At 75.8% G+C, this 112,397-nt stretch carries 101 protein-coding genes, 1 tRNA gene and 5 pseudogenes (2 of these 107 cut by a window edge); 48 read left to right on the top strand and 59 right to left on the bottom strand.

Annotation, left to right across the window (positions count from 1 at the left end; all coding sequences use genetic code 11):
- A protein-coding gene (locus tag V1J52_RS02330; protein ID WP_330137814.1) for a polysaccharide pyruvyl transferase family protein crosses the window boundary here: on the bottom strand, positions 1–515 show its 5' portion. It extends 394 nt beyond the left edge of the window; only the first 515 of its 909 coding nucleotides appear in the window; the start codon lies at positions 513–515; its stop codon lies off the left edge, out of view.
- 14 nt (positions 516–529) lie between these two features.
- Complete coding sequence (locus V1J52_RS02325; RefSeq protein WP_330137813.1) at positions 530–787, bottom strand: DUF6480 family protein; 258 nt, start codon at positions 785–787, stop codon at positions 530–532.
- A gap of 100 nt (positions 788–887) precedes the next feature.
- Between V1J52_RS02325 and V1J52_RS02320 the strand changes: the two genes are divergently transcribed.
- The 12 genes from V1J52_RS02320 (at position 888) to V1J52_RS02265 (ending at position 13,478) form a co-directional block, all read left to right on the top strand.
- Positions 888–1,880: a UDP-glucuronic acid decarboxylase family protein gene (locus V1J52_RS02320; RefSeq protein ID WP_330137812.1), complete on the top strand. Its 993-nt coding sequence runs from the start codon at positions 888–890 to the stop codon at positions 1,878–1,880.
- Positions 1,881–1,964: 84 nt separating this feature from the next.
- A complete protein-coding gene (locus tag V1J52_RS02315; RefSeq protein ID WP_330137811.1) occupies positions 1,965–3,602 on the top strand; it encodes a carbamoyltransferase family protein in 1,638 nt (545 codons plus the stop codon).
- The gene (locus V1J52_RS02310; RefSeq protein ID WP_330137810.1) at positions 3,599–4,621 is read left to right on the top strand and encodes a glycosyltransferase family 2 protein; all 1,023 of its coding nucleotides are present in this window, start codon (positions 3,599–3,601) and stop codon (positions 4,619–4,621) included. Before V1J52_RS02315 ends, V1J52_RS02310 begins: the two co-directional genes overlap by 4 nt.
- Entirely contained in the window at positions 4,618–5,166 is a 549-nt protein-coding gene (locus tag V1J52_RS02305) for a D-glycero-alpha-D-manno-heptose-1,7-bisphosphate 7-phosphatase (protein ID WP_330137809.1), read from the top strand. Before V1J52_RS02310 ends, V1J52_RS02305 begins: the two co-directional genes overlap by 4 nt.
- A complete protein-coding gene (locus tag V1J52_RS02300) occupies positions 5,163–6,194 on the top strand; it encodes a glycosyltransferase family 9 protein (protein WP_330137808.1) in 1,032 nt (343 codons plus the stop codon). The genes V1J52_RS02305 and V1J52_RS02300 overlap by 4 nt, the downstream gene beginning before the upstream one ends.
- Positions 6,191–7,153, top strand: coding sequence for a glycosyltransferase (locus V1J52_RS02295; RefSeq protein WP_330137807.1), 963 nt, complete (start codon positions 6,191–6,193; stop codon positions 7,151–7,153). The genes V1J52_RS02300 and V1J52_RS02295 overlap by 4 nt, the downstream gene beginning before the upstream one ends.
- Positions 7,150–8,370 (top strand): glycosyltransferase, encoded by a 1,221-nt coding sequence (locus tag V1J52_RS02290; protein ID WP_330137806.1) that lies wholly within the window; start codon positions 7,150–7,152, stop codon positions 8,368–8,370. Before V1J52_RS02295 ends, V1J52_RS02290 begins: the two co-directional genes overlap by 4 nt.
- Positions 8,367–8,969, top strand: coding sequence for a D-sedoheptulose-7-phosphate isomerase (locus V1J52_RS02285; RefSeq protein ID WP_330137805.1), 603 nt, complete (start codon positions 8,367–8,369; stop codon positions 8,967–8,969). Before V1J52_RS02290 ends, V1J52_RS02285 begins: the two co-directional genes overlap by 4 nt.
- The gene (gene rfaE2, locus V1J52_RS02280; protein WP_330137804.1) at positions 8,962–10,425 is read left to right on the top strand and encodes a D-glycero-beta-D-manno-heptose 1-phosphate adenylyltransferase; all 1,464 of its coding nucleotides are present in this window, start codon (positions 8,962–8,964) and stop codon (positions 10,423–10,425) included. Before V1J52_RS02285 ends, rfaE2 begins: the two co-directional genes overlap by 8 nt.
- Positions 10,422–11,723 carry a glycosyltransferase family 9 protein gene (locus V1J52_RS02275; protein WP_443075689.1) on the top strand — a complete coding sequence of 434 codons (1,302 nt, stop codon included), beginning with the start codon at positions 10,422–10,424 and terminating at the stop codon, positions 11,721–11,723. The genes rfaE2 and V1J52_RS02275 overlap by 4 nt, the downstream gene beginning before the upstream one ends.
- Positions 11,654–12,517: a glycosyltransferase family 2 protein gene (locus tag V1J52_RS02270; protein WP_443075709.1), complete on the top strand. Its 864-nt coding sequence runs from the start codon at positions 11,654–11,656 to the stop codon at positions 12,515–12,517. Before V1J52_RS02275 ends, V1J52_RS02270 begins: the two co-directional genes overlap by 70 nt.
- Positions 12,507–13,478 carry a glycosyltransferase family 2 protein gene (locus V1J52_RS02265; protein ID WP_330137802.1) on the top strand — a complete coding sequence of 324 codons (972 nt, stop codon included), beginning with the start codon at positions 12,507–12,509 and terminating at the stop codon, positions 13,476–13,478. Before V1J52_RS02270 ends, V1J52_RS02265 begins: the two co-directional genes overlap by 11 nt.
- A gap of 82 nt (positions 13,479–13,560) precedes the next feature.
- Here the strand turns inward: V1J52_RS02265 and V1J52_RS02260 are convergent, their stop codons facing one another.
- On the bottom strand, positions 13,561–13,962 hold the full coding sequence (locus V1J52_RS02260; RefSeq protein WP_330137801.1) for a ChaB family protein: 402 nt from the start codon (positions 13,960–13,962) through the stop codon (positions 13,561–13,563).
- A gap of 234 nt (positions 13,963–14,196) precedes the next feature.
- Between V1J52_RS02260 and V1J52_RS02255 the strand changes: the two genes are divergently transcribed.
- Positions 14,197–15,009 (top strand): SAM-dependent methyltransferase, encoded by an 813-nt coding sequence (locus V1J52_RS02255; protein ID WP_330137800.1) that lies wholly within the window; start codon positions 14,197–14,199, stop codon positions 15,007–15,009.
- Between the two features lie 56 nt (positions 15,010–15,065).
- A complete protein-coding gene (locus V1J52_RS02250) occupies positions 15,066–17,195 on the top strand; it encodes a putative bifunctional diguanylate cyclase/phosphodiesterase (protein ID WP_330138102.1) in 2,130 nt (709 codons plus the stop codon).
- Between the two features lie 29 nt (positions 17,196–17,224).
- On the opposite strand, the gene V1J52_RS02245 is transcribed toward V1J52_RS02250, so the two are convergent.
- Entirely contained in the window at positions 17,225–17,875 is a 651-nt protein-coding gene (locus V1J52_RS02245; RefSeq protein ID WP_330137799.1) for an alpha-ketoglutarate-dependent dioxygenase AlkB family protein, read from the bottom strand.
- Between the two features lie 111 nt (positions 17,876–17,986).
- Here V1J52_RS02245 and V1J52_RS02240 point away from each other — a divergent pair, with 111 nt between their 5' ends.
- Positions 17,987–18,799, top strand: coding sequence for a tyrosine-protein phosphatase (locus tag V1J52_RS02240; RefSeq protein WP_443075688.1), 813 nt, complete (start codon positions 17,987–17,989; stop codon positions 18,797–18,799).
- Here V1J52_RS02240 and V1J52_RS02235 read toward each other — a convergent pair.
- From V1J52_RS02235 to V1J52_RS02175, 13 genes are all read right to left on the bottom strand, one after another.
- Positions 18,796–20,310, bottom strand: coding sequence for a glycosyltransferase (locus tag V1J52_RS02235; protein WP_330137797.1), 1,515 nt, complete (start codon positions 20,308–20,310; stop codon positions 18,796–18,798). The genes V1J52_RS02240 and V1J52_RS02235 overlap by 4 nt on opposite strands.
- On the bottom strand, positions 20,300–20,461 hold the full coding sequence (locus V1J52_RS02230) for a hypothetical protein (RefSeq protein WP_330137796.1): 162 nt from the start codon (positions 20,459–20,461) through the stop codon (positions 20,300–20,302). The genes V1J52_RS02235 and V1J52_RS02230 overlap by 11 nt, the downstream gene beginning before the upstream one ends.
- A 208-nt stretch (positions 20,462–20,669) precedes the next feature.
- Positions 20,670–21,752 carry a polyprenyl synthetase family protein gene (locus V1J52_RS02225; protein WP_443075687.1) on the bottom strand — a complete coding sequence of 361 codons (1,083 nt, stop codon included), beginning with the start codon at positions 21,750–21,752 and terminating at the stop codon, positions 20,670–20,672.
- 9 nt (positions 21,753–21,761) lie between these two features.
- Positions 21,762–23,171: a hydroxysqualene dehydroxylase HpnE gene (hpnE, locus tag V1J52_RS02220; RefSeq protein WP_330137795.1), complete on the bottom strand. Its 1,410-nt coding sequence runs from the start codon at positions 23,169–23,171 to the stop codon at positions 21,762–21,764.
- A complete protein-coding gene (gene hpnD / locus V1J52_RS02215) occupies positions 23,168–24,175 on the bottom strand; it encodes a presqualene diphosphate synthase HpnD (RefSeq protein WP_330137794.1) in 1,008 nt (335 codons plus the stop codon). Before hpnD ends, hpnE begins: the two co-directional genes overlap by 4 nt.
- On the bottom strand, positions 24,172–25,218 hold the full coding sequence (gene hpnC / locus V1J52_RS02210; protein WP_330137793.1) for a squalene synthase HpnC: 1,047 nt from the start codon (positions 25,216–25,218) through the stop codon (positions 24,172–24,174). Before hpnC ends, hpnD begins: the two co-directional genes overlap by 4 nt.
- A gap of 149 nt (positions 25,219–25,367) precedes the next feature.
- Positions 25,368–26,174 carry an ABC transporter ATP-binding protein gene (locus tag V1J52_RS02205; protein ID WP_330137792.1) on the bottom strand — a complete coding sequence of 269 codons (807 nt, stop codon included), beginning with the start codon at positions 26,172–26,174 and terminating at the stop codon, positions 25,368–25,370.
- The gene (locus V1J52_RS02200; RefSeq protein ID WP_443075686.1) at positions 26,161–27,072 is read right to left on the bottom strand and encodes an ABC transporter permease; all 912 of its coding nucleotides are present in this window, start codon (positions 27,070–27,072) and stop codon (positions 26,161–26,163) included. The genes V1J52_RS02205 and V1J52_RS02200 overlap by 14 nt, the downstream gene beginning before the upstream one ends.
- Before the next feature lie 96 nt (positions 27,073–27,168).
- Positions 27,169–28,023: a glycosyltransferase family 2 protein gene (locus V1J52_RS02195; protein WP_443075708.1), complete on the bottom strand. Its 855-nt coding sequence runs from the start codon at positions 28,021–28,023 to the stop codon at positions 27,169–27,171.
- 38 nt (positions 28,024–28,061) lie between these two features.
- Positions 28,062–28,844, bottom strand: coding sequence for a CDP-alcohol phosphatidyltransferase family protein (locus V1J52_RS02190; protein ID WP_330137789.1), 783 nt, complete (start codon positions 28,842–28,844; stop codon positions 28,062–28,064).
- Complete coding sequence (locus V1J52_RS02185; protein WP_330137788.1) at positions 28,822–29,883, bottom strand: iron-containing alcohol dehydrogenase family protein; 1,062 nt, start codon at positions 29,881–29,883, stop codon at positions 28,822–28,824. The genes V1J52_RS02190 and V1J52_RS02185 overlap by 23 nt, the downstream gene beginning before the upstream one ends.
- Positions 29,871–30,608 (bottom strand): phosphocholine cytidylyltransferase family protein, encoded by a 738-nt coding sequence (locus tag V1J52_RS02180; RefSeq protein ID WP_330137787.1) that lies wholly within the window; start codon positions 30,606–30,608, stop codon positions 29,871–29,873. Before V1J52_RS02180 ends, V1J52_RS02185 begins: the two co-directional genes overlap by 13 nt.
- Positions 30,605–32,485, bottom strand: a complete 1,881-nt coding sequence (locus tag V1J52_RS02175; RefSeq protein WP_330138100.1) for a DUF5941 domain-containing protein — start codon at positions 32,483–32,485, stop codon at positions 30,605–30,607. Before V1J52_RS02175 ends, V1J52_RS02180 begins: the two co-directional genes overlap by 4 nt.
- Positions 32,486–32,860: 375 nt before the next feature.
- Here V1J52_RS02175 and V1J52_RS02170 point away from each other — a divergent pair, with 375 nt between their 5' ends.
- The gene (locus V1J52_RS02170) at positions 32,861–33,784 is read left to right on the top strand and encodes a cation diffusion facilitator family transporter (protein ID WP_330137786.1); all 924 of its coding nucleotides are present in this window, start codon (positions 32,861–32,863) and stop codon (positions 33,782–33,784) included.
- A gap of 102 nt (positions 33,785–33,886) precedes the next feature.
- On the top strand, positions 33,887–34,447 hold the full coding sequence (idi, locus tag V1J52_RS02165) for an isopentenyl-diphosphate Delta-isomerase (RefSeq protein ID WP_330137785.1): 561 nt from the start codon (positions 33,887–33,889) through the stop codon (positions 34,445–34,447).
- 20 nt (positions 34,448–34,467) lie between these two features.
- Here idi and V1J52_RS02160 read toward each other — a convergent pair whose 3' ends face one another.
- Complete coding sequence (locus V1J52_RS02160; protein WP_443075685.1) at positions 34,468–34,962, bottom strand: ATP-binding protein; 495 nt, start codon at positions 34,960–34,962, stop codon at positions 34,468–34,470.
- A 205-nt stretch (positions 34,963–35,167) separates the two neighbouring features.
- The gene (locus V1J52_RS02155) at positions 35,168–35,821 is read right to left on the bottom strand and encodes an HdeD family acid-resistance protein (RefSeq protein WP_330137784.1); all 654 of its coding nucleotides are present in this window, start codon (positions 35,819–35,821) and stop codon (positions 35,168–35,170) included.
- A gap of 152 nt (positions 35,822–35,973) precedes the next feature.
- Here V1J52_RS02155 and V1J52_RS02150 point away from each other — a divergent pair, with 152 nt between their 5' ends.
- The 4 genes from V1J52_RS02150 to V1J52_RS02135 all read left to right on the top strand — a co-directional run bounded on the left by V1J52_RS02150 (position 35,974) and on the right by V1J52_RS02135 (position 42,156).
- Positions 35,974–36,756 carry an enoyl-CoA hydratase/isomerase family protein gene (locus V1J52_RS02150; protein WP_330137783.1) on the top strand — a complete coding sequence of 261 codons (783 nt, stop codon included), beginning with the start codon at positions 35,974–35,976 and terminating at the stop codon, positions 36,754–36,756.
- 28 nt (positions 36,757–36,784) lie between these two features.
- Positions 36,785–37,648: an SCO6745 family protein gene (locus tag V1J52_RS02145; protein WP_330137782.1), complete on the top strand. Its 864-nt coding sequence runs from the start codon at positions 36,785–36,787 to the stop codon at positions 37,646–37,648.
- A 70-nt stretch (positions 37,649–37,718) separates the two neighbouring features.
- Positions 37,719–40,133, top strand: a complete 2,415-nt coding sequence (locus tag V1J52_RS02140) for a Tex family protein (protein WP_330137781.1) — start codon at positions 37,719–37,721, stop codon at positions 40,131–40,133.
- 364 nt (positions 40,134–40,497) lie between these two features.
- Entirely contained in the window at positions 40,498–42,156 is a 1,659-nt protein-coding gene (locus tag V1J52_RS02135) for an ABC-F family ATP-binding cassette domain-containing protein (RefSeq protein ID WP_330137780.1), read from the top strand.
- A 57-nt stretch (positions 42,157–42,213) separates the two neighbouring features.
- Here V1J52_RS02135 and V1J52_RS02130 read toward each other — a convergent pair whose 3' ends face one another.
- Both V1J52_RS02130 and V1J52_RS02125 read right to left on the bottom strand, forming a co-directional pair.
- Entirely contained in the window at positions 42,214–42,429 is a 216-nt protein-coding gene (locus tag V1J52_RS02130) for a ferredoxin (protein WP_330137779.1), read from the bottom strand.
- Positions 42,430–42,432: 3 nt separating this feature from the next.
- Positions 42,433–43,623: a cytochrome P450 gene (locus tag V1J52_RS02125; RefSeq protein WP_330137778.1), complete on the bottom strand. Its 1,191-nt coding sequence runs from the start codon at positions 43,621–43,623 to the stop codon at positions 42,433–42,435.
- Between the two features lie 141 nt (positions 43,624–43,764).
- On the opposite strand from V1J52_RS02125, the gene V1J52_RS02120 reads away from it, so the two are divergent.
- Positions 43,765–44,529, top strand: coding sequence for a MerR family transcriptional regulator (locus V1J52_RS02120; RefSeq protein ID WP_330137777.1), 765 nt, complete (start codon positions 43,765–43,767; stop codon positions 44,527–44,529).
- Between the two features lie 51 nt (positions 44,530–44,580).
- On the opposite strand, the gene V1J52_RS02115 is transcribed toward V1J52_RS02120, so the two are convergent.
- The 4 genes from V1J52_RS02115 to V1J52_RS02100 form a co-directional block, all read right to left on the bottom strand.
- On the bottom strand, positions 44,581–46,758 hold the full coding sequence (locus V1J52_RS02115; protein ID WP_330137776.1) for a 3-hydroxyacyl-CoA dehydrogenase NAD-binding domain-containing protein: 2,178 nt from the start codon (positions 46,756–46,758) through the stop codon (positions 44,581–44,583).
- An 88-nt stretch (positions 46,759–46,846) separates the two neighbouring features.
- On the bottom strand, positions 46,847–48,061 hold the full coding sequence (locus V1J52_RS02110) for an acetyl-CoA C-acetyltransferase (protein ID WP_330137775.1): 1,215 nt from the start codon (positions 48,059–48,061) through the stop codon (positions 46,847–46,849).
- A gap of 51 nt (positions 48,062–48,112) precedes the next feature.
- A complete protein-coding gene (locus V1J52_RS02105; RefSeq protein WP_330137774.1) occupies positions 48,113–49,255 on the bottom strand; it encodes an acyl-CoA dehydrogenase family protein in 1,143 nt (380 codons plus the stop codon).
- Positions 49,256–49,281: 26 nt separating this feature from the next.
- A complete protein-coding gene (locus tag V1J52_RS02100) occupies positions 49,282–50,487 on the bottom strand; it encodes a CaiB/BaiF CoA transferase family protein (protein ID WP_330137773.1) in 1,206 nt (401 codons plus the stop codon).
- A 313-nt stretch (positions 50,488–50,800) separates the two neighbouring features.
- Here V1J52_RS02100 and V1J52_RS02095 point away from each other — a divergent pair, with 313 nt between their 5' ends.
- Positions 50,801–51,988, top strand: coding sequence for a saccharopine dehydrogenase family protein (locus tag V1J52_RS02095; protein WP_330137772.1), 1,188 nt, complete (start codon positions 50,801–50,803; stop codon positions 51,986–51,988).
- 60 nt (positions 51,989–52,048) lie between these two features.
- Here V1J52_RS02095 and V1J52_RS02090 read toward each other — a convergent pair whose 3' ends face one another.
- Together V1J52_RS02090 and V1J52_RS02085 are read right to left on the bottom strand one after the other, a co-directional pair.
- Positions 52,049–53,128 (bottom strand): DUF2332 domain-containing protein, encoded by a 1,080-nt coding sequence (locus tag V1J52_RS02090; protein WP_330137771.1) that lies wholly within the window; start codon positions 53,126–53,128, stop codon positions 52,049–52,051.
- Positions 53,129–53,236: 108 nt separating this feature from the next.
- Entirely contained in the window at positions 53,237–53,896 is a 660-nt protein-coding gene (locus V1J52_RS02085) for a DUF1707 SHOCT-like domain-containing protein (protein ID WP_330137770.1), read from the bottom strand.
- Between the two features lie 163 nt (positions 53,897–54,059).
- Between V1J52_RS02085 and V1J52_RS02080 the strand changes: the two genes are divergently transcribed.
- The 4 genes from V1J52_RS02080 to V1J52_RS02065 all read left to right on the top strand — a co-directional run bounded on the left by V1J52_RS02080 (position 54,060) and on the right by V1J52_RS02065 (position 57,576).
- Entirely contained in the window at positions 54,060–54,374 is a 315-nt protein-coding gene (locus V1J52_RS02080) for a DUF6412 domain-containing protein (RefSeq protein ID WP_330137769.1), read from the top strand.
- Between the two features lie 190 nt (positions 54,375–54,564).
- Positions 54,565–55,230 (top strand): membrane protein insertase YidC, encoded by a 666-nt coding sequence (yidC, locus tag V1J52_RS02075; protein ID WP_330137768.1) that lies wholly within the window; start codon positions 54,565–54,567, stop codon positions 55,228–55,230.
- 73 nt (positions 55,231–55,303) lie between these two features.
- Positions 55,304–56,527, top strand: a complete 1,224-nt coding sequence (locus V1J52_RS02070; protein ID WP_330137767.1) for a cation:proton antiporter domain-containing protein — start codon at positions 55,304–55,306, stop codon at positions 56,525–56,527.
- Positions 56,524–57,576, top strand: a complete 1,053-nt coding sequence (locus tag V1J52_RS02065; protein WP_330137766.1) for a potassium channel family protein — start codon at positions 56,524–56,526, stop codon at positions 57,574–57,576. Before V1J52_RS02070 ends, V1J52_RS02065 begins: the two co-directional genes overlap by 4 nt.
- On the opposite strand, the gene V1J52_RS02060 is transcribed toward V1J52_RS02065, so the two are convergent.
- Complete coding sequence (locus tag V1J52_RS02060; RefSeq protein ID WP_330137765.1) at positions 57,560–57,877, bottom strand: hypothetical protein; 318 nt, start codon at positions 57,875–57,877, stop codon at positions 57,560–57,562. The two genes, V1J52_RS02065 and V1J52_RS02060, sit on opposite strands and share 17 nt — an antisense overlap.
- A gap of 80 nt (positions 57,878–57,957) precedes the next feature.
- Here V1J52_RS02060 and V1J52_RS02055 point away from each other — a divergent pair, with 80 nt between their 5' ends.
- The 4 genes from V1J52_RS02055 to V1J52_RS02040 all read left to right on the top strand — a co-directional run bounded on the left by V1J52_RS02055 (position 57,958) and on the right by V1J52_RS02040 (position 61,639).
- Positions 57,958–58,716, top strand: coding sequence for a hypothetical protein (locus V1J52_RS02055; RefSeq protein WP_330137764.1), 759 nt, complete (start codon positions 57,958–57,960; stop codon positions 58,714–58,716).
- A 123-nt stretch (positions 58,717–58,839) separates the two neighbouring features.
- Positions 58,840–59,868 (top strand): ATP-binding cassette domain-containing protein, encoded by a 1,029-nt coding sequence (locus V1J52_RS02050; RefSeq protein WP_330137763.1) that lies wholly within the window; start codon positions 58,840–58,842, stop codon positions 59,866–59,868.
- Positions 59,865–60,725 (top strand): ABC transporter permease, encoded by an 861-nt coding sequence (locus tag V1J52_RS02045; RefSeq protein ID WP_330137762.1) that lies wholly within the window; start codon positions 59,865–59,867, stop codon positions 60,723–60,725. Before V1J52_RS02050 ends, V1J52_RS02045 begins: the two co-directional genes overlap by 4 nt.
- Before the next feature lie 53 nt (positions 60,726–60,778).
- A complete protein-coding gene (locus V1J52_RS02040; RefSeq protein ID WP_330137761.1) occupies positions 60,779–61,639 on the top strand; it encodes an Fpg/Nei family DNA glycosylase in 861 nt (286 codons plus the stop codon).
- A 61-nt stretch (positions 61,640–61,700) separates the two neighbouring features.
- Here V1J52_RS02040 and V1J52_RS02035 read toward each other — a convergent pair whose 3' ends face one another.
- The 3 genes from V1J52_RS02035 to V1J52_RS02025 form a co-directional block, all read right to left on the bottom strand.
- A complete protein-coding gene (locus tag V1J52_RS02035) occupies positions 61,701–62,561 on the bottom strand; it encodes a hypothetical protein (protein ID WP_330137760.1) in 861 nt (286 codons plus the stop codon).
- A gap of 178 nt (positions 62,562–62,739) precedes the next feature.
- On the bottom strand, positions 62,740–63,642 hold the full coding sequence (locus tag V1J52_RS02030; protein WP_330137759.1) for a universal stress protein: 903 nt from the start codon (positions 63,640–63,642) through the stop codon (positions 62,740–62,742).
- 61 nt (positions 63,643–63,703) lie between these two features.
- A complete protein-coding gene (locus tag V1J52_RS02025; protein ID WP_330137758.1) occupies positions 63,704–65,311 on the bottom strand; it encodes an MFS transporter in 1,608 nt (535 codons plus the stop codon).
- A gap of 6 nt (positions 65,312–65,317) precedes the next feature.
- Between V1J52_RS02025 and V1J52_RS26095 the strand changes: the two are divergent.
- From V1J52_RS26095 to V1J52_RS02010, 4 genes and pseudogenes are all read left to right on the top strand, one after another.
- Positions 65,318–65,926: pseudogene (locus V1J52_RS26095) on the top strand (hypothetical protein); the annotation flags it as partial.
- A 47-nt stretch (positions 65,927–65,973) separates the two neighbouring features.
- Entirely contained in the window at positions 65,974–66,273 is a 300-nt protein-coding gene (locus tag V1J52_RS02020) for a 3-oxoacyl-[acyl-carrier-protein] synthase III C-terminal domain-containing protein (protein ID WP_330137757.1), read from the top strand.
- Positions 66,255–67,727, top strand: a complete 1,473-nt coding sequence (locus V1J52_RS02015) for a membrane-associated oxidoreductase (protein WP_330137756.1) — start codon at positions 66,255–66,257, stop codon at positions 67,725–67,727. Before V1J52_RS02020 ends, V1J52_RS02015 begins: the two co-directional genes overlap by 19 nt.
- A gap of 642 nt (positions 67,728–68,369) precedes the next feature.
- A complete protein-coding gene (locus V1J52_RS02010) occupies positions 68,370–69,815 on the top strand; it encodes a family 43 glycosylhydrolase (protein ID WP_330138098.1) in 1,446 nt (481 codons plus the stop codon).
- 97 nt (positions 69,816–69,912) lie between these two features.
- Here V1J52_RS02010 and V1J52_RS02005 read toward each other — a convergent pair.
- The 17 genes and pseudogenes from V1J52_RS02005 to V1J52_RS01925 form a co-directional block, all read right to left on the bottom strand.
- Positions 69,913–70,000, bottom strand: a tRNA-Leu gene (locus V1J52_RS02005).
- Between the two features lie 130 nt (positions 70,001–70,130).
- Positions 70,131–71,174 carry a sugar phosphate isomerase/epimerase family protein gene (locus V1J52_RS02000; RefSeq protein ID WP_330137755.1) on the bottom strand — a complete coding sequence of 348 codons (1,044 nt, stop codon included), beginning with the start codon at positions 71,172–71,174 and terminating at the stop codon, positions 70,131–70,133.
- Positions 71,164–72,603 (bottom strand): alkaline phosphatase family protein, encoded by a 1,440-nt coding sequence (locus V1J52_RS01995; RefSeq protein WP_330137754.1) that lies wholly within the window; start codon positions 72,601–72,603, stop codon positions 71,164–71,166. The genes V1J52_RS02000 and V1J52_RS01995 overlap by 11 nt, the downstream gene beginning before the upstream one ends.
- The gene (eboE, locus tag V1J52_RS01990) at positions 72,600–73,778 is read right to left on the bottom strand and encodes a metabolite traffic protein EboE (RefSeq protein WP_330137753.1); all 1,179 of its coding nucleotides are present in this window, start codon (positions 73,776–73,778) and stop codon (positions 72,600–72,602) included. The genes V1J52_RS01995 and eboE overlap by 4 nt, the downstream gene beginning before the upstream one ends.
- A gap of 2 nt (positions 73,779–73,780) precedes the next feature.
- Positions 73,781–74,635 carry a TatD family hydrolase gene (locus tag V1J52_RS01985; protein ID WP_330137752.1) on the bottom strand — a complete coding sequence of 285 codons (855 nt, stop codon included), beginning with the start codon at positions 74,633–74,635 and terminating at the stop codon, positions 73,781–73,783.
- Positions 74,635–75,222, bottom strand: coding sequence for an EboA domain-containing protein (locus tag V1J52_RS01980; RefSeq protein ID WP_330137751.1), 588 nt, complete (start codon positions 75,220–75,222; stop codon positions 74,635–74,637). Before V1J52_RS01980 ends, V1J52_RS01985 begins: the two co-directional genes overlap by 1 nt.
- The gene (locus V1J52_RS01975) at positions 75,216–76,148 is read right to left on the bottom strand and encodes a sugar phosphate isomerase/epimerase family protein (RefSeq protein WP_330137750.1); all 933 of its coding nucleotides are present in this window, start codon (positions 76,146–76,148) and stop codon (positions 75,216–75,218) included. Before V1J52_RS01975 ends, V1J52_RS01980 begins: the two co-directional genes overlap by 7 nt.
- Entirely contained in the window at positions 76,145–77,188 is a 1,044-nt protein-coding gene (locus V1J52_RS01970; protein ID WP_443075682.1) for an SCO3242 family prenyltransferase, read from the bottom strand. The genes V1J52_RS01975 and V1J52_RS01970 overlap by 4 nt, the downstream gene beginning before the upstream one ends.
- Entirely contained in the window at positions 77,185–78,348 is a 1,164-nt protein-coding gene (locus V1J52_RS01965) for an inositol-3-phosphate synthase (protein WP_330137749.1), read from the bottom strand. Before V1J52_RS01965 ends, V1J52_RS01970 begins: the two co-directional genes overlap by 4 nt.
- A 391-nt stretch (positions 78,349–78,739) precedes the next feature.
- Positions 78,740–79,426 (bottom strand): annotated as a pseudogene (locus V1J52_RS01960) (ThuA domain-containing protein); the annotation flags it as partial.
- 272 nt (positions 79,427–79,698) lie between these two features.
- A complete protein-coding gene (locus V1J52_RS01955; protein ID WP_330137748.1) occupies positions 79,699–80,700 on the bottom strand; it encodes a sugar phosphate isomerase/epimerase family protein in 1,002 nt (333 codons plus the stop codon).
- 28 nt (positions 80,701–80,728) lie between these two features.
- Complete coding sequence (locus tag V1J52_RS01950; RefSeq protein ID WP_330137747.1) at positions 80,729–81,892, bottom strand: Gfo/Idh/MocA family protein; 1,164 nt, start codon at positions 81,890–81,892, stop codon at positions 80,729–80,731.
- 29 nt (positions 81,893–81,921) lie between these two features.
- Complete coding sequence (locus V1J52_RS01945) at positions 81,922–82,980, bottom strand: substrate-binding domain-containing protein (protein ID WP_330137746.1); 1,059 nt, start codon at positions 82,978–82,980, stop codon at positions 81,922–81,924.
- 208 nt (positions 82,981–83,188) lie between these two features.
- Positions 83,189–84,220, bottom strand: coding sequence for an ABC transporter permease (locus V1J52_RS01940; RefSeq protein WP_443075681.1), 1,032 nt, complete (start codon positions 84,218–84,220; stop codon positions 83,189–83,191).
- Complete coding sequence (locus tag V1J52_RS01935; RefSeq protein ID WP_330137745.1) at positions 84,214–85,764, bottom strand: sugar ABC transporter ATP-binding protein; 1,551 nt, start codon at positions 85,762–85,764, stop codon at positions 84,214–84,216. Before V1J52_RS01935 ends, V1J52_RS01940 begins: the two co-directional genes overlap by 7 nt.
- A gap of 229 nt (positions 85,765–85,993) precedes the next feature.
- Positions 85,994–87,175: an ROK family transcriptional regulator gene (locus V1J52_RS01930; protein ID WP_443075707.1), complete on the bottom strand. Its 1,182-nt coding sequence runs from the start codon at positions 87,173–87,175 to the stop codon at positions 85,994–85,996.
- A 245-nt stretch (positions 87,176–87,420) separates the two neighbouring features.
- Positions 87,421–87,921, bottom strand: coding sequence for a phosphatase domain-containing protein (locus V1J52_RS01925; protein WP_330137743.1), 501 nt, complete (start codon positions 87,919–87,921; stop codon positions 87,421–87,423).
- A gap of 125 nt (positions 87,922–88,046) precedes the next feature.
- Here V1J52_RS01925 and fdhD point away from each other — a divergent pair.
- The 8 genes and pseudogenes from fdhD to V1J52_RS01880 all read left to right on the top strand — a co-directional run.
- Positions 88,047–88,871: pseudogene (gene fdhD, locus V1J52_RS01920) on the top strand (formate dehydrogenase accessory sulfurtransferase FdhD); the annotation flags it as partial.
- 332 nt (positions 88,872–89,203) lie between these two features.
- A complete protein-coding gene (locus V1J52_RS01915) occupies positions 89,204–91,030 on the top strand; it encodes an AMP-dependent synthetase/ligase (RefSeq protein WP_330137742.1) in 1,827 nt (608 codons plus the stop codon).
- 110 nt (positions 91,031–91,140) lie between these two features.
- Positions 91,141–91,977: an aldo/keto reductase gene (locus tag V1J52_RS01910; protein WP_330137741.1), complete on the top strand. Its 837-nt coding sequence runs from the start codon at positions 91,141–91,143 to the stop codon at positions 91,975–91,977.
- A gap of 173 nt (positions 91,978–92,150) precedes the next feature.
- The gene (locus V1J52_RS26090) at positions 92,151–92,657 is read left to right on the top strand and encodes an FAD-binding domain-containing protein (RefSeq protein ID WP_443075680.1); all 507 of its coding nucleotides are present in this window, start codon (positions 92,151–92,153) and stop codon (positions 92,655–92,657) included.
- 182 nt (positions 92,658–92,839) lie between these two features.
- Positions 92,840–93,201: pseudogene (locus V1J52_RS01895) on the top strand (molybdopterin-dependent oxidoreductase); the annotation flags it as partial.
- A gap of 115 nt (positions 93,202–93,316) precedes the next feature.
- Positions 93,317–93,982 carry a fasciclin domain-containing protein gene (locus tag V1J52_RS01890; RefSeq protein ID WP_330137740.1) on the top strand — a complete coding sequence of 222 codons (666 nt, stop codon included), beginning with the start codon at positions 93,317–93,319 and terminating at the stop codon, positions 93,980–93,982.
- A gap of 317 nt (positions 93,983–94,299) precedes the next feature.
- Complete coding sequence (locus V1J52_RS01885; RefSeq protein ID WP_330137739.1) at positions 94,300–95,259, top strand: LysR family transcriptional regulator; 960 nt, start codon at positions 94,300–94,302, stop codon at positions 95,257–95,259.
- Between the two features lie 131 nt (positions 95,260–95,390).
- The gene (locus V1J52_RS01880; protein ID WP_330137738.1) at positions 95,391–96,539 is read left to right on the top strand and encodes an alpha-lytic protease prodomain-containing protein; all 1,149 of its coding nucleotides are present in this window, start codon (positions 95,391–95,393) and stop codon (positions 96,537–96,539) included.
- 14 nt (positions 96,540–96,553) lie between these two features.
- Here V1J52_RS01880 and V1J52_RS01875 read toward each other — a convergent pair whose 3' ends face one another.
- The 3 genes from V1J52_RS01875 to V1J52_RS01865 form a co-directional block, all read right to left on the bottom strand.
- Positions 96,554–96,856, bottom strand: coding sequence for a 4a-hydroxytetrahydrobiopterin dehydratase (locus V1J52_RS01875; protein WP_330137737.1), 303 nt, complete (start codon positions 96,854–96,856; stop codon positions 96,554–96,556).
- A gap of 100 nt (positions 96,857–96,956) precedes the next feature.
- On the bottom strand, positions 96,957–97,997 hold the full coding sequence (locus V1J52_RS01870) for an MBL fold metallo-hydrolase (protein ID WP_330137736.1): 1,041 nt from the start codon (positions 97,995–97,997) through the stop codon (positions 96,957–96,959).
- Entirely contained in the window at positions 97,994–99,145 is a 1,152-nt protein-coding gene (locus V1J52_RS01865) for an aminotransferase class I/II-fold pyridoxal phosphate-dependent enzyme (protein ID WP_330137735.1), read from the bottom strand. Before V1J52_RS01865 ends, V1J52_RS01870 begins: the two co-directional genes overlap by 4 nt.
- 208 nt (positions 99,146–99,353) lie before the next feature.
- On the opposite strand from V1J52_RS01865, the gene V1J52_RS01860 reads away from it, so the two are divergent.
- Positions 99,354–100,208 carry an SCO6745 family protein gene (locus V1J52_RS01860; protein ID WP_330137734.1) on the top strand — a complete coding sequence of 285 codons (855 nt, stop codon included), beginning with the start codon at positions 99,354–99,356 and terminating at the stop codon, positions 100,206–100,208.
- A gap of 13 nt (positions 100,209–100,221) precedes the next feature.
- Here V1J52_RS01860 and V1J52_RS01855 read toward each other — a convergent pair whose 3' ends face one another.
- Positions 100,222–100,656 (bottom strand): SRPBCC family protein, encoded by a 435-nt coding sequence (locus tag V1J52_RS01855; RefSeq protein ID WP_330137733.1) that lies wholly within the window; start codon positions 100,654–100,656, stop codon positions 100,222–100,224.
- Positions 100,657–100,933: 277 nt separating this feature from the next.
- Positions 100,934–101,725 (bottom strand): annotated as a pseudogene (locus tag V1J52_RS01850) (SigB/SigF/SigG family RNA polymerase sigma factor); the annotation flags it as partial.
- A gap of 247 nt (positions 101,726–101,972) precedes the next feature.
- On the opposite strand from V1J52_RS01850, the gene V1J52_RS01845 reads away from it, so the two are divergent.
- From V1J52_RS01845 to V1J52_RS01835, 3 genes are all read left to right on the top strand, one after another.
- Positions 101,973–102,998 carry a TIGR03557 family F420-dependent LLM class oxidoreductase gene (locus V1J52_RS01845; RefSeq protein WP_330137732.1) on the top strand — a complete coding sequence of 342 codons (1,026 nt, stop codon included), beginning with the start codon at positions 101,973–101,975 and terminating at the stop codon, positions 102,996–102,998.
- A 114-nt stretch (positions 102,999–103,112) separates the two neighbouring features.
- Positions 103,113–104,303, top strand: coding sequence for a baeRF2 domain-containing protein (locus V1J52_RS01840; protein WP_330137731.1), 1,191 nt, complete (start codon positions 103,113–103,115; stop codon positions 104,301–104,303).
- 88 nt (positions 104,304–104,391) lie between these two features.
- On the top strand, positions 104,392–105,201 hold the full coding sequence (locus V1J52_RS01835) for a methyltransferase domain-containing protein (protein WP_330137730.1): 810 nt from the start codon (positions 104,392–104,394) through the stop codon (positions 105,199–105,201).
- 15 nt (positions 105,202–105,216) lie between these two features.
- Here V1J52_RS01835 and V1J52_RS01830 read toward each other — a convergent pair whose 3' ends face one another.
- Complete coding sequence (locus V1J52_RS01830; RefSeq protein WP_330137729.1) at positions 105,217–106,140, bottom strand: NADP-dependent oxidoreductase; 924 nt, start codon at positions 106,138–106,140, stop codon at positions 105,217–105,219.
- 205 nt (positions 106,141–106,345) lie between these two features.
- Between V1J52_RS01830 and V1J52_RS01825 the strand changes: the two genes are divergently transcribed.
- A complete protein-coding gene (locus V1J52_RS01825) occupies positions 106,346–106,765 on the top strand; it encodes a CBS domain-containing protein (RefSeq protein ID WP_330137728.1) in 420 nt (139 codons plus the stop codon).
- A 20-nt stretch (positions 106,766–106,785) separates the two neighbouring features.
- On the opposite strand, the gene V1J52_RS01820 is transcribed toward V1J52_RS01825, so the two are convergent.
- The 5 genes from V1J52_RS01820 to V1J52_RS01800 all read right to left on the bottom strand — a co-directional run.
- The gene (locus V1J52_RS01820) at positions 106,786–108,765 is read right to left on the bottom strand and encodes a prolyl oligopeptidase family serine peptidase (RefSeq protein WP_330137727.1); all 1,980 of its coding nucleotides are present in this window, start codon (positions 108,763–108,765) and stop codon (positions 106,786–106,788) included.
- Positions 108,766–108,805: 40 nt separating this feature from the next.
- Complete coding sequence (locus V1J52_RS01815) at positions 108,806–110,158, bottom strand: M20/M25/M40 family metallo-hydrolase (RefSeq protein WP_330137726.1); 1,353 nt, start codon at positions 110,156–110,158, stop codon at positions 108,806–108,808.
- A gap of 20 nt (positions 110,159–110,178) precedes the next feature.
- Entirely contained in the window at positions 110,179–111,009 is an 831-nt protein-coding gene (locus V1J52_RS01810; RefSeq protein ID WP_330137725.1) for a M55 family metallopeptidase, read from the bottom strand.
- 76 nt (positions 111,010–111,085) lie between these two features.
- Positions 111,086–111,871 carry a class I SAM-dependent methyltransferase gene (locus tag V1J52_RS01805; protein ID WP_330137724.1) on the bottom strand — a complete coding sequence of 262 codons (786 nt, stop codon included), beginning with the start codon at positions 111,869–111,871 and terminating at the stop codon, positions 111,086–111,088.
- A gap of 22 nt (positions 111,872–111,893) precedes the next feature.
- A protein-coding gene (locus V1J52_RS01800) for a SpoIIE family protein phosphatase (RefSeq protein WP_330137723.1) crosses the window boundary here: on the bottom strand, positions 111,894–112,397 show its final stretch. Its footprint extends 1,917 nt past the window's final position; the window shows 504 of its 2,421 coding nt (coding positions 1,918–2,421); its start codon lies beyond the right edge, outside the window; it ends in the stop codon at positions 111,894–111,896.

The following is a 112,397-nucleotide window of genomic DNA, read 5'->3' as shown; positions in this document are numbered from 1 at the left end:
CAGTCCCGCTCCGCGAGCCAGCCGGTGAGGGCCCCGGCGACCTCCGCGTGGCGGCGGCGCGGGCCGTACTCGCCCTGGCCGTGCGTGAGCACCACCCCGGCGACCGGTGTCACCGGGGTGCGCGGGGCCGCCGCCGCCAGGTCGAGCCGGGGGCGGCTGCCGGACGCGTCGCGGGCGAGCACGTGGTGGAACCCGCGGACGGCCGGGTCCGACGGATCGAGCACCGACACGCCCACCGCGACGCGGGTGCAGTGCGGGAACCGGTCGTGGAGGCCGGCGACCTGCGGGCCGTGCAGGGGCCCGCAGACGAACAGCAGCCGCTCGTACGCCGCCGGGTCGACGCCGTCGAACCCGGGCGCGCCGGGCTGGTACCCGGGGCTCCACACCGTGTCGTGGGGCGTGCCGGACCGGTCCAGCACGCGCTGCACCCGGCGCAGCGCCAGTACGTCGCCGGCCGTCACCTCCCCGTGCCGGAAACTGAACCAGCCCGTGAGCAGTGTTTTCCGCAGGGTCATCGGGGCACTCCGGCTCAGGTCGAGAAGATGCGGGCGACGAAGTAGCCGATGAACACCAGCACGACGAGCGCCAGCACGACGAGCGGACCCTTGGACCATCCCTTCGTCGGATTGTGATCCTTCTCGTCCGGCAGCGCGCCAGACATGGAGTCCTCCGCCGGCGGCGTCTCCCCCGGCGGCACACCCCCGCCGGGTTCCAGGCCGGAGGCCCGGCCCGGGTCCGGGTCGGGCGCCGGTGCTTCTCGATCGGGCTGCTCGCGCTTGTCGGTCATGACGTAGCGAGTGCGCAGCGAGCCGCGACCTACACCTACACATCGCCGAGGAGTCCGCCGCCCGCCGGGAGCGGAGCGGACGGAACGGAAGGAGTGCTTCATGGCAACAGTGCGCGCGACGCGGCGGGCCGTGGTCACGGGGGGTGCCGGGTTCATCGGCTCGCACCTGTGCGAACGCCTGCTGGAGGACGGCGCCGAGGTCGTGGCCGTGGACAATCTCGTCTCCGGGGACCGCGCCAACCTCGCCGAGCTGGTGGGCCGCCCCGGCTTCACGTTCGTGGAGCGCGACGTGTGCCCGCCCGGCCTGCCCGAGGCCCTGCCCGGCGGGCCGTTCGACCTGGTGATGCACCTGGCCTGCCCGGCCTCCCCCGCCGACTACCTGCGGCTGCCGCTGGAGACGCTGGAGACCGGCAGCCACGGCACCCGCAGCGCGCTGGAGCTGGCCCGCCGCGACGGGGCCCGCCTGGTGCTGGCCTCGACGTCCGAGGTGTACGGGGATCCCGAGGAGCACCCGCAGCGCGAGACGTACTGGGGGCACGTCAACCCCGTCGGACCGCGCAGCGTGTACGACGAGGCCAAGCGGTTCGCCGAGGCGCTGGTCACCGCCCACCGCGGCGTCCACGGGACGGACACGGCCATCGCGCGCATCTTCAACACCTACGGGCCGCGCATGCGCCCCGGCGACGGGCGGGCGGTGCCCACCTTCGTGCGGCAGGCACTCGCCGGGGAGCCGCTGACCGTCGCCGGGGACGGCAGCCAGACGCGTTCGCTGTGCTACGTCGACGACACCGTGGAGGGGCTGCTGGCGCTGGCCGCCTCCGGGCTGCCGGGGCCGGTGAACATCGGCGGGGACGAGGAGATCACCATCCTCGAACTGGCCCGGCGCGTCATCGCGCTCACCGGCTCCCGCTCCGGGATCACCCGGGTGGAGCTGCCGGGCGACGACCCGGTGCGCCGCCGTCCCGACACGACGCTCGCCCGCGAGCGGCTCGGCTGGAGCCCGCGCACCGGCTGGGAGACGGGGCTCAAGAAGACCGTGAGCTGGTTCTCCGAACTCCCGCCGGCCCCGCGGATGACTGCGGACCACGTTTGACGTCGCTGCTGAGGGTAACCGCTTAATCCGGTCCCCCAGTCCGATTTCTCCGCATTTGCCCTTCCCGTCCTCCAGGAGGTACGCATGCGCGTTCTCGGCGTCAACGCCGTCTTCCACGATCCGGCCGCCGCTCTCGTCATCGACGGCCGCACCGTCGCGGCGGCCGAGGAGGAGCGGTTCAGCCGCCGCAAGCACGGCAAGCGCCCGGTGCCGTTCTCCGCCTGGGAGATGCCGGAGCTGTCCGCCGCCTGGTGCCTGGAGCACGCAGGCCTGACCCCCGCCGACCTGGACGCCGTGGCCTTCTCCTACGACCCGCAGCTCGCCCGGCCCGCCCGGGACATGGGGCTGCACGACCCGTGGGACCACCTGCGGCAGACCTACGCACGCGAGGCGCCGGGCTTCCTCGCGGAGGTGCTGCCGGGCCTGGACCCGGGCATCGTGCGCTTCGTCCCGCACCACGTGGCCCACGCCGCCTCCTGCGGCCTGGGCGGCCCGCACCGGGACAGCGGGGTACTGGTGCTGGACGGACGCGGCGAGTGCGCCTCGCACCTGTCGGGGCGCTACCGGGACGGACGGCTGGAGGTGCTGGCCGGGCAGCGGCTGCCGCACTCCCTCGGCCTGGTGTACGAGGAGCTGACGGCGCACCTGGGCTTCCTGCGGTCCAGCGACGAGTACAAGGTGATGGCGCTGGCCTCCTACGGCAAACCGCGCTTCCTGCCGCAGCTGCGCGAGTGGGTGCACGGCACGGACGACGGGGGCTTCAGGGCGCACGGCGTGGACTGGGCCTCCCTCGCCCCGGCCCGGGAGCCGGGCACCGAGTGGACCGAGGAGCACGCGGACCTCGCGGCCAGCGCCCAGGCGTGCCTGGAGGAGACGCTGCTGGAACTGGCCCGCTGGCTGCACCGCAACAGCGGCGGACGCCACCTGACGCTGGCCGGCGGCGTGGCGCTCAACTGCGTGGCCAACGCCCGCATCGCCGCCGAGGGCCCCTACGAGGACGTGTGGGTGCAGCCCGCCGCCGGGGACGCGGGCACGGCCCTGGGCGCCGCCCTGCACCTGGCCGCCGAGCAGGGCGAGACCTGCCTGCCGATGCCGGGCGCGGACCTGGGCCGGAGCTGGAGCGAAGCGGAGCTGGCCGCGCAGCTCGCCGAGGCGGGCGTGCCCTACGAGCGCCCCGACGACATCGCCGAGACCGCCGCCGAGGTGCTCGCGGCAGACGGCATCGTGGCCTGGTTCCAGGGCCGCAGCGAGTACGGGCCCAGGGCGCTGGGCCACCGCTCGCTGCTGGCGCACCCGGGCCGGGCGGAGAACCTGGACCGGCTCAACCGGGTGAAGGGCCGCGAGGAGTTCCGGCCGGTCGCGCCGATGGTGGCCGAACACCGCGCCGCCGAGCTGTTCCGGGGCCAGCTCCCGAGCCCCTACATGCTCTTCACGCACGACGTCGCCGAGGAGTGGCGCGCGCGCGTCCCCGCGGTCGTGCACGTCGACGGCACCGCCCGCGTCCAGACCGTCCACCCGGACGACGACGCGCTGACCGCGCGCCTGCTCGCGGCCTTCGAGCGCCGCACCGGGCTGCCCGCGGTCGTCAACACCAGCCTCAACACGGCGGGCCGTCCCATGGTGGACACCCCGCGCGACGCGCTGGAGTGCTTCGGCTCCTCCCCCGTGGACCTGCTGGCCATCGGCCCGTTCGCGGTGCGCCGGGCGGCGGTGTTCGGATGAGCGGCGCGACCGGGGACGGCGCCGGCTACGCCGTGGTGATCCCGACGGTCGGACGGCCCTGCCTCACGGAGTGCCTGCGGGCGCTGGCCGCCTCGGCCGGACCGCCGCCGGAGCGCCTCATAGTCGTCGACGACCGCCCGGCGCCGGGCGGCGGTGCCGCCGCCCGGGGCGGTCTGCCGCTGGACGCCGCCGGGGAGCTGCGGGGCCGGGTCACCGTGCTGCACGGCGGCGGACGCGGCCCGGCCGCCGCCCGCAACACCGGCTGGCGCGAGGTGGCGGCCTCGTGGACGGTCTTCCTGGACGACGACGTGCGGGTCACCCCGTCCTGGCGCACGGACCTGGCCCGCGACCTGGCCGCCGCCCGGGCGGGCACCGCCGGGGTGCAGGGCGTCCTGGAGGTGCCGCTGCCCGCCGGGCGGCGGCCGACCGACTGGGAGCGCAACACCGCGGGGCTGGCCTGTGCCCGCTGGGCGACCGCCGACATGGCGTACCGGACCGCCTGCCTGGCGGCGGTCGGCGGGTTCGACGAGCGCTTCCCCCGCGCGTTCCGCGAGGACGCCGACCTGGCCCTGCGGATGCTGGACGCCGGGTACGGCCTGACGACCGGCTCCCGCCGCACCCTGCACCCGGTGCGCGAGGCCAACCGCTGGGTGTCCGTGCGGACCCAGCGCGGCAACGCGGACGACGCCCTGATGAGCGCCGTGCACGGCCCCGCCTGGCGGGAGCGGGCCGCCGCCCCGCGCGGCCGCATCCGGCGGCACGCGGCGACCGCCGCGGCCGGGGTGGCGGCGGTCGCCCTGGCGGCCGCCGGACGCCGCAGGACCGCGGCCGGGGCCGCGGCGCTCTGGCTGCTGGGCACCGCCGAGTTCGCCGGGGCCCGCATCACACCGGGACCGCGCACCCGCGACGAGGTGGCCACCATGGTGGCCACCAGCGTGCTCATCCCGCCGCTGGCCGTCTGCCACCGGTTGTCCGGGGAGCTGCGGCACCGGCGCACCCGACGGGAGGCCCACCGGTGAGCCGGACGCTGACGACCGGGGGGCGGCGCGTGCGCGCGGTCCTCTTCGACCGGGACGGCACGCTCATCAAGGACGTGCCGGGCAACACCGACTGGCGGCGGGTGGAGCCGATGCCCACCGCCGGGGAGGCGCTGGAGCAGGTGCGCTCGCGCGGCCTGCGGACGGCGGTGGTGACCAACCAGTCCGCGCTGGGCCGCGGCGAGCTGCGCTGGCCCGAGCTGCGCGGCATCAACGCCCGCGTGGACGAACTGCTGGGCCCGCTGGGCTGCTGGGTGGTGTGCCCGCACGACCGGGACTTCGGCTGCCGCTGCCGCAAACCCGCGCCGGGGCTCGTCCTCCGGGCGGCCCGCCGCCTGGGGGTGGACCCGGCCGAGTGCGCCGTCATCGGGGACATCGGCTCCGACATGGCGGCGGCCCGCGCGGCCGGGGCCCTGTCCGTGCTGGTGCCCACCCCGCAGACCCGCTCCGAGGAGGTCGCCGCCGCCCCGCTGGTGGCGCCCGACCTGCTCACCGCCGTCCGGGCCGTCCTGCGGAGCGCCGTATGAGGGCCCTGGTGACGCGCCTGGACAGCTTCGGCGACGTGCTGCTCGCCGGTCCGGCCGTCCGCGCGGCGGCGGCCCGCGCCGCGCACGTGACGTTCCTGTGCGGACCGCGGGGCGCGGCTGCGGCCCGGCTGCTGCCGGGCGTGGACGAGGTGCTGGTGTGGGAGGCGCCCTGGGCCGGTCCACAGCCGGTGCCGGTGGAGCCGGACGACGTCGCGGCGATCGTCGCCGACCTGCGCGCGCGGCGGCCGGACACCGCGCTGGTGCTCGCCTCGGCGCACCAGAGCCCGCTGCCCACCGCGCTGGTGCTGCGCCTGGCGGGCGTGCGCCGCGTCGCCGCCGACAGCGTGCACTACCCGGGCGGACTGCTGGACGTGCGCCACCAGCGCCACCCCTCGCACCACGAGGCGCGGGCCGCGCTGGCGCTCGCTGAGGCGGCCGGGTTCGCGCTGCCGCCGGGCGACGACGGCCGCCTGGCCGTGCTCCCGCCGACGGCGGCCGTCCGGGAGGGCGCGGCGCGCCTCACCGCCCCCGCCGGGCCCGGCTACGTCGTCGTGCACCCCGGCGCGAGCGCCCCGGCCCGCTGCTGGCAGGCCGGGCGTCTGGCCGAGACGGTGCGGCTGCTGGCGGCCGACGGGCACGGCGTGGTGGTGACCGGCGGCGCCGGGGAGCGGGAGCTGACCGCCGCCGTCGCCGGGCGGGACGGGCTCGACCTGGGCGGCGCCACGGACGCGGCGGGGCTGGCCGCGGTACTGGCCGGCGCCGGGGCCGTGGTCGTCGGCAACACCGGGCCCGCGCACCTGGCCGCCGCCGTGGGCACGCCGGTGGTCTCCCTGTTCTCGCCGGTGGTGCCCGCGGAGCGCTGGGGCCCCTACCGGGTGCCCCACGTGCTGCTGGGCGACCAGCGCGCGGTCTGCGCCGGGACCCGGGCGCGGGAATGCCCGGTGGCGGGACATCCGTGCCTGGGCGAGGTGACGGCCGCCGACGCGGTCGCCGCCGTGGAGAAACTGCTGAAGGAGGACACCGCGTGAGGATTCTGCTGTGGCACGTGCACGGCTCGTGGACGACGTCCTTCGTGCAGGGCTCGCACACCTACCTGCTGCCGGTCCTGCCGGACCGGGGCGAGGACGGCCGGGGCCGGGCCCGGACCTGGGACTGGCCCGGGAACGCCGTGGAGGTGACGCCCGGGGAGCTGCGCGGGACGGACGTCGACCTGGTGCTGCTGCAACGCCCGCACGAGATCGGCCTCGCCGAGCGCTGGCTCGGCCGCCGCCCGGGCCGGGACGTCCCGGTGGTGTACCTGGAGCACAGCACACCGCTGGGCGGCGTGCCCGACTCCGTCCACCCGGCCGCCGGACTGCCGGGCGCCACCCTGGTGCACGTCACGCACTTCAACCGGCTGTTCTGGGACGCGGGCGCCACCCCGACGGCCGTCATCGAGCACGGCATCATCGACCCCGGCCCGCTGTACACCGGCGAGGAGGCCAGGGCGGCCGTCGTCATCAACGAGCCGCTGCGCCGCGGCCGGGTCACCGGAACCGACCTCCTGCCCCACTTCGCACGGGCCGCGCCGCTGGACGTCTTCGGCATGGGCACCGCCGGGCTCGCCGGGCACCTGGGGCTCCCCGGCGAGCGCTGCCGCAGCCGCGAGCTGGACCAGGGGGAGCTGCACCGGGCCATGGCCCGGCGGCGGGTGTACGTCCACCCCTTCCGCTGGACCTCGCTGGGCCTGTCCCTGCTGGAGGCCATGTACCTGGGGATGCCGGTGGTGGCGCTGGACACCACGGAGACCTCCGAGGCGGTGCCGCCGGACGCCGGGGTGGTCTCCAACCGGCCCGAAGTGCTGGCAGAGGCGGTGCGCGCGTTCACCGCCGACCCGGAGCACGCGCGGGCGGTCGGCCGGCGCGCCCGCGCGGCGGCCGCCACCCGCTACGGGGTGGAGCGCTTCCTGGACGACTGGGACCGGCTGACGAAGGAGGTGACCCGATGAGGATCGCCATGGTGTCCGAGCACGCGAGCCCGCTCGCCGTGCTCGGCGGCCCCGACGCGGGCGGCCAGAACGTGTACGTCGCGCAGTTGTCGCGGGCCCTGGCGGACCGCGGCCACACCGTGACCGTCCACACCCGCAGGGACGCGGCCGGGCTGCCCGCCCGGGTGGCGTTCGCCCCCGGCGTGACGGTGGAGCACGTCCCCGCGGGCCCGGCCGGGGAACTGCCCAAGGACGAACTGCTGCCGTACATGCCCGCCTTCGGCCGCCACCTCGCCCGCGTCTGGGCCGAGGCCCCACCGGACGTGGTGCACGCCCACTTCTGGATGTCCGGCGTGGCGGCGCTGGCCGGCGCGCGGGGCGCGGGCGTCCCGGTCGTGCAGACCTTCCACGCGCTCGGCACCGTCAAGCGGCGCCACCAGGGCGCCCGGGACACCAGCCCGCCCGAGCGCGTCGCCACCGAGCGGCGCCTGGGACGCGGGTGCGACCGCGTCCTGGCCACCTGCGGCGACGAGGTGGACGAGCTGGCCGCGCTGGGCGTTGCGCCCTCCCGCACCTCGGTGGTGCCCTGCGGCGTGGACACCGGGGAGTTCTCCCCCCGTGGCGCCCCGGCCGCCGTCCCCGAACGCACCCAGCCCTACCGGCTGCTGGCCGCCGGACGGCTGGTCCCCCGCAAGGGCTTCGACCTGGCGGTGCGGGCGCTGGCGGACGTCCCCGGCGCCGAACTGCTCGTCGCCGGCGGCCCCGGCGCGGCCCGCCTGGACGGGGACGCAGAGGCGCGGCGGCTGCGGGCGCTGGCCCGGGAGTACGGCGTCGCCGACCGGGTGCGGCTGCTGGGCGCGGTGGGCCACGAGGCGATGCCCGCCCTGATCCGCAGCGCCGACCTGATGCTGGCCACGCCCGTCTACGAGCCGTTCGGCATCGTGCCGCTGGAAGCCATGGCCTGCGGGGTCCCGGTGGTGGCCACCGCGGTCGGCGGGCAGCTCGACTCGGTGGCCGACCACGTCACCGGGCGGCTCGTGCCCCCCGGCGACCGGCAGGCGCTGGCCGGTGCGGTGAACGCCCTGCTGCGGTCCGGGCAGACCCGCGCCGCGTACGGCGCCGCGGGACGGCGCCGCGCCCTCGCCCGCTTCTCGTGGAGCCGCGTCGCCGAGGGCGCGGAACAGGTGTACACCCAGGTGACGGCCCGTCACCGCGTCCCCACGGGGGTGATCCGATGACGTTCGCACCGGTTTCGGTGGTGAGCCACTGCGAGGACCTGCGCCACGCGCTGGTGTCGCTGCGGGGCTCCGCGGACACCGCACAGCGGTGGGGGGAGCGCCTCGCCCGGGTGCTGTCCGGCGGCGGACGGCTGCTGGTGGCCGGGAACGGCGGCAGCGCCGCCCAGGCCCAGCACCTGTCGGCCGAGCTGGTGGGCCGCTACCGCGACGACCGGCCGCCGTTCTCCGCCCTCGCACTGCACACGGACACCTCCAGCACCACCGCCATCGCCAACGACTACGGGGTCGCCGAGGTGTTCGCCCGCCAGGTGCGGGCGCACGGGCGGCGCGGCGACGTGCTGATGCTGCTGTCCACCAGCGGCGCCAGCGCCAACCTGCTGACCGCCGCGGCGGCCGGACGGCGGCTGGGGATGCAGGTGTGGGGGCTCACCGGCCCCGCCCCCAACCCGCTCGCCGCCGGCAGCGACGAGGCGCTGTGCGCGGCGGCGGCCACGACGGCGACCGTGCAGGAACTGCACCTGGTGGTCGTGCACATGGTGTGCGCGGCCTTCGACGGTGCCCTGCCCGGCGTCCTGGCGGAAGGCGGCCCCGATGAGTGACCCGACACCGCGCACCCGCCGCGGCGACGGCTTCGGCGACGCCCCGGCGCAGGCGGCCCCCCTCGTCGTCGTCGGGGACGCGCTGCTGGACCGGGACCTGAGCGGCACGGCCGACCGGCTCGCGCCGGACGCCCCGGTGCCCGTCGTGGACGGCTGCGAGGAGCGGCTGCGTCCGGGCGGAGCGGCCCTGGCCGCCTACCTGGCCGCGCTGGGCGGGCGCGAGGTCACCCTGGTCGCGGCCGTGGGCGGTGACGCCGCGAGCGCCCGGCTGCTGGAGCTGCTGGCCCCCTGGGTCACCGTGCTGCCGCTGACGCTGTCCGGCGCGCTGCCGGAGAAGACCCGCGTGGTCTCCGGCGGGCGCATCATGCTGCGCCTGGACCGGGGTGAGGGGCGGGCCTGCGGCGTCACCGCCGAGGCGCGGCGCGCGGTCGCCGGGGCGGGCGCGGTCCTGGTGTCCGACTACGGGCGCGGCGCCGCCGAGGTGCTGCGCGGAGCGCTGGAGGAGCGCGCCGCGCGGGCGCCGGTGGTGTGGGACCCGCACCCGCGCGGCGGCCCGCCGGTGGCCGGGGCGCGGCTGGTGACGCCCACGGCGGGCGAGGCCCGGCACTTCGCCCGGGTACCGGACGCCCCGGCGGGCGCCGGGAGCGGGCTGGCGGCCGTCATGTCCCGCGCCGCGTGGCTGGTGCGGGAGTGGCGGGCCGGGGCCGTGGCCGTCACCCTCGGCGCGGACGGCGCGCTGCTGTCCTACGGCGACCATCCGCTGCTCGTCCCGGCCCCCGCCCGGCACGGCGGGGACTCCTGCGGGGCGGGTGACCAGTTCGCGGCCAGCGCGGCCGGGCTGCTGGCCGACGGTGCGCTGCCCGAGCAGGCCGTGCGCGGCGCGGTGGCGGCGGCCACCGGCTACGTGGCCTCCGGCGGCGCCGCGGCCCTGGCGTCCCCGGGCCGCCCGTCGGCCCCGGCCGCGCCGAGCCCGCAGGTGCCCTCCCCCGAGCCCGCCGGGGAGGTGATCCGGCGGGTGCGCGCGGCCGGGGGCACGGTGGTGGCCGCGGGCGGCTGCTTCGACCTGCTGCACGCCGGGCACGTCGGGATGCTCCAGGCCGCCCGTGCCACCGGCGACTGCCTGGTGGTGTGCGTCAACTCCGACTCCTCGGTGCGGCGCCGCAAGGGCCCGGGAAGGCCCATCACGCCGCTGGCCGACCGGGTGCGGGTGCTCCAGGCACTGGGGTGCGTGGACGCGGTCGCGGTGTTCGACGAGAACACCCCCGAGCGGCTGCTGGCGGACCTGCGCCCGGACATCTGGGTCAAGGGCGGCGACTACGCGCGCGCCGACCTGCCGGAGGCCGGTCTGCTGGAGCGGTGGGGCGGCCGGGTCGTGCTGCTGCCCTACCTGGACGGCCGCTCCAGCACGCAGATCGCGGCCCGCGCTGCGGTGTCGGCCGGCGGCGGTGTGCGGTGAGCGCGCCGGACACCGCCGCCCGGCGGACACCGGGCGGCTCGGGCGGCGCGGGCCGGGTGCTGGTACTGCGGGCGCTGGGCCTGGGCGACCTGCTCGCCGCCGTGCCGGCGCTCCGCGCGCTGCGCGGGGCCTTCCCCGGGCACGCACTGCTGCTGGCGGCCCCCGCCCAGCTCGCGGACGCCGCCGCCGCGACGGGCGTGGTGGACGGCGTGCTGGACGCCTCGGCGCCGGGGCGCGCCGTCCCGGCGGCCCTCCCCTGGCACGGCCCGCCGCCGGACGTCGCGGTGGACCTGCACGGCACCGGGCCGGAGAGCAGCGGTCTGCTGCGCGCCCTGCGCCCCGTCCGGCTCCTGGCGTACGCCGACGCCGCCGGGCCGCCGGTGGTGGACGGTGAGCACGAGCGGGAACGCTGGTGCCGCCTGCTGCGCTGGTACGGCGTCGCGGCCGACGCCTCGCGGGTGCGGGTGCCGCGCCCGGCGGGACCGGTCCCGGCCCCGCCGGCGGTCGTGGTGCACCCCGGCGCCGCCGCCGGGTCGCGGCGCTGGCCAGCCGAGCGGTTCGCGGCCGTCGCCGCCGCCCTGCGCGACGCCGGGCGGCCGGTCGTGGTCACGGCCGGGCCCGGCGAGGAGGCGCTGGCCGCGCGGGTCGCGGCGCTGGCCGGGCTGCCGGCCGGGGCGGTGCGGGAGCGTCCGCCGTTCGCCGCGCTGTCGGCCCTGGTCGCCGGGGCCCGCGCGGTGGTCAGCGGGGACACCGGGATCGCGCACCTGGCCGTCGCCCACGGCACCCCGTCGGTGACGCTGTTCGGCCCGGTACCGCCGCACGAGTGGGGCCCGCCCCCGCTGCCCCGGCACCGGGCGCTGTGGCACCCGGGGCCGCGCGGCGACCCGCACGGCGAGCGCCCCGACCCGCTGCTGCTGCGCCTGCGCCCCCGCGACGTGCTCGCCGCGCTGCGGGAGGTGGACGGCGCGGACGGCGCTCCCGCCCCGGACGCCCGGGACCGCGCTCCCGTCCCCGAAGGCGCAGGCGGGCGGACCGCCGACCTCGCACACCCCGGCACCCCGAACACCCCCGACGCGCTGGAGTCACGATGCCCGGCAGCCCCCGGCCCGCAGGAACCCCGGCCCTCACCGCCCGCGGACCCGGCGAGGACCCGGCCCGTCCCCCGCGCCCCTGCCCCCGGGAGGACGCCGGAACCGGCGCCGCGGCGGGCGGCGGCGTCCCCGCCGGCCTGTCCGTCGGCGTCGTCATCGCCACGCGCGACCGCGCCGAGCGGCTCGCCCGGACCCTGGACCGGCTGACCGCGCTGCCGGAGCGCCCGCCGGTCGTCGTCGTGGACAACGCCTCGGCGGACCACACCCGGCGCCTGGTCGCCGAACGCTTCCCCGGTGTCCGGCTGCTGACGCTGCCGCGCAACGCCGGGGCCGCCGCGCGCACCGTGGGCGCCGCCGCCCTGACCACCCCCGTCGTCGCGTTCAGCGACGACGACTCCTGGTGGGAACCGGGGTCGCTGGCCACCGCCGCGCGGCTGCTGCGCGACCACCCGAGGCTCGGGCTGCTCGCGGCGCGGACCCGGGTCGGCCCGGACGGCGGCGCCGACCCGCTCAACGCCGTGCTCGCCGGCTCCCCGCTGGGCCGCCCGGCCGACCTGCCGGGGCCCGAGGTGCTGGGCTTCCTCGGCTGCGCCGCCGTCGCCCGCCGCTCGGCCTTCCTGGACGCCGGCGGCTACCACCCGCTGCTGGGCATCGGCGCGGAGGAGACGCTGCTCGCCTACGACCTGTCGGCCCGGGGCTGGGGCGTGGCCTACTGCCCCGAGGTGACCGCCTGGCACCACCCCGACGACGGACCGCGCCCGGAGCGCCCCGTCCAGGTGCGCCGCAACGAGGTGCTGACCTGCTGGCTGCGCCGCCCGCTGCCGCTGGCCGCCCGGCGGACGGCCGCGCTCGCCGCGCGGGCCCGCACCGACGAGGTGGCCCGGCGGGCGCTGGGCGGCGTGCTGGCCCGGCTGCCTGCCGCGCTGCGCCTGCGGCAGCCGCTGCCGCCCTGGACGGAGAACGCCGTGCGGCAACTGGAAGGAGACGCCCGTGCCCGCTGAACACCGGACCCGGCCCGCCGGGGCGGCCCGGCCCGCGGCGGAAGGCGGGGCCGCGGGCACGCCGGAGGGCGACGGCCGGGTCTCGGTCGTCGTCATCACCCGCAACCGCCGCGACGAACTGCTGCGCACGCTGGACCGGCTGGCGGAACTGCCCGAGCGGCCGCCGGTCTTCGTGACCGACAACGCCTCCACCGACGGCACCGCGGAAGCCGTGGCCCGCCGCCACCCGCGGGTGCGGCTGCTGCGGGCGCGCGGCAACCTCGGCGCGGTGGGCCGCAACGAGGCGGTCCGCCACGTGCGCACGCCCTACGTCGCCTTCTGCGACGACGACTCCTGGTGGGAGCCGGGCTCGCTGGCCACCGCCGCCGGGCTGCTGGACGCCCGCCCCGGGCTCGGCGCCGTCACCGGGCGCATCGTCGTGGAGCCGGACGGCACCGAGGACCCCATCGTGGCGGAGCTGCGCCACTCGCCGCTGGACGGTCCCGGCTGGCTGCCGGGCCCGGCGCTCGGCTCGTTCCTGGCCGCCGCGACGGTGCTGCGCACGGACGCCTTCCGCGCGGCCGGCGGTTTCTCGCCGCGGCTGTGGCTGGGCGGCGAGGAGGAACTGCTGGCCACCGACCTGATGACCCTGGGCTGGTGGCTCGCCTACGCGCCGCAGCTCACCGTCCACCACCACCCGTCGCTGGCCCGGGACGTGACCGGGCGGCGGGTGGTCGGCCTGCGCAACACCCTGTGGTTCGGCTGGCTGCGGCGCCCGCTGCCCGCCGCACTGGACCGCACCTGGCACCTGGCCAGGACGGTGCCCCGCGACGCCGCGTCACTGCGCGCCTTCGGCCTGGCGCTGGCCGGGCTGCCGTGGGTGCTGCGGGAGCGGCGCGTCGCCCCGCCCGAGGTGGAGGCGCGCCTGCGGACCCTCGACCGGGCCCAGCGGCGCTCCGGCGCCCGGCGGTACGTGGGCTGAGCCGGTCCGGACGCGTCCGGCCGCGCGCACGGACCGGCCCCCGCAGCCCGGGGGCGGGCGGCGGGGGCCGGCTGACGGCCGGTCAGGAGCGGGCCTTGCGGGTCTGCGAGCGGTTCGCCTTGCGGATGGCGCCCAGCAGCTCCTGCTTGCTCATCCGGGAGCGGCCGGGAACCTCCAGCCGCTTGGCGACGTCGTACAGGTGCTCCTTGGTCGCCTGCTCGTCGACGCCCTCGCCGCTGCGGCCGCCCTGCTGGCGGGGCCTGGCCGCCTTCGGGTCGGAGGGGCCCTTGCGGTCGTCCTCCTTGCGCTCCCAGTGGTCGCCCACCTTCTCGTGTGTGTGCTTGAGCGCGCTGAACGCGGTGCGGTGGGCGCGCTCGCCCTCGCCGTACTCCTCCACCGCCGAGTCGTGCGCCTTGATCCACGTCCGCTGCGCACTCCTGGGCGAGCGGCTCAGGGTCGAGGGCAGTTCCTTCCTACCTGGCACGGTGGCTCACCTCCAAGGTCGTGGCGTCGCGGGTACCCGGAGGCTCCGGTGGGAAACGGCGGCCGCGAGCCGGTGCTCGGCGTGAGGATTCCGCCCCCGCGAACCGGGCATATAGCTCAACATCAGGACAGTATCGGGAGGTTGAGTCTCCGATTCCTTACTCCCACCCACTTCAGGTCAGTAGCCTCATCCCTCGAACGCTAATGCGCCGGCGATCGCGATGAGGAGATTTTGATGGAACGTCCCTCCTGGGCCCCGCAGGGGATCGACCTGTCCCAGCCGAGTGTGTCCCGCATCTACGACTACTACCTGGGCGGTTCGCACAACTTCGAGGTCGACCGGGAGGCCGCGCGGCGGGCGATCGAAGCGTTCCCGGGGCTGCCGAAGCTGATGCAGGCCAACCGCGCGTTCATGCGCCGCGCCGTGCGTTACGCGGTCGACCAGGGCGTCACCCAGTTCCTCGACATCGGCTCCGGCATCCCGACGTTCGGCAACGTGCACGAGGTGGCCCAGGCGGCGCGTCCCGGCGCGCCCGTCGTCTACGTGGACAACGACCCCGTCGCCGTGGCGCACAGCCGCGCGGTGCTGGAGGGCAACGAGGCGGCCGACATCGTCGCCGCCGACTTCCGCACCCCGCAGGACATCCTCAAGAGCGACCCGGTCAGCCGCCTCCTCGACCTGGAGCAGCCGGTCGCCCTGCTGCTGGTGGCGCTGCTGCACTTCGTCACCGACGAGGAGGAGCCCCAGCGGGCGATCGCCGAGATGCGCGACGCGCTCGCGCCCGGCTCCCTGCTGATCCTCACCCACGCGTCCACCGAGGGCGGGCCGCACACCTCGGAGCAGGGGCGGCACATCTCCGACGTCTACCGCAAGGTCGGCTCCCGGCTGATGATGCGCTCGCGCTCCGAGGTCGCCCGGTTCTTCGAGGGGTTCGAACTGGTGGACCCCGGACTCGTGTCCATGCCCAGCTGGCGCCCCGAGGGCCCGGTCGACCAGGAGGACCCGGTGGTCTTCACCGGATTCGCCGGGGTGGGACGCAAAGCGTGAACACAGCGCCGAACGACGCGGCCGGACCGGGCACACCCGGGCCGGCGGGCCCGGGTGTGCAGGCCGACGGGCTGCGGCGCTTCGCCACGATCTGGAGCAGGGTCGTCTACCCGACCACGGCGACCTGCATGACCCGGGCGGAGTTCGAGGAGCATCTGCTGCCGCTGTCCGAGCTGCTGTCCACGACGCTGCACGCCCGGCCCTTCGACCCGGCGCCCGCCCGCGCGGTGGGCAGCGCGCTGGTGGCCGCCCACTGCACCGCCCCCGAGGCACTGCCCCAGATCCTCGGCGTCGTCGACGCCTACCTGCTGCTGTACTGCGCGGACCCGGCCGAGCTGCCGCCCGAGGAGGGCCGTGCCCGCTGCGCCCGCATCCAGCACGCGATCGCCGCCGGGTTCGCCCGCGCCCTCCAGGAGCGCACCCGCGCCGAGCAGGAGTCGCTGTCCCGGGCCGCGCTGACCGCGCAGGCGGAGATCGAACGCGCGCTGCACGAGAGCGAGACCCGGTTCCGCGCCGTCTTCGAGGGCGCCACGATCGGCATCGGCATCGCGGCGCTCGACGGCACCGTCGTCGAGGTCAACGCGGCCCTCACCCGGATGTTCGGCGACTGCGAGCAGGACCTGCGGATGCGCAAGGTCACCAGCTGGGTGCACCCGGACGACGGCCCGGCGGTGTGGCGGATGTACGACGAACTGGTGCGCGGGGAGCGGGAGCACTTCCGGACCGAGAAGCCCTACCACCGCCCTGACGGCACGGTGCTGTGGACGCACCTGACGGTCTCCCTGCTGCGCGACCCGGACGGCACGCCGCGCCTGATGCTGGCGCTGATGGAGGACATCACCGAACGGCGCCTGCTGCACCTGCGGCTGCGCTACGAGGCCACCCACGACGCGCTGACCGACCTGCCGAACCGCACGCTGTTCTTCGAGCGGCTGGAGCAGGTGCTCGCCCGCACCGGGGACGCCGCCCGCTTCGGCCTGTGCTACCTGGACCTCGACGGCTTCAAGATAGTCAACGACAGCCTCGGGCACGCGGTGGGCGACCAGCTCCTGGTGGCCGTCGCCGAGCGGTTGCAGAGCTGCGTCAAGGGCCCGGGGCAGCTCGTGGCCCGCATCGGCGGCGACGAGTTCGTGGCCCTGGTCAGCGACCCGGCCGAGCCCTCGGACGTGACCGAGCTGGCGGAGCGGGCGCTGGAGGCGCTGTCGACGCCGGTGCTGGTGGACGGGCGCGAGCTGCCGGTCCGCGCCAGCATCGGGATCGTCGAGGGCCCGGCCGGGGAGCGCACGGCCGCCGAGGTGCTGCGCAGCGCGGACATCACCATGTACCGGGCCAAGGCGCAGGGCGGGAACCGCTACGAGCTGGCCGACCCCGACTCCGACGCCCGCGTCATCAGCCGCCACAGCCTCACCAACCGGCTGCCCGCGGCGCTGGAGGGCAGCGAGTTCTTCATCGAGTACCAGCCGCTGGTGCGCATGTCGGACGGCAGCGTGGAGGGCGCGGAGGCGCTGGTGCGCTGGGAGCACCCGCGCCACGGCGTACTCGGCCCCGACCGCTTCATCCCGCTGGCCGAGCACACCGGGCTCATCGTCCCGCTGGGCCGCTGGGTGCTGGAGGAGGCGGTGCGGCAGGCGTGCGAGTGGCAGGTGCGCGGCATAGGGGGCGCCCGCCCCCTGCGGGTGAACGTCAACCTCTCGCCGCGGCAGCTCCACCACCCCGACCTCGTCTCGGACACCGTCGCCGTGCTGGAGAACGCCGGGCTGCCGCCGCGCTCGCTGTGCCTGGAGGTCACCGAGACGGCGCTGATCCGGGCGGACGACGCCGAGCTGAAGCCGCTGCGCCAGCTGGCCGAGCTGGGCGTCGGAATAGCGCTGGACGACTTCGGCACCGGGTACTCCAACCTGGCGAGCCTGCGCAGGCTGCCGGCGAGCACGCTGAAGCTGGACCGCTCCTTCACCAAGGGCCTCCAGCACCACCCGGCCGACCCGGTGGACCTCAAGGTGGTCGAGGGGATCGTCTCACTGGCCCACGCGCTGGACCTGTCGGTGACCGTCGAGGGCGTGGAGACGGCGGCGCAGGCCGAGCACCTGCGCGCGCTGGGCTGCGACGCGGCGCAGGGCTGGTTCTACGCACGTCCCGGGCCGCCCGAGCGCGTGGCGGTGGACCTGCCGCTGGCGGCCGCCCAGTAGCCGCCGCGCTCACCGCCGGCCGCGCCGCGTCACCGCTCGCGCACGGTGACGTTGAGGCGTCCCCGCAGTCCGAGCCAGGCGGGCGCCGTCCCCGGCCGGAGGCGCGGCACCCCGTGGTAGGCGAGCCGCGCCGGGCCGCCGAAGACGAAGGCGTCCCCGCTGACCAGCTCGGTGTCCGTCCACGGCCGCCCGGGGGCCGCCGCGTGGCCGAACCGGAAGACGCAGGTGTCGCCGAGGCTGAAGGAGACCACCGGCGCGCCGGAGTCCTCGTCGCTGTCCCGGTGCATCCCCATGCGGGCGGCGCCGTCGTAGAAGTTGACCAGCGCCACGTCGTAGCGCGGACGTGGCGGGACGCCCGGGCCGCCGCCGTAGGCCGCCGCCACCGCCGCGCGTGCCCACTGCCCGAGCCAGGCCGGGAACGGTTTGACCGGGGCGCCGTCACCGTCCACGGCCGTGCGGGCGTAGCCGTAGGGGTACCAGTGCAGGCCCAGGCTGAGCTGGCGCACCGACATCCGGCCGCCGCCCGGGGTGCGGACGGTGCGCAGTCCGGCCGGCGGCCGCGACCACGCCCGGCAGGCCGCCAGCAGCTTCCGCTGCGCACCGGTGTCCAGGTGGCCGGGCAGGTGCACCGCGCCCGGCGCCACCTCGGCGGCGGCACGGGCGAAGAGTTCATCCGTCACCCGGCCAGGGTAGGCACGGCGCACGTCCGCGAGCAGGGGCCCGCACCGGTCTGACCGGCCGGTAACCGGGTGCCGTATCGTCGGGGCGTCGGTCGTCTGTTCGCGTGAGGAGTGCTCGTGACGTCAGAAGCCCTTGAGCCCGTCCTGGCCGGTGTGCGCAACTTCCGTGACGTCGGCGGGCTGCCCACGGAGGACGGACGCCGGGTGCGCCAGGGCGTGCTGTTCCGCAGCGGCCACCTGGCCCACGCCACCGAGGAGGACACCGCGTTCCTCGCCTCCCTCGGGCTGCACACCGTCTTCGACTTCCGCAACGCCGCCGACCAGGCGCTGGAGGGCCCCGACGTGTCGCTGCCCGGGGTGCGCAACGTGAACCTGCCGCTGAGCGACCCGGCCGAGGGCGCGGAGTTCTGGCAGATGGTGCGCGACGGCCAGGTGGCCGAGCTGCGCGAGGAGCTGTCCGGCGGGCGCGGCGTGGCCCGGATGCAGGAGGCGTACGAGGCCATCATCAGGCAGCGCACCGCCGAGCACGGCCGGGTGCTGCACGAGCTGGCCGAGGGCAGCGTGCCCGTGCTGATGCACTGCGCGGCCGGCAAGGACCGCGCGGGCCTGTCGATCGCGGTGACGCTGCTGGCGCTGGGCGTGGAGCGGGAGGCCATCGAGGCGGACTACCTGCTGTCGAACGAGCCGCACCGCCGCTACCGGGTGCACCGGGGCGAGCACGACCGGCGCGAGGAGCAGCGGCGGCGCGTGGACGCCGAGGTGCGCGAGCTGCTCGCCCCGCTGTTCGACGCCCGGCCCGCCTACCTCGCCACCGCCTACGCCACGATCGCCGCGCAGTGGGGTGACGTGGACACCTACCTGCGCGAGGGCCTGGGGCTCACCGACGCCGCCCGGGAGCGCCTGCGCGACCGCCTGCTGGACTAGCCGGGCTGCCCCGGCACGAGTCCGCACGAGCCGTCCGGGGAGCGCTGCTCACGGGCCGGGGCCGGCAGGCTCTGCCCCGCCGCGGACGGCCGGGGCGCGGCCCGCGGCACGGCGCGCACCTCGACGGTGCTCCGGGTGCCCCAGGAGCCCACGCGCCAGCAGGTGGCCATGGCGTAGAGGTAGAGCGGGCGCAGGACGGCCAGCCGCCACAGGCCCGCCAGGGGTGCGAGGAGGAACAGCGCGGCGTGGTACCGCACCGGCTCGTCCGACCGGCGCACGCAGAACAGCCGCAGGCTGATCAGGTAGTTCACGGCGCAGCCCAGCAGCAGGGTGTGGGCCAGCAGGGCGCCCCACTGGGTCCGCAGCGCCGGTTCGGCCACGACGGCCGCCGGCACGCACAGGGCGAGCAGGAGGTGCGCGTACTCCACCACCGGCATCCAGAAGCCGAAGGAGCGCACCGGCAGGTGCCGCAGCCACCACAGGTGGCGCACGGTGGTGCCGCGCATCCAGCGCAGCTGCTGGTGGAGGTAGTGCCGCGGGCGCTCGGGGACGAGGGTGAAGACGATGGACGACGGCTGGTGCACGGTGCGGCCCGCCATGCGGGCGTAGAAGGTCAGCATCGAGTCGTCGTTCATCTGCATCGGCACGCCGCGGAAGGTCTCCCGCTCGTAGACGCCCGCGTGGGCGCGCACGACCGCCGCGCGGTAGAAGGCCAGGGTGCCGGAGTTGATGAGGACCGAGCCCAGCAGGGACTGGGCGCTGCGCAGCCCCCGGGTGAAGGGCAGGTACAGCAGCGCGGTCATCCGGGTCAGATGGTTCGCCCGGGTGTTGAGCGGCACGACCAGGCCGCCCACCGACTGCACCCGGGGGTCGGCGAACGGCTTGAGCCCTTCGCGGACGGCGTCCTCGTCGAGGACCGAGTCGCTGTCGAGGGTCACGAAGACGTCCGCGTCGTCCTCGGCGAGGACCCGCATCTGGGCCCACCGCTTGCCGCGGTTGGCGGTGCGCTCCCAGGTGGCCTCGATGCCGAGCGCGGCGGCCCGCCGCAGCAGGTCGCGCTTCTCCCGCGGGTAGCGCAGCGGCGTTCCGGTGTCCCGGTCGGCGGAGCCGTCGTCCACCACCCGCACGCGCTGCACGCGGCGGCTCTGGGCCAGGACGGACTCCCAGCAGGCCCGCAGCGCCGCGGGGTCCTCGTTGTAGACGGGGATCTGCACGGTGACCCGCAGCGCCTCGACGTCCCGTTCCCGCGCGGCGTCCGCCAGCCGGAAGGGCCGCTCCAGCCAGCACAGGGGCAGCCACCACAGCAGCAGGAACGACGCCAGCCAGACCAGGGTCAGTCCCGTTCCGTCGGCGGCCTGCCACACCGACAGGCGCAGCAGGTGCCACACGGCCCACGCGGCGAGCGCGGTCAGCGGCACGGCGGCGAGCGCGGCACGGCCGCCCAGCGGGAGGAAGGAGGCCCGCGGACGGGGCGGGGCCGCCGGGCCGGGACGGGCCCGCTCAGAGGTCACCGGGTCCCTTCCCGCGCCGGAACCCCGTGCGGACCAGGGCCGCGCCCAGCAGGACGCAGGCGAGGACGGCGCACAGCAGCCACACCTGGCCGAAGGCCACGCCGGCCAGGGACAGTCCGGTGCCCGTGGTGGCGAGGGAGCCGTAGGACATACCCGTTCCCTTCGTCGTACGACAAGCCGATCAAGATGATCAGTACGATGAGAGCACGGTGACGTGGTGACCACGCGCGCACACGCCGCGACACGGCGTCACGTCCGCTGGACGGCCCCGCTCGGGGCTCCGGGAGACGGCGCCGGGCCGCGCCCCGCCCCTCCGGCGGCGCGGACGGGAAGCGGGAGGCGGCCCGGCGGGACGTCGCTCAGCGGCGGCGTTCCACCACGAAGTCGGCGAGCGCGACGAAGCGGTCCCGCACGGACGCCGGCAGATCCACGCGGGTCAGCGCGGCGAGGGCGACCTCGTGCTGGCGGCGGGCCTCCCCCGCCGTCCAGTCCCGGCCCCCGGCCTCCTCCACGAGCGCGGCCCGCTCGGCGAACTCGGCCTCGTCGAAGTCCTGGCAGGCGGCCAGCTCCGACGGGTCGCGCCGCGCGTCGGCCTTCATCAGCTCGCCCAGCCGCCGGGCCGCCGGGCCCTCGGCGGCCAGCGCCGCGACGACCGGCAGGGACTTCTTGCGCTGCCGCAGGTCGCTCCACGCCCGCTTGCCGGTCGACTCCGGGTCGCCCCAGATGCCCAGCAGGTCGTCCACGGCCTGGAAGGCCAGGCCCAGGTGGAAGCCGTAGTCGTGCAGGGCGTCGGCCGCGGTGTCGTCGGCGCCGCCCAGCACCGCGCCGATGGAGCAGGCGCAGGCGAGCAGGGCTCCGGTCTTGTTGCCCTCCATCTCCAGGCACTCGGCGACGCCCACCCGCTCACGGTGCTCGAAGGAGATGTCCTGGGCCTGCCCGTCGATCAGCGCCCGGGTGGCGGCGGTGAGGCGGCGCGCGGCACGGGCGGCGTCGGCGGTGCCCAGCTCCAGCAGTATCTCCCCGGCCAGGGCGAACAGCGCGTCGCCCACCAGGATGGCCTGGGCGGGACCGTGGACCTTCCAGACGGTGTCCCGGTGGCGGCGCTGCTCGTCGCCGTCCATGAGGTCGTCGTGCAGGAGCGAGAAGTTGTGCACCAGCTCCACCGCCACGGCGCCGGGCAGGCCCGTCTGCGGCGCGGCGCCCGCCGCCTCGGCGGAGAGCAGGGCGAGCGCGGGGCGCACGGCCTTGCCGCCGTCACCGTCGGCGGGCCGGCCCTCGGCGTCGATCCAGCCGAAGTGGTAGGCGGCGACGGTGTCCATGGGGGGCGCGAGGCGGGCCACGACGGTGCGCAGCTCGGGCAGGGCGAGCGTGCGGCCGCGTTCCAGCAGGGCGGTCACCCCCGCGGTGTCGATGCCAGCGTTAGCCGGTTGCACCGGGTTCACAAGGTCTCCTTATGCGTTCAGCGGTGGTACTGACGCCGACTCCCCTGGGGTGTCGCCGTGCGGCTGCCGGAGGCGTGCCAGTGCCTCACGCGCAGCGGTCTGGCCGCTGCGTACCGCGCCTTCCATGGTCGCGGGCCAGCCGGTCGCGCACCACGCGCCCGCGAGGAACACCCCCGGCGCATTGGTGTGCGCACCGGGCCTGAGCCGTCCCACGCCCGGTGCGGGGGCGAAGGTGGCGGCGCGTTCCCGGGTGACGAAGAAGTCGCGCACCCGCGCGGCGCGGGCGGCCGGCAGCAGCTCGGCCAGCGCGGGCAGGTAGCGCGCGCGCAGCTCGGCGCCCGTGCGCTCGACGTCCCGCTGCGCGGCCGACTGGGACAGCGCGAGGTACTGCCCGCTGCCGGGGCCGAGCCCGGCGGCCTCGCCGCGGTCGAACACCCACTGGACGGGGCTGCCCAGCGCGGCGAAGAAGGGGCGGCGCAGCACGGGCCGGTCGTAGACGACGTGCACGTTGACGATGGGCGCCGTGCCGATGCGGGCCAGCCGCTCCGGGTCGGGCAGGGCGCCCGCGGGCAGCAGCCGCGCGGCCTGGTCCTGCGGGACGGCCAGCACCACGGTGCCGGCCGCCCCGGGGGCCTCGCCGCGCGCCGTCCCGACGCGCCAGCCGCCGTCGGGGAGCCGGTGCAGCGCGCGCACCCGGACCGCCGTGCGCACGGTGACCCCGGCACGTTCCAGGGCGCGGCGGGCCAGGGTGTCGTGCAGCCGCCCCAGCGGGACCCGGGCCCAGCCGATGTCGGCGGCGCCGGGGGCGCTGAGCAGGCCGGTGCGGAACACCTTGGCGGCCAGCGCGAGCGACACGTCCTCGGCGCGGGCGTTGAGCGTGGCCACCCCGACGAGGTCCCACAGCGCGGCCACGCTGCGCGGGGACTGGCCGTGGCGGCGCAGCCAGCCGGCGAAGTCGGCGCCGTCCAGCGCGGGGTCGGCCGGGTCCAGGGTGCGCAGCGCGAGGGCGGCGCGGGCGGCCGCGAGCCTCTCCCGCGGTGACAGGTGGGGGTAGGTGGCCAGCGCGGCGGCCAGGTGCAGCGGCACGGGCGCGGCGTGGCGGCGCAGCCGTCCCGCACGGCCGGTGGCGGCGTCCAGGACGGGGATGTCCAGGCGCCGCTGGAGCGGTGCGAGCGCCTCCCCGCCGATCCGGCCGAGGAACCACCGGTAGGCGGTGCAGCAGCGCAGGTAGACGTGCTGCCCGTTGTCGACGGACAGCTCGCCCACCGGTGAGCTGCGGGGGAAGGAGAAGGCGAGGCCGCCGAGCCGGGGACGGGACTCCAGGAGGGTGGTGCGCACGCCCGCGTCGGCCAGGCGCAGGGCGGCGGTGACCCCCGCGAGGCCGCCGCCGACCACCACCGCGCGGCGCCCGGCGGTCACCGGCGGCCCCGGCGCTGGTCGCGCCGGACCGCGCGGGTCTCCAGGCCGGTCAGCCCGCGGACGGCGACGAGCGCCTTGCGGTGCCCGGGGACGGTGACGCGGGTGCGCAGCACCGCGCCCGGGTCGGCGGCGATGCGCTCCAGCAGCGCGTGGTAGATGCCGGCCATCGCGGCGACGCAGGCGCCGGAGCGGCAGTCCAGCATCGGCAGCAGCCGGTAGCCGTCGGCGAACAGCCGCCGGGCGCGCTGCACCTGGTAGTGCACCAGGCCCGCCAGGTCGGCACCGGCGGGCGGTTCCTGCTCCCGGAAGGCGTGCCGCCCGTCGGGGCAGCCGAAGGCGGTGAGGTCCTCGCGCGGCAGGTAGCTGCGGCCCTCCTCGGCGTCCTCGCGCAGGTCGCGCAGGATGTTGGTGAGCTGGAGCGCGAGGCCGAGGGTGTTGGCGTACTCCGGAGCGCGCGCGGCGTCCGGTACGCCGGGCACCGTCCCGAAGACGCCGAGCGAGAGGCGGCCGACGGCCCCGGCCACGCACCGGCAGTAGTCCCGCAGCTCCTCCCAGGTCCGGTAGGTCCGGCCGCGCACGTCCATGAGGACACCGTCGAGGAGTTCGTCGAGCGCGTCCAGCGGGACGGGGTAGCGCCGGGCGGTGTCGGCCAGGGCGACGGCCACCGGGTCGGTGTCGTCCTCGGCGACCTCACCCGCGCGCACGCGGGCCACCAGGGCGCGGGTGGCGGCCAGGCGTGCCGTCTTCGTGGCGGCGTCCAGCTCGCCGTCGCCGATGTCGTCCACCCGGCGGGCGAGGGCGTACAGCGCGGACATGGCACGCCGCTTGGGCGCGGGCAGCAGCCGGATGCCGTGGGCGAAGTTGCGGGCCTGCTGCCCGGTGACGGTCTCGCAGTAGCCGTAGGCGGCCAGGACGGGCGGGGGCACGCCGGGCACGCCCGGGGCGGGGCGGCTCGTCCCGCCGGTGCCCGCCGTCGCGCCGCCCTGGGTGGTCACGGGGTTCATCGCAGGTTTCCTCGCCGGGCGGCCGTCAGGACCGCGGTCGTCTCGCGCAGCAGGGTGGGCCGGCCGGCCCTGGGCGGGCCGGCCAGCACGTCGTAGCGGGCGGCGGCCAGCGCGCGCAGGGCCGCGCGGCCGCCGCCGGTGAAGGCGGCGAGCAGCAGCCGCAGCCGTCCGGAGACGCTCGCGGTCAGCGGGACGCCTTCGTCCAGCAGGGTGGCGGAACGTTCCGCCATGGTGGCGACGGCCGTGCGCAGCCCCGCGCCCGCCACCGGGGCGGCGAGGTCGCGTTCGCGCACGCCGAACCGCTCCAGGTACTCGGCCGGGAGGTAGATCCGGCCCCGCGCCCGGTCCTCCGCGACGTCCTGGAGGTGTTCGACGATCTGGAGCGCCGTGCAGACGGCGTCGGAGCGGCGCACCCGCCCGGGGGTCGTCGTGCCGGTCACCGCGAGGACGAGGCGGCCGACCGGGTTGGCGGACAGCGCGCAGTACCCCTCCAGGTCCGCCCAGGTGGCGTACCGGTGCACGCGCTGGTCGAGCCGGTTGGCGGCCAGCAGGTCGAGGAACGGCGCGGGCGTCAGCCGGTGGCGGCGGACGACCGGCACCAGGGCGCGCAGCAGCGGGTGGCGCGGCGGCCCGGCCGCGTCGTCCCCGGCCGCGGCGAACGCGCGGTGGACGTCGGCCTCCAGGGCGTCCAGCAGGGCGAGCCGGTCCCCGGCGCGGCCGGGCTCCACGCCCAGCAGGCGGGCGTCGCCGCCGCCGGGGGCGAGGTCGCCGTCCCCGGCGTCGTCCACGAGGCGGGCGTAGCCGTAGACGGCCATGAGGCCGTCCCGCCAGGCGGCGGGCAGGAAGCGCGGGGCCACGGGGAAGTTCTCCCGCGCGGCCTTGCCGAGCACGGCGGCCACGGGGTCGGCCGCCTGCGCGCCGGACGGCTGCGGGTCCGCAGCCGCCGGGCCGGTGGCCGCGGACCCGGGGGTCGCCGCGGGCCCGGCCGTCACCGCGGTCCGCCCGTCATAGCCGTCACGATCCGTTTCTACCTTGATAAGCATTAAATCGTCATATCGGACACGCCGTACTGATGTACGGACTCCGGTCACCTTACGACCCGTGTCCCGGACGTCCCCTACCGCCCCGCCCGCCACACGCGAAAGCCCCCGCCGCAGCGGGGGCCACCGGTTCCGGCCGGGCCGGGCGGGCGTTACTTGCTGGTGAACTCCTCGTAGGCGCGCATGACGTCCTCCGTCGGGCCGTCCATCCGCAGCTCGCCCTTCTCCAGCCACAGCACCCGGTCGCAGGTGTCCCGGATGGTCTTGTTGTTGTGGCTCACCAGGAACACCGTCCCGGCGTCCCCGCGCAGCTCGCGGATGCGCTCCTCGGAACGGCGCCGGAAGCTCTTGTCACCCGTGGCCAGCGCCTCGTCGATCATGAGCACGTCGTGCCGCTTGGCCGCCGCGATGGCGAACCGCAGGCGCGCCGACATGCCCGAGGAGTAGGTGCGCATGGGCAGCGTGATGAAGTCGCCCTTCTCGTTGATGCCGGAGAAGTCGACGATGTCCTGGTAGCGCTCGCGGATCTCCGCCCGCGACATGCCCATCGCCAGTCCGCCGAGCACGACGTTGCGCTCACCGGTCAGGTCGTTGAGCAGGGCCGCGTTGACGCCGAGCAGCGAGGGCTGGCCGTCGGTGTACACCTTGCCGCGCTCGGCCGGGAGCAGGCCCGCGATCGCCCGCAGCAGGGTGGACTTGCCCGAGCCGTTGGTGCCGATCAGGCCGATCGCCTCGCCCCGGTAGGCGGTGAAGCTCACGCCCCTGACCGCGTGCACCTCGCGCACCCGGCCGCCGGGCGAGCGGCGCAGGATGCGGTTGAGCGCGGCCGTGGCGCTCCCCCGGCCCTGGCTCCCGCCGTACACCCGGTAGACGATGTGCACGTCGTCGGCGATGACGGTGGGCACCCGGCCCGCCGCCGCGGCCGGTTTCGCCATGCTCGTCGGTTCAGCCACGGCCATACCGCTCCTCGGCCTTCCAGAAGTAGACGAAGCCCGCGACCCCGGCCAGCAGCGCCCAGCCGAGGGCGAGCAGCCAGGGGTAGGGCGCGATGTCGCCGGGAGTGTAGTCGTCGATCAGCGCGAAGCGCATGAGGTCCATGTACACCGCCGCCGGGTTGGCCGCCACGAGGTCGGCCGCCCACGCCGGGAGGTTCGCGTTGCCCGTCAGCATCGGGTGCAGCGGGAACATCACGCCGGAGGCGTACATCCACGTGCGCAGCACGAACGGCATCAGCTGGGCCAGGTCCGGGGTGGAGCTGCCGAGCCGGGCCATGATCAGGGCCAGCCCGGCGTTGAAGAGGAGCTGGAGCACCAGGGCCGGGACGATGAGCAGCCAGGGCCAGGAGGGGTACTGGCCGAAGGCCAGCAGCACCACCAGCAGCACGATCATCGAGTACAGCAGCTGCTGGAGCTGCTGGAGCGCGAAGGAGACGGGCAGGGAGGCGCGCGGGAAGTGCAGCGCCCTCACCAGGCCCAGGTTGCCGGAGATGGACCGCACGCCCGCCAGCACGGACTGCTGGGTGAAGGTGAACACGAACACACCGATCACCAGGAACGGCACGTAGTTGTGGTCGCCGCCGGGCACCTCCCCCCTGGCATCGAGGATGACGCCGAAGATCACGAAGTAGACCCCGGCGTTCAGCAGGGGCGTGGCCACCTGCCACAGCTGGCCCAGCTTCGCCCGGCTGTACTGGGCCTGGAGCTTGGCCCGGGAGAAGGCTCCGATGAAGTGCCGCCTGGCCCACAGCTGCCGGATGTACTGCGGCAGCGAGGGCCGCGCGCCGCTGACGGTGAGGCCGTACCTGGCCGCCAGCTCGGCCGGGGACAGCCCGTCGTCGGGGGAGGGTGGCGCGTTCACGGCGACCGCACGATCGTGCGCTGACTCGCTCACGGTGAAACTTACGTCCTCTTGTGTGCAGGAGCTCGGGTGCTGATGTTCTCAGACCCGGCCCGGTCAGATGACAGGAGGTCGGCCCAGCCGGGTCATGCGCCACACCGTACGCCAGCGCAGGGGCCTGCGGGGACCGCACGGTGTGCTCCAGCCCTCGCGGAAACCGCCCAGCCACGCCCGCAGCGCCGCCTTCGAGGGGCGCCGGGCGAGGGTGAGCAGCACCCACACCCCGAGGTAGACCGGGATCAGCGGCACGGGCAGCAGCCTGCGGGCCAGCCAGACCCGGTTGCGGGCCACCATGCGGTGGTAGACGGCATGGCGGCTGGGCAGCGTCGTCGGGTGGTGCAGGACGAGGTCGGCGCGGTAGTCGATGGCCCAGCCCGCGTCCAGCGCCCGCCAGGCGAGGTCGGTCTCCTCGTGCGCGTAGAAGAAGTCCTCCGGCAGGCCGCCGACCTGCCGGAGGACCGCCGTGCGCACCGCGCAGGCGCCGCCGAGGAAGGTGGTGACGCGGGAGGAGCGCATCGGGTCGGCGGCCCGCAGCCGCGGCACGTGCCGGCGCTGGGTCAGCCCCGTCTGCGGGTCGGCGATGCGGAAACTGACGATGCCCAGTTCCGCGTCGGCGGTGAAGGCGCGGCGGCACAGCTCGGCGGTGTCGGAGCGCGGCAGGCAGCCGTCGTCGTCCAGGAACAGCACCGCGTCCACGTCCCGCCCGCCGGACCCGAACGCCTCGACACCCGCGTTGCGCCCGCCGGGGATGCCCAGGTTCTCCGGCAGCTCGACGGTGCGCAGCCCGCCGGGCAGGGCCGGCAGCTCCGGCAGGGGCGCGCCGTTGCCGACGACGACGACGGCGACGGGCTCCCCGTCCTGCGCGGCGACGCTCTCCAGCAGCGCGCGCAGCTCCTCGGGGCGGTTGCCCATGGTGAGGACGACCGCCCCGAGGCGGAAGGGCGCGCCGCTCACCGCAGCCTGCTGGAGGCGAGGACGGAGACCAGGTGCAGCAGCGTCTGCACCACCGCGATGGCGGCCAGGACGGCGACGCCGAGCCGGGTGTAGAACAGCCCGCCCGCCACCAGGTCGGCGACGGCGACCAGCAGGACGAACAGCGACGCCTCGACACCGCCGACCAGCCGGTGGAACTTCAGGGCCGCCGCCGCCCGCCGGGCGAAGGCCAGACCCGAGGAGCGCGGCACGGCCGCCTCGTCGCGCACGGCGCTGAGGCCGCTGCGGGCCCGTGCGACGTCCACCAGGTCGGTCTCGGCCTTGATGAGGATGGCGCCGAGCGCGGCGACAGCTCCGAGGAACGCCCACATCCAGTCCGCCTCGCCGTCGGCGGCGAACAGGTCGGCCGCCCGCAGGCCGAAGCCGGTGAGCAGCGCGGCCTCGGCGAGGTAGTGGCCGACGCGGTCGAGGTAGACGCCGGTGACGGACGTCTGGCCGCGCCAGCGGGCGATCTCGCCGTCCACGCAGTCCAGCAGCAGGTAGAGCTGGACGAGGAGGGCGCCGAGCAGGGCTCCGGTGAGGCCGGGCACGAGCAGCGCCGCCCCGGCGAGCACACCCGCGAGCACCATGAGGTAGGTGAGCTGGTTGGGCGTGATCCTCGTGCCGACGAGGTGGCGGTCGCAGCGCAGGGAGACCTCGCGCATGTACAGGCGCCCGGCCCAGTGCTCGCCGCTGCGCCGGTCCTTGACCCCTTCGGGGTGGACGACCGGCCGGAGTTCAGCTACCGATGGCTTTGACATAGTCGGCGTAACAGTCCCTGATCTGGTCGGTGGACAGGTCGAGGTGTTCGAGGATGGTGTAGCGGCCCGGACGCGTCTGCGGAGCGAACTCCACGGCCCGGACGAACTCCTCGACCCTGAAGCCGATGTCCCCGGGCAGCACGGGCAGGCTGTGCCGCCGCAAAACCTCGGCCATGAGCCCGGCTTCCCCTCTCGCGCCGCGCAGATGCATGGCGAAGGCGGCGCCCAGGCCGCACTGCTCGCCGTGGCTCGCGGCGCGCTGCGGGTAGAGCAGGTCGAAGGCGTGGTTGATCTCGTGGCAGGCGCCGGACGCGGGACGGCTGTCACCGGCCACCGACATGGAGATGCCGGTGAGGACGAGCCCTTCGGCGAGCACGGTCAGGAAGCCGTCGTCCTCCACACCGCCGGGGTGGCGCAGCACGGCCTCGCCCGCCTGCCGGGCCATGGCGGCGGCCAGCCCGTCGATCTTCTCGCCGGTCTCGCGGTGGGACAGCTCCCAGTCCGCGACGGCGGAGATGTTGGAGATCGCGTCGCCGACGCCGGAGCGCACGAAGCGGGGCGGCGCCTGCCGGACGACGTCGAGGTCGATGACGACGGCGATCGGGTTGGGCACGCCGTAGGAGCCGCGGCCCGCGTCGTTGTCGAGGGTGGCGACGGGCGAGCACAGCCCGTCGTGCGAGAGGTTGGTGGCGACCGCGACCAGCGGCAGTCCGATGCGGGCCGCGGCGAACTTGGCACAGTCGATGATCTTTCCGCCGCCCAGGCCCACGACGGCGTCGTAGTGGCCGGACTTCATCGCGTCAGCCAGCTTCACCGCCTCGTCGAGGGTGCCGCCGCCGACCTCGTACCAGCTCGCCCCGGGCAGCGCGGGGGCCAGCCGGGCGCGCAGGGCCGCGCCGGAGCCGGCGCTGATGGCGACGGCCAGCTTGCCGGAGGCGGAGATGCGTTCGTCGGCGAGGACCTCGGCGAGGTCGGCCAGCGCCCCGCGCCGGATGTCCACGACGACCGGCGAGGGGATGAGCCGGGTCAGTACTGGCACGCGATCTCCCGGCCCTTGGCGAGGTCGTCGTGGTTGTCGATCTCGACCCACGCCAGGTCGCCGATGGGCTCGGCGTCGATGGTGAAGCCGCGGTCGGCCAGCTCCTGGTAGCCGTCCTCGTAGTACAGGTCCGGGTCGCGTTCCCAGGTGGTCCGCAGCGCGTCGGCCAGCTCACCGGCCGCCTCGCCCTCGATGAGGGTGACGCCGATGTACTCGCCGGTGGCCTCGGCCGGGTCCATGAGCTTGGTGATCCTGCGCAGGCCGCCCTCCGGGCCGGTGACGACCTTCATCTCCTCGTCGGCGAGCTGCTTGACGGTGTCCAGGGCCAGGATGATCCGCCTGCCCCGGCCGCGCGCGGCCAGCAGCGTCTTCTCGACGGAGACGGGGTGCACGGTGTCGCCGTTGGCCAGGATCACGCCGCGTTTGATGACCTCGCGGGCGCACCACAGGGAGTAGGCGTTGTTCCACTCCTCGGCCCGGTCGTTGTCGATGAGCGTCAGCGTGAGGCCGTAGCGGCGCTCCAGTTCCTCCTTGCGGGCGTACACGGCCTCCTTGCGGTACCCGACCACGATCGCCGCCTCGGTGAGGCCGACCTCGGCGAAGTTGCCGAGGGTGAGGTCCAGGACGGTGGTCTCGCCGTCCACGGGGACGAGGGCCTTGGGGAGCGTGTCGGTGTAGGGGCGCAGACGCCGTCCGGCGCCTGCGGCCAGCACGAGACCGATCATGCGGGTACTCCTGTTTCGTCGTGTACAGCGGGTGCCGCGGCGGACGCCCAGAAGCGGACGCTCTCGGCGAGCGCCACGAGCGCCACGGCCCCGGCGAGGGCCGCGAGCGCGATGGTGAAGGAGGCGCCACCCGCCCAGAGCGCGGCGGCGGCGGTGACGAGCAGCGTCCGCCCTTCGTGGCCCGCGAGGGCCCACCCCAGCGCCCGGGGTGGCGCACCCGTGCCGCCGCGGATGCGGTAGACGGTGTCGTAGTGATGGTAGGCGACCGCCGCCACCAGCCCGAAAGCCGCGGGCAACGCCCCGTTCACCCCGTCGGCGGTCGCGCGGGCGGCCAGCACGAGGACCGTGCCGTACTCGGCGGTGCGCAGCAGCGGCGGCACGAGCCAGTCCAGCGGGCCGGTGAGCGGCCGGGCGACGGCCAGCCCGGAAAGGAGGGCGTATCCGAGCGCGGCGAGCACCGGCAGGGGGCTGCCCGCCGGCGTCCACAGGGCGGTGCCGGTGACGGCCGCGGCGCCCAGCGCGGCGAGGACGGGCGCGGGCAGCGGCCGTGCCCCGCGCGCGGCGCGGGCGGCCACGGCGGCCAGCGGCCCGGTGTCGGCGAGGTCCGCCAGCGCGCGGGCGGCGGGGGCGGTGCGCCGCGCGCGGCGGCGGGCGGCCGAGCGCAGCACGCGGCCGGCCGTGGTGTAGCAGGCGGCCAGGGCGCAGCCGGCGATCAGCACGGTGAGGGTGGTGCGGGGCGTGGTGAGCGCGGTGAGGACGGCGATCAGGGCCCAGCGTTCGCCGATCGGCAGCACGATCATGCGCCGGGCCCAGACCGTCCAGCCGACCCGGTCCAGGCGCCCGGACAGGGCGGCGGTGGGGCTGGTGGCCCCGGCCGGGACCTCCCCGGCCGCGGCGGCGTCCGGACCGGTGGGGCCTTCGGCGCCGTGCGGGGCACCGCCGGGGTCGCGGCGCTCGTAGTGGTCGCCCTCGTTGAAGGAGAAGTCGACGACGTGCCGGGCGGTCTGGAGGACCATCGCGCCCAGCGCGAGGGCCCACACGTCGTCCCCGCCGCGTGCGGCCCCGAGCGCCAGACCCGCGTAGTAGGCGTACTCCTTGGCCCGGTCGAAGGTGGCGTCCAGCCAGGCGCCGAGCGTCGAGTAGCGCAGGGCGTAGCGGGCGAGCTGGCCGTCGGTGCAGTCGAGTACGAAGGAGGCGATGAGCAGCAACCCGGCGGCGGCGAAGCCGCCCCGGGTGCCGGTGGCGGCGCACCCGGCGGCCACCAGGGCGGTGACCAGCGAGGCGGTGGTGACCTGGTTGGGGGTCAGCCCGCGCCGCGCGCACCAGCGGGCGAGGTAGCGGGAGTAGGGGCTGACGAGGAAGGTGGTGAAGAAGCCGTCGCGGGACTTGACCGCGCCGCGCAGCCGTACCGCCTCGTCGTCCACGGCGCCGGCCCGCGCCCGGGCGGCCGCGCGCGCGGCCTCGTCGGCGGGCACGGCGGCGACGAGGACGCCCAGCTCCGGGCGGTGCACGGCGGCGCCCGCCCCCTCCAGCGCACCGGCGGCGGCGTCCGGCAGCGGCGCGTCGTCCGCCCCCGGCCGGGGCACGTCCCGCAGCGCGCGGACCAGCGCCGGGCGGGCGGCGGGCTGCGCGGTGACGGCTCCGGTGGTGGCGGCGAGCGGGAAGCGCGGGTCGGTCAGGGCCAGGCGCAGGCTGTGGCGGTGGCCGGTGAAGCGGTGGTCGACCACGGCCACCCGCTCCGCCGCCGGGACGTCCTCCAGCGCGGCCACGAGGCCGGCGGCGTCGCCGGCGACCCGGACGGTGAAGCCGAGCGACCGCAGGTCGCCCTCCAGCGGCGAACCGGCGGGCGGCGGTCCGGTGAGGATGGCGGTCGACAGACGAACTCACTCCTTGGCAGCGGTCAGGCCCCGGTGCGCGGGCCGCTGAAGCGCGGCGTGGCACCCGGGGGTACGCCGTCGCCCGTCCGTGGGGCTCCGGCGCCTCGCCGAAGGCTATCGGATGCGCGGAAGCCCCTGTTCACCACATGTTCACGGCAGGCGGGTTGCGCGGCGCACGTGTGTCCGGCGCGGCCGCCGTCCTTGCGCACCGCACCGGGAGGCGGCTGACCTGCACGGCAAACCCGCAGGTCAGGGCACATGACAACGGTGTTCAGTGCCGCGTTGCGCATACCCCCTCCCCGTAGTTCACTGGGGCAGCGTGAGCGTCCCGGCCGCCCGGCCGGGGCGAGGACGACACCGCGGGAGGCACAGCGCATGGGTGCGGGGCACAACCACGGAGGGGCGCCGGGCACCGCCTCCGCGGCCCACCGGGGCAGGCTGTCGGCCGCCCTGGGCATCGCCGTCGTGCTGCTGCTGGTGCAGGTCGCGGGTGCGTGGGCGACGGGGTCGCTGGCGCTGCTCGCCGACGCGGGGCACGTCGCGACGGACGCCACCGGCATCGCGGTCGCGCTCGCCGCCATCCACCTGGCCGCCCGCCCGGCGGCCGGGCGCCGCACCTTCGGGCTCGCGCGGGTGGAGATCCTCGCCGCCCTCTTCAACTGCCTGCTGCTGCTCGGCGTCGGCGGCTACATCCTCGTCGAGGCGGTACAGCGGCTGCGCGAGCCCGCCGACGTACCCGGCGGGCCGACGCTGGTCATCGGCCTGGTGGGGCTCGCCCTCAACTGCCTGTCGCTGGCGCTGCTCATGCGCGGCCAGAAGGAGAGCCTCAACGTGCGCGGCGCCTTCCTGGAGGTGCTGGCCGACGCCCTCGGCTCGCTCGCGGTGGTGGCCTCGGCGGTGGTGATCATGGTCACCGGGTGGACGCGGGCCGACGTGGTCGCCTCGCTGGTGATCGCGCTGATGATCGTGCCGCGCACGGTCAAGCTCGCCAGGGAGGCCCTGGACGTGCTGCTGGAGGCGGCGCCCCGGCACGTGGACCTCGACGAGGTGCGCGCGCACATCCTGTCCGTGGACGGTGTGGAGGGCCTGCACGACCTGCACGTGTGGACGATCACCTCGGGCATGCCGGTGCTGTCGGTGCACGTGGTGGTGTGCCGGGACGTGCTCGACGCGGTCGGGCACGAGCGCGTCCTGCACGACCTCCAGCGCTGCCTGGGCCGGCACTTCGACGTGGAGCACTGCACCTTCCAGCTGGAGCCGCACGGGCACGCGGAGCACGAGGCGCGGCTCTGCCACTGAGGCCCACGGCCTTTGCGGGCGGGGCCGGGCAGGACCACCGGATCGGGCGACAGACCAGGCGATACGGCACACTGATCATGTACGTCCGATAGAAGGATCACCATGACGAACACCACCGCGGGCCCGATCATGCTGGAACTGGTCGACGAACACGGGACGACGATCGGCACCGCGGAGAAGCTTTCCGCCCACCAGGCGCCGGGGAGGCTGCACCGCGCCTTCTCCGTCTTCCTCTTCGACGACGAGGGGCGGCTGCTGCTCCAGCGCCGGGCGCTCGGCAAGTACCACTCCCCCGGCGTGTGGTCCAACAGCTGCTGCGGCCACCCGTACCCGGGCGAGGCTCCGTTCGCCGCCGCCACGCGCCGGATCGGCGAGGAGCTGGGGATCGCCCCGGCCGTCCTGGCCGAGGCCGGGACGGTCACCTACCACCACCCCGACCCGGCCTCCGGCCTGGTGGAGCAGGAGTACAACCACCTCTTCGCCGGGATGGCGCGCACCCCGCTGCGCCCGGACCCGCAGGAGATCGCCGAGACCGCCTACGTCACGCCGGACGAGCTGCGCGGGCGGCACGCCCGCGACACGTTCTCGGCGTGGTTCCTGACCGTCCTGGACGCCGCCCGGCCCGGCATCCGAGCGGTCACCAAAGGCGCGGGCGGCTGGTGAGCGGGCCGCCGCCGCCCGTCCTACCGCAGGGGCAGCGGCAGCGCGGCCCAGACGACCTTGCCGCCCGCCGCCGTCCGCTCCACGTCGCAGACGCCGCCCGCCTCGGCCACGCACGCCCTGACCAGCAGCAGCCCGCGGCCGCCGACGTACTCGCGGGCGGGATCGGCCGCGAGCGCCCGGGGGCGGTAGGGGTGGCCGTCCTCGACCCCCACCCGCACCCACCCGGGAGCGAGCGCGACCTCCACGCCGAACTGCGGGGTGAGCAGCGCCGCGTGCCGCACCGCGTTGGTGGCCAGCTCCGAGACGACCAGGAGCAGCGTGTCCAGCAGCGCGTCAGGGACGGGGGCGCGCTGCCGCCTGATCAGGTCCCGCACGGCGTGCCGCGCCCGGGGCACCGAGGAGTCCACGGCCGGGGCGGCGAACCGCCAGACGCCCTCGTAGGCCACCGCGCCCCCCAGGGGCGGCCGCCCCGGGGCTCTGCCGCTGCTGTCCGTCGTCTCCGGCACCCGTCTCATCTCCCGCCAGCCCGCGCGGCACGCGGTGCCGTCCTCACCGCCGCGTACCGCTTCGCCACAGGTGCCCGGCGCGGCGTCCCTCTGGCGCCACGGCGGGGTACGGTCACCTCGCTGACGAGTATCGGGCCGCGTCGGCCGCCGGGTGGCGGCGTGACCGGAACTGGCCGGCTTCCGGGCCGGCGGCGACCGTTCCCGCCCGGACGCGTCAGCTCCCTGACGGGTTCTGCGGGCCTTCCGCGGCCTCGCCCGAAGCCTTCCCGGGCGCGTTCCCGTCCTCCCCGGCGAGCTGGCCGACGAGCTGCCGTCCGCCCACGCCGGTGGCCAGCAGGCCGAGCCCGTCGAAGAGCAGCGCCAGGGAGAAGAACGAGCCGAGCACGTACAGGGTGCTCTGCGGCCACTCGATGAGCACCAGCACACCGAGCACCAGCCCGAAGGCGCCCTGCACCACCGTCCAGATCATCTGCTGCCCCCGCGCGACGAGGCCGCCGACCAGCCGGAACACCCCGCCCGTGAGGAAGAGCAGCGCGGCGAAGAGGGTGAGCCCCTCGGCGGTCGCCTCCGGATGGCGCAGGACCACGGCACCCGCCGCGAGGTAGAGCGCGCCGACGATGAGGCCGAGCCAGAAGTAGCTGGACCTGCGCGACAGCACCGCGTGCACCAGCGCGACGGCGCCGCCGGTCAGCAGCAGCCAGCCGAAGAGCAGCACGGAGGTGATCGTCGCGACGCCGACGTAGACGAGCCCGGTCACGCCCGCGACGACGAGGACGGCGCCGAGCACGGTGAGCCGGCCGAAGGCCCGGCTGAGCCGGGCGGCTCCCGGGGCCTGCGGGGAACGGGACGGGCGGGATGTGCGTGCCATGGGTACCTCCTGCCCCCAGCCTGGCGCCGCTACCGTCCCCGCGCCGTCCGCACACGCCCATCCGGCGGCCCGGGCCGTGCCGCACCGCCGGGGCGGGCGCGGAGCCGGGCGGGCGCGGGACCTCCGGCGGCGGGGCGATAGCATCACGCCCCATGGAGTCAGGTCTGCTCTGCGCGGTGGAGGGCGGCGTCGCCACCGTGCGGCTGCACCATCCCGCCAAGCGCAACGCCATGACGGCGGCCATGTGGCGGGAGCTGCCGCTCCTGCTCGACCGGCTGGCCGCCGACCGGAGCGTCCGCGCGCTGGTGCTGACCGGCGCGGGGGACACCTTCTGCGCGGGCGCCGACATCGCCAGCCTGCGGGAGAACACCGCGCCGCAGGCCCTGGCCGTGGCCGCCGAGGAGGCGCTCGCCGCCTTCCCCCGCCCCACGCTGGCCGTGGTGCGCGGCTACTGCGTGGGCGGCGGCTGCCAGCTGGCCGTCGCCTGCGACCTGCGGTTCGCCGCGCGGGACGCGTCCTTCGGCATCACCCCGGCCCGGCTCGGCATCGTCTACGCCGCCTCCTCCACGCGGCGGCTCGTCGCGCTGGTCGGTCCGGCGACGGCCAAGCACCTGCTGTTCTCCGCGGAGCTGATCGACTCCGCGCGTGCGCTGCGCACCGGACTGGTGGACGAGGTCCTGCCGGGCCCCGGGCTGGACGCGCGGGTGGCGGCGTTCACCCGCACACTGACCGAGCGCTCGCAGCTCACGCAGGCGGCCGCCAAGGAGTTCGCCGACGGACGGGCGACGGCGGACCGGGTGGCACACTGGCGGGCCCAGGCCGACGGGAGCGGCGAGGCGGCCGAGGGGGTGGCCGCGTTCCTGGAGCGCCGTCCGCCCCGCTTCGCCTGGCTGGAGCCGGGAGCGCACCCCCGGGCACGGACGCCCCCTGGGTAACTAAGCGACCGCCTAGTACGTTACCGGCATGACGCAACCCGACGAGCGCGCCGGCCGGCGCTGCCACAACGTCATCAACCCCCTCCACTCGACCGTCTACTTCTCCCCCGACACGGCGGCGGCCCTGGCGGACCTGGGCGTCACCGACGACCGGGCCGTCTACTTCGCCACCCGGGCGGCGGCCTTCGGCGCGGTGGGGCCCGGCACCGTGGCCGCGACGTTCTACACCTTCTCCTACGACCTCATCGCCCGGCACCTGCCGGCGGTGTGGGAGACGGTCACGCCGCGGCAGGTGCTGGACGCCCGGCTGCGGGCGGCCGACGCCACCCTGCGGCGGCTGCTGGGCGAGGAGGCCGTCGCCTCCAAGGAGATGGCCGAGGCGGCCGAGCTGGCGCTGCGGGCCACCGAGGCGTGCGAGCGCGGCGCACGTCCGCTCTACGCCGCCCACGCCGACCTGCCCGTCCCCGAGCAGCCGCACCTGGCGCTGTGGCACGCGGCCACGCTGCTGCGCGAGCACCGCGGCGACGGGCACCTCATGGTGCTGACCGCCGCCGGGCTGACCGGGCTCGACGCCCAGGCCAGCCACACCGCCAGCGGCCGGGGCATGAGCCCGGAGTGGGTCATGCGCACCCGCGGCTACACCGGGGAGCAGTGGGAGGCGGCCCGGCAGCGGCTGCGCGACCGCGGGCTCCTGGACGCCGACGGCGGCCTCAGCGACGCGGGGCTTGAGCTGCGCCGCGGGATCGAGGCCGAGACGGACCGCCTCGACCAGGCCCCGTACGCGCACCTGGGTCCCGAGGGCGTGGCCCGGCTGACGGAGCTGGGCACCGCCTTCACCACGGCGGCGCTGGAGGCGGGCGCCTTCCCCGCCGACCTCTTCGGCAAGAGCTGACCCGCGTCCCCGGCCCGGCCCCGGCCGGGTCTGGGCCGCACCGTCGGCGGCGCCTGCCACAATGCGGGGCGTGACCGCAACGACCGTTTCCATCGAAGCCAGGATCGCCGAGGAGCTCGGTGTAGGAGAGCGCCAGGTCAAGGCCGCCGTCGACCTGCTCGACGGCGGCTCGACCGTGCCGTTCGTCGCCCGCTACCGCAAGGAGGCCACCGGCGCGCTGGACGACGCGCAACTGCGCACGCTGGAGGAGCGGCTGCGCTACCTGCGGGAGCTGGAGGAGCGCCGGACGGCGGTCCTGGAGTCGGTGCGGGGGCAGGGCAAGCTCGACGCCGGCCTGGAGGCCCGCATCAGGGCCGCCGACTCCAAGGCACGCCTGGAGGACATCTACCTCCCCTACAAGCCCAAGCGCCGCACCAAGGCCCAGATCGCCCGCGAGGCCGGCCTCGAACCGCTGGCGGACGGCCTGCTGGCCGACCCGTCGGTGGAGCCGTCCGCCGCCGCGGCCGCCTTCGTCGACGCCGGCCGGGGCGTGGCCGACGCGGCGGCGGCGCTGGAGGGTGCCCGGGCGATCCTCACCGAGCGCTTCTCCGAGGACGCCGACCTGATCGGCGAACTGCGCGAGCGGATGTGGCGGCACGGACGGCTGGTCTCCCGGGTGCGGGAGGGCCGCGAGGAGCAGGGCGCGAAGTTCGCCGACTACTTCGACTTCGCCGAACCGTTCACCCGGCTCCCCTCGCACCGCGTCCTGGCCCTGCTGCGCGGTGAGAAGGAGGAGGTCCTCGAACTCACGCTGGAGCCGCACGGCGCCGAGGACGCGGACACCGGCCAGGAGGGCCCCACCCCCTACGAGCGGGCCATCGCCGCCCGGTTCCGCATCACCCACCGGGGCCGCCCGGCCGACGGCTGGCTGGCCGACACCGTCCGCTGGGCCTGGCGCACCCGCGTCCTGGTGCACCTCGGCATCGACCTGCGCACCCGGCTGCGGCAGGCCGCCGAGGACGACGCGGTCGGCGTCTTCGCGGCCAACCTGCGCGACCTGCTGCTGGCCGCCCCGGCCGGGAGCCGAACCACCATGGGTCTTGACCCGGGGCTGCGGACGGGCGTCAAGGTCGCCGTCGTGGACGCCACCGGCAAGGTCGCGGCCACGGAGACGGTCTACCCGCACGCCCCGCAGCGGCGCTGGGACGAGGCGCTGGGCACACTCGCCCGGCTGGCCCGCGCGCACGGCGTGGAGCTGATCGCCATCGGCAACGGCACGGCCTCCCGCGAGACGGACAAGCTCGCCGGGGAGCTGCTGGCCAGGGAGCCGGAGCTGGGCCTGACGAAGGTGACGGTCTCCGAGGCGGGCGCCTCGGTGTACTCGGCCTCCGCGTTCGCCTCCCAGGAGCTGCCGCAGCTGGACGTGTCGCTGCGCGGCGCGGTCTCCATCGCGCGGCGGCTCCAGGACCCGCTGGCCGAACTGGTCAAGATCGACCCGAGGTCGATCGGTGTCGGCCAGTACCAGCACGACCTCTCGGAGGTGAAGCTGTCCCGGTCGCTGGACGCGGTGGTGGAGGACTGCGTCAACGGTGTGGGCGTGGACGTCAACACCGCCTCCGCCCCCCTGCTGTCCCGGGTGTCGGGCATCGGGGGCACGCTGGCGGAGAACATCGTCGCCCACCGGGACGCCCACGGCCCGTTCCGCAGCCGCACGGCGCTGAAGTCCGTCAGCAGGCTCGGCCCGAAGGCGTTCGAGCAGTGCGCGGGCTTCCTGCGGGTCCGCGACGGCGCGGACCCGCTGGACGCCTCCAGCGTGCACCCGGAGGCGTACCCGGTCGTGCGCGGCATGGCCTCCGCCGGCGGGACGGACGTCGCCTCCCTCATCGGCAACACGGCCGCGCTGCGGTCCCTGCGTCCGGCCGACTTCGTGGACGACACCTTCGGGCTGCCGACGGTCACCGACATCCTGCGCGAGCTGGAGAAGCCGGGCCGCGACCCGCGTCCGGCGTTCCGCACGGCGGCGTTCAGGGAGGGCGTGGAGAAGCTCGGCGACCTGGTGCCCGGCATGGTGCTGGAGGGCGTGGTCACCAACGTCGCGGCCTTCGGCGCGTTCGTGGACGTCGGCGTGCACCAGGACGGCCTGGTGCACGTCTCCGCGATGTCGAGGACGTTCGTGCGGGACCCGCGCGAGGTGGCCAAGCCCGGCGACATCGTCCGGGTGAAGGTGCTGGAGGTGGACGCGCCGCGCAAGCGCATCTCGCTCACCCTGCGGCTGGACGACGAGCCGGGCGCCGACGGTTCCGGCAAGCGCGTCCCGCACCGCCGCGAGGGCGAGCGGCGCGGCGGCGCGGGAGGCGCGGGCGGCGGCCAGCGCGAGGCCCGGCGCGGCGGGCAGCGGCCGGGGTCCGGCGGCGGGCAGCGGCGGCAGGAGCCGGCGGCGGACGGCGCCATGGCGGACGCCCTGCGCCGCGCGGGCCTGCTGGACGGCGGCCGCAAGCGCCGCTGAGCCGGGCGCGGGCGCCGCAGCCCCCGTCCCGCCGCGGCGCGTTCCGCGGCGGGACGGTGCGGTGTGCCGTGGTGCCGGCCATGGCGGCGGTGCGGCACACCGCGGCCCGGCCGTAAACGGCTTGCCGCACCCCTTTCCCGGCCCTAGGGTCGGTGGCGGCTCTGTTGCCGTCGATAGGAGAGGCCGTTGCTCGTCTGAGGTCAGAAGACACCGTGTGCTCCGCAACGCGTCCCGCGTCGTGCCACGGCTGTGACCTCGGAAGCGAGCCGCCTCGTGCTCCCGTGCTCCTTCCCCTGCCCGATGCCGGGGCCAGGTGTCTTCCCGTGTTGCCCACCCGTCCTTCGCACGGCAACAGGAGGCCCCCATGGCCCATCATCCTTCCTCTTCCCCCTCCCCCGCCGGCCGGCTGTCGGTCGCCGCCGACGGACTCGTCTTCGCCTGGCCGGACGGCACCGCGCTGTTCGACGGTCTCGACGTCGCCATCGGCGCGGGCCGCACCGGGCTCATCGGCCGCAACGGGAGCGGCAAGTCCACGCTGCTGAGGCTCCTCGCCGGCGAACTCGCGCCCCAGGGCGGTGCGCTGCGGGTGTCCGGTGACGTCGGGTACCTGCCGCAGGACGTCACCCTGGCCACGGGTCAGCGGGTCGACGAGGCGCTGGGCATCGCCGGCGTCCGGGCGGCGCTGCACGCCATCGAGGCGGGCGACGCGCGCGAGGAGCACTTCACCGCCGTCGGCGACGACTGGGACGTCGAGGAGCGCGCCCGTGCCACCCTGGACGGCCTCGGCCTGACGGGCGTCGGCCTGGACCGCACGGTGGGCGAGGTCTCCGGCGGTGAGTGCGTGCTGCTGCGGCTGGCGGCGCTGCTGCTGAGCCGCCCGGACGTCCTGCTGCTGGACGAGCCCACCAACAACCTGGACCTGGCCGCCCGCGAGCGGCTGTACGCGGCGGTCCAGTCCTGGCGGGGCGTGCTCGTCGCGGTCAGCCACGACCGGGAGCTGCTGGAGCGTGTCGACCGGATCGCCGATCTGCACGAGGGCGCCGTGCGCCTGTACGGCGGCGGCTTCTCCGCCTACCAGGAGGCGGTGGCCGGTGAGCGGGCCGCCGCCGAGCGCCAGGTGCGGGCCGCCGAGTCGGACCTGCGGCGGCAGCGGCGCGAGCTGGCCGAGGCCAGGGACAAGCTGGCCTCGCGGGCGCGCTACGCGCAGAAGATGTACGCCAGCAAGCGGGAGCCGCGCATCGTGATGCAGATGCGCAAACGCACCGCGCAGGTCTCCGCGGGCAAGCACCGCATCCTGCACGAGCAGCGCGTGGAGGGCGCCCGGGAGCGGCTCGCGGAGGCCGAGGAGCAGGTGCGCGCCGAGCAGCGCATCCGCGTGGACCTGCCCCGCACGCGGGTGCCGCACGGGCGGCAGGTGCTCACCGTGCGGGACGCGGAGCTGCGCTGCGGCGCCCGGGGGGCGTTCGACGTGCACGGTCCCGAGCGGATCGCGCTGATCGGACGCAACGGGGCGGGGAAGTCGACCCTGCTGCGCACCGTTGCGGGCGAGCTGCCCCCGGTGTCGGGGACGGTGCGGGCGCACGTCCCGCTGCGGGCGCTGCCGCAGCGGCTGGACCTGCTGGACGAGTCGCTGTCGGTCGCGGCGAACGTGGCGCGGCTGGCCCCGGGCGCCGGGGACAACCGCGTCCGCGCGCAGCTCGCCCGGTTCCTGTTCCGGGGCCGGCGGGCCGACCAGCTCGTCGGCACGCTCTCCGGCGGGGAGCGGTTCCGCGCGACGCTCGCCGCGCTGCTGCTGGCCGAGCCCGCTCCGCAGCTCCTGCTGCTGGACGAGCCGACCAACAACCTCGACCTCGCCTCCGTCGAGCAGCTCGCCGAGGCGCTGGAGTCCTACGAGGGCGCGCTGCTCGTGGCCGGGCACGACGTGCCGTTCCTGCGTTCGCTGGGCATCACCCGCTGGCTGCTGCTGGACGGCGAGCTGGCGCAGGCCGACCCCGTGACGCTGGAGCCGCCCGGCCGGGGGTGAGGTTGTGCGGGGAGGCTCCCGGCCGCCGCGGCGGCCGGGAGCCTCCCCGGCGGGGCGTCACCCCCGGGGCGCGATGGGGACGCCGGCCTCAAGGACGGTGATCGCCGAGGCGGGGCAGGAGTCGGCGGCGTCCAGCAGGACGTCGTCCGCCTCGACCGGCCCGGGCAGCACCTCGGCGTGGCTGCCCTCCAGGGCGAAGCGCCCGGGGGCGAGCGCGGCGCACATGCCGGACGCGGTGCACGCGCGGCCGTCGATCTCGATCCGCCAGACCACGCCTCACCACCCCACCGGCATGGTGCGCGGGCCGCGCACGAGCAGTTCGGTCTTCCAGGTGATGTCCCCCGCCAGGCGCAGACCGGGCAGGCGGGCGGTGAGCACCGTCAGGGCCTCCTGGAGTTCCACGCGGGCCAGCGGCGCGCCGAGGCAGTGGTGGACGCCGTGGCCGAAGCCGAGGTGCTGGTTGGTGCCCCGGTCGAACCGGAGCTGCTCGGGGTCGGTGAACCGCAGCGCGTCCCGGTTGGCGGCGCCGATGGCCACGAGGACCGGCTCGCCCGCGCGGACGAGGACGCCGCCGACCTCGACGTCCTCGCGCGCGTAGCGGGGGAAGTCGGCCCCGGCGCCCAGCGGCACGAAGCGCATCAGCTCCTCGACGGCGGCCGGGACGAGCGCCGGGTCGGCCGTCAGCTGTGCCCACCGCTCGGGGTGCTCCAGCAGGACGTGGACGAAGTTGGGGATCTGCGTGGCCGTCGTCTCGTGCCCGGCGACCAGGACGGCCACGCACAGGTCGACCAGTTCCTCCTCGGTCAGCCGGTCGCGCTCGTCCCGTGCCTCGATGAGGGCCGTCATGAGGTCGTCGGCGGGCCGGGCCCGGTGCTGGCCGATGAGGTCCCGCATGTAGGCGCGCAGTTGCTCCTGGTTGTCCGCGAACTCCTCCCGGGTGAGCGAGCTGGTGGACAGCACGCCGTCGCTCCAGGCCCGGAAGCGGCCGCGGTCGGAGACGGGGACGCCCAGCAGTTCGCAGATGACGGCCACCGGCAGGGGCAGCGCGAAGTTCTCGACGAGGTCGGCGGGCTGGCCCTGGGCGACGAGGCCGGCGAGGTACTCCTCGGCCAGCTCCCGCACACGGGGGCGCAGGCGTTCCACGCGGCGGACGGTGAACGCCTGGGCCACCAGGGTCCGCAGCCGGGTGTGCTCGGGCGGGTCCATGCTGAGGATGCCGCTCTCCTCGCGGCCCGCCGTCAGCCGTGGCGCGTCGTGGTCGGCGGCCATCGCCCGGCTGAAGCGGCGGTCGCCGAGGACGAGCCGGGCATCGGCGTACCGGGTGGCCAGCCAGGCGGGCTCCCCGTGCGGCAGCTGTACCCGGATCATGCCGGGCAGCTCGCGGGCCGTGGCGTACGCCGCGTCGAGCGCTATGCCGCCGGTGGTGTTGAACGGATAGGCGAGGGGCTCAGCGGATGAGGTAGTCACCCTCCGTGTATAGCAAGACGACGGTGTGCCGCAAACAGGGCGATCCAGCCGTCGGCGGGCCCGCTCACGGGCTTTCACACTTCTGGTGAGACAGCGATACTGTTCCGGCACGCGCACCGGCCCGGAGGAAGGCAGCCGCCGATGTCCCAGCAGGAGGAGAGCGCCGCCGCGCTGACCGTGGACGAGCTGGCCGCCCGCGCGGGCGTCACGGTGCGCACCGTCCGCTTCTACAGCACGCGCGGGCTGCTGCCGCCCCCGCGGATCGGGCCGCGCCGCGTGGGCCGCTACGGGCCCGACCACCTCTCGCGGCTGGCGCTGATCGAGGAGTTGCAGAGCCAGGGCATGACGCTGTCGGCCATCGAGCGCTACGTGCAGCGCCTGCCGAAGGAGCTGAGCGAACACGACCTGGCCATCCACCGCGCCCTGGTCGCCTCCTGGATGCCCGACACCGCCGACGAGGTCACCCGTGAGCAGCTGGAGCGGCGCTGCGGGAGGGCGCTGCGGGAGGCGGACGTGGACAGGCTGGCCGCGATGAGCGTGCTGGAGCGCACCGCGGACCCGGCCCTCTTCCGGGTGGACCCCGGGCTCCTGCCGCTGGGGGTGCGGCTGCTGGACGTGCCCGTCTCGCTGGAGTCGATCCTGGCGGCCCGCACGGTCGTGCTCGACCACGCCCGGGAGGTGGCCAGGGAGCTGAGCCACCTCTTCCGGGACGAGGTCTGGGCGCCCTACCGCGCGACGGAGCCCGGCCCGGACCAGGTGGAGCGGATGAAGTCCCTGTCGGCGCACATGCAGCCCATGGTGGTGCAGGCGCTGCTCACCGCGTTCCAGCGCTCGCTGAAGGAGGAGCTGCGGGACGCGTTCCCGGGCGAGCGCGCCCCGCGGCTGGCCCCGGACGAACGGGGCTGAAAACGGACGGTCGCCGTCCACGGGGCGCGGCCCCGCCGGCGGCCGGGCGCCTCAGTCGGTGAACCGCTCGCCCTTCTCCGCCTTCTCCCGCAGCAGCGCGGGCGGCGCGAACCGGTCGCCGTAGCGCTCCCGGAGCTCGCGGGCGCGCGCCGTGAAACCGGGCAGCCCGCCCGAGTAGCCGTTGATGTACTGGAGCGCGCCGCCGGTCCACGGCGGGAAGCCGATGCCCATGAGGGAGCCGATGTTGGCGTCCGCGACGGTGGTGAGGACGCCCTCCTCCATGCAGCGCACGGTGTCCAGCGCCTCGGAGAAGAGCATGCGCTCCTTCATGTCCTCGAACGGGACGTCGGCCCCGCCGCCGGCGGGGCTGCCGAAGTGCTCGCGCAGGCCCGGCCACAGGCGGGTGCGGCGGCCGTCCTCGTACTCGTAGAAGCCGGCGCCGCCGCTGCGCCCGGGGCGGCCGAACTCGTCCACCATGCGGTCGATGACGCGCTCGGCCGGGTGCTCGGGCCAGGTGCGCCCCTCGGCCTCCATCGCGGCGCGGGTCTCCTCGCGGATGCGGCGCGGCAGAGTGAGCGTCAGCTCGTCCATGAGGGCGAGCACCTTGGCGGGGTACCCGGCCTGCGCGGCGGCCTGCTCGACGGAGGCGGGCGGGACGCCCTCGCCGACCAGCGCCACGCCCTCGCTGAGGAACTGCCCGATGACGCGGGAGGTGAAGAAGCCCCGGGCGTCGCGGACGACGATGGGCGTCTTGCCGATCTGCCGGACGAGGTCGAAGGCGCGGGCCAGCGCCTCGTCGCTCGTCGCCCGGCCGCGCACGATCTCCACGAGCGGCATCCTGTCGACGGGCGAGAAGAAGTGCAGCCCGACGAAGTCCTCGCCGCGCCGCACGCCTTCGGCGAGCGTCGTGATGGGCAGGGTGGAGGTGTTGGAGCACAGCAGCGCGTCGGGGGCGAGCACGCCCTCGGCCTCCTGGAACACCTTCTGCTTGAGCGCGGTGTCCTCGAACACCGCCTCGATCACCGCGTCGCAGCCCGCGACGTCGGCGGCGTCGGCGGTGGCGGTGATGCGGGCCAGCAGCGCGTCCCGCCTGCCGGGCGTGGTGCGGCCCCGGGCGAGCGCCTTGTCCAGCAGGGCGGCCGAGTACGCCTTGCCCTTCTCGGCGGCCTCGGCGGTGACGTCCTTGAGCACCACCTCGATGCCGGACCTGGCGCAGGCGTAGGCGATGCCCGCGCCCATCATCCCGGCGCCCAGGACGGCCACCTTGGCCACCTCGCGCACGGGCAGGCCTCCGGGGCGGCTGGCGCCGGCGTTGACGGCCTGGAGGTCGAAGAAGAACGCCTGGATCATGTTCTTCGCGACGGGGCCGGTGACCAGCTCGGTGAAGTAGCGGGCCTCGATGCGCTCGGCGGTCGTGAAGTCGACCTGGGAGCCCTCCACGGCGGCGGCCAGGATGTTGCGCTGGGCCGGGTAGGGGGCGCCGCCCGTCTGTTTCTTCAGGCCGGCGGGGAAGGCGGGCAGGTTGGCCGCGAACTTCGGGTGCGCGGGCGTGCCGCCGGGAATCCGGTAGCCGTCGGCGTCCCAGGGCTGGCGGGACTCGGGGTGGGCGTCGATGAAGGCCCGCGCCCGGGCGAGCAGTTCCTCGCGGCTGCCGACGACCTCGTGGACGAGCCCCTTGGCCAGGGCGTCGGCCGGCCGGTACTGCTGGCCCTGGAGGAGGACGTTCAGCAGGGCGTCCGCGATGCCCAGCAGCCGGACGGTGCGCACGACGCCGCCCCCGCCGGGCAGCAGGCCGAGGGTGGACTCCGGCAGGCCGATGCGGGAACCGGGGGCGTCCAGGGCGACGCGGTGCTGGCAGGCGAGCGCGATCTCCAGCCCGCCGCCGAGGGCCGCGCCGTTGATGGCGGCCACGACGGGCTTGCCGAGCGTCTCCAGGCGCCGCAGCTCGCGCTTGACGTGCAGGCTCCTGTCGTGGACGTCCTGGGCGTCCTCGGGGGTGGCCCGGATGAGCAGGCGAAGGTCGCCGCCCGCGAAGAAGGTCTTCTTGGCCGAGGTCACGATGACGCCGCGCAGGGTGTCCCGTTCGGCCTCCAGCCGGTCCACGGCGGCCGACAGCGAGGCGGTGAAGGCCGCGTTCATGGTGTTGGCGGACTGGTCGGGGTCATCCAGGGTGAGGGTGACGACGTCGTCGGCGTCGCGGTCCCAGCGGATCGCGGTGGGTTCGGGCATGGCGTGCGGTCTCCAGGGGAAGGGTCGGGTGCCGGACGGGCGGGCGCGGCCCGCGGGGGCCTGGTCGGCCCCCTGGGCGCGGGGCGGCTCAGAGGCGTTCGATGACGGTGGCGATGCCCATGCCGCCGCCGACGCACAGGGTGGCCAGCCCGAGCCGCTCGTCGCGCCGCTCCAGCTCGTCCAGCAGGGTGCCGAGGATCATCGCGCCGGTGGCGCCCAGCGGGTGGCCCATGGCGATGGCCCCGCCGTTGACGTTGACCCGGTCCAGGTCCAGGCCCATGTCCCGCGCGAAGCGCAGCACGACGGCGGCGAACGCCTCGTTGATCTCGACCAGGTCGATGTCGCCGATGGTGAGCCCGGCCTTGGCCAGCGCCTTGCGCGCCGCGGGCGCGGGGCCGGTGAGCATGATGGTGGGGTCGGCGCCCGAGACGGCGGCCGAGACGATCCGCGCCCTGGGGGTGAGCCCGTAGCGGCGGCCGGTCTCCCCGCTGCCGACGGCGACCAGCGCGGCGCCGTCCACGATGCCGGAGGAGTTGCCCGCGTGGTGCACGTGGTCGATGCGCTCGACCCAGTGGTACTTCTGGAGGGCCACCGCGTCGAAGCCGCCGAGGTCTCCGATGGTCTCGAAGGACGGCTTCAGCTTCGCCAGCGAGTCGGCGGTGGTGCCGGGGCGGATGTGCTCGTCGCGGTCGAGGACCGTCAGGCCGCTGCGGTCGCGGACGGGGACGACGGAGCGGGCGAAGCGGCCCTCCTTCCACGCGTGGGCGGCCCGCTCCTGGGACAGGGCCGCGTACTCGTCCACGTCGCGGCGGGTGAAGCCCTCAATGGTGGCGATGAGGTCGGCGCCGATGCCCTGCGGGACGAAGCCCGTCTCGAAGCTGGTCATCGGGTCCATGGCCCAGGCGCCGCCGTCGCTGCCGAGCGGTACGCGGGACATGGACTCCACACCGCCCGCCAGCACAAGGTCCTCCCAGCCGGACCGGATCTTGGCGGCGGCCAGGTTGACGGCTTCCAGGCCGGAGGCGCAGAAGCGGTTCTCCTGGAGCCCGGCGACGGTGTCGGGCAGTCCGGCGGCGATGGCGGCGATCTTGGCGATGTCCGAGCCCTGGTCGCTGTGCGGGCTCACGACCCCGAGGACGACGTCGTCCACGGCGGCCGGGTCGAGGCCGGGGAAGCGGGAGGTGATCTCGTGGATGAGGCCCACGACGAGGTCGATGGGTTTGGTGCCGTGCAGGGCGCCGTCGGCCTTGCCCCGGCCGCGCGGGGTGCGGACGGCGTCGTAGAGGTACGCTTCGGTGCTCACGGTGGGCAGCCTTTCGGTGGGCTGGGTCGGGGTCGCGGACCGGGACGCCGGTCAGCCGAGCAGGGAACGGCCGATGATCTCCTTCATGATCTCGGTGGTGCCGCCGTAGATCGTCTGGACACGGCCGTCGGTGTAGGCGCGGGCAACGGGGTACTCGGCCATGTAGCCGTACCCGCCGTGCAGTTGCAGGCAGCGGTCGGCGGTCCGCTTCTGGAGTTCGGTCGCCCACCACTTCGCCATGGAGGCGTGGACGGCGTCCAGTTGCCCCGCCGTGTGCTCGGTGATGCAGCGGTCCAGGAAGGACCGGGTGACGGCGCACTCGGTGGCCATCTCGGCGATCTCGAACCGGACGTGCTGGAGCCTGGCGAGCGGCCTGCCGAACGCCTCGCGCTCCTTCACGTGGCGCGTGGTGAGTTCGAGCAGGTGCTCGGCGGTGGCGATGGCGGCGACGGCGATGGCCATCCGCTCCTGCGCCAGGTGCGTCATCAGGTGCGCGAACGCCCCGTTCAGCTCCCCGAGGAGATTCTCCCTGGGCACGCGGACGTCGTGGAAGAACAGCTCGGCGGTGTCCTGCGCCTTCTGGCCGATCTTGTCGAGGTTGCGGCCCCGTTCGAACCCCTCCATGCCGCGTTCGACGACGAGCAGGCTGAGCCCCCGGGCGCCGCCCCCGGGTGCCGTCGCGGCCACGACGACGACCAGGTCGGCGAGGATGCCGTTGGAGACGAACGTCTTGGAGCCGTTCAGCACCCAGTGGTCGCCCCGGTCCTCGGCGGTGGTGCGGATGCCCTGGAGGTCGGAGCCCGCGCCGGGCTCGGTCATGGCGATGGCCGTGATCAGCTCCCCGGAGCAGAAGCCGGGCAGCCAGCGTCGCTTCTGCTCCGGCGTGCCGAGGGTGAACAGGTAGGGGCCGATGATGTCGTTGTGCAGGCCGACGGCGAGCCCGGGGACGCCCGCGCGGGCGAACTCCTCGGTCAGCACGGCGCTGTAGCGGAAGTCGGGCTCCCCGCCGCCGCCGTGCCTTTCGGGCACGGCCAGGCCCAGCAGCCCCTGGCGGCCCGCCGCCCGCCAGGCGTCGCGGCTGACGATGCCCTCGCGCTCCCACCGCGCGTAGTGCGGGGTGACCTCCCTGGCCAGGAACGTCCGCACCGTTTGGCGGAACGCCTCGTGGTCCTCGGTGTAGATCTCGCGCTGCATGCTGCTCCTGCCGTGGTCGGGGGAGGTCACCTGCCGTCGTGCCGGCCGGGTCCGGCTGGACCGGCCGGCCGCTGCGGCTCCCCCGCGCCCCGCTGCGGCCCCGGCGCGGCGAACAGCGCCGCGGGAAGACCCCAGTCGGCGGCCACCGAGGCGGCGCCGGTGCCGGGGAGCGCGGGGCCGCGGCGGACCGCGCCGGGGGTCGCGGAGAAGCGGGGCGCGGGGGCGGGCTGGACGACGCCGGAGTGCTCGGTGAAGGTGCCGCGGGCGGCGAGGTGCGGGTGGCCGGGCGCCTCCCGGAGCGAGAGCACCGGTGCCACGCAGGCGTCCGACCCGGCGAAGACGGCCGTCCACGCGTCACGGGTGCGGGTGCGGAAGCGGGCGGCGACGGCGTCGCGCAGGGCGTCCCAGCCGGTGGCGTCCCCGCGGTCGGCATCCCGCGGGTCGAGCCCGAGGAGCCGGACGAACTCGGCGTAGAACCGCTCCTCCAGCGCGCCGACGGCCATGTGTCCGCCGTCGGAGGTGGCGTAGACGCCGTAGAACGGGGCACCGCCGTCCAGCAGGTTGACGCCGCGCTCGTCGTGCCAGACGCCCGCCGCCAGCATGCCGTGGATCATGGCCGTCAGATGGCTGGTGCCGTCCACGACGGCCGCGTCCACGACCTGCCCCGCGCCGTGCGCCTTCGCGTGGTGCAGGGCGGCGAGCACGCCGGTGACGAGGTAGAGGGAGCCGCCCGCGTAGTCGCCCAGGAGGTTGGCCACCGGGTACGGCGGCCCGCCGCGCGGCCCGGCCAGGCCGAGTGCCCCGGTGACGGCGGCGTAGCCGATGTCGTGACCGGCGCGGGCGGCCTGCGGCCCGTCCTGGCCCCACCCCGTCATCCGCCCATAGACGAGCGCCGGGTTGCGGGCCAGGCACTCAGCCGGTCCCACGCCGAGCCGTTCGGCGACGCCGGGCCGGTAGCCCTCGACCAGGACGTCGGCGCGGGCGGCCAGTTCCAGGACGGCGGCGGGGCCGTCGGCGGACTTGAGGTCCACCAGCACCGAGCGCTTGTTGCGGCCGGTGACGTCCTTCGCCGGGTCGATGCCGAGGTCCGCGCCGCCGGGCCGGTCCACCCGCACGACGTCCGCCCCGAGATCGCCCAGCAGCATCGTGGCGAAGGGGCCGGGGCCGATACCGGCCAGCTCCACCACGCGCACCCCCGCGATCGGGCCGTGCCCGCCGCCCTCCGCCGTCATCGAGGCCCCCAGCCGTATGACACAACTGATGTAACACCGATGATGCTAAGAAGGCCGACCGTGTTCCACAAGCCCTCGCCCGCACGGATTACCGGCGGGTACGCCACGGCGGCGGGCGGGCGGCGCCCGGCGGCATCCGGCGGCGTCCCGTCGGCGCGGCGTGCGCACCGCGTCCCGTACCGTCGGTGGATCACCGTCCGCGGCGCCCGTACGGCCGCCGCGGACGCGGACCGCCGGCGACCGTCCGGGCAGGCCCGCACCGCGCGCCGCACCCGCGCACCGCACGACCCGCGATCCACGGCGAAGGAGCAGCATGGCCCCGGACCACGACCTCGTCCTCTTCGGCGCGACCGGCTTCACCGGCCGCCTCACCGCCCGGTACCTGGCCCGGCACGCCCCGGCGGGGTGCCGGTGGGCGCTGGCCGGCCGCAGCCGGGACAGGCTGGAGCGCGTGCGCGCGGAACTGGCGGCGCTGCGCCCGGACTGCGCGGAACTGCCGCTGCTGGAGGCCGACGTGGACGACGCCGCCTCGATGCGGCGGCTGGCCGCCTCGGGCCGGGTGGTCCTCACCACCGTCGGCCCCTACGCCCGCCACGGCGAACCGCTCGTCGCCGCCTGCGCCGAGCAGGGGACCGACTACCTCGACCTCGCGGGCGAACCCGAGTTCGTCGACACGATGTACCTGAGGCACCACGAGCGGGCCCGGCGGTCGGGGGCCCGGCTCGTGCACTGCTGCGGCTTCGACTCGGTGCCGCACGACCTGGGCGTCCTCTACACCGTCGCGCGGCTGCCCGAGGGGGTGCCGCTGCGGATCGACGGCTACGTGCGCGCCAACGCCACCTTCTCCGGCGGCACGCTGGCCTCCGCCCTGGAGGCGTTCTCCCGCGGCCCGCAGACCCTCGAGGCCGCCCGCCGCCGCCGGGCCGCCGAGCCACGGCCCGCGCACCGCCGGATCGTCACCGGGGCGGGCGGCCTGCGCCGCGTGCCGCTGCTGGACGCGTGGGCCCTGCCGCTGGCCAGCATCGACCCGCAGGTCGTGGGGCGTTCGGCCGCCGCGCTGGACCGCTACGGGCCCGACTTCCGCTACCGGCACGCCGCGGCGGTGCGGCGGCTGCCGGTGGCGCTCGGCGGTGCGGCGGGCCTGGCCGGGCTGATCGCCCTGGCCCAGGTCCCGCCCGCCCGCCGCGCCCTGTCCGCCCGGCTGGCACCGGGCGAGGGCCCGAGCGAGGAACGGCGGGCGCGCAGCACGTTCTCCGTCCGCTTCCTCGGCGAGGGCGGCGGCCGCCGGATCGCCACCGAGGTCAGCGGCGGCGACCCGGGGTACGACGAGACGGCGAAGATGCTCGCCGAGTCGGCGCTGTGCCTGGCCTTCGACACGCTGCCGCGGGTCTGCGGCCAGACCACCCCGGCCGCCGCCATGGGCGACGCGCTGACCGCCCGCCTGGTCCGTGCGGGGCTCACCTTCCGCACCACCCACCACGGCACCGCCCCGGCGCCGTAGGCACCGCGCCGTAGACACCGTGCCGCGGGCACGGCGCCCCGGGCGCAGGCGGCGGCACGTTCACGCGGGAGCGGGCGCGTAGGCGGGCAGTCCGTGCGGCGCGGCGTCGGCCAGCACCACCGGCTCGCCGCCGCCGAAGCGGGCGGTGAGCCGGAAGGGCCGCTCCCGGCCGGCCCGGCACGGTTCGAAGGCGAGGTGGACGAACGCCCGCCGGGGCGTGGCGGAGGCGGCCAGCCGTTCCAGTTCCGCCTCGGCCCGCGCCCACTCCGGAGCCGGGACGTACTGGCGCATCACCGAGTGCCACACGACGGTGAGCGTGCCCTCCTCCAGGCTGAGCCCGGCCAGGAAGTCGGCCGCACCGGCGGCGGTGACCTCGGCCGGTACCCGGGCGGCCAGCCGCAGCGCTCCGGCGAGACGGGCGTGCCGGGCCTCCTGGTCCGGCCAGAGGTAGGCCCGCAGGGCGAGCGCGCCCGCGGGGGAGGCGGGGTCCACCGGGTCCACGTCGCAGCCGCGCCGCTCCACGACGGCCGGTCCGGGGTGCCGGGCGGCGGCACCGGTCAGCCAGCGGGGCGGCGTTCCGCGCCAGACGTTCGCCAGCCGGACGGCGGAGTCCCGCGGCCCGGAGGCGAAGCCCTCGCCGGTGCAGCGGAAGTGGTCGGCCCGCAGGTTGAGCCCGGCGCTCGCGCCGACCTCGAAGAGGCGCACGGGCAGCGGCGCCCGGTCCAGCGCCCACAGCATCCCGGCCACGAGCAGCCCGGCCCGTCCGACCTCGTTCGTCTGCGGCGGACGGGTCAGCCACGCGCGGACGAAGGGCAGTTCGGCGGCCACGGTGTCCGCGAACGCCCGCCACGCCTCCTGGGGGCGGGACGGGTCGAAGGTGCCCCCCGCGCTCGGGTAGCACCGGGCCAGCGCGGGGGCGCGCCCGCTGAGGACCAGCGCGTGGACACCGCCCGCCAGCCGCAGGCCCAGCGCGTACGGGCCGGGGGCGTCCTCGTGCCCGGCGACGGCGTCCGCGCAGGGCCCGCCCGCCCGGATGTCCGCGGCGGCGCGGGCCAGCAGGGCGGCGTACAGGGGCGAGCCCAGCTCCGCGCAGGCCGCGCCCTGGTGGGCGACCATGGCCGCGGCGTGTTCTCGGGTCATCGTGCCTTCCGGTGCGGTGGGCGGTGCCGCGCTGCCCGGCCCGGCGGGACCGGCGGGCCGCACGAGGCCGGGCGGGGGCCGGGCCGGGGCGTGGGGGCGGCCGGGGCCTCAGTGCCGTCCGTGCGGGCCGTGGCGGTGACCGCAGGACCCGGACCCGTCGTCGTCCGCCGTCCCCTCGCGCGGTTTCCGCTCGACCGTGACGCCGCCCCAGAAGGCGAACCCGGTGACGGTGATGCGCGGCGCCCCGGGCACCCCGGCCCCCGTCGCGTCGTGGTCGAAGCCGCCCATCACGCCGAGACCGCCGACCAGGACCTCCGCGTCGTGCGGCACGATGATGTGGACGCCGCCCATGACCGCGTGGGCGCGGATGACGACCTCGCGGTCCTCGAAGGAGGCGTCACGCAGGTCGATCTCGCCGCCGCCCCAGAACGCCACCGCTGTGAAGGTGCGGGGCGCGACCCAGGGCCCCTTGCGCACGAAGGCGCCCATGAGCGCCAGCCCGCCGCGTGAGGTGGGGGTGCCGCCGAAGCGTCCCGACCAGCGCCGGGCGGGCGCCTCCGTCTCCCGCCGCGCGGGCTCGGTACCGCCGGGCAGGTCCCGCACGAGCGGTGCCAGCTCGCCGCGCGTCCGCGCCGCGTAGACGGCTTCCAGGCGCTGCCCGAACTCGTCGGTGTCCAGCCGCCCTTCGGCCAGCGCCTCGCGCAGCACCTCGGCCACCTGGTCGCGTTCCGCGTCGGAGGCCCGCAGCTCGGGCAACTTCTCGCTCATGGCGGCAGACTACGCAGTACCCCCACCCGGTGCCCAGCCGCCGCCCGCCGCCCGGAGCCCGGCGGGCACCCACGACAACGCGCCCGGTGCCGGGTTACGCTCGGGTCCGCGGACGGGCCCGGCGGACGGGCACCGGCCGGGGAACGGGACGGGGGAGGCCGCGATGCGGGAGGCACCGGCGCGACGCGCGCGTGTGGTCCGGCTCGGCGCGGCGCTCGCCGTCCTCGTCCTCCTCACGGACCTGTTCCTCACTCCGGCGGGCGGCGCCGTCCCGGTGGCCGCCGCCGCGTGCGCCGCGGTGCTGGTGCTGTGCGTGGCCCTCGCGGCGCCGCACGCCCCGCCGCCCCTGGCCGGACGGGTGCGCACCGCGCTGCGCGACCGGGCCCTGCGCACGGCCTTCCTCACCCAGCGCGATCCCGACGCCGCCGGGCGGCCCCGGCCGCGGGCACCGGGACGGCGGCCCACGACGGCCGTGTGAGGCCGGTGCCTGCGACGGCCGTGTGAGGCCGGCGCCCGCGCCACATCGCCCGCGTCCCCCGGGTCCCACGCGCCCCGCGCGCCTCCGCGCCCTCGCGCGCCCGGGTCCCGGAGACGCGCGGTCCCCGCCCCGCACGGTCCGTCGTGCCCCCGCCATCCCGCACAGGCCCGACGAGCCCGAAGGTTCCGCCATGTCCGTCTTCACCCTGCTCGGCGCGCAGTTGGCGCGCCTCGCCGAACTGCTGCACCCGCTGTTCGGCGCCTCCGCCACCGCCGCCGCCATCGTCGCGTGCACCCTCGCCGTACGGCTCGCGCTGCACCCGCTCGCCCGTGCCGCCGCCCGGGGCGAGCGGGCCCGCGCCGCGCTCGCTCCGCAGATCGCCGAGCTGCGGCGGCGCCACCGCGGCGATCCCGGGCGCCTGCAACGCTCCATGCTCGACCTGCACGCGCGGTCGGGCACCTCCCCCCTGGCCGGGTGCCTGCCGACGCTGCTCCAACTGCCCGTCTTCCTGCTGATGTACCAGGTGTTCACCCGCCCGGAGAGCGGCCTGCTGGACGAGACGCTGTTCGGCGCCGCGCTGGGCGGACGCTGGACGGACGCGCTGGATGCGGGCGGGCCCCTCGGCCCGCAGGGCCTGGTCTACCTGGCGCTGTTCGCCGTCGTCGGCGCCGCCGCGGCGTGGACGGCGCTGTGCGCCCGGCGCCGGATGACGGGGGCGGAGGACCGCATGCTGCGGGTGCTGCCGCTGCTGTCGTTCGGCACCCTCGTCACGGCCGCCGTGGTGCCGCTGGCCGCCGGGCTCTACCTGGCCACGACGACGGCGTGGACGGCCGCCGAGCGGACCCTGCTGCTGTAGCGGCGGCCGGACGCGGCCGGTGCCGTCCGGCCGGCCCCACATAGATGCGGGCACACCGGGTACCGGCCGTGGCATGTTCGTGGACATCTTCCTGACGACGGTGGGCGCGCTGGCGCTCCTGGTGGCGGCCTTCTCCGCGTTCATCCCGCGGTTGCCGCTGTCGGGGCCGCTGGTGGCGCTGGCGGTGGGCGTGCTGATCGGACCGGCGGTGCTGGGCGTGATCGACCTGCCCACCGTGGTGGAGGGCCACCGGGAGGTGCACGAGATCTCCCGGGTCCTGCTGGCCGTGTCCGTCATGGCCGTGGCGCTGCGCTACCCGTTCCGCACGGCCCGCACCCGGCTGAAACCCGTGCTGCTGCTCCTGGCCGTGGCGATGCCCGTCATGGCGCTGTGCACGGCCGGCGTCTCGGCGGCGTTCCTGGGCGTCGGCCTCGGCACGGCGGCCCTGCTGGGTGCGGCGCTGTGCCCCACCGACCCGGTGCTGGCCTCCAGCGTCGTCACCGGCGGCCCCGCCGAGCGCTCCATCCCGGCGCGCACCAGGCAGGTGCTGTCGCTGGAGTCGGGGAGCAACGACGGGCTGGCCCTGCCGCTGGTCCTCGTCGCTTTGGCGGTCGCCGGGCCGATGTCGGGAGCGGAGGCGCTCGGCGAGTCCCTGTGGCAGGTCTTCGGCGCGCTGGCCGTGGGCGCCCTGCTCGGCTGGGCCGCCGGCCGGGCCGTGCGCCGGGGCGAGGACACCGGCTCCATGGAATCCGGTCCGCTGCTGGTGTTCACGCTCCTCCTCGCCCTGTTCACGCTGGGTGTGGCCGGGCTGCTCCACGCCGACGGGGTGCTGGCGGTCTTCGTCAGCGGCCTGGTCTTCAACGCGACCAGCCCCGCCGGTGAGCGGATGGACGAGAACAAGGTCGACGAGGCGGTCAACCGCTTCGTCGTGCTGCCGCTGTTCGTGGTGCTCGGCGCGATGCTGCCGTGGACCCAGTGGCGCGAGCTGGGACCTGGCGCCGTGCTCTTCGTGCTGGGCGTTCTCCTCCTGCGCCGGCTGCCGGTGCTGCTGCTCCTCAAACGCCCCCTGGCGCTGCGCTGGCGGGACGCGGTGTTCCTGGGCTGGTTCGGACCGGTCGGCGTGTCGGCCCTGCTGTACCTGACCATGGAGGCGCACCGGCTCGGGGCGGACCCGGTGGTGCTGGCCGCCGGGACGCTCGCCGTCGCCGCCAGCACCCTCGCGCACGGCGTGTCCTCCTCCGCCGGACGCGTGTGGTACCGCAAGGCCGCCGAGCGCGAGAAGGAGGCGCACGGGTGAACGTGCCGCTGCTGGTCACCGGCTGCCTCCTGGTCCTGGTGGCGCTCGTGGACGCCGTCGTGACCACCCTGTCCCTGGTCAAGGGCGCGGGACCGCTGACCGGCCGGCTGGCCGACGCCGTCTGGAAGACGATGGTCACCGCGCACCGGCGCCGGGGCGGCAGCGGAAAGGTGCTCCAGTGGAGCGGCACCTGCACCCTGCTGGCCACCTTCGCCCTGTGGACGACGCTGCTGTGGGCGGGGTGGTGGTGCTTCTTCGGCGCGGACGGGGCCGCCGTCGTCTCCTCCACCACCGCCGTACCCGCCGACGCGTGGTCGCGCGCGTACTTCACCGGCTACACGCTCTTCACCCTCGGCATCGGCGACTACGTGCCCGGGACGGCGTGGGCGCAGGGCGCGACGGTCGTCGCCACGCTCTCCGGGCTGTTCGTGGTGACGCTGGCGATCACCTACTTCCTCCAGGTCGTGCAGGCCGTCGTGCACAAGCGGGAGTTCGCGCAGCAGGTCCACGCGCTCGGCGCGGACGGCGCGGAGATCGTCACGGGCGGCTGGACGGACGACGGCTTCACCCCGATGTTCAACCAGCACCTGGTGTCCCTGACCGCGCCGCTGCTGCGGATGGGTGAGCAGCACATGGCCTTCCCGGTCGTCCACTTCTTCCACTCCCCCGCGCCGCGCAAGGCGCCCGCCTGCGCCGTCGACGCGCTGGACGACGCCCTGCTGCTGCTGTGCGCGGGGGTGGCGCGCTCCTCCCGGGCCGACCCGGCGGCCACCGGCCCCCTGCGGTCCGCCCTGGGCGAGGTGCTGCGGACGCTGCGGATCCGGTTCTTCGCCGCAGCCGAGCGGCCGCAGCCCGTGACACCGCTCCGGCGGCTGCGGGACGCCGGGGTCCCGGTGGCCGGCGAGGACGCGTACGCCGAGGCGGTGCGTGAGCACGCCCGCGTCCGGCGCGAGGTGCGGGGATACCTGCACAGCGACGGCTGGGAGCGCCCCGAGGACGGGGGCGAGGAGGGCGCGGACCGCCCGGACGCGGTTACGCGAGGGCGCTGAACAGCGGCTCGGCGAGCACGGCCGCCGCCAGCCCGCAGCCGAGCACGGCGGTGGCCACCTTCGTACGGCCCCGGCGGCTGAGCACGATCGCCGTGCCGGACAGGATCAGCGCGACGCCGTACAGGCCGAGGGTCACCAGGGAGGGCTCGGCGGCGAACCGTACGGCCATGACGACGGCCACCCCGGCCATGACCGCGGCGGCGGCCGTGCCGCGCACCAGCCGGGCCTGGCGGGGCGTCAGGCGGCGGCCGGGCCCGGGGGACGGGGGTGTCGTCGTGTCGTTCTCGCCGAGTGCCGTCATGGTGTGGAGGGTAATGCTTTGCCCTACGGTCATGTGCACGCCCCGGCTCCTCCGGGGCGCGGACCGAGGGGAGTCGCGGGATGACGGCGTCGGTGTTCACCGTCCAGGAGGACGGCGTCGGACCGGAGGCGGGATGGCTGGTCCTGCCCGCCGGGGAGCACCGCGCGGCGCACGCGCTCGCCCGCGTCACCCCGCTGCGGGACGCCGGGGACGGTGACGTCCCCGGGGGCGGCGCACCCGGGGACGTCCCGGCCGCCGGGGACGCGCCCGGGACGCGGCGCGCGTCGGGGCCCGTCACGGTGCGGGACGTCGAGGAGCGCGCCCGTGCGCTGGCCGCCCGGCACGCCGACCACCCGGTGCTCGCGGTCCTCGGCGGCGACGGCGTGCTGCGCTGCACCGTGCGCCCCGAGGAGCCCGGCCCCGGCCCGCGCGCCTTCGCCGTGCTGGACGCCGGCGGGCGGCCGGTCGGCCGCGTCCGCCGGGACCGGGCCCGGTGGAGCCGGCGCATCCGGTGGCGTGTCGAGACGGCAGGAGGAGAATGGCTGGTGGGCCACCAGGGCACGGTGGCGGGCTGGCTGTGCTTCCTGGTGCTCCTCCCGCTGTGGTGCGTGTGCGCGGGCGTCTCGCTGCTGGTCACCCTGGTGACGCTGGGCGAGGTGAGCGAACTGGTCGTGTGGGGCACCCCGCGCCGCACCGTCTGGCGGCGCGCCGGCTCGGCGCGGGCCGCGCTGCGGTTCCGGCACGCGCGCGCCGACTACGCCTGGCAGGCGGAGCACCTGGACGGACGGCTCGCGCTGGCGCAGGCCCTGCTGCACACCGTCGCGCGGCTGCGCTCCTGAGCCAGGTCTTCCGGGCTCGCCGGGGGCGCGCGGGAATCCGGGCGGCCGGAAGCGATGAGAAACGCCGGGGAGGACCGTCCGTACAGCGACACGGGAATCGTCCTCCAGGAAGTGAGCCCCACCATGACAGCGCAGAACCCAGCGGACCGTCCCGCGCGGCGCGGTGATCCGGGTGTCCCCGCGATCGAGACGTCCGGCCTGGTGAAGGTCTTCGGCGACACCCGGGCCGTGGACGGCATCGACCTGACGGTGCCCGCCGGCACCGTCTACGGCGTGCTCGGCCCGAACGGGGCGGGCAAGACGACGACGGTCCGGATGCTGGCCACGCTGCTGCGGCCGGACGGCGGCGAGGCCCGCGTCTTCGGGCACGACGTGCTGCGCGAGGCCGACGCCGTCCGCAGCCGGGTCAGCCTCACCGGGCAGTACGCCTCCGTCGACGAGGACCTGACGGGCACGGAGAACCTCGTCCTGCTCGGCCGGCTGCTGGGGCACGGAAAGCGCGCGGCGCGGGAGCGCTCCGAACAGCTCCTGGCGGCCTTCGGGCTGTCGGACGCGGCGGGCCGCCAGGTGAAGAACTACTCCGGCGGCATGCGGCGCCGCATCGACATCGCGGCGAGCATCCTGAGCACCCCCGACCTCCTCTTCCTGGACGAACCCACCACGGGTCTGGACCCGCGCAGCCGCAACCAGGTGTGGGAGATCGTCCGCGCCGTCGTCGCGCAGGGCACCACCGTCCTGCTGACCACGCAGTACCTGGACGAGGCCGACCAGCTCGCCGCCCGCATCGCCGTCATCGACCACGGCCGGGTCATCGCCGAGGGCACCAAGGGGGAGCTGAAGGCGTCCGTGGGCGCCGGCTCCGTCCACCTGCGGCTGCGCTCCGCCGACCAGCGGGCGGCGGCGGCCGAGGTGCTGGCCCGCAGCCTCCAGGTCGAGGCGCAGCTCGACGCGGACCCGGTGGCGCTGACCGCCCGGGTCGGCGACGGCGAGCAGGGTGCCGCGGAGCACGCCGCGCGCGCCCTGGCGGAGCTGTCCCGCAGCGGCATCACCGTCGACCACTTCTCCCTGGGCCAGCCGAGCCTGGACGAGGTCTTCCTCGCCCTCACCGACCGTCCCGCCACCGAGCAGCAGCCCGAGGAGGCCGCGGCATGAGCACCACCGCACCCGCCAGGACCAACGCCCGGGACGAGGAGCTGGCCCCGGTCGCCGCCGACAGCCTGACCGCGCTGCTGGCCGGCGGCGCGCGGCCGCCGAGGCCGAGCGGCTGGAGCGCGTCCACCGCCTTCGGCTGGCGCGCCGTGCTGAAGATCAAGCACGTGCCGGAGCAGCTGTTCGACGTGACGGCGTTCCCCATCATGATGGTGCTGATGTACACGTACCTCTTCGGGGGCGCGCTGGCCGGGTCGACGACGGACTACCTCCAGTTCGTGCTGCCCGGCATCCTCGTCATGAGCATCGTGATGATCACCATGTACACCGGCGTCGCCGTCAACATCGACATCGACAAGGGCGTCTTCGACCGGTTCCGCACCCTGCCGATATGGCGGCCCGCTCCGATGGTCGGCTACCTGCTCGGCGACATGCTGCGCTACTCGATCGCCTCCGTGGTGATGCTGACGGTGGGCCTGATCATGGGTTTCCGGCCCGCCGGCGGCGTCACCGGCGTACTCGCGGGCGTCGCCCTGCTGATCACGTTCTCCTTCTGCTTCTCGTGGGTGTGGACGATGTTCGGGCTGCTGCTGCGCACGGAGAAGTCGGTGATGGGCGTCAGCATGATGGTGCTCTTCCCCGCCACCTTCCTCAGCAACATCTTCGTGAACCCCTCGACCATGCCCGGCTGGCTCCAGGCGTTCGTCAACAACAGCCCCATCACCCACCTGACGTCCGCCGTGCGCGGGCTGATGGACGGCGGCTGGCCGACTCGGGAGATCGCGTGGACGCTGGGCTGGGGCGCCGTCCTCGTCGTCGTCTTCGGCACCGTGACGATGCGGCTGTACAACCGCAAGTAGCGGGCCCGGCCGCCGGGCGTGCCGGGTCGGTGCGACCGCGGGACACTGGACGCATGCCCGAACTCCCGGAGGTCGCGGCCCTGGCCGACTTCCTGGCCGAGCGCCTCACCGGGCGGACCGTGGCGAAGGTCCGCCCGGTGGCCGTCCACGTCCTCAAGACGTTCGACCCGCCGCCGACCGCGCTGGAGGGCGCGGCGTTCACCGGCGTGACCCGGCACGGCAAGTTCCTCGACCTGGCGGCGGGGCCGCTGCACCTGGTGGTCCACCTGGCCCGCGCGGGCTGGCTGCGCTGGCGCGACGCCCTGCCCGAGGCGCCTCCGCGCCCGGGCCGCGGTCCGCTGGCGCTGCGGCTCGAACTGGCGGGCGGCGGCGGTTTCGACCTGACGGAGGCCGGCACCCGCAAGCGGCTGGCCGTGTACTGCGTCCGGGACGCCGCCGACGTCCCCGGCGTCGCCCGCCTCGGCCCCGACCCGCTCGACGGGGCGTTCACGCAGGAGGTCTTCCGGGGCCTCCTGCGCGGCAACCGGCACCGGGTCAAGGGCGTGCTGCGGGACCAGAGCGTCATCGCGGGCATCGGCAACGCGTACTCGGACGAGATCCTGCACGCCGCGCGGCTGTCCCCCTACCGGCTCGCCGGGGACCTCACCGAGGAGGAGAGCACGGTCCTGTACCAGGCTCTGGACAGCACCCTGCGCTCTGCGGTGGAGCGGGCCCGCGGCCTGGCGGCGGGCGACCTGAAGGCCGGAAAGCGGCTCGGCCTGCGGGTGCACGGCCGCACCGGCGAACCGTGCCCCGTGTGCGGCGACACCATCCGGGAGGTCTCCTTCGCGGACTCCTCGCTCCAGTACTGCCCGCACTGCCAGACGTCCGGCAGGGTCCTCGCCGACCGCCGCCTCTCCCGCCTGCTGAAGTGACGCCCCCGGCAGCGGGCGCTCCCCCGGGGACGGCTGTCCCCGGGGGAGCGCTCCGACGGCCTCAGGGCCGCCCGCGAGCGGTGCGGCGCCTCCAGTACACCGCGCCGCAGACCGTGGCCAGCAGCAGTGCGCTGCCCCCGGCGAGCGCCGCGGTGTCCGTACCGCCGAACGCGCCGCCCACCCCGGTGCGCACCGGTCCCTGCGGACCGGACGCCGGACCGCGGGCGCCCTCGTGCGGCGCCTGGTGCGGCTCCGGCTGGTGCGGCTCCGGCCGGTGGGCCGGCCCGTGCTCCTCCTGGTGCCCGGGCTCCGTGTCCGGCCGGTGCTCCGGCGCCGGTTCCGCGGGATGTTCCGCGGACTCCGGCTTCCGCTCCGGTTCCGGTTCGCGCTCCGGCGCCGGTTCCGGCTTGCGCTCCGGCTCCCGCTCCGGTTCCGGTGCGGACTGCGGCTTCCGCTCCGGCTCCTCCCCGGGCTGCTCCGGCGGAGCGGCCCGGGGCGGGCCGTCCGGTTCGCCCCGGTCCACCTCGAAGCTCGCGGCCCACTGCTCGCCGCCCGGACAGGTGCCGTCCACGCCCCACTTCGAGATGCGCCCGACAGGCTCCGGTCCTCCGCCCGGGAACTTCCCCGGACCGGCGACCCGCGCCGTGCCGGTGTAGGCGGGCCCGTCGGCGGCGTCGGACTGCCGCCCGGTGACGCGTCCGAGCCGGACCGTCCCCTTGTCCAGCGCCTGGGAACTCGCCTGGATGCTGCCTGGGATGCTCCCGCCGTGCGGATCACAGCTGACGGAGAGGGTGAGGGTGCCGCCCGGCGCGACACGCCGAGGTGCGACCTCGGCGTCGGCAGCGAACGCGGGGGCGGCTGACGCGGCTATGAGACCGAGAGTGCCCGCAAGCGTCGCGAGCACCGGGCGCGTGGGGCGCATGGGGCTTCTCCTGAAGTTCCGGACGCGGCCGCGGCGGTGCTTCCCGCGCGACGGTACGACCACGCTCCGTCACCATGACGTTAGGCCCGCTCCCGGCACGGCGCATCTCGCGCACGGCCAATCGGGGCGCCCCCCGGTCACGGCCCGGTACCGCCCGTCTGAGGCGCCCGCGCGCGCCTCAGCGTTCGGGCGGCGGCACGACGGCGATGGGACAGCGCGCGTGCAGCAGCACGGCGTTGCTCACGGAACCGAAGAACATCCCCGGATGCCGCATGCGGTGCCGGTGCCGCCCCACCACGACGAGGCCGGCGGACTCGGACGCGTCCACGAGCCGCCCGGCGGCGTCCCCCGCGGCCACCACCCACTCCACGTCCACCTCGTCCGAACGGCCGCGGGTGCTGTGGCTCAGCCGCTCGCGCTGGGCCCGCGCCACCTCGCGGGCGATCTGGGGCCCCTCCGGGTCGCCCGGGTCCACCTGCGCGGCCCCCATCAGGGCCAGCGTGGAGAACGGCACCGGGTAGGTCGTGACGACCTGGAGACGGGCCCCGCGCCGCAGGGCCTCGTCGAAGGCGAAGCGCACGACGTCGTCCACCGTCTCCTCCGGCTCCAGCCCGAGCACGACGCGCCCGGCCGGTCCGAAACCCGGTTCGCGCCCCCGCTCACCGTGCGGCACGACGACGACCGGGCACCCGGCGTGCGCGGCGGCGGCCCGCCCGTTCGAGCCCAGCAGCAGACTGGCGAAACCGCCCCTGCCCCGGGAGCCCAGCACGAGGAGCTGGGCCTGCGCGCCCAGCTCGGGCAGCGTCGCCGACGGTGTGCCGGTCAGCGTGGTGAACCGCACCAGCGGCGTGTCGCCGCGGCCGGCCAGCCACGTCCGTACGTCCTCCAGGACCGGGTCCTCGTCCGCCGAGGGCACGGCCGGCGGTGGTTCCGGCGTCCCGTGGAGGTTCGGCGGCCAGGGCCACACGTGCGCGACCAGCAGCTCGGCGCCGCGCAACCGCGCCGCGTCGAGCGCCCACTCCAGCCCGCGGAGACTGTGCTCGGAGCCGTCCACCGCCGCGATGACCGGCAGCTCGCTCATGCCGTCCCCTTCCGTTCGCCGGGGCTTCCACCGCCGGTCCGGGTACCCGCGTCCGGACGGCTCACCCCTGCTCCGGCGCGGCGGCGTCCCCCGGGTCGAGCGGCGGTGCGCTGACGGCGCAGTGCGTGCGGCACCGCGGCCCGCACGGCCGCGGTCCCTCCGGCGCCCCGCCGCCCCCGCCCGCCGCGGCCCCGTCAGCCTCCCCGGGCTTCTCCGCTCCCCCGCCCTCCGCTTCCCCGCCGGACTCCAGGACGTCGCCCCGCACGCTCAGCCACGCGACGACGGCCCCGACGGCCAGCACCGCCGCGCACCAGGTCATCGCGCGCCCGAAGGAGGCGTCGAAGGCGGCGGGGTTGCGGTAGGCGTCCGGTCCCATGCCCGCGAGCAGCGGCAGGGCCGCCACGGCCACCAGGCCGGCCGCCCGCGCGACCGCGTTGTTGACGCCGCTCGCCAGCCCGGCCCGGGACACGTCCACGGACGCCAGCACCGTCGCCGTCAGCGGCGCGACCAGCAGCACCATGCCCGTGCCGAGCACGGCCAGCCCGGGCAGCACGTCAAAGGGGTAGGAGGCGCCGGGGCCCGCGCGGGTGAACAGCAGCATCCCGCCCGCGCACAGCAGCGGCCCGGCCGTCAGCGGCAGTCGCGGCCCGATGCGCTGCCCCAGCGCCCCGGAGCGGGACGACAGCAGGAGCATGAGCAGTGTGGTCGGCAGCAGGGCGACACCGGCCTGGAGCGCCGAGTAGCCCACGACGACCTGGAGCTGTACGACCGACAGGAAGAAGAACCCGCCGAACGCCGCGTACACGCACAGCGTGACGGCGTTGACGGCCGTGAACTGCCGTGACCTGAAGACGGCCGGGGGCACCATCGGCGCCGCCAGCCTCCGCTCCAGCCGGACGAAGGCGGCGCCCAGCACCACTCCCCCGGCCGCCGAACCGGCCACCACCGCCGACAAGCCCTGCTCCGGCGCGGCGATGAGCGCGTACGTGACGCCGCCGAGCGCGAACGCGGCCAGGGCCGCCCCGGCGACGTCGAACCGGCCTGAGGCGGCCGTGTCGCGCGTCTCGGGCACGTGGCGGCGCGCGGCGACCAGGCACACCAGCGCGAGGGGCGCGTTGATGAGGAAGACCCAGCGCCACCCCGGCCCGTCCACCAGCCAGCCCCCGACGAACGGTCCGACCGCGGCGGCCACCCCGCCCAGCCCCGACCAGGCGCCCACCGCCCGCGCCCGGTCGTCGGGGTGGAACGTCGACTGGAGCAGTGCCAGCGACCCCGGCGTCAGCAGCGCACCGCCGACGCCCTGGAGGGCCCGCGCGGCGACCAGCACCCCTGCGTCCGGTGCCAGGCCGCAGAGCACGGACGCGAGCGCGAACCACACCACACCGGCCGTGAACACCCGCCGCCGTCCGTAGCGGTCCCCGAGCGCCCCGCCGAGCAGGATCAGCCCGGCGAGGGTGAGCAGGTAGGCGTTGACGGTCCACTGCAACCCGGCGAGGCCGGCGCCGAGGTCCTCACCGATGTGCGGCAGCGCGACGTTCACCACGGTGCCGTCCAGCAGCGCCATCCCGGAGCCGAGCACGGTGGTGAACAGCACCCATTTGCCCCGCCGCTCCGACAGCCGCAGCCCCGCCGCACGCGGCTGCCCGCCACCGGTCCGCTCTCCGCCCATCCCCCCATGATCCCGCCCACCCCCCGCCCCAGCCACCCCACCAGCCCCCACCACCCCACGGCGTCCCGTCCGGCCGCCGACGACACCGCGGCGGGTGGGGCGGGCGCCCGCGTGCTCCGGGAACGGGCTTGTCCGGGGCGCTGCGCTCCCGCGCGCGGGAGGTGCGCTACGAGCGCGGTGCTGGCGCGGACCCTCCGGTATCCCGCGCCGCACGGTGCGCGCCGGGTCCTCGACCGGCGACCTGGCGGTCGGCGCGGGCGGCGGGCGCTGGCGGGAAGCCCCGGCCCGGTGGGGGCCGTGCTCGTCGCCACGGTCACCCCGGACCACCTCATGCCCGCGACGGCCCCGGTCGTCGCCGCGCGCCTGGGGTGCGGTCCGGTACCGGCCATCGACGTGCACGCGGCGTGCAGCGGTTTCGTCCACGCCCTCGCCGTGGCCGCGGGCTGGCTGGGCACCGGCGTGTGCGAGCGGGCCCTGGTGATCGGCGCGGACACGGTGAGCACTCTCACCGACCCGTACGACCCCGTCACCGCGCCGGTCTTCGGCGACGGGGCCGCCGCCGTGCTGCGCGCGGGCCGCGCGGACGAGCCGGGTGCGCTCGGGCCGTTCGACCTGGGCCGCGACGGCTCCCTCGCGGAGCGGCGGACGCCCGCTACCTCCAAATGGACGGGCGGGAGACCTACCGGCACGCGGTACGCCGCACGGCCGCCTCCTGCCGCCGGGCCTGCGGCCTCGCCGGGTGGGACGTGGCGGCGGCGGACCACGTCGCGGCCCACCAGGCCAACGCCCGCATCTCGGCCGCCCCCGCCCAGCGCCTGGAACTGCCCCCGGAGCGGCTGCTGTCCAACATCGCCACCGTGGGCAACACCTCGGCGTCCGCTCCAGGCACCGGAGGAAAAACCGTCCTTGACGCACGGTCAGGTGACGGGCCAGGGTCGGCGCGGTGGAGACGCATGAGCTGACCGAGGCGGAGCGGCGGGTGTGGCGGGCCTACCCCCGGGGAGAGACCGTGGACTTCCGCGGTGCGCCGGGCGAGGACCCCGCCGCGGGCCGGGTGTGGGGCGCGGAGCGCACGGTACGGGCGGCGGTGCTGCGGGCGCTGCTGCTCCGGGACGACCGGGAGGACGGGGAGATCGCGTCGGTGAACGTGTTCGGCGCCCGTGTCACCGGTTCGCTGAACCTGAAGTACGCGGAACTGGACATCCCCGTGCGGCTGCGCGGCTGCTTCTTCGAGCGGGTCCCGGAGCTGTACAGCTGCCGGATGCCCTTGCTGAGCCTGCAGGGCTCGGTGCTGCCGGGCCTGTCCGCGGCGGCCCTGCGCCTCGACGGCACCCTGCGGCTGAACGACTGCCGCTTCACCGGCGCCGTCCGGCTGAGCGGAGCGCGGGTGGGCGGGGCGGTCGTGCTGGACGGGGCGGAGGTCCGGCCGTCGGAGGCCGACGTCCCCGGGGAGCCGCTGGTGAAGCTCAATCAGGCGGAGATCACGGACGACCTGCGGGCCGCCCGGCTGCGGGTGCGCGGGCAGGTGCGGCTGACCGGGGCCGTGATCGGCGGTTCGGTGTTCCTGAGCGACGCCGAGCTGTCCGGGCCTGGCGGGACCGCGCTCCAGGCCGAACGCCTCACCGTGGGCGCCGACCTGCACGCCATGCGGCTGCGTGCCGAGGGGCGGCTGAACGTGCGCGGTTCCCAGATACCGGGACAGCTGATCCTCACCAGCGCGCGGCTGACCTGTCCCGGCGGCACGGCGCTGCGGGCGAGCAGCTGCACCGTCGGTGAGCTGTGGCTGAAGGACGGCGCCGTGGTGCGGGGCGCGGTCAACCTGCGCCGGTCCCAGCTGGACCGGCTGCACGCGCCGCCCGGGGTCTGGCCGGAGACCGTCCGGCTGGACGGTCTCACCTACACCACGCTCGCCCCGCACATTCCGGCCGAGCGCCGTCTGGAGGTGCTGCGGCGGGACGGGGACGGCTACGTGCCCTTCGCCTACGAGCAGCTGACCGCCGCGTACCGGCGGGCGGGCGACGACGCCGCCGCCCGTACCGTCCAGCTCGCCAAGCAGCGCCGCCACCGCGCGCTGCTGCCCCGGTACGCGCGGGTGTGGGGCGTCGTGCAGGACGTCACCGTCGGCTACGGCTACCGCCCGGTGCGGGCGGCGCTGTGGCTGCTGTCGCTGCTGCTGGTCGGCACCACCGCGTACGTGGTGCGCCCGCCGCGTCCGCTCAAGCCCGCCGAGGCCCCGGAGTTCAGCCCGGTCTTCTACACGCTCGACCTGCTGCTGCCCATCGTCGACTTCGGCCAGGAGCGGGCCTTCACCTCCGGCGGGGCCCTCCAGTGGCTGGCCTACGCGCTCGTCATCCTCGGCTGGGTGCTGGCCACGACGATCGCCGCGGGCATCACCCGCAGCCTCAGCCGCCAGTGACACGGGGGCGGCCCCGGCGCACGCTGGCGGGGGTTTCTCCCGGCTTCGCCCGCTGAAGCGGAAGAAGTGAAGGCGGCCGTGCGGGACGGGTGGACCGAACGGGCCCTCCCCTCGGCCGCCGGAGGCGCCCGGTGCGCCCGGTGCGGGCGGCGGCGCGAAGCGTCGTGCACGAGGCATTGACGCCTCATTGCGACGCCCCTACTTTCCGTTCGACAGGCCGCAATGTATTCGAAATATCGAACGACAGCGTTCCTGGCCCGCCCTCGGCTCCGCCCGCTCACTCCGGGCGGCGGAGCACCCCCACACGCCGGTTCACGCCGGCCCGCCCGGGGGGGGCGGAGCGTCAGGAGCGCCGTACCGCCGGCCTGCCGTTCCCGCCGCCACGACGGCGGCGAGGGCGAGAACGCCATCCCGGGCCCTCCCCGCACCGGGGTGCCAGGACCGCGACGAAGGAGAGCCACATGACCGGCAACCCGACGCGACGCACCCGCTCCGCCCGCCCACGGCCACCGCACCCGGCCTCCCCGCACTGCGGCCTGCTCGTCCAGCCGCACAGCCGGGAAGGAGACCGCCGTGTCAGCCGGTAGGCGACCGCGTGCGCTGCCGCGCCCGCGCCGCCGGAGCCTGCGCTTCGTCATCGCCATGACGGCCCTCCTGCTCGGCGTGACCAGCGCCGCCCTCCCCCCGGCAGCCTCGGCCGCGGTGGTGGACCCGGGCGCCTCCTACGTGCTGGTCAACCGGCACAGCGGCAAGGCCATGGACCTGTACGACTTCGCCACCGCGGACGGGGCCCGGATCGTCCAGTGGGCGCGCAACGACGGCGCCTGGCAGCAGTGGCAGTTCGTCGACTCCGGCGGCGGCTGGTACCGGCTCAGGTCCCGGCACAGCGGCAAGGTCCTCGACATCGAGGGCGGCTCGACCGCGGACCGGGCGGGCCTGGTGCAGTGGACCGACCAGAACCGGGCCAGCCAGCAGTTCCGCCTGGCCGACTCCGACGGCGGCCACGTGCGGCTGATCAACCGCAACAGCGGCAAGGCCCTCGACGTGCTGGACTTCTCCACCGCCGACGGGGGCCGGATCATCCAGTGGCCGGACACCGGCGGAACCAACCAGCAGTGGCGGCTGGTGGAACTCGGCTCCGGCGCCGTCGGCACGTACACCAACCCGGTCAAGCGCAACGGCCCGGACCCGTGGCTGCAATACCACGACGGCTCCTACTACCTGGCCACGACCACGTGGAACTCCACGGTCACCATGCGCCGCTCGACCACCCTGTCGGGCCTGTCGACCGCACCCGACACCGTGGTCTTCGACCTGTCCGGCAGGCCGAACGGCTGCTGCAACATGTGGGCGCCGGAGTTCCACCTCCTCGACGGGCCCAACGGACCGCGCTGGTACCTGTACTACACGTCCGGGCAGAACGTTCCCGACTACAACCCCACCCAGCGGCTGCACGTGCTGGAGAGCGCGGGCACCGACCCGATGGGCCCGTACCACTTCAAGGCGGACCTGGGGAACACCTGGGAGATCGACGCCAGCATCCTGAAGGCGGGCGGACGGCTGTACCTGCTGGGCAGCATCGTCGACGGCACCCAGAGCCTGTCCATCACCCCGCTGAGCAATCCCTGGACCATCAGCGGCGCACGGCGGACGATCAGCTCACCGACGCTGCCGTGGGAGCAGCAGTCCGGCGCCGTCAACGAGGGTGCCGAGCCGCTCTACCACAACGGCAGGACGATGATCGTCTACTCGGCGAGCGCCTGCTGGGGCCCGGACTACAAGCTGGGCCTGCTCACCCTCACCGGCAGCGATCCACTCAACCGGGACCACTGGGCCAAGTCCCCGGCCCCGGTGTTCCAGCGCAGTGACGCCAACGGCGTCTTCGCCCCGGGGCACAACGGCTTCTTCACGTCGCCCGACGGCACCGAGGACTGGATCGTCTACCACGCCAACGACTCGGCGAGCGGTGGCTGCGACATGAACCGCTCCACCCGCGCCCAGAAGTTCACCTGGAACGCCGACGGCACGCCCGACTTCGGCACCCCGGTGAGGAACGGCGTCACGCTCACCGCACCGTCCGGCGAGTAGGGCACCCCGTCCCCCGGCCTTGTCCGCTGCTGGCCACGCGGTGGGTCACGGCACGGCCGGAGGAACAGAAAAACCCCAGCTCAGCTGGGGTTTTTTCTGGTGTCCGAGGGGGGACTTGAACCCCCACGCCCGATAAAGGGCACTAGCACCTCAAGCTAGCGCGTCTGCCATTCCGCCACCCGGACCCGGTGTGCTGCGCGGCCCTGGGCCGCGGCGACACGGACAACGATACCAAGGATTCCGGGTGGCTCTCACCCCGGTTGCGGGCGGGTGGCGGGCGGGGAAACGGTGGTCACCGTGCGTGGTGGTCCGTGGTCAGCAGGTGCGCAGGCGGGTGAGGTGGGCGGCGGAGCGGCGGGCGGTGGACAGGGATCCGGCCGGGTTCGCGGCGGGGTCGGGCGCGTCGTCGCGTTCGACGAGCCAGTGGTGGCGGCGGCCGTGCGGGCGGTGGGCGACGGCGGAGACGAAGCGCCGGTAGTCGAGGTCGCCGTCGCCGACGTCGGTCATGACGTAGCCGTCGCGGGCGGCCTCCTCGTGCTCACCGTCCTTGACGTGGAACAGGGGGAAGCGCCCGGGGGCGGCCAGGACGTAGTCGAGGGGGTCGAACGGCGCCGGCGTGCCGTCGGGGCGGGTGCTGAAGCGGTGCTGGGCGACGTAGGCCCAGTAGATGTCGAGTTCCAGGTCCACCAGGTCGGGGTCGGTCTCGGCGAGCAGGACGTCGTAGAGCCGCACGTCGGGGCGGTCCTCGGCGAAGGCGAACTCCTCGGCGTGGTTGTGCTGGTAGAACCGCAGGCCGCGGGCGCGGGCGGCGGCGCCGTAGGTGTTGAACTCCTCGGCGGCGCGCTTCCAGGCGTCCACGGTGTTGCCGTAGCGGCCGGGACCCCACGGGGTGCCGACGTAGGGCAGGCCGAGAGCGGCGGCGTCGTCCACGACGCGCTCGGGCTGGGTAGCGAAGGAGTAGGGGTCGGAGTGGTAGGCGACGTGGCTGCCGATGCCGCGCAGGCCGTTGTCGCGCAGGAGGCGGCGCAGTTCGCGCAGGGTGATGGCGCCGGTGCCCTGGGTGTAGCCGGCGAACTCCACCTCCGCGTAGCCGTGGCGGCGGAGCTGCTCGAAGACGCGGGCGAAGCCCAGCTCGGCTATCTGGTCGCGGATCGTGTAGAGCTGGATGCCGAGCCGGCCGCGCGGTACGACGGGGCGGCCCCGGCCGCGGGACGCGGCGGCGCCGGGTGTGGCGTCCCCGGGCGCGGCTGGGGCAGGCGACGCGGCGGTCAGCAGGGCGGCGGCCGTCGTGCCCGCGGCGACGCCGAGCAGGCCGCGGCGGCTGAGGGCGTGGTGCAGGGCTTCGGTGTCACGGGGCATGGGGGCTCTCCTGGTCGTCGGGGTCGCGGGGGCCGCCGGGGCCGTCCGCCGCGCCGAGGGCGAGGTCGAGCAGCAGGGCTTTGACGCCGGCGGCGGGGACGGCTGCGGGCAGGACGCCGGGGCGGGAGCACAGCAGCAGGGGGCCGTCGTCCTCGGTGGCGGGCAGCAGGCCGTGGCTGCCGCGTACGGGGGCGGGGTCGAGCGGTACGACGGACATGCGGTAGCGCAGGCCGAGTTTCTTGCGGGCCAGCGCGGTGCCCGCCCGGACCCTCACGTACGGGTCGAGCGGGTCGAGGAACAGTTCGGCGGGGTCGTAGCCGGGCTTGCGGTGGATCTCGACGGACCGGGCGAAGTCGGGGGCGCGGGCGTCGTCGAGCCAGTAGTAGTACGTGAACCACGCGTCCGGTTCGGCCAGGGCCACCAGTTCCCCGGAGCGGGGGTGGTCCAGTCCGTGCGCGCGTTTGCCGTCCTCGTCCAGCAGGGCGGCGAGCCCGGGGAGGCCGTTCAGGGCGGCGCGGGTGGCGGGGAGGTCGGCGCGGTCGCGGACGTAGACGTGGGCGATCTGGTGGTCGGCGACGGCGAAGGCGCGGGAGGCGGTCGGGTCCAGGTACTCCATGCCCGCCTGGGTGTGGACCTCCAGCAGTCCGGCGCGGCGCAGGGCGCGGTTGACGTCCACCGGCCGGGTGGCGCGGGTGATGCCGTACTCGGACAGGACGACGGTGGTGCGGCCCGCGGCCCGGGCCTGCGCGAGGAGCGGGGCGAGGGCGGCGTCGAGCCGGGCGGCGGCGGCGTGCGCGCGGGGGTCGTCGGGTCCGTGGCGCTGGAGGTCGTAGTCCAGGTGGGGGACGTAGGCCAGGGTCAGGTCGGGGTCCCGGGTGCGCAGCAGGTGCCGGGTGGCGTCGATGATCCAGCGTGAGGAGGCGATTCCGGCGGTGGGGCCCCAGTAGGAGAAGAGGGGGAAGGTGCCCAGGGCGGCGGTGAGTTCGCCGTGCAGGGCGGCGGGGCGGGTGTAGCAGTCGGGTTCCTTGCGGCCGTCGGAGTAGTAGACGGGGCGCGGGGTGACCGTCCAGTCGGTGTCCGCGCCCATCGCGTACCACCAGCAGACGTTGGCGACGGTGTAGCCGGGGTGCCGGGCGCGGGCGGCGTCCCAGAGCTTCTCGCCGCCGACCAGCGCGTTGTGCTGGCGCCACAGCAGCACCTCGCCCAGGTCGCGGAAGTACCAGCCGTTGCCGACGACGCCGTGTTCCGCCGGTGGCGCGCCGGTCAGCAGGGTGGACTGGACGGTGCAGGTGACGGCGGGCAGGACGGTGCGCAGCGGGGCGCGGGAGCCGGAGGCGGCGAGGGCGGCCAGGTTCGGCATGTGGGCCAGCAGGCGCGGGGTGAGGCCCACGACGTCCAGGACGAGCAGGGGGTCGGGCCGCGCGGTCACGGCAGCTCCTTGAGGCCGAGGTCGAGCAGGAGGTCGCGGGCGAGGGCGAGTTCGGCGGCGATGCCGTCGGCGAGTTCACCGGCGGTCGTCGGGCGCAGGGCGGGCGGCAGGGCCTGCCAGGTGTAGGTCTCCACCTCCAGGTGCCGGGTGAGCGGCGCGGGGCCGCCGACGAGGCGGGCGAGGGCCGCGCGGAGCACCTCCGCGGTGGAGGTGAGCGGCGGCTGGAGCGCGGCGTGCAGCGGGACGTGCAGGTGGACGCGCCAGGGGCCGCCGGTGGGCAGTCCGGGTCCGGCGAGGGCTTCGTCCAGGTCGTCGGTGCCGGTGACGCCGCCGGGGGTGCGGGCGCGGGTCTGGTGCAGGAAGCGGGGTTCGGCGAAGGCACCGAGCGCCTCCCGTACGGCCGGGTCGGCCGGGTCGTGGGCGTGCAGGGCGGCGGAGAGCTGGGCCTTGACGACGGGCACCCGGGCGCGGACGAGCCCGTCGAGTGCGGTGTCCGGGTCCTCGAAGGCGGTGGCGAGGTGGCAGGTGTCCAGGCAGACGCCGACGCGGTGGGCGGGCGGCGCGCCCGGGGCGGTGAGGGCGGCGGCGGCCTGGCCGGTGGTCTCCACGGTGCAGCCCGGCTCGGGTTCCAGGGCGACGCGCACGGACCGTCCGGTGCGGTCCTGGAGCGCGTCGAGGGTGCCGGCCAGTTCGGTGAGGTGGGTGAGCGCGCGGGCGCGGGCGGCGTCGTCGAAGCCGGTGCGCCAGGCGAGCGGGAGCGTGGAGACGGTGCCCTCGGTGACGTCGCCGGGCAGCAGCGCGGCGAGCAGGCCGGCCAGTTCGGCGGTGTGGTCGAGCCGGGCGCGTTCGGTCCAGTCGGGCCGGTAGACGCGGTACTTGACGCGGTCGGCGCCGAAGCCCTGGTAGGGGAAGCCGTTGAGGGTGACGGTCTCCAGGCCGCAGGCGTCCAGGGCGGCGCGGAGGCGGCCCGGGGCGGCGGGGTCGGCGGTGAGGGCGCGGACGGCGTCGCGGGCGAGCCACAGTCCGATGCCGAGGCGGTCGCGGGACAGCCGCCGGCGGACGGGTTCGGCGTACGCGCGCAGCTGGGCGAGGACACCGTCCAGGGTCTCGGCGGGGTGCACGTTGGTGCAGTAGGCGAGGTGGACGGTGGAGCCGTCGGGGTGCTGGAAGCGCATGGCTATTCCCCGCCGCGCAGCAGCGAGTTGCCCTCGTAGGCGGGCGTGTCCGGGGCGCCGGGCGGGGTGGGGTCCAGACGGCCGCTGAGGCCGTAGAAGGCGACGGGGTTGCGCCACAGCACCTGTTCGACGTCGTCCTCGCCGAAGCCCGCGCCCAGCATGGCGTCCCCGACGCGGCGCACGGTGAGCGGGTCGCTGCGGCCCCAGTCGGCGGCGGAGTTGACCAGGACCCGTTCCAGGCCGTGGGAGCGCAGGAGGGCGACCATGCGGTGCTCGTCCATCTTGGTGTCGGGGTAGATGGAGAAGCCGCGCCAGCAGCCGCTGTCGGTGGCGGCGTCCACGGTGGTCTCGTTGAGGTGGTCCAGGAGCACCCATTCGGGCGGCAGCGCGGACTCGCGCAGGACGTCGAGGGTGCGGCGCAGCCCGGCGGCCTTGTCGCGGTGCGGGGTGTGGACGAGAGCGGGCAGCCGGTGGTCGGCGGCGAGCTGGAGCTGGGCGGCGAGGGCCTTGTCCTCGGCCGGGGTCATGGAGTCGTAGCCGATCTCGCCGACGGCGACGACGCCGTCCTTGTCGAGGTAGCGCGGCAGGGCGTCCAGGACGGGGGTGCAGCGGGGGTCGTTGGCCTCCTTGGGGTTGAGGGCGATGGTGCAGTGGTGGGAGATGCCGTGCTGGGCTGCGCGGAAGGGTTCCCAGCCCAGGAGGGAGTCGAAGTAGTCGTAGAAGGAGGCGGGTGCGGTGCGGGGCTGGCCGAGCCAGAAGGAGGGTTCGACGACGGCCCGCACCCCGGCGGCGTGCATGGCGGCGTAGTCGTCGGTGGTGCGGGAGGTCATGTGGATGTGCGGGTCGAAGATGCGCATCACGACTCCTCGGCTTCGGGGGCGGTGGCCAGGTCCAGGGCGGGCTGGAGGTCTTCGGGCACGGCGCGCCCGGCGGCGGCGCGTTCCCGGGCGTAGTCGCGGAGCATGCGGGCGAGTTCGGCGTCGCCGCGGGCGCGCTCGGCCAGCCGGTGCACCCGGGTCAGGGGCACCTGGGTGAACAGGCACTTGAGCACGGCCTGCCGCCAGGCCGGGGCGGGGAGGTGCCGCGCGGCGTAGGGGCCGACGGCGGCGGCGATCAGCCGGGTGTCGTTCGCGCGCAGGGCGTCCTCGACGAGCGGTAGCGCGCTGTCCCCCAGCGGCAGACCGGGCAGCGCGTCGAGCACGGCGAGGCGTTCGGCGGTGGTGCCGTGCTGGTAGAGGCCGGTCAGGGTGGCGGCGTCCGCGCGGGCGGCGTGCAGCAGGGCGACACGTACGGCCTTCGCGTGGGCGCGTCCGCAGCGGCGGGCGGCGGCGGCGAAGGGGGCGGCGACGCCGGCCGGGTCGGCCGCGGCGGCGGCGAGTGCCTCGTCGAGCCAGGCGCGGGCCTCGGGGGTGAGCCCGGGGTGCGGCGGTTCGCCGGTCAGCACGGCGCCTCCTTCGGGGCCGGTCCGGCGGCGGGCCCGCCTGCGGTGGCCGGGGCGGGGGCGCCGGGCCCCGGGGCCGGGGCCGCGTCGGCGAGCGCGCGGCGCAGGAACGGCAGGGACTGGGCGGCCAGGTCCGGCCCCGCGTGCGAGTGGCGCGGCAGTTCGACGGTGACGAGCCCGTCGTAGTGCGCGGCGGCGAGCGCGGCGAGCACCGGGGGGAAGTCGATCTCCCCGGCGCCGAGGGGGAGGTGTTCGTGGACGCCGCGCCGCATGTCCTCGATCTGGACGTGCCGCAGCCAGGGCGCGGCGGCCCGTACGCACGCGGCGGGCGGTTCGGGTTCCAGGCACTGGCAGTGGCCGATGTCGAGGGTGAGTCCGAGCGCGGGCGGCTGGCCGAGCAGCCGGCGCAGCCGGTGGAATCCGGCGAGGTCCTCCAGCAGGTGGCCGGGTTCGGGCTCGACGGCCAGCGGCACGCCCGCGGCGTCGGCGGCCTGCACGACGGGGGCGAGGGCGGTGGCCAGCCGCTGCCAGCCGTCGTCGGGCGCGGTGCCGGGCGGCAGCGGGCCGCTGAAGCAGTGCACGGCGTGCGCGCCCAGCTCGGCGGCGGTGCGGACGGCGGTGAGGAGGAGGCCGACGCGCGCGGTGCGGGCGTCGGTGTCGGCGTCCAGCAGGCTCGGGTGGTGTTTGCGGCGGGCGTCCAGGACGTAGCGGGCGCCGGTTTCCACGGTGGCGGTGAGGCCGTGCCGGTCCAGGGCGCGGGCGGCGCGGGCGGTGCGCTGCGGCAGGTCGGGGGCGCGCGGGTCCAGGTGCATGTGGTCGAGGGTCAGGCCGACGCCGTCGTAGCCGAGGTCGGCGAGGAGGGCGAGGGCGTCCTCCAGCCGCAGGTCGGTGAGTCCGTTGGTGCCGTAGGCGAAGCGCAGTGCGGTCATGTCGGGCTGACCTTCCGGGAGAGAGCGCGGGCGCCCCGGCCCAGCGCGAGCAGCAGCGGCGCGGCGGCGCCCGCCCAGGGGGCGCCGGTGCGGGCGGCGAGTGCGGCCTGGAGGGGGATCATGGCCCGCACGCCCGCGCCGGTGGCCCGCTGGAGCAGCGGCGCCGAGGGGTTGAGTGCGGCGTGGCCGTAGGGACGGGCGCATCCGGTGGCGTACGCGGCGGCGCAGGCGGCGCCCACGGCGGCGACCGCCCGGGAGGCGGTGCGGGGGGCCGTGCCGCCCGTGTCCGCCGGGACGCGGCCGGGCGGGACGCGGCGCACGGCGCGGACGGCGGGGCGGGCCGCCGCAGCGGTGACGGCGGCGGTGGCGGCCAGCGCGGCGAGGGGCGCGGTGGCGGGCCCGCCGGTGGCCTCGTGCCGGGAGACCACGGTCACCGCGACCGTGTGCAGGCCCAGCAGTCCGGCCGGCGCCAGCGCGCCGCGCGGTCCCGCGCCGGCCGCCGGGGCGCCCGGTGCCAAAGCCCCCGTGGCCGGCGCCCGGCGGCCGGTCGCGGTGGCGCCGAGGCAGAGGTCGAGTGCGCGGGCGGTGCCCATGGCGACGGGTCCGGCCCAGCTGTCCTTCAGCCGCAGGTCGTAGGCCCACACGGCACCGGCCAGCGCGGTGGCGCACAGCAGCGGGGGGCGTCCGGCCGCGGCGGCGAGGCCGAGGCCCGCGGCGGTCAGCGCGCAGGCGGTGCCCAGGGCGGCCCGGGGGCTGACCCGGCCCGAGGGCAGCGGGCGGTGCGGGCGTTCGACGGCGTCCCTGTCGCGGTCGGCCCAGTCGTTGAGCGCCATGCCCGCCTCGTACAGGCACAGCGACGCCCCGGCCGCCAGCAGCGTGCCCCGGTTCGGCGCGCGTCCGGTGGCCGCCGCCCCGGCGAGCGCGTCGCCCGGCACGCTGCACAGCGCGGAGACGCGCAGCAGTTCCAGCCAGGCGGCGGTCCGCCCGCCGGGCACGGGGTGCGGGGCGGCGCCGGGCGCCGTGCCCTCCCGGGGGTTCACGCGCGCCCCGCGAGCACGGCGGCCAGGCGGCCGAGCGCCTGCCACTGGCCCGCCAGGTCGGCCGGTCCGCTGTCGGGGTCCTTGAAGTAGAACCCGAGCCCGTCCACCGGGCCGGTGAGTCCTTCCTCGTGGCACCGGGCCAGCAGCCGCGCCAGGTCCAGGACGAGCGGGGCCGCGAGGGCGGAGTCGCAGCCCTGCCAGGTGGTCTGGAGCACCATGCGCGAGCCGAGGAAGCCGTCGAAGGCGATGTGGTCCCAGGCGGTCTTCCACTCACCGAGCGCGGGCACGTCGTCGATGTGCACCCGCCCCTCGGGGACGGTGTCCAGGGTCTCGGCGAGCACCCGTTCCTTGCCCGCGTTCTTGGCGCGGGCGGCGGCCGGGTCGGCGAGGGCGGCGCCGTCGCCGCCGCCGAGCAGGTTGGTGCCCGACCAGGCGCGCACGTCCAGCGCGCGGCGGGCGAACATCGGGGCCAGCACGGAGCGCAGGAGGGTCTGGCCCGTCTTGCCGTCGCGTCCGGCGTAGGGGACGCGGGCGGCGTCCGCGGCGGCGCGCAGCCGGGGGTGGCGCAGTCCGGCGGACGGCGTGAAGTTGACGTAGGAGCAGCCCGCCTCCAGGGCCGCAGCGGCGTAGACGCTGCTGGCGGGCAGCGGAGCGCCCGGGTCGTCGGCGGGCGGCGCGGCCTCGGTGCTGGCGACGTTGACGACGACGGTGCGGGCCAGGCCCAGGCGAGTGGTGAAGTCCGTGAGGTCGGCGGCCAGCGCGGCGACGCGCCCGGCGTCGTCGCGCGGGTCCCCCGGGCCCGCGCCGGGGCGTACCTCGGCGTCGGCGGCGGCGAGTTCGGCGTGCACGGCGGCGGGCAGGCCGTGCGGCAGGACGCCGCCGCTGACGAGGTCCTCGGCGCGTTTGGGCAACGGGGTGCAGGACGTGTCGTGGCCGCCGAAGACGAGGCCGTCCAGCGGGGGCAGCGGGCAGTCGGCGAACAGTTCCGTCTCGGTGACCATCCCGGTCGGCCGGTGCAGACCCGCGGCCAGTGCGGCACAGCCCGCGACGGCGGTGGTGGCCACCGAGCCGCGGGCGCCCACGAGCCACACGCCGGTGCGCGGAGGGGACGCGGCGGGATCGCCGGGGCGGTCGGGGACGGTGCGTTCGGTGCTGCTCACGCTTAACTCCCGGGGGCGGTGCTGCGCGGATGCGAGGAACGAACGGTGCATGTGGTGCATGTGGTGCGGCGGCGCGGCTGGTGCGGATGGTGCGTGGCGGTGTGCGCGGTGCTGGTGGTGCGGCGTGGTGCGGGAAGGGGGCTGGCGGAAGGGGTGACGGGGAGGAGTCGGCGTTCTCCTCCCCGTCACCGTGGCCCGGCCGCGGCCCCCCTCGGGCCACGGGCGGACGACTGGGGCGGACGCCGCGGAACGGCGGTGCGGGGACGGCTGCGCGGGGACGGTGCCGGCCGGGGCGCGCGGTGCGGTGCGGCGGCCGGGCACCGCCGTGCCCGGGCGGGCGGGAGCGGGCCGCCCGCCCGGCCGGCCGGGCCGGTGGCCGCCGGGGCGGAGATCAGTGGCCGCCGGGGGCGGAGCGGCCCGTGGCCGGCACCGCGCCGGTGGCGTACTGGATGCCGCCCAGCAGGTGGCGCCGGAAGGCGTCCTCGGTGTAGGACTCGGCGGTGTGGCCGCCCGCGGTGTAGAAGGACCGCCCGCCGGCGTACTCGTGGCACCAGGCGAAGGGGTGGTCCTCGCCCATGGTGCCGCCGCGGTAGGTGGACTCGTCCAGCGTGGCCAGCACCCGGACCCGCTCGCGCGGGCTGGTCTGGAAGCAGTACCACTCGTCCCGGCGCTCCCAGACCTCGTCCAGGTGCGCGGTGGCCGGGTGGTCCCGGTCGGTCACCCGGACCGTCGCCCGCTGGATCTCCGGGTGTGAGGAGAACCAGGCGCCGACGAGTCCGCCGTAGAACGGCCAGTCGTACTCGGTGTCGGACGCCGAGTGGATGCCGACGTACCCGCCGCCGCCGGCGACGTACCGTTCGAACGCCTGCTGCTGCCCGGCGTCCAGCACGCTGCCGCTGGTGGAGAGGAAGACGACGGCGTCGTACCCGCGCAGCGTGCCGGGGGCGAAGGCGGCGGCGTCCTCGGTGGCGTCCACGGCGAAGCCGTTTTCCGCGCCGAGTTCCCGCAGCGCGGCCACGCCGTCGGGGATGGAGTCGTGCCGGTATCCGGCCGTCTTGGAGAACACCAGGATCGTCCTGTGCACGCGAGATCTCCTGTGGGGGAACGGTTCACTCGGGCGCGTGCCGTCGCGCCGGAACGGGTGGGGGTGGGGGCGGTCCGTCCACCCGACGGTAACCGGGCGCGTCCGGGTGGGAAAAGACCTTTGACGGGACAGAAGTTCGCTTCATCCTCCAGCAGGACAAAGCCGGGTGCCTGGCCGGCGGGCGCGCGGCGGACCGGCCCGGCGGGTTCCAGCTCCCCGCCGGGCCGGTCCGTCCGCGCGGCGCCGGCCGCCCGCGGACCCGGCGCTCAGCCGTTGCCGAAGGCGGCGTCGAAGGACGCGGTGGGCGGCTCGTAGTCGTAGGCACGCAGCCGGGCCAGGGCCTCGGGGGCGCCGGAGAGCCGGTCCATCCCGGCGTCCTCCCACTCGACCGACACCGGCCCGCCGTAGCCGATCGAGTGGAGCATCCGGAAGACGTCCTCCCACTGGACGCCGCCGTGGCCCGCCGAGACGAAGTCCCAGCCGCGCCGGGGATCGCCCCACGGCAGGTGCGAGCCGAGCCGTCCGTTGCGGCCGTCCAGCCGGGTGCGGGCCTCCTTGCAGTCCACGTGGTAGATCCGGTCCCGGAAGTCGTAGAGGAAACCGGCCGGGTCCAGGTCCTGCCACACGAAGTGGCTCGGGTCGAAGTTGAGCCCGAAGGCGGGCCGGTGGTCCACGGCCGCGAGCGCCCGCTGCGTCGTCCAGTAGTCGTAGGCGATCTCGCCCGGGTGGACCTCGTGGGCGAAGCGGACGCCCTCGGCGTCGTAGACGTCCAGCACCGGGTTCCAGCGCTCGGCGAAGTCCGTGTAGCCCCGCTCGATCATGGCCTCGGGCACGGGCGGGAACATGGCGACCAGGTGCCAGATCGCCGAGCCGGTGAACCCGACGACGGTGCGCACCCCGAAGGCGGCCGCGGCCCGTGCCGTGTCGGCCATCTCGGCGGCGGCCCTGCGCCGCACGCCCTCGGGGTCGCCGTCGGCCCAGATCCGGCCGGGCAGGATGGCGCGGTGGCGTTCGTCGATGATGGCGTCGCACACCGCCTGCCCGACGAGGTGGTTGGAGATGGCCCAGCACTTCAGGCCGTACCTGTCGAGCAGCTGGTGGCGCCCGGCGAGGTAGCCGGGCTCCGCCAGGGCCCGGTCGACCTCGAAGTGGTCGCCCCAGCAGGCCAGTTCGAGGCCGTCGTAGCCGAAGTCGCGGGCGAGTCGGCAGACCTCCTCCAGCGGCAGGTCCGCCCACTGGCCGGTGAAGAGTGTGAAGGATCGCGGCATGTGCTGTCCTTTGTCGCTCCGGTGGTCGCTACTGTGCCAGGACGGGGGTGTGGACGCTGTTCTTCGCGGCGCTCTCCTCGACGGCGGCGAGCACGCGCTGCACCTGGAGCCCGTCGGCGAAGGACGGGTCGGGCCGGGCGCCGTCGGCGACGGCGTGCACGAGGTCGCGGACCTGGTGCACGAAGGTGTGCTCGTAGCCCAGGCCGTGGCCGGGCGGCCACCACGCGGAGAGGTAGGGGTGGTCCTCCTCGGTGACCAGGACGCGGCGGAACCCGGCGAGCGAGGCGGGCTCGGTGTGGTCGTGGTACTCGAGTTCGTTCAGCCGCTCCAGGTCGAAGGCCAGCGAGCCGCGCTCGCCGTTCAGCTCGACGCGCAGCGCGTTCTTGCGGCCCGCCGCGACCCGGCTCACCTCGAAGCTGGCCAGCGCGCCGGAGGCCAGCCGCCCGGTGAACAGGGCCGCGTCGTCCACGGTGACCTCGCCCATCCGCGTGGCGTCCCCGGGCAGCGGCCGCTGCCGCACGAACGTCTCCAGCTGCCCCGAGACGCCCGTCACCCACTCCCCCGCCAGGTACTGCGCGAGGTCGACGACGTGGGCGCCGAGGTCCCCGAGCGCGCCGGACCCGGCGTGCTCGCGGCGCATGCGCCAGGTCAGCGGGAAGGAGGGGTCGACCGTCCAGTCCTGGAGGTAGGTCAGCCGCAGGTGGCGCAGGTCTCCCAGACGCCCCTCGGCGACCAGGCGCCGGGCCAGGGCCAGCGCGGGCACGCGCCGGTAGTTGAACCCGACCATCGCCACCTGCCCGCGGGCGTGCGCCGACTCGGCCGCCGCCGCCATGGCCTCGGCCTCGGCCACGGAGTTGGCGAGCGGCTTCTCGCACAGCACGTGCTTTCCGGCCGCCAGGGCGGCGATGGCGATCTCGGCGTGGCTGTCGCCGGGGGTGCAGATGTCGACCAGGTGCACGTCGTCGCGGGCGATGAGCGCGCGCCAGTCGGTCTCCGCGGCCGCCCAGCCGAGCCGGTCGGCCGCGGACCGTACGGCGTCGGGGTCGCGTCCGCACACGGCGGCCATGACCGGGCTCCGGGGCAGGTCGAAGACGCGGCCCGCGGTGCGCCAGCCCTGGGAGTGGGCGGCGCCCATGAAGGCGTAGCCGACCATGCCCACGCCGAGGGGCGGCGCGGTGGTGTCGTGGGGCATCGGTGGTCTCCCGAGGTCGGTGGGGTGCGTCAGTTGAAGCCGGTGGGCAGGTACTCGTCCACGTTGTCCTTGGTGACGACGGCCGAGTAGAGGGTGAGGGAGGCGGGGATCTCGAACTCGGAGAGCCCGCTGATGCCCCTGCCCTGCCCGAGTGCCCGCGCGAGGTCGATGGCGGAGGCGGCCATCGTCGGCGGGTAGAGGACGGTGGCCTTCAGGACGGAGCCGTCGGCCTTGATGGTGTCCATGGCCGCCCGGGAGCCGGCGCCGCCGACCATCAGGAACTCGTCCCGCCCGGCCTGCTCGATGGCCCGCTCCGCGCCGATGCCCTGGTCGTCGTCGTGGTTCCACAGGGCGTCGAACTGCGGCTGGGCGCGCAGGAGCTGGGCCATCTTGGCCTGCCCGGACTCGACGGTGAACTCCGCCGCCTGGCGGGCGACCTTCTCGATGTTGGGGTAGTTCTTGAGCGCGTCGTCGAAGCCGCGGGTGCGCTCCTGGGTCAGCTCCAGGTTGTCGAGCCCGGCCAGCTCCACGACCTTCGCGCCCTGCTTGTCCTTGAGGCGTTCGCCGATGAACCGTCCGGCGTTGAGGCCCATGCCGTAGTTGTCGCCGCCGATCCAGCAGCGGTACGCCTGCGGCGAGTCGAAGACGCGGTCGAGGTTGACGACGGGGATGCCGGAGCGCATCGCCTCCAGCCCGACCTGGGTCAGCGCCTTGCCGTCGGCGGGCAGGATGACCAGCACGTCGACCTTCTTGTTGATCAGCGTCTGGATCTGGCCGACCTGCTGGGCGTGGTCGTTGGAGCCCTCGGTGATGTCCAGGGTGACGTCCTCGTACTGCTCGGCGCGCGCCCTGGCCTGCTCGTTGATGGCGTTGAGCCAGCCGTGGTCGGCCTGCGGCCCGGCGAAACCGATGGTGACGGCCTTGCCCGGCTTCTCGTCGCCGTCCTGCGCGGCGGCGGACTGCTGGGCCGGCTTCTCGTTGTTCTCGTTGCTGGTGCAGCCGGCCAGCATGACGCCTGCGGCGCCGGCGGCGGTCCCGAACAGCAGTCCCCTGCGGCTGGGCTTGGACGGTCTGGCGGAAGTGCTCATGGCGGTCTCTCTTCTTCCGGGCTTCTGGCGGTTTCTGCTGGTCTCTGGGGGTTCTGGTTGTTCTGGTGGTTCTGGCGGTGCGCGGGTCTCGCGGGTCCGGCGGGTCTCGCGGGTCCGCGGGGAGACGGGAGGCGTCTTGCGGACGGCGCGGGCGCACGGCCGTGGCCCGCGGGGGCGGGGCGCGCCCCCGCGGCCCGGCCGGGCGCGTCTAGGTGCGGCTGCTGTAGCGGCGTTGCAGCAGGACGGCGGCCACGATGATCGCCCCCTTGGCGATCTGCTGCGAGGCGCTCTGGAGGTTGTTGAGCGCGAACAGGTTGGTGATCGTGGTGAAGATCAGGACGCCCAGCATGGAGCCGACGATCGTGCCCCGGCCGCCGCTCAGCAGCGTGCCCCCGATGATCGCGGCGGCGATGGCGTCCAGCTCGTAGAGGTTGCCGTTGGTGTTCTGGCCGGAGCCGGTGAGGACGATGAGCATGAACGCCGCGATGCCGCAGCACAGCCCGGACAGCAGGTAGAGCATCAGGCGCTGCCGGTTCACGGCGATGCCCGCGAGCCGGGCGGCCTCGGGGTTGCCGCCGACCGCGACCGTGCGGCGGCCGAAGGTGGTGCGGTTGAGCACCAGCCAGCCGACGACGGCGACGGCCGCGAAGATCAGCACCAGCGGCGGGATGCCCAGCACGTAGGCGTCCCGCTCCCCGATGCCGAGCACGGACTCCACGGTCACCCGCTGCGTCATGCCGCCGCTGATCTGGAGGGCGAGGCCGCGGGCGGCGGCGAGCATGGCGAGGGTGGCGATGAAGGGCACCATCGGGCCGTAGGCGACGAGCACGCCGTTGACCAGGCCGCAGCCGAGGCCGACCAGGAGCGCGCACATCAGGATGCCGCCGAAGCCGAAGTCCTGGGTGGCCAGTGTGGTCGCCCAGACCGAGGCGAGGGCCACGATGGCGCCGACGGACAGGTCGATGCCGCCGCCGATGATGACGAAGGTCATGCCGACGGTGACGACGCCGATGACCGACGCCTGGGTGAGGATCAGCGTGAGGTTGTCCCCGGTGAGGAACGTGTCGGGCACGGTGATCGCGCCCACGACGGCGAGGACGGCCAGCACGCCGAGCAGCGAGAGGTTGCGCAGGTCGGCGACGCGGGCGAGGGCGGCCAGGCCGCCGCGGGCGGGGGCGGCGCCGTCGGACGCGGCCGGGGCCCGGTCGTCCTTCCGCAGGGAGGGCGGGGAGTTCAGCACGACGGGCTACCTTCCATGACGAGGTCGAGTACCCGGTGCTCCGTCAGCTCCCGGGCCGGGGCGGTGTGGACGACGTGGCCCTCGCGCAGCACGAGGACGCGGTCGGCGAGGCCGAGGACCTCGGGCAGGTCGCTGGAGACGAGCAGGACGGCCATCCCCTCGCCAGCCAGGCGGCGGATCAGCGCGTACAGCTCGGCGCGGGCGCCGACGTCGACGCCGCGGGTGGGCTCGTCCAGCAGCAGCACCCGGCAGCCGCGCAGCAGCCAGCGGGCCAGGACGGCCTTCTGCTGGTTGCCGCCGGAGAGGGTGTTCACCGGCCGGTCGGGGTCGTCGGGGTGCAGGGACAGGTCGCGGATCGCGGCCTGCGCCGCCGTCCGCTCCCCGTTCCGGTCCAGCCAGCCGGCGCGGGCGAACCGCGCGAGGCTGGCGGCGGTCACGTTGCGGGTGACGGATTCGAGCAGCAGCAGGCCCTGCGCCTTGCGCTCCTCGGGGGCGAGTCCGAGTCCGGCGCGTACCGCCGCCCGCACGCTGCCGGGGCGCAGCGGCCGTCCGTCCACGAACACCTGGCCCGCCGTGGGGCGGCGCGCCCCGTACACGGTCTCCAGGATCTCCGAGCGGCCGGAGCCGACCAGGCCCGCGAGGCCGACGATCTCGCCGGGCCGCACGGCCAGGTCCAGCGGCTCGAACTCGCCGGTCCGGGCCAGGCCCCGCACCTCCAGGAGCGGCGGCCCGGCGGACGGGGACCCGTCCCCGGTGCCGGGGTCCGGGCGCTCGGGGAAGGCGGCGGCCACCTCGCGGCCGGTCATCAGGGCGACGACCTCGTCGGTGGGGGTACCGGCCGCGGGCAGTCCGCGGGCGACGGTGCGGCCGTCCTTGAGCACGGTCACCCGGTCGCCGATGCGCCGGATCTCCTCCAGCCGGTGCGAGATGTAGACGACGGCGACACCGGAGGCGGTGAGGTCCTCCACGATGCGGAAGAGGTTGCCGACCTCGTCGGGGTCGAGGACGGCGGAGGGCTCGTCCATGACGATGAGCCGCACGTCCCGGGAGAGCGCTCGGGCCATGGAGACGATCTGCTGTCCCGCGGCCGACAGCGTTCCGACGACGCGGCCCGGGTCGATCTCGGGGTGGCCGAGCCGTTCGAGCAGCGCGGCGGTCCGGCGGCGCAGTTCGGACCTGCGGACGACGCCCGCGGTGGCGGGTTCGTGGCCGAGGTGGACGTTTTCCGCGACGGACAGGTGCTCCACCAGGTCGAGTTCCTGGTAGATGGTGGCGATGCCGCGGGCCGTGGCGGCGCTGGGCGAGGCGAGCGTGATCCGTTCGCCGCGCCAGGTGATCTCGCCCGCGTCCGGCTGGTGGGCCCCGGCGAGCACCTTGATGAGCGTGGACTTCCCGGCGCCGTTCTGCCCGAGCAAGCAGTGCACCTCGCCGGGGAGGACGTCGAGGCCGACGCCGTCGAGGGCGCGGACGCCGGGGAAGGTCTTGGTGATGCCCTCCATGGTGAGGATCGGGCTGTGCGGTGGCGGGTCGTTCGCGGGAGCCATGGCTGGCCTCCTCGGCTCATCGGCCGTGTGCGGGCAGGGCTGATCGCCCGGGCGCGGTGGACGGGTGCGGGTGTGTCGGCGGGGAGCGGTCCGGCGGGTGGGTGCGCCGGGCCCGCGTCACGGCGTGCCGCGGTGCCGTGGCGTGGGGTGTGCGGGGTGCTGCGGGTCGTGCGGGTCCTGCGGGGTTGCTTGTGCCGCGTCGGTGGTGCCGGGGGGTTGGGTGGTGCGGTCAGGCCGGGGAGAACAGGTGGTCGCTGATCAGGCGGGCCGCGCCGGTGACGCCTGCGGCGGGGCCGAGTTCTCCGAGGACGATGGGGAGGTTGCCGGTCGCCAGCGGGAGCGACTGGCGGTAGACCTGGGTGCGGATGCTGGCGAGCAGGGTGTGGCCGAGGCCGGTCACCCCGCCGCCGATGACGACGAGTGCGGGGTTGAAGAAGCTGACCAGCCCGGCGATCACCTGGCCGGTGCGGGCTCCGCCGTCCCGGATGAGGGTGAGGCTGGTGGGGTCGCCCGCGGCGGCCGCCGCCGCCACGTCGGCGGCGTCGAGCCGTCCGGCCGCGGCGAGCCGGGCGGCCAGTTCGGCGGAACTGCCGTCCACCGCGGCCGACTCGGCGTCCCGGGCGAGGGCGTAGCCGCTGAAGTGGGCTTCCAGGCAGCCGTGGTTGCCGCAGGCGCACTGCCGTCCGCCGGGGACCACCTGGATGTGTCCGATGTCCCCGGCGCTGCCGGTCGCGCCGCGGTGCACGGCGCCGCCGACGACGATGCCGCAGCCGATGCCGGTGCCGATCTTCACGCAGATGAAGTCCCGCACCGAGCGGGCGACTCCGGCGTGCTGCTCCCCCATGGCCATGAGGTTCACGTCGTTGTCCACCATGACGGGGCAGCCCAGGTCCTGGCTGAGCGCCTCCCGCACGGGGAAGCCGTCCCAGCCGGGCATGATGGGCGGCGCCACGGGGATGCCGTCGGGGAAGCGCACGGGCCCGGGGACGCCGATGCCCGCGCCGTCGAAGCCCTCGGCCACGCCGGAGTCCTTCAGCTTGTCCGCGAGGGCGAGCACCTGCTCGAAGACCGCGACCGGTCCCTCCCGCACGTCCATCGGCTCGGTGAGGTGACCGAGGATCTCCAGTTCCGGGTTGGTGACGGCGACGTCGACGGAGGTGGCGCCGATGTCGACGCTGAGGAACCGCAGCCCGGGGGCCAGGCGCACGTTGTGCGAGCGCCGTCCGCCCCGGGAGGCGGCCAGTCCGTCCGCGACGACGAGCCCGGTCTCCAGCAGCCGGTCGATCTCCACGGCCAGCTTGGAACGGGACAGCTCGACCTGGTCGCCGAGCTGGGCGCGGGAGTTGGGCCCGCCGTCCCGCAGCAGGCGCAGCAGTCTCGCCTGGTGTGCGTTCGCGGGCCTGGCCGTCATCCGCCTCACGCTGCCCCTCCTCCCCTGGCCACCGGCACGGGGAACCCAGTCCTGGCCGTCAACGGCACCGGTTCTCCCGGCGCGGTGGCACCCGTGCCGGCTGGGACGCGGGCGGTGCGCCGGGCTTGCACGGGGAACGTAGCAGCGGACGTCCGGGCTGGGAAGAACTTGTGCAGTAACCGACGCCACTTTTTCCTGACAGTGGACAAAGCCTCGGCGCGGCCGGGTTCGGCGCCCGGCGGGAGTCAGGTGCGGCCCTCCTCCTCCTGGGCGTGGTGGAGGGTCTCCCGGTCCGCGCCCGGGGCGGGCATCCAGTCGGCCTCGACGACCGGGAAGCCCGCCGCGCGGTACGCCGCGCAGACCTGCGCGTCGTCATCCACGACGACGGCCACCGTCCGGGTGGCGGCCACCTGGCGCAGCAGCTCCAGCTTCGCCACCTTCGCCGGACGCCGGTCACCGCCGCCGCGCATCCACAGCTCGCCCGCCGGGAGGCCGTGCCCGGCCAGCCACCGCTCCGTGTCGCCGCGGCACCGCTCGGGACGCCCGGTGACGTACCCGATCTCGCACTCCCGCGCCCAGCGCAGGGCGAGTTCGACCCCGGCCGCCAGCGGCGGGTCGTGCGGAGCCGTACGGAAGAAGGCGCCCCAGTCCTTCGGGCGGCGAGCCAGGTGGTGCAGCCGGTGGCGGGTGTCGCTGAGGGTGCCGTCCAGGTCGAAGACGGCGATCGGCCGCTGCTCGGTGCCCATGGGCGAAGCCTACGAGGAGGCCGGGAGTGCCGGACAATGGCACGGGCAGGCGTCACCCGGCCGGGGCGGGGCCCAGGAGGGCACCGGCCGGGGCACCACCGACCGACGGAAAGCGAGGACCGCTCATGGGACGGGTCACCGAGCGACGCCGCGTCCTGCGCGTGCGGGACGGGGCCGTGACGGCGCGTCCGGACACCCTGGCCGCCGAGGAGCCGCTGGAGATCCGGGTGAACGGCACGCCGCTGGCCGTCACCATGCGCACCCCGGGCGACGACTTCGCGCTGGCGGCCGGGTTCCTGGCGAGCGAGGGCGTCATCGCCGGGCCGGACGAGCTGGCGAACATCGTGTACTGCGCCGGGGCGACGGCCGAGGGCGCCAACACCTACAACGTCGTGGACGTGCGCCTGGCCGACGGGGTGCCCGCACCGGCCGCGGACCTCGCGCGGAACGTCTACACGACCTCCTCCTGCGGAGTGTGCGGGAAGGCGAGCCTGGACGCGGTGCGCACGACCGCCCGGTTCCCCCGGCCCGGGCCGGGCACGCCACGCGTGGACACCGGCGTGCTGTCCATCCTCCCGGACCGGCTGCGCGCGGCGCAGCGGGTCTTCGACCGCACCGGCGGACTGCACGCCGCCGCCCTGTTCTCCCCGGCCGGCGAGCTGCTGGACGTGCGCGAGGACGTGGGGCGGCACAACGCGGTGGACAAACTCGTCGGGCGTGCCCTCCAGGACGGGCGGCTGCCGCTGTCCCGGGCGGTGCTGCTGGTGTCGGGACGGGCCTCCTTCGAGCTGGCGCAGAAGGCGGTGATGGCCGGAATCCCGGTGCTGGCGGCCGTCTCCGCGCCGTCCTCACTCGCGGTGGCGCTGGCCGCCGAGACGGGGCTGACGCTGGTGGGCTTCCTGCGCGGCTCCTCGATGAACGTCTACACCGGCGAGGACCGCGTCGCCCTCCCAGACCAGGAGCCGGCCTCCCGGCCAGCACCCCCGGCCCCCCAGCCGGAACCAGCACCGGGACCGGGGGCGCGAACCGGCTTGTGAGCCGTGTTGTGCGCTCCGGGGCGCCCGATGTGGCGCGGGGTGCGCGTGAATCGCGGAGACCGTGTGCCCGTCCTCGGTGCGCTTGCGGGGCGGTTCGGGCGCACCCCGCGAAGATCCGGCCGCCGGTGCCCCAAGTGGTCGCTTTTGCCCCTGGCTGACCAGCACCGGCGCCTTTCCGGGGGCCGGACCGTCCAGTACGGTCTTCTCACTGTGTGTGCTGCCGCACACTCCGAGGAGAGCGCCCCTTGCGCGAGTTCACCACCCCTGCCCTGGTGACGGCGCCGCCGGTCGGCGGGCTGGCCGACACCGTGTTCGAACGCGCCGTGCGCGAACCCGGTCTGCCCGTGCTGGCCCGCAAGGACGCCGAGGGCCGCTGGCGGGACGTGAGCGCCGCCGACTTCCGTGACCAGGTGCTCGCCGTCGCGAAGGGACTGCTCGCGGAGGGCGTCCGGTTCGGCGCGCGGGTGGCGCTGATGTGCCGCACCCGCTACGAGTGGACGCTGTTCGACTTCGCCCTGTGGGCGGTGGGCGCACAGCCGGTGCCGGTGTATCCCACGTCCTCGGCCGAGCAGGTCCGGTGGATCCTGCACGACGCCCAGGTGACGGCCGCGATCGTGGAGCACGAGGACCACGCCATGACGGTCGGTTCGGTGATCGGCCGGCTGCCGCTGCTGCGGCAGCTGTGGCAGGTGGACGCGGGCGCCGAGGCGCACCTGTCCGTGGCCGGGGTGCACCTGGCCGACGACGTCGTGCACCGCCACCGCATGGCGCTGACCCCGGACACCCCGGCGACCGTCCTGTACACCTCGGGCACGACGGGGCGGCCGAAGGGCTGCGTGCTCACCCACGGCAACTTCATGGCCCAGTGCGACAACCTGCTGGCCCGCTACGCCTCCGTCATCCGGCCGCGCGCCGGGGAGCAGCCCAGCACGCTGCTGTTCCTGCCGCTGGCGCACGTCTTCGGGCGGATGGTGGAGGTCGCCGCGGTGCGCGGCGGGGTCAGGCTCGGCCACCAGCCCGAGCTGAGCGCGGAGGCGCTCCTGCCGGACCTGGCCGGTTTCCGCCCCGACTTCTTCCTGGGCGTGCCCTACGTCTTCGAGCGGGTCTTCCACGCCGCGCGCCGACGCGCGGAGGCGGAGGGGCGGCTGGCGGCGTTCGACCGGGCGGTGGACGTCGCCGTGCGCCACGCCGAGGCGCTGGAGCGGCGCACGTTCCGGACGGGGCCGGGGCCGGGCCCGTCCCTGCGGGTGCAGCACCAGGTCTTCGACCGGCGGGTGTACGCGCGGTTCCGGGAGGCGCTGGGCGGGCGGTGCGCGGCGGCGGTGTCCGGCGGTTCCGCGCTGGAGCGGCGGCTCGGGCTGTTCTTCGCCGGGGCCGGCATCCGCGTCTACGAGGGGTACGGGCTGACCGAGACGTCGGGCGGCGCCGTGGCCAACCCGCCCCGCCGCACCCGGTTCGGCACGGTGGGGCGCCCCATGCCCGGGGTGTCGGTGCGCATCGCCGACGACGGGGAGGTCTGGCTCAGCGGCGACCTGGTCTTCCAGGGCTACCACAACGACACGGAGGCCACCGCCGAGGCGCTGCGCGGGGGGTGGCTGGCCACCGGCGACCTCGGGCGCCTGGACGAGGAGGGCTACCTCACGATCACCGGGCGCAAGAAGGACGTCCTGGTGACGTCGAGCGGCAAGACCGTGGCGCCCGGTCCGCTGGAGGACCGGGTGCGGGCCCATCCGCTGGTGTCGGAGTGCATCGTGATCGGCAACGACCGCCCCTACGTCTCGGCGCTGGTGACCCTGGACCCGGAGGCCGTGGGACACTGGCTGGCGATGCGGCACAAGCCCGTGCTGGCGCCCGGCGAGGTGATCCACGACCCGGACCTGCGGGCCGAGGTGGGCCGGGCGGTGCTGGCCGCCAACACGCAGGTCTCCAAGGCGGAGTCGATCCGCGACTTCCGCATCCTGGGCACCCGGTTCACCGAGGAGCGGGGGCTGGTCACGCCGTCGCTGAAGCTGCGCCGGGCGGCCATAGAGACGGCGTACGCCGACGACATCGACGCCCTCTACCGCCGGTGAGCCCCGCTCCGCTCGGCAGGCGGCGGCGCGGGGCGGGAATGCGCGGGCGGCCCCGTCCGTTGGCACCGGGTGTACGGAGCCGTCGAACGACGTAAGGAAGCACCGCTTACATGAGCAGCGTCCCCCACATCACCCTGAACAACGGCGTCAGCATGCCGCAGCTCGGCTTCGGCGTCTGGCAGGTCCCGGACGACGAGGCGGCGGCCACCGTCGCCCGCGCGCTGGAGGCGGGCTACCGCAGCATCGACACCGCCTCCGCGTACCAGAACGAGGAGGGGACGGGCCGTGCCATCGCCGCCTCCGGCGTGCCGCGCGAGGAGGTCTTCCTCACCACGAAGCTGTGGAACAGCGACCAGGGGTACGACGCCACGCTGCGGGCCTTCGACGCCTCGCTGGCCCGCCTGGGCACGGAGTACGTCGACCTCTACCTGATCCACTGGCCGCTGCCGATGTTCGACCGCTACGTCGACACCTGGCGGGCCTTCGAGAAGCTGTACGCCGACGGCCGGGTGCGCGCGATCGGCGTCTCGAACTTCCAGCCGCCGCACCTCCAGCGCCTGCTGGACGAGACGTCGGCCGTGCCGGTGCTCAACCAGGTGGAGCTGCACCCGCAGCTCCAGCAGGAGCAGCTGCGCACGTTCCACTCCGCGCACGAGATCGCCACCGAGGCGTGGTCGCCGCTCGGCCAGGGCAAGGACATCCTGACCGACCCGGTGATCACCGGTATCGGCACCAAGCACGGCAGGACGGCCGCGCAGGTCATCCTGCGCTGGCACCTCCAGCTGGGCAACGTGGTGATCCCCAAGTCGGTCACGCCGTCCCGCATCCAGGAGAACATCGACGTGTTCGGCTTCGAGCTGGACGCCGAGGACCTGGCGGCCATCGCCGGCCTGGAGACGGGCACCCGGCTCGGCCCGGACCCGTCCACCATGGACTACACGGGCTGACGCACCACCCGGGCGGACGACGTCCGCCGTGTCCCGCCGCGCCGCGACTCGTTACGAGGGTCGCGGCGCGCGGTGTTTCCCGGCCCAGCGGTGGTAGCCGCGGTGCCCTCCGGCTGCCCGGCCCTCCCCGCGGCCGTCCGCGGTGACAGCGCCGTCCGCGTCCGCCCGTCCCCGTGACCACCCGTGCCCCACGTGCAGGGAGTCCGCCCGTGCCTCCGGTGTCGATCGTGCTGTTCACCTCCGACCTGCGGGTGCACGACCATCCGCCGCTGCACGCCGCGCTCGCCCGCTCCGACGCGGTCGTGCCGCTGTTCGTGACGGACAGCGGCATCCACCGCGCCGGGTACGACGCGCCCAACCGCAGCGCCTTCCTCGCGGACTGCCTCGCCGGTCTGGACGCCTCGCTGCGTGCCAGGGGCGGTCGGCGGGTGCACGCCGGCACCGGCACCGACACCCGGCCCAACCGGGTGCTGAACCCGCTCTCGCAGGCCCGGCGGTTCGACCCCGACGGCGTCTACGTGCGGCGCTGGGTCCCGGAGCTGGCCGGGGTGCCGGGCCGCGCGGTGCACGAGCCGTGGCGACTGCCGGAGTCCGGCCGGGCCGCGCTGGACTACCCCGGTCCGGTCGTGGGGCTCTCCGAGGGCCTGGCCCGCTTCCGCCAGGCACGCGGCCTGGACTGACCCGGCGTCCGGAGGCGGGGAACCGCCCTGAGCGGGCGCCCCGCGGACAGCGGGTCTGCCCTGGTTCCGGGCGGGACCAGTCCGCCGGACCCGGTGCGCCCGACTCCACCGGCCGGGCCACCGGCTGATCGGGCGGGCCGCCCGCCGGAGGGGGGCCGCGCTCCCGCCCCGCGCGGCACGCCGACGGGCGCGGCGCCCTGCCCGCCGTCGGCATGAACGGCGAGCCGCTTCCGTTCGGGCACGGTTTTCCCGTCAGGATAGCCGTGCCCGGATTGTACGGATACGTCTCGGCCTGCACGTGGCCGGGAGAACTGGAGCCGACCACGTTCGCCACCTATGACGCGTACTGGGTCAAGCGGGACTGGGCCGCACGCGCCCCCGCGCGGACGCAGTCACGGATCGACGCCCCACGTCCCTGGCCACGGCTGCCGCCGGTTCCGTGCCCGCCACCGACGGCGAGGGCCGCACCCAGACCGGGAGGCGCGCCGGCGCCGTGCCCGACGGGGCGACCGGATGGCACGCGGTGGTGGTCACCGTCGACTGATCCGGGCCCCGGGGCCCCGCCCCGTCACTCCGGGACGGCGCGTCACGCGCCGGTACCGGCCGACCGAACCCCATCGGGACTCCGCAGCGGAGCCCCCGCACCCTGGAGACACACCATGAGCACCTTCCGCCGCATCCGCCGCACCGCCGTCGCGGTCACCGCCGCCGCGGTGCTGCCGCTGGCCGTCACCGCCTGCGGCTCACAGGACGACTCCGCGTCCGGCCCGGCCACCCCGGCCGCCGAGGAGCGGGAAACCGGCACGCCCTCCGAGGAAGCGACCGGGAGCCCCACCGGGGGGCCGGGCACCGAGCCGTTCGGGCCGTCCTGCCCGGCCGTGCCCAGTGAGGGCGACGGCAGCTTCGCGGGCATGGCGCAGGACCCGGTCGCCACCGCCGCCTCCCACAATCCGGAGCTGTCCACCCTGGCGCAGGCCGTGCAGGCGGCCGATCTGACCGACACGCTGAACAACGCGGAGGACGTCACGGTGTTCGCCCCGACCAACGACGCCTTCGCCAAGATCCCGCAGGAGGACCTGGACGCCCTCCTCAACGACAAGGAGCAGCTGACCGAGGTACTGACCTACCACGTGGTGGACGAGCGCCTGGCGCCGTCCGACCTGGAGGACGGCACCTTCCAGACACTGGCCGAACAGGAGCTGACGACCTCCGGCTCCGGTGAGGAGTACCAGGTGGGCGACGGAGCCGAGGTGGTGTGCGGCAACGTGCAGACCGCCAACGCCACCGTCTACATGATCGACTCGGTGCTGATGCCGCAGTCCTGACCCCTCGTCGCGTACGCCGCCGTCCGGTCTGGCCGGATGGCGGCGTTCCGTTTCTCCGGAGACCGGATGTGCCGCCGTATTGCCGCAGCCCGTACCCGGGCCGTAATTTTTCGGGAAGAAACCGGTCTTCCTCTTGCCCGCTCCCCCGGTGACCACGGGGGCCGCTCTCCCGGCCGCGCCTGGCGACCCCTTGCGCGTGCGGGAGGGGAACGGCGGTTCTTGCGGGCGAGCGCGTGGACCGGTCCGCGCGCCCCGTCGTCGGGACGCGCCCCGGCTGACCGCCGGCTGATCCCGGCGGGTCACGGAGAAGAGGATCGATGGACCTGGAGCTACGGCACCTCAAGGTCATCCGAGCGATTGCGGACGCGGGCAGCCTCACCCGGGCGGCCACCTCGCTCGGGCTGGCGCAGTCCGCGCTGAGCGCCCAGCTCAAGCGCATAGAACGGGCCCTGGGCGGAGCGCTCTTCGTCCGGGACCGCGGGGGCGCCCGTCCCACGCCGCTCGGTGAACTCGTCCTGGAGCGGGCGCGGGTGCTGCTGCCCGCGGTGCGCCAGCTCCAGGAGGACGCACGGCTGTTCGCCCGTTCGTGGGGCGGAGTGCCCCGCTTCCGGGTCGGCGGTACGCACGGGCCCATGCTCGGCGCCCTCGTCGACCGGCTGTCCTCGGCGCATCCCGCGGCCGAGGTGAGCACCTTCACCGCCTGGTCGGTGTCGGAGATCTGCGCGCAACTGTCCGAGGGCAGGCTCGACTTCGCACTGGTCGGCGTGTGCGGGGAGAGCCGGCCGCCGGACGCCGACCGGCTGGTGTGGCAGCCCGTCGGCCGGGACCCGGTCTTCGTCCTGCTGTCCGACGACCACCCCTACGCGGACGAACCGGAGCTGGAGCTGGGCAAGCTGGCCGAGGAGCGCTGGGCGAGCGTGCCGGGCGACGGCTGCTTCTCGGACTGCTTCACGGCCGCGTGCGCGCAGGCCGGGTTCACCCCGGTCTCCGTGTTCGAGACCGACACGGCGTCGTCGGTGCACCTGGTGCAGGTCGGCCGGGCGGTGGGGCTGGCCCGGGCGACGTTCCCGCCGACCCCCGGCGTCGTCACCGTGCCGCTGGCGGGGACGCCGCTGAGCTGGCGCCACCTGATCGGCTACCACCCGGGCTCGCCCGCGGCCCTGGCGGCACCGGCGGTGTCCCTGCACACCCGGCAGGTGCACCGGGACGCGGTGCGGCGCAACGCCCGCTACGACGACTGGCTCAGACACAACACCTGTTACGGGACGGCGTCATGAGGCTGACGTCGTGCCGTACGACACGCGTACATCCATCGCACCGTAAGAGGTATCGGTTGGCAGGTACACGACCGGTGAACCGGATGGCTAACGTGGCGATCGCACCCCCCGACACTGAGGAGAACCCCCAAATGCTCCACAGACGACGTGTGATCGCCGGCGCCGCCGTGGCCGTTGCCGCCCTCGGCATCACCACCCTCCCCGCCACCGCGGGAGCACAGGAAGCCCCCCAGGCGAAGGCTTCCGTGCCGATGTCCGCCGGAATGCTCAAGGCCATGGAGCGTGACCTCGGCCTGACCGCGACGCAGGCTCAGGCCCGCGTGGCGAACGAGGCGCGGGCCGCGCAGGTCGCCCCCGCGCTCCAGAAGGACCTGGGGACCGCGTTCGGCGGCGCCTGGGTGACCGGTGCGACGGCCGAGCTGGTCGTCGCCACCACCGACCGCGGCCAGGCCGCCGCGATCGAGAAGGCCGGTGCCACGGCCAAGGTCGTCGAGCACAGCGTGCGCGACCTGGAGTCCGTGCGGGCCAAGCTGGACCGGGCGGTCAAGGGCTCCGCCAAGAACAGCGCGGCGTTCTGGTACGTGGACACCAAGACCAACAGCGTCGTGGTCCACACGACCCAGCCCGCCAAGGCCCGGCAGCTCATCGCCGCCAGCGGTGCCGACGCCGACACCGTGCGCGTGGTGAAGACCGCCGAGCAGCCCAAGCCGATGTACGACCTGGTCGGCGGCCAGGCGTACTACATCAACGGCTCCGGACGCTGCTCGGTCGGCTTCCCCGTGCGCCGCGGCTCGACGCCGGGCTTCGCGACGGCCGGCCACTGCGGCCGCGCCGGCAGCTCCACGCAGGGCTACAACCGCGTTTCGCAGGGCACGTTCCAGGCGTCGATCTTCCCCGGCCGCGACATGGCCTGGGTGGCCGTGAACAGCAACTGGACGCCGACCTCGCGCGTGCAGGGCTCCAGCTACCGGGTCGCCGGTTCCCGGCAGGCCCCGGTGGGCTCGTCCATCTGCCGGTCCGGCTCCACGACCGGCTGGCACTGCGGCTACATCCAGCAGCACAACACCAGCGTCAGCTACCCGCAGGGCACCATCTCCGGCGTGACGCGCACTTCCGTGTGCGCCGAGCCCGGTGACTCCGGTGGCTCCTACATCTCGGGCAGCCAGGCGCAGGGCGTCACCTCCGGCGGCTCCGGCAACTGCCGCACCGGCGGGACGACGTTCCACCAGCCGATCAACCCGATCCTGTCGGCCTACGGGCTGACGCTGGTCACCGGCTGACCGCTCCTCCCGCGCTAACGCGCGCCATGGCCCGCCGCGATCTCCTCGATCCGGCGGGCCAGTCGCGTGTCCAGCCGCGTGACGCGCCCGCCCGCGCTGTGGGTGTTCACGGTGACGGCGAGCGTGTCGTAGCCGATCTCCAGCCGTGCGTGGTGGTCCAGCTCGTCCTGGATGGTGGCGACGTGCAGGGCCATCGCGGCGGCCCGCAGGTGCGCGCCCAGGCGGTAGGTGCGGGTGATCGCGTCGCCGTCACTCTCCCAGCCGGGCAGCTCGGCGAGTGCGGCGGACAGTTCGGCCTCGCTCAGCGGTTGCGGCACGGTGCGTCTCCTGTCGGTCGGGGCGGCGGTCGCCGGCACGGCGCCGGCCGGCGCGTCACCGCGGCGGTGTCGTACGGGACGGTACCGGGGCGGGGCGGTGTCAGGGCGGCAGGATGCGGGAGCCGCCGACCGGCAGGTCCCACAGGTCCCCGGCATCCCGTCCGGCCGCGGACCACGCCGCGCGCACCCGGGTCAGCGGTTCCAGCGGCGGTTCGCCGGAGAGCGTGAACGTCGCCCAGTGCATCGGCGCCATGCGGGCCGCGCCCAGGTCCCCGCAGGCGCGCACGGCCTCCTCCGGGTCGGTGTGCACGGGCGTCAGCAGCGGGCGGGGCGCGTAGGCGCCGATGGGCAGGAGGGCGAGGTCGATGCCCGGGTGGCGGCGGCCGATCTCGGCGAACCAGTGGCCGTAGCCGGTGTCCCCGGCGAAGTAGACCCGCTGCCCGCCGGGCGCGGTGAGCACCCAGCCGCCCCACAGGGAGCGGCAGGTGTCCGCGATGCCGCGCCGGGACCAGTGGTGTGCGGGGACGAAGTCGAAGCGCACCGGCCCGGCCGGGCCGGGCAGCTCCGCCGCCTCCCACCAGTCCAGTTCGGTGACGCGGGTGAACCGGCGCCTGCGGCACCAGGCGCCGAGCCCGGCCGGGACGAACAGCGGCGTGTCGCGCGGCAGCCGGGCGAGCGTGGGGGCGTCCAGGTGGTCGTAGTGGTTGTGCGAGATGACCACGGCGTCCACCGCCGGCAGGTCCTCCCACGGGACGCCGACCGGGGTGAGCCGCCGGGGGGTACCGAGAATCCTGCGCGACCACACCGGGTCGGTGAGGACGGTCAGCCCGCCCGTGCGCACCACCCAACTGGCGTGCCCGGCCCAGGTGACGGCCGTCCGCGCGGGCCCGGCCTGCGGCAGCGGCCCCGGCTCGACGGGCAGCCGCGCGGCCTGCGCCATCGCCTCGCGCGGCGGGCGCAGGGCGCCGCTGCGGGCGGCGCGGAACATCTCCAGGGGGCCGGGCAGCGGCGCGGTCAGCCGCCCGGTGAAGGAGCGCGGCCAGCGGCGCCGTTCACCGAGCGGGCGCACCCGCGACCCGTCGGCCCGGCCGGTTCCGCCCGCGATGTCGGCCGGTTCGGTCCGGTCGGTTCGTTCGGTCATCTCCCACTTCCCGTCGTGCGTGGCACCGGCCCGCCGGCGGCAAGGCCGGCCAGCGCGGCCTCCACCCGGTCCAACGCGCCCGGTGCGTCCGGTGGTTCCGCGCGTGCGGGCAGCCGTACCCGCAGCGCGTGCGGGTCGTCCCCGAAGCGGTGGCCGCCGAGCACCCCGGCGCCCAGGCGCAGGGTCAGCGCGGCCTCCAGCGCGGCGGCGCCGGTGACGCCGCGCGCCGCGAGGACCTCCCGCAGCGGTTCGAAGTCGGGGTACAGGTGCCGTCCCGCCTGCGGCGGGCGGCACAGCGCCCCGGCCGCCGTCAGCGTCCGGCACAGGGCGTCCGCGTACCGGCCGTACGCCCGCGCGCGAGCCGCGCGCTGCCGCAGCGCGTCGGCGGAGTCCGCCAGGTACGCGGCGGCGGACCGGGCCGCGGGGACGGGCAGCGGACCGGGCCCCAGGGCGTCGAGGACCCGCCGCACCCCGTCGGCCAGGGCGGCGCCCCGCGCGGTGGGCGGGAAGCGGGCCAGCCCGGCCGCCGGGCCGTCCGGCACCGTCCCGGCCTCCGCGGCGGGGGGCTCGGCGGCGTCCGGCGCCGCGTCCAGCGCGGTGAGGACGACGACGTTCTCCGGCCCGGCGCCCTCGGCGTGCAGCATCTCGGCCGGGCTGACGACCACCGTGGCGTGCGGGTCGTGGACGGTGTCGCGCCAGCTCTCGTCGCTGACGACGAGCAGCCCCTCCCCCGCTGCCGCCTCGCACACCTCGTGCAGCAGTTCGGGCGGCGCGACCGTGCCGCTCGGGTCGTCGGCGACGGACAGCAGCAGCACCCCGGGGGCCGCGCCGGCGGACCGCTCCCGGCGGACCGTCTCCAGCAGGGCGAAGGGGTCCGGCACGCCGCCGCACTCGGCCGGGGACGGGACGGCGCGCGGCGCGCGGCCCAGCAGCCCGGCCTGCGCCGCGTGCCAGACTGGGCCGGGGCGGGGCAGCAGCACGCCGGGGCCGGGGGCGTGCCCGTTCCCGGCCGCCGCCAGCAGGGCGAGCAGCAGCAGCGGAGCACCGGGCGCGACGACGACCTGGGCGGGCCCGGTGGGCAGTCCGCGCCGCCGCCAGTAGCCGCAGGCGGCCACGGCCACCGGGTCGTCCCGTTCGCTGTCCCGCATCCGCGCCTCCGCCGGCCGCCGCTGTGCCCTTCCCACCTTGGCAGAATCCCCCGGGCGGCGCCGCCGAAGCGGGCCGTCCCGCCGCGCGGGGGTGCCGCCGCACGCCTACCCCGTGCTCTGCTGGGCAAGGCACACCGGACGGACGCGGCACCGGCGACAGGCACCGGCACCGGTGACAGCGACTGTGACAGCGACGGGAGACGGCGGCATGGCGGACGCACCGGGGACGGCCCGCGCGCTGTGGGCCCTGTTCGAGCCGGTCCACGCGGTGACCTACTTCGCGCCCGAGGCGCTGAGCGCCTTCGCGGACGCGGGGCTGCGCGGGTTCTGGCGGGGCTACTTCGCGGGCCGGGCCGCCGCCCTGGGCACGGTGGGGCCGGAGCCGGTCACGGCCGCGTTCTTCGGCTTCGCACCGGCCATGGTCGCGCGGGCGCTGCCGGAGGTCTGGTCGGCGGTGACGCCCGGAGCCGCGCTCGCGGCGCGGCAGGCCGGCGCCCGGGCCGCCCTCACGCGCCTGCTGTCCGGCCGCGAGCGGCAGACGGCCGAAGCCGCGGACCTGCTGCTGGAGCGGGTGCGCGGCCTGGACTGCGCCGGGCGGGTCCTGGCCGCCGCCCACCACGGCCTCGACGCGCCGCCCGGCCCGGCGGGGCGGCTGTGGCACGCGGCCACCGTCCTGCGGGAACACCGGGGGGACGGGCACGTCGCGGCCCTGGTCGCCGCGGGCCTGGACGGCTGCGAATCGCTGGTCCTGCGCACGGGCATCGACCTGCCCCGCCACGAGCTCCAGCCCTTCCGGGGGTGGAGCGACGCGCAGTGGCAGGCCGCCGTGGACCGGCTGGCCGGGCGCGGCCTGCTGGACGCGGCCGGGACGGCGACGCCGAAGGGCCGTCTCCTCCACCGACGGGTGGAGGAGGCCACCGACCGGGCCGCCGCCCGTCCGTGGCAGGAGTGGGACGCCGGGGCCCCGGAGCGGCTGCGGCGGCTGCTCGCCCCGCTGGCCGGGTCGTGTGCCGCCGCACTGCGCTTCCCCAACCCGATGGGCCTCCCGGCGCCACGGGAGTGAACCGCAGGGCGGCTCACGGCTCCAGCAGCCGCGCGACGACACGTCCGAAGACGACACGGCCCAGCAGGGCCGTCGGCGCGTCCAGCAGCCGCGGCGCCCACCGCATCCGCAGCTCCTCGCACCACACGACCCGCGCGCCCGGCCCGTCGTCCGCCACCTCGAAGGCGGCCCAGCCGGTGACCGCGCTGCCCCGCTTCTCCATCCGGCAGTGCCCGGGGCGGCCCGGGGCGGGCGGCTCCCAGCGCACGACCTCCATCGCGTCGTCGAAGGCGACCGCGCCGATCCCGGTGCGGGCCGTGAACCGGGTGCCGGCCCGGTTGGGCGGCGGCGTCACCACCGTGACCTGCGTCAACGGCACGTGCTGCCCGTGGCGCTCCCAGGTCGTCAGCCGGCGCCACGCCTCCGGCGCGCTCAGCCGCGTGCGTCGCTCGATCCTGAACGGGGTCACACGGCCGACGGTAGGGGCCCGCGGACACCGGCGCCCGCCGCGGCCCGGCGCGAGCCGCAGCACGGGCCCCGGTCCGTCAGGCCGCGGCCCGGTCCGTCGGCGCGGACGGCGCCGTGTGCGGACGCCGGGCCCCGGGGCGCAGCTCCGGCGAGCGGCGCACCGCCCGGCGCGGACGCGCCCCGGCCACGCGCTCCGGGCGGCGGATGACCCGCGCCGCGCGCTCCGGTTCCCCGCCCGCGTCGGCCGCGGCGGGCACGGCGCGCACGGCCGGACGGGCCGACTCGATCTCGGCGTGCAGCTTGCTGCACGTGCGGTTGAGGAGCCGGGAGACGTGCATCTGCGAGATGCCGAGCTGCTCGGCGATCCGGCTCTGCGTCATGTCGCAGAAGAACCGCAGGTACAGGATGCGGCGTTCGCGCTCGGGAAGCGTGCGCAGCCGGGGCTTGATGGACTCCCTGGCGACCACGAGGTCGTAGCCGGTCTCCACGCTGCCGAGGGTGTCCATGAGGGAGTAGCCGTCGTCGGAGGTGGGCATCTCGGCGTCCAGGGACAGGGTGCTGTAGCTCTCCAGCGCCTCCGACCCGACGCGCACCTCCTCCTCGGTGAGTCCGCAGTGCTCGGCGAGCGCGGCGACGCCGGGGGTCCGGCCGTCGAGACCGTGGCTCAGCTCGCGCTGCGCGGTGCGCACGCGGTTGCGCAGCTCCTGCACGCGCCGGGGCACGTGCAGGCCCCACATGTGGTCGCGGAAGTGGCGCTTGATCTCGCCGACGATCGTCGGCACGGCGAAACTCTCGAAGGCGCTGCCGCGTGCCGCGTCGTACCGCCCGACGGCCTTGACCAGCCCGAGGGCGGCCACCTGCTCCAGGTCCTCCAGCGCCTCACCCCGGTTGCGGAAGTGGCGGGCCAGGCGGTGCGCCATGGGCATCCAGGCGCGCACGATCTCCTGGCTCAGTGCCTCGCGTTCGGGCCCCTCGGGCAGTTCGCTCATGCGCTGGAAGGCGTCCGCGGTGTCGGGGGCGTCGTGGTGCGAGTGGCGGGTGCGGGTGGAACGGGCGGCTACGTGCGTCATGGGCTGGTCTCTCCCCGAGCGTTACAGCACTGGTGGGCAGGTCGCGGGAGGAGGGGCGCGGGCGGGCCCGGACGGGGTCCACCCGGGGCGAGGGCCGTGCCGTCCCTCCCGCGGATGTGCCTTCAGTCCGAAGCACGAACGTCCGTCTGCCCGGGGCATGCGGGGCAAAACAAGGTTTTCCCGGCTCTTTCCCGCGGTACCCGGCGGAGGACCGGAGCGCAGGACGGAGACGATCGTCGGGAGCGCGATGACCGAGACACCCGCCGCCCCGGGCGGCACCGAGTACGGCTATTTCCTCGCCTGCGAGGACCACGGACCGCGGGCCCTGGTGGAGCAGGCGCGGATGGCGCAGGACGCGGGCTTCACCGCGCTGTGGATCTCCGACCACTACCACCCGTGGACGGACGCGCAGGGGCACAGCCCCTTCGTGTGGTCGGTGATCGGCGCGCTGTCCGAAGCGGTGTCCCTGCCGGTGCAGACGGCTGTGACGTGCCCGACCACGCGGCTGCACCCGGCCGTGGTCGCCCAGGCCGCCGCGACGAGCGCGGTGCAGCTGGACGGCCGCTTCCGGCTGGGCGTGGGCAGCGGCGAGGCGCTCAACGAGCACATCACCGGTGAGCGCTGGCCCCCCGCGCCCGTCCGGCTGGAGATGCTGGAGGAGGCCGTCGACATCATGCGGCAGCTCTTCACCGGCCGCCAGGTCACGCACTACGGCCGGTACTACACGGTGGAGAACGCGCGGCTGTACGACGTGCCCGAGGAGCCGGTGCCGATCGACGTCTCCGGGTTCGGGCCCGCCGCGATCGCCCTGGCCGGCCGGATCGGGGACGGCTTCGTCTCCATGGGGCCGCAGGGCGAGGCCGTGCAGGAGTTCCGGCGCAGCGGCGGTGGCGGCCGGCAGGGCGGTCAGGCCCCGGCGTTCACCGGCGTCAAGGTGTGCTACGACCGCAGCCGCGCCGCGGCGGTGCGCGCGGTGCACCAGCGCTGGCCGAACATGTTCCTGCCCGGGGAGCTGGCCCAGGTGCTGCCGACGCCGCGCCACTTCGAGCAGGCCGCCGAACTCGTCACCGAGGAGCAGGTGGCCGGATCGCCGCTGGCCTGCGGCTCCGACCCGCAGGCGCACGTCGACGCGCTCGCGGCCGGGTCCGACGCCGGTTTCGACCGCGTCTACGTCAGCCAGATCGGCCACGACGTGCGGGGCTTCTTCGACTTCTACCGCACCGAGGTGCTGCCCCGGCTGCGTGAACGGGACGCTGACGGGAAAGGCGGCTGACGCAGGCCGATGACCGCGGCGGTGGCCCGTCCCGGGACGGGACCCGGCCGCCGCCGCACGTACGACAGGTCCGCGAGGGCGACACCGCGCGGGCCGCCGACTGAAGGGGAGCCCATGGACCTCGGATTTCTCACCCCCCTGTACGAACGCCCCGGCCCCTGGGCCACCGTCTACGTCACCGCCGCCTCGGCCACCGAGGACACCGCGGCCCGGCAGGAGCTGCTGGCCCGCGACACCGGTGACCGGCTCGCCGCGCAGGGCGCGGACGAGCGTACCCGCCAGGCGGTCGTCGACGCGCTGCGCGCGGGGAACGGCGAACAGCACGCGGCCGGACGCGCGGTGTTCGCCGCCGGGGGCGAGGTCGTGCTCGACCGTGTGCTCCCGGCCGCGCCCGCGGGCGGCATGCCCGACGTCACCTGGGCGCCGCTGCCGCACCTGGTGCCGCTGGTGGACCTCGCCGAGGCCGAGCCGACCTGTCTGCTGGCCAGGGTGGACCGCATGGGTGCCGACTTCGAGCTGCGCGGACCGCTGGGCACCGAGCAGGTGGGCGGTGTGAACGGCGACGACTGGCCGCTGCACCGCACCGCCGACAAGGACTGGTCGGAGCGGAAGTTCCAGAACGCGGTGGAGAACACCTGGGAGCGCAACGCCGCCACCGTGGCGGAGGAGCTGACCGCCTGCCTCCAGCGCACCGGCGCCCAGCTCGTCGTGCTGGCCGGTGAGCAGCGCGAGTGCGTCGCGGTGCGGGACCGGCTGCCGGAACCGGTGCGGCACACGGCCCACCTCGCCGAGCACGGCGTCCGCCGCCCGGGAAACAACGCGGCAGCCGGTGAGGAGCTGCTGGACCGCGAACTGGCCGCGCTGCGCACCGGGTACGTGCAGCGGCACGCCGCCGAGGCGATGGACCGGTTCCGCGCGGGCCGCGGACGCGGCGAGGACGGGCACGTGGACGCGGCGGAGGGCGTGCCCGCCCTGGTCGAGGCCGCGCAGGAGCACCGCATCGCGCAGCTCCTCCTGCGTCCGGACGGCCCGGATCTGGCCCGTGAGGTGTGGGTCGGCGCCGAGCCCGGACAGATCGCGCTGCGCCGCACCGACGCGAAGGCGCTGGGCACCGCCGAGCCCGTCGCCGCCCGTGCGGACGACGCGCTGCTGCGGGTGGCTGCGGCCACCGGTGCCGACGTGCTGTCCGTCCGGCCGCTGACCGATCCGGAGGGCACGGGCGACAACGTTCCCGACGAGCCGTCGGGGGGCCTGGGCGCCGTCCTGCGCTGGCCGTACCAGGGTGAGGAGGCCGTTGCGAGCTGACCGCCCGGCGGCCGGCCGCCGCCACACGCACAGCCCGCATCCCGAGACGAATCCTCTCGGGATGCGGACTGCGGTCTAGGGTGCGGCCATGCCCGCAGAGACCGCCGTGTACACCCACGGCCACCACGAGTCCGTCCTGCGCTCGCACCGCTGGCGCACGGCGGAGAACTCCGCCGCCTACCTGCTGCCCCGTCTCCGCGCGGGCCTGGCCCTGCTGGACGTCGGCTGCGGACCCGGCACGATCACCGCGGAGCTGGCTGCCCGCGTCGCGCCCGGCCCCGTCACGGCGGTCGACCGCAGCGCGGAGATCCTGGACGCCGCCCGTGCGCAGGCGCGACGCGCGGGCGTGCCCGGCGTGCGGTTCCTGACCGGCGACGTGCACGCGCTGGACTTCCCCGACGACTCCTTCGACGTCGTCCACGCCCACCAGGTGCTCCAGCACGTGGGCGATCCGGTGGCGGCGCTGCGCGAGATGCGCCGGGTCTGCCGCCCCGGCGGCCTCGTCGCCGTCCGGGACGCCGACTACGCCGCGATGACGTGGTACCCGCAGCTCCCGGGCCTGGACGCCTGGCAGGAGCTGTACCAGCGCGTCGCCCGCGCGGGCGGCGGCGAACCCGACGCGGGACGACGGCTGCTGGGCTGGGCGCACGCGGCCGGCTTCACCGACGTCACGCCCACGGCGGACGTCTGGTGCTTCGCCACCGGGGAGGACCGCGCCTGGTGGAGCGGTCTGTGGGCGGACCGCACGGTGGACTCCGACTTCGCCCGCCTGGCCGTCGGCGGCGGGCACGCCACGACCGCGGCTCTCAGGGACGTCGCCGCCGCCTGGCGGGCCTGGGGCGCGCACGCCGACGGCTGGTTCGCCGTCCCGCACGGCGAACTGTGCTGCCGGGCGTGACGCGCCCCGGGCCGCTCAGGACGCTTCGAGCACGATCTTGCCGCGCGTCCGGCTGCTCTGGCTCAGCCGCCACGCCTCGGCGGCCTCGGCCAGCGGCAGGGCGCGGTCCACGTGCACCGTGAGCTTGCCCGCGTCGGCCAGCTCGCCGAGGGTGGCCAGCCCCGCCGCGTCGGGGCGGACGAACAGGTAGTGCCCGCCGCGCTCGACGACGCCCATGTCCACCACGGAGACGACACGGTCAGGCGTGCGCAGCACCTCCTGCGAGACCTCCACCGCGCCGCCGCCGATGAAGTCGAAGGCCGCGTCCACGCCGTCGGGGGCGAGAGCCCGCACCCGCTCCGCGAGCCCGTCCCCGTAGACGACCGGTTCCGCGCCGAGTCCGCGCAGGTAGTCGTGGTTGCGTTCGCTGGCGGTGCCGATGACCCGGGCGCCGCGGGCGACCGCGATCTGGACCGCCTGGGAGCCCACACCGCCCGAGGCCGCGTGCACGAGCACCGTCTCGCCGCCGGTGACGGCGAGCCTGTCGAGCGACTGGAGGGCCGTCAGCCCGGTGAGCGGCAGCCCGGCCGCCTGCGTCCAGCTCAGCGAGGCGGGCTTGCGGGTCAGCGTCCGCACCGGCGCCGGCACCAGCTCCGCGTAAGTGCCGTGCTGGGCCTCGTCCCGCCGGACGTATCCGTAGACCTCGTCGCCGACGGCGAACTCGCTGACGTCCGCCCCGGCCTGTTCCACGACTCCGGCGACGTCCCAGCCGGGCACCAGGGGGAAGTGCGCGTACAGCACGGCGTCCAGCCCCCCGGAGGCGACCTTCCAGTCCACCGGGTTCACCCCCGCCGCCCGCACGCGCACCAGCACCGTGTCGGGGCCGGTCTTCGGGTCGGGGAGGTCGGTGGTGCGCAGCTCGTCGGGGCCGCCGAATGCTTGCAGTGCGATGGCTTTCATGTCAGCGGCAACACCGCGCGGCGGCCGTGGATTCCGTCCCCGCCCCGCACTCCCCCGTTCGGACCAACGCCGCGGGGTGCCCCCGCTCCGGCCCCCGGGGCCTGCCCCCTCCGGTTGCCCGGGGCATCACCCGGGCGGACGATGGGCGTGCCCGCGGGTCCGCCCGCGCGGCGCCGAACGCAGTCCCCCATGTGGAGGTATCCCCATGACCACGGCCAAGGACATCATGCACCCGGGAGCGCGGTGGATCCCCGCCACCGAGACGCTCGACCGGGCCGCCCAGCTCATGCGCGAGCTGGACGTGGGCGCCCTGCCGGTGAGCGACGCCGAACAGCGGCTCTGCGGCATCGTCACCGACCGCGACATCGTGGTGAAGTGCGTCGCCGCGGGCCACGACCCGTCGGCGGTGACCTGCGGCGACCTGTGCGAGGGCACGCCGCGCTGGATCGACGCGGCGGCCGACGTCTCCGAGGTGCTGGACGAGATGGAGGACCGGCAGATCCGGCGGCTGCCGGTGATCGAGGACAAGCAGCTCGTCGGCATGATCAGCGAGGCCGACCTCGCCCGCCGCCTGTCCGGTGACCAGATCGCCCGCTTCGTGGGACGCGTGTACGCCCACCACTGACGGCCGCTGACGGCGGCCGGTCACCTCCGGCCGGTGAACGTGCGCACGTACAGCTCCAGCTCCGCCTCCAGCGCCGCGGTGATCGTCTCCGCCCGGCGGAAGCCGTGGCCCTCCCCGGCGAACTCCAGGTAGGTGTGCGGCACCTCCCGCCCCGCCTCCCGCAGCGCCGCGAGGAACCGCTCGCACTGCGCGGGCGGGCAGATCGCGTCGTCGAGCCCCTGGAGCAGCAGGAAGGGGACGGCGACGCGGTCCGCGTGCCGTACGGGGGAACGCTCGCGGTAGCGCTCGGGGTGGCGCGCCGGGTCCCCGATCAGGGATTCCAGGTAGCGCGACTCGAAGTCGTGGGTGCCGTCGCCCGTCCACCCCTCCGGTTCCAGGATCGGGTAGCTGATGGCGGCGCAGGCGTACACGCCGGCGGCGGCGGGCGAGACGAGGGAGACGGCGCTCGTCCAGCCGCCCGCGCTGCCGCCGCGCACGGCCAGCCGCTCCCGGTCGGCGCTCCCCTCGGCCGCCAGCGCCAGGGCGACGGCCGCGCAGTCCTCGACGTCCACGACGCCCCACTGGCCGCGCAGCCGGTTGCGGTACGCCCGGCCGTAGCCGGTGGAACCCCCGTAGTCGACCTCGGCGACGCCGATGCCCCGGGAGGTGAAGTAGGCGATCTCCAGGTCCAGGACGAGCGGGGCGCGGCCGGTGGGGCCGCCGTGCGCCCACACCACGAAGGGCGGACGCTCGCCGGCCGGCCCGGTGTGAGCGGGGTGGCGCGGCGGGTAGACGCGGGCGTGCACTTCGCGCCCGCCGGGTCCGGCGAACGTGCGGGCCCGCGGCTGCGGGAGGTAGGCCGGGTCCACCGCGTCGGTGTGCCGTTCGGCGAGCACCCGGCTGTGCCCGGTGCGGGTGTCCAGCTCCACGATCTCGTAGGCGCGGTGCGGGCCCGCCGCGACCCCCACGACGCGGGTGCCGTCCACGGCGAGCGTGGGCGAGAACTCCGTCCACGGCCCGGGGACGTCCGCGAGGTCGCCGGTGGCGGGGTCGAGCACGCCGAGCGCCTTGGCCCCCCGGCCGTGCAGCACGGCCACCAGGCCGGTGGGCAGCGGCGCGAACCAGCGCTGCCCCAGCCGCCACAGGGCGTCCGCGCACTCCTCCTCGCGGGGGCACAGCGCGGCGGGCTCGCCGCCCTCGGGGTCCACGCGGTACAGGTTCCACCAGCCCGAGCGGTCGGAGGCGGCGAGCAGGGCGCCGTCCGGGGCCCAGTCGGTCTGCGCCACGGACTCCTCCGGGCCGCCGAGCACGGTCCGCGCCGACTCCAGCCGCCCGTCGTCGCTGATCTCGGCCAGCCGCAGCTCCGTCCCGTCCCACGGCATGCGCGGGTGGTCCCAGGCGAGCCAGGCGGCGTGCCGACGGTCCGGTGACAGCCGCGGCCCCGTGACGAAGTCGTGGCAGGCGCCGACGAGTTCGCGGACCGCGTCGCGGTCCCCGGCCGCCGACCCGTCCAGCGGCACCGCCGCCAGGACCCGCCGCACCTCGGTGGGGCGCGGCCCGGTGGACTCCTCCAGCACGCACCACACCTCGCCGCGTTCCCACCACACCACCGGATCCGCCCAGCGCAGGCCGCCGCCGGTGGCCGCGACCGGGGTCAGCGCCCGGGGCCCGGCCCCGGGCACGTCCGGCTGGAAGGCGTACAGCCGCTGGTCGGCGTGGTGGACGAACACCACGAGCGGCCCGTCGTCCGGCCGGACGACGGCGGCCCACGGCACGCCGCCGTACTCGATGACCCGGCTGCGCACGTCCCACGGCGGCGGCAGGACGGACTCGGGGCCGCCCGCCCCGTCGCCGCGCAGCCGCAGCAGCGCCCGCCGCCCGCCCTCGGCGGGGCGCGGCGCCGTCCACCACAGCTCGCCGCCGACGGCGCCCAGGTACTCGGGCCTGCCGTCGTGGGCCGCGACCAGCGCGGCGTCCAGCGGGGAGGCCCAGGTGCCGTACGGAGCCGGGGTGGTCACCATCTCGTATCGTCCCTCGGGCAGGCCGCGCGCGGCGGGCGGGTCACAGGGCCAGCAGGGCGCGGTCGAGCACCCGCACCCCGAAGTGCAGCGCGTCGACGGGCACGCGCTCGTCGACGCCGTGGAACAGCGCCTGGTAGTCGAAGCCGGGCGGCAGCCGCAGCGGGGAGAAGCCGTAGCCCGCGACGCCGAGCCGGGCGAAGTGCTTGGCGTCCGTGCCGCCCGACATGCAGTAGGGCACGGCGTGGGCGCCGGGGTCGAAGTGCTCCAGCGCCTCGCAGAGGGTGGCGTACGTCGGGGAGTCGACCGGCGCCTGGAGCGGGATCTCCCGGTGGTAGTAGTCCCATGTGACGTCGGGACCGGTCAGCTCGTCCAGCGTCGCGGTGAACTCCTCCTCGCCGCCGGGCAGGACGCGGCCGTCCACGTGCGCCGTCGCGCTGCCGGGGATGACGTTCAGCTTGTAGCCGGCCTCCAGCATCGTGGGGTTGGCGCTGTTGCGCAGCACGTTGCGGACCAGCGGAGCGGCGGAGCCGAACGACTCGACCAGGGCGTCGGCGTCGAAGCGGTCGTCGTCCATCGGGCCCGGGTCCACGCCGTGCAGCCCGGCGAGCGTGGTGAGGGCGGCCCGCACGGTCGGCGTGAGGCGCACCGGCCAGGAGTGGGCGCCGATGCGGGCGACGGCGGCGGCCACCCTGGTCACGGCGTTGGCCGTGTTCACCTTGGACCCGTGCCCGGCGCGGCCCCGCGCGGACAGCCGCAGCCAGGCCGTGCCGCGCTCCCCCGCCGCCACGGGGTACAGCCGCAGGCCGTCGTCGGTGTGCACGGTGAACGCCCCGGACTCGCCGATGCCCTCGGTGCAGCCCTCGAACAGCGCGGGGTGCTGGCCGGCGAGGTAGGCGGCGCCGAACTCGGCGCTGTCCTCCTCGTCCGCGGTGAACGCCAGGACGACGTCCCGCCGCGGCCGGACGCCGGCCCGTGCCCAGGCCCGCACGACGGCCAGCACCATCGCGTCCGCGTTCTTCATGTCGATGGCGCCGCGCCCCCACACGCACCCGTCCCGGATCTCACCGGAGAACGGGTGCACCGACCACTCGGCCGGGTCGGCGGGGACGACGTCGAGGTGGCCGTGGACGAGCAGCGCGTCCGCCGACGGGTCGGTGCCCGGGATGCGGGCGACGACGTTCGTGCGGCCCGGCGCCTTCTCCAGCAGCTCCGGCTCGATCCCGGCCTCAGCGAGGCGGGCCGCGACGTACTCCGCGGCCTGGCGCTCGGTGCCGTCGCCGCCGCCGCGGTTGGTGGTGTCCATGCGGATCAGCTCGGCGGTGCCGGTCACCGCCTCGTCGAGCGCCTGTGCGTCGATGTGAGCGGCCCGGGGGCTCTGTCCGTCCTCGTGCACGTTGTCTTCCGTCCCTGTGCTCAGCCGTACTCTTCTTCCACAGCCGCCGAGACGACCGTCGTCACGGCCTTGAAGCAGCGGATGCCCTCGTACATGGTCGGCGCCGTGTAGGCGACGCGCCGCTCCCCGGTCTGCCGCACCCCGGGCACGACGGTGGCGGCCCCGGCCAGGTGCTCGGCGTCGAACTCGACGGCGATCTCCCGCCCGGCGGTCACCGGCTCGTGCCGCCGGGCCAGCGGGGCCGCGGCGCGGGCCGCCGCCCGGATGTCCGCCGCGGTGCGCGCCGGGGTGCGGCACACGGCCGCGTACCGGGAGACGTAGTCCTTGACGGCGGCGGTGCGGGCGCGCGGCGCGTATCCGGCGGCGTCCTCGCAGGCCCGGTCGTCCCCGGTGACCAGCACGACCGGTACGCCGAACTCCGCGCACACCAGCGCGTTCAGCAGCCCCTCGCTGGCCCGGGTGCCGTCCACCCACACACCGGTCAGGGAGTTGGCCAGGTAGGTGTGCGCGAGCACGCCCTCGGCCCCGGCCGCCGCGTGGTAGCCGACGAAGGCGACACCGTCCACGTCGCCGTGCTGGACGCCCTCCACCATGGACAGGGCCTTGTGCCGCCCGGTCAGGAGGCGGGCCCGCTCGTCCAGGCGCTCCAGCAGCAGGTTGCGCATCGTCCAGTGCGCCTCGTTCACCAGCACCTCGTCGGCGCCGCCGTCGAAGAACCCGGCGACGGCGGCGTTCACGTCCCCGGTGAACATCGCACGGCAGCGCTCCCAGGCGGCCGTGCCCGGCAGCACGTCGGCGGGCCAGGTCACGCCGGTGGCACCCTCCATGTCGGCGCTGACGAGGATCTTCATACCCGGCACGTTACGCGCCCGCCCGGTGCACGGGAAAGCCCTTCCGGGCACGGGCGGGTGCACGCCGGGCCCGGGGTCAGCCGTTCCGCCCAACGACCAGCCACTGCGAGGGCAGCTCCACCGGCCCGCCGCCGGGGCCGGGTTCGGTCGTCACCAGGGGGGCGCTGCCGTGGGCCAGCACGCTCAGCCCGGCCGCCGCGCACAGCTCCGCCACGGCCGTGTCGGCCATCTCCATGGGCGCGATGCCGTGCCCGAGGACGGCGGCGATCCGCGCCGGGGGGCCGCCGGGGCGGCGCATGAGCCCCAGCAGCGTCTGCTTGGCCGCAGCGGCGGGCTCCACCACGAAGGCCCGGCCGCGCGCGCCGAGCAGGACCGCGAGGGACGCGGCCAGCCGGCGGCGGGGCTCCGGCGGGCACTGGTGCAGCACTCCGCGCAGGTACACGTGGCAGTCGCCGAGTTCGGCGTGCAGCCGGGCGGCGACATCGGCGTCGGCGAGGTCCGCGGCGCGGAAGTCCACCGCGGCGGCGCCCGGCAGGCGCCGGGCCAGGGCTATCGCCGCCGGGGACAGGTCGACACCGAGCACCGGCCGGAAGCGTCCGGCCAGGAAGACGGTCTGGGTGCCGTTGCCGCACCCGGCGTCCAGCAGGGGCAGTCCGCCCGTGAAGTGGTCCGCGAACAGCGGCAGGTGGCGGGCGGCGGTGCGTTCGGGGGCGGCGTCCCAGAACACGCCGCCCGGCTCGGGCGGGGCGTCCCGCCAGAACCCCTCCCACGCCCGCGCCGGGTCCCGCGCGGCCTGCGGGGCCGGGTCCTGCCCGGCCCGCGGTATGTGTCCTGCTCCGGCGTCCTGTCCCGGTGCCGTCATGTCGCCCCACACGCTCGTGTCGTCAGCAGCGCGGCAGCGCCTGCTCGAACCACACCGTCTTACCCCGTGCCGTGCGGCTCGTACCCCACGTGCGGGCCAGGCGGTCCACCAGGCGCAGGCCGCGCCCGGCGTCGGCGTCCGGTGCGGCGCCGAGGAGCTGCGGCAGTTCGGGGTCGTCGTCGAAGACCTCGCACAGCAGCCGTTCGGCGCGGACCAGCCGCACCTCGACGCTGCCGGTGCGGGTGTGCCGCAGGGCGTTGGTGACCAGTTCGCTCACCAGGAGTTCGGTGGTCGCGGTGAGCGCGCCGAGCCCCCAGCCGGCCAGCCGGGCGCGGACGAGCCGCCTGGCCCTGCCCGCCGCGCGCGGTTCGGCCTCCAGAGCCAGGCGGGCTGTGTCCTGTTCGCGGATGCCGTTGAGGCGGGCCATGAGCAGGGCCACGTCGTCGCCCCGGCCGCGCTGCGGGGAGGCGGCCGCCAGCGAGCGGATGATGGTGTCGCAGGCGTCGTCCATGGAGGCGGCCGGGTG

Origin of the sequence: Streptomyces solitudinis, assembly GCF_036323765.1 — a bacterium.
Classification (GTDB): Bacteria; Actinomycetota; Actinomycetes; order Streptomycetales; family Streptomycetaceae; genus Streptomyces.
Note: the sequence above shows the minus strand (reverse complement) of the source record. Positions and strands in the feature narration are given on the sequence as shown.

Coding starts and splice junctions, on each gene's coding strand:
- hpnC (WP_330137793.1), bottom strand. CDS start 25,218: ATGCTTATCAAGGTAGAAACGGATCGTGACGGCTATGACGGGCGGACC.
- V1J52_RS02205 (WP_330137792.1), bottom strand. CDS start 26,174: ATGGCCGTGGCTGAACCGACGAGCATGGCGAAACCGGCCGCGGCGGCG.
- V1J52_RS01840 (WP_330137731.1), top strand. CDS start 103,113: ATGGACCTCGGATTTCTCACCCCCCTGTACGAACGCCCCGGCCCCTGG.
- V1J52_RS02100 (WP_330137773.1), bottom strand. CDS start 50,487: ATGACGGCGGAGGGCGGCGGGCACGGCCCGATCGCGGGGGTGCGCGTG.
- V1J52_RS02290 (WP_330137806.1), top strand. CDS start 7,150: ATGAGGATCGCCATGGTGTCCGAGCACGCGAGCCCGCTCGCCGTGCTC.
- V1J52_RS02255 (WP_330137800.1), top strand. CDS start 14,197: ATGGAACGTCCCTCCTGGGCCCCGCAGGGGATCGACCTGTCCCAGCCG.
- V1J52_RS02230 (WP_330137796.1), bottom strand. CDS start 20,461: ATGTCCTACGGCTCCCTCGCCACCACGGGCACCGGACTGTCCCTGGCC.
- V1J52_RS01865 (WP_330137735.1), bottom strand. CDS start 99,145: ATGCGGGACAGCGAACGGGACGACCCGGTGGCCGTGGCCGCCTGCGGC.
- V1J52_RS02155 (WP_330137784.1), bottom strand. CDS start 35,821: ATGGCACGCACATCCCGCCCGTCCCGTTCCCCGCAGGCCCCGGGAGCC.
- V1J52_RS02040 (WP_330137761.1), top strand. CDS start 60,779: ATGCCCGAACTCCCGGAGGTCGCGGCCCTGGCCGACTTCCTGGCCGAG.
- V1J52_RS02045 (WP_330137762.1), top strand. CDS start 59,865: ATGAGCACCACCGCACCCGCCAGGACCAACGCCCGGGACGAGGAGCTG.
- V1J52_RS02285 (WP_330137805.1), top strand. CDS start 8,367: ATGACGTTCGCACCGGTTTCGGTGGTGAGCCACTGCGAGGACCTGCGC.
- V1J52_RS01910 (WP_330137741.1), top strand. CDS start 91,141: ATGAGCAGCGTCCCCCACATCACCCTGAACAACGGCGTCAGCATGCCG.
- V1J52_RS01880 (WP_330137738.1), top strand. CDS start 95,391: ATGCTCCACAGACGACGTGTGATCGCCGGCGCCGCCGTGGCCGTTGCC.
- V1J52_RS02055 (WP_330137764.1), top strand. CDS start 57,958: ATGACGGCGTCGGTGTTCACCGTCCAGGAGGACGGCGTCGGACCGGAG.
- V1J52_RS02325 (WP_330137813.1), bottom strand. CDS start 787: ATGACCGACAAGCGCGAGCAGCCCGATCGAGAAGCACCGGCGCCCGAC.
- V1J52_RS02010 (WP_330138098.1), top strand. CDS start 68,370: ATGACGGCCCTCCTGCTCGGCGTGACCAGCGCCGCCCTCCCCCCGGCA.
- V1J52_RS02160 (WP_443075685.1), bottom strand. CDS start 34,962: ATGAGACGGGTGCCGGAGACGACGGACAGCAGCGGCAGAGCCCCGGGG.
- V1J52_RS01945 (WP_330137746.1), bottom strand. CDS start 82,980: ATGAGCACTTCCGCCAGACCGTCCAAGCCCAGCCGCAGGGGACTGCTG.
- V1J52_RS02120 (WP_330137777.1), top strand. CDS start 43,765: ATGTCCCAGCAGGAGGAGAGCGCCGCCGCGCTGACCGTGGACGAGCTG.
- V1J52_RS01885 (WP_330137739.1), top strand. CDS start 94,300: ATGGACCTGGAGCTACGGCACCTCAAGGTCATCCGAGCGATTGCGGAC.
- hpnD (WP_330137794.1), bottom strand. CDS start 24,175: ATGAACCCCGTGACCACCCAGGGCGGCGCGACGGCGGGCACCGGCGGG.
- V1J52_RS01835 (WP_330137730.1), top strand. CDS start 104,392: ATGCCCGCAGAGACCGCCGTGTACACCCACGGCCACCACGAGTCCGTC.
- V1J52_RS01955 (WP_330137748.1), bottom strand. CDS start 80,700: ATGCCGCGATCCTTCACACTCTTCACCGGCCAGTGGGCGGACCTGCCG.
- V1J52_RS02190 (WP_330137789.1), bottom strand. CDS start 28,844: ATGTCAAAGCCATCGGTAGCTGAACTCCGGCCGGTCGTCCACCCCGAA.
- V1J52_RS02070 (WP_330137767.1), top strand. CDS start 55,304: ATGTTCGTGGACATCTTCCTGACGACGGTGGGCGCGCTGGCGCTCCTG.
- V1J52_RS02150 (WP_330137783.1), top strand. CDS start 35,974: ATGGAGTCAGGTCTGCTCTGCGCGGTGGAGGGCGGCGTCGCCACCGTG.
- V1J52_RS02310 (WP_330137810.1), top strand. CDS start 3,599: ATGAGCGGCGCGACCGGGGACGGCGCCGGCTACGCCGTGGTGATCCCG.
- V1J52_RS02145 (WP_330137782.1), top strand. CDS start 36,785: ATGACGCAACCCGACGAGCGCGCCGGCCGGCGCTGCCACAACGTCATC.
- V1J52_RS02115 (WP_330137776.1), bottom strand. CDS start 46,758: ATGCCCGAACCCACCGCGATCCGCTGGGACCGCGACGCCGACGACGTC.
- V1J52_RS01830 (WP_330137729.1), bottom strand. CDS start 106,140: ATGAAAGCCATCGCACTGCAAGCATTCGGCGGCCCCGACGAGCTGCGC.
- V1J52_RS01845 (WP_330137732.1), top strand. CDS start 101,973: ATGACCGAGACACCCGCCGCCCCGGGCGGCACCGAGTACGGCTATTTC.
- V1J52_RS02300 (WP_330137808.1), top strand. CDS start 5,163: ATGAGGGCCCTGGTGACGCGCCTGGACAGCTTCGGCGACGTGCTGCTC.
- V1J52_RS01860 (WP_330137734.1), top strand. CDS start 99,354: ATGGCGGACGCACCGGGGACGGCCCGCGCGCTGTGGGCCCTGTTCGAG.
- V1J52_RS01820 (WP_330137727.1), bottom strand. CDS start 108,765: ATGGTGACCACCCCGGCTCCGTACGGCACCTGGGCCTCCCCGCTGGAC.
- V1J52_RS02105 (WP_330137774.1), bottom strand. CDS start 49,255: ATGCAGCGCGAGATCTACACCGAGGACCACGAGGCGTTCCGCCAAACG.
- rfaE2 (WP_330137804.1), top strand. CDS start 8,962: ATGAGTGACCCGACACCGCGCACCCGCCGCGGCGACGGCTTCGGCGAC.
- idi (WP_330137785.1), top strand. CDS start 33,887: ATGACGAACACCACCGCGGGCCCGATCATGCTGGAACTGGTCGACGAA.
- V1J52_RS01870 (WP_330137736.1), bottom strand. CDS start 97,997: ATGACCGAACGAACCGACCGGACCGAACCGGCCGACATCGCGGGCGGA.
- V1J52_RS02085 (WP_330137770.1), bottom strand. CDS start 53,896: ATGAGCGAGAAGTTGCCCGAGCTGCGGGCCTCCGACGCGGAACGCGAC.
- V1J52_RS02315 (WP_330137811.1), top strand. CDS start 1,965: ATGCGCGTTCTCGGCGTCAACGCCGTCTTCCACGATCCGGCCGCCGCT.
- V1J52_RS02020 (WP_330137757.1), top strand. CDS start 65,974: ATGGACGGGCGGGAGACCTACCGGCACGCGGTACGCCGCACGGCCGCC.
- V1J52_RS02050 (WP_330137763.1), top strand. CDS start 58,840: ATGACAGCGCAGAACCCAGCGGACCGTCCCGCGCGGCGCGGTGATCCG.
- V1J52_RS01810 (WP_330137725.1), bottom strand. CDS start 111,009: ATGAAGATCCTCGTCAGCGCCGACATGGAGGGTGCCACCGGCGTGACC.
- V1J52_RS01975 (WP_330137750.1), bottom strand. CDS start 76,148: ATGACCGCACTGCGCTTCGCCTACGGCACCAACGGACTCACCGACCTG.
- V1J52_RS02170 (WP_330137786.1), top strand. CDS start 32,861: ATGGGTGCGGGGCACAACCACGGAGGGGCGCCGGGCACCGCCTCCGCG.
- V1J52_RS02320 (WP_330137812.1), top strand. CDS start 888: ATGGCAACAGTGCGCGCGACGCGGCGGGCCGTGGTCACGGGGGGTGCC.
- V1J52_RS01825 (WP_330137728.1), top strand. CDS start 106,346: ATGACCACGGCCAAGGACATCATGCACCCGGGAGCGCGGTGGATCCCC.
- V1J52_RS01925 (WP_330137743.1), bottom strand. CDS start 87,921: ATGGGCACCGAGCAGCGGCCGATCGCCGTCTTCGACCTGGACGGCACC.
- V1J52_RS01950 (WP_330137747.1), bottom strand. CDS start 81,892: ATGCCCCACGACACCACCGCGCCGCCCCTCGGCGTGGGCATGGTCGGC.
- eboE (WP_330137753.1), bottom strand. CDS start 73,778: ATGCGCTTCCAGCACCCCGACGGCTCCACCGTCCACCTCGCCTACTGC.
- yidC (WP_330137768.1), top strand. CDS start 54,565: ATGTCCGTCTTCACCCTGCTCGGCGCGCAGTTGGCGCGCCTCGCCGAA.
- V1J52_RS02135 (WP_330137780.1), top strand. CDS start 40,498: ATGGCCCATCATCCTTCCTCTTCCCCCTCCCCCGCCGGCCGGCTGTCG.
- V1J52_RS01890 (WP_330137740.1), top strand. CDS start 93,317: ATGAGCACCTTCCGCCGCATCCGCCGCACCGCCGTCGCGGTCACCGCC.
- V1J52_RS02090 (WP_330137771.1), bottom strand. CDS start 53,128: ATGACCCGAGAACACGCCGCGGCCATGGTCGCCCACCAGGGCGCGGCC.
- V1J52_RS01935 (WP_330137745.1), bottom strand. CDS start 85,764: ATGGCTCCCGCGAACGACCCGCCACCGCACAGCCCGATCCTCACCATG.
- V1J52_RS02000 (WP_330137755.1), bottom strand. CDS start 71,174: ATGCCCCGTGACACCGAAGCCCTGCACCACGCCCTCAGCCGCCGCGGC.
- V1J52_RS02195 (WP_443075708.1), bottom strand. CDS start 28,023: ATGGGCAACCGCCCCGAGGAGCTGCGCGCGCTGCTGGAGAGCGTCGCC.
- V1J52_RS02030 (WP_330137759.1), bottom strand. CDS start 63,642: ATGAGCGAGCTGCCGGTCATCGCGGCGGTGGACGGCTCCGAGCACAGT.
- V1J52_RS02035 (WP_330137760.1), bottom strand. CDS start 62,561: ATGCGCCCCACGCGCCCGGTGCTCGCGACGCTTGCGGGCACTCTCGGT.
- V1J52_RS02025 (WP_330137758.1), bottom strand. CDS start 65,311: ATGGGCGGAGAGCGGACCGGTGGCGGGCAGCCGCGTGCGGCGGGGCTG.
- V1J52_RS02180 (WP_330137787.1), bottom strand. CDS start 30,608: ATGATCGGTCTCGTGCTGGCCGCAGGCGCCGGACGGCGTCTGCGCCCC.
- V1J52_RS01985 (WP_330137752.1), bottom strand. CDS start 74,635: ATGCGCATCTTCGACCCGCACATCCACATGACCTCCCGCACCACCGAC.
- V1J52_RS01805 (WP_330137724.1), bottom strand. CDS start 111,871: ATGACGGCACCGGGACAGGACGCCGGAGCAGGACACATACCGCGGGCC.
- V1J52_RS01930 (WP_443075707.1), bottom strand. CDS start 87,175: ATGACGGCCAGGCCCGCGAACGCACACCAGGCGAGACTGCTGCGCCTG.
- V1J52_RS02080 (WP_330137769.1), top strand. CDS start 54,060: ATGCGGGAGGCACCGGCGCGACGCGCGCGTGTGGTCCGGCTCGGCGCG.
- V1J52_RS02060 (WP_330137765.1), bottom strand. CDS start 57,877: ATGACGGCACTCGGCGAGAACGACACGACGACACCCCCGTCCCCCGGG.
- V1J52_RS02095 (WP_330137772.1), top strand. CDS start 50,801: ATGGCCCCGGACCACGACCTCGTCCTCTTCGGCGCGACCGGCTTCACC.